Origin of the sequence: Chitinophaga parva, assembly GCF_003071345.1 — a bacterium.
In the GTDB taxonomy this organism is placed as follows: domain Bacteria; phylum Bacteroidota; class Bacteroidia; order Chitinophagales; family Chitinophagaceae; genus Chitinophaga; species Chitinophaga parva.
Map to the genome: position 1 here is coordinate 692,058 of NZ_QCYK01000003.1, position 115,343 is coordinate 807,400.

The 115,343-nt window shown below is 52.3% G+C and carries 97 protein-coding genes and 1 other RNA gene (2 of these 98 cut by a window edge); 54 read left to right on the forward strand and 44 right to left on the reverse strand.

The features are described 5' to 3' along the window. On the forward strand, window positions 1-1,329 hold the 3' portion of the coding sequence (locus DCC81_RS22000) for a TonB-dependent receptor (RefSeq protein WP_108688822.1). It extends 729 nt beyond the left edge of the window; the window shows 1,329 of its 2,058 coding nt (coding positions 730-2,058); its start codon lies off the left edge, out of view; it ends in the stop codon at window positions 1,327-1,329. 3 nt (window positions 1,330-1,332) lie between these two features. On the opposite strand, the gene DCC81_RS22005 is transcribed toward DCC81_RS22000, so the two are convergent. After that, entirely contained in the window at window positions 1,333-2,682 is a 1,350-nt protein-coding gene (locus DCC81_RS22005; protein ID WP_108688823.1) for an NAD(P)/FAD-dependent oxidoreductase, read from the reverse strand. 105 nt (window positions 2,683-2,787) lie between these two features. On the opposite strand from DCC81_RS22005, the gene DCC81_RS22010 reads away from it, so the two are divergent. The 4 genes from DCC81_RS22010 (at window position 2,788) to DCC81_RS22025 (ending at window position 9,683) form a co-directional block, all read left to right on the forward strand. Beyond that, a complete protein-coding gene (locus DCC81_RS22010; protein ID WP_108688824.1) occupies window positions 2,788-3,222 on the forward strand; it encodes a MarR family winged helix-turn-helix transcriptional regulator in 435 nt (144 codons plus the stop codon). 108 nt (window positions 3,223-3,330) lie between these two features. Beyond that, complete coding sequence (locus DCC81_RS22015) at window positions 3,331-4,575, forward strand: MFS transporter (protein ID WP_108688825.1); 1,245 nt, start codon at window positions 3,331-3,333, stop codon at window positions 4,573-4,575. Between the two features lie 119 nt (window positions 4,576-4,694). Further along, window positions 4,695-9,065 carry an AAA domain-containing protein gene (locus tag DCC81_RS22020; protein ID WP_108688826.1) on the forward strand — a complete coding sequence of 1,457 codons (4,371 nt, stop codon included), beginning with the start codon at window positions 4,695-4,697 and terminating at the stop codon, window positions 9,063-9,065. 138 nt (window positions 9,066-9,203) lie between these two features. Continuing rightward, window positions 9,204-9,683, forward strand: coding sequence for a GNAT family N-acetyltransferase (locus tag DCC81_RS22025; RefSeq protein ID WP_165806694.1), 480 nt, complete (start codon window positions 9,204-9,206; stop codon window positions 9,681-9,683). 93 nt (window positions 9,684-9,776) lie between these two features. On the opposite strand, the gene DCC81_RS22030 is transcribed toward DCC81_RS22025, so the two are convergent. Next, window positions 9,777-10,709 carry a phosphoribosylaminoimidazolesuccinocarboxamide synthase gene (locus DCC81_RS22030; protein WP_108688828.1) on the reverse strand — a complete coding sequence of 311 codons (933 nt, stop codon included), beginning with the start codon at window positions 10,707-10,709 and terminating at the stop codon, window positions 9,777-9,779. A gap of 190 nt (window positions 10,710-10,899) precedes the next feature. Then, window positions 10,900-12,279, reverse strand: coding sequence for an exonuclease domain-containing protein (locus DCC81_RS22035; protein WP_108688829.1), 1,380 nt, complete (start codon window positions 12,277-12,279; stop codon window positions 10,900-10,902). Between the two features lie 321 nt (window positions 12,280-12,600). On the opposite strand from DCC81_RS22035, the gene DCC81_RS22040 reads away from it, so the two are divergent. Then, window positions 12,601-13,140 carry a YceI family protein gene (locus tag DCC81_RS22040; RefSeq protein ID WP_108688830.1) on the forward strand — a complete coding sequence of 180 codons (540 nt, stop codon included), beginning with the start codon at window positions 12,601-12,603 and terminating at the stop codon, window positions 13,138-13,140. Window positions 13,141-13,218: 78 nt separating this feature from the next. Further along, window positions 13,219-13,623, forward strand: a complete 405-nt coding sequence (locus DCC81_RS22045) for an OsmC family protein (RefSeq protein ID WP_108688831.1) — start codon at window positions 13,219-13,221, stop codon at window positions 13,621-13,623. Between the two features lie 59 nt (window positions 13,624-13,682). On the opposite strand, the gene DCC81_RS22050 is transcribed toward DCC81_RS22045, so the two are convergent. Then, entirely contained in the window at window positions 13,683-14,291 is a 609-nt protein-coding gene (locus DCC81_RS22050; protein ID WP_108688832.1) for a DUF4142 domain-containing protein, read from the reverse strand. 417 nt (window positions 14,292-14,708) lie between these two features. Between DCC81_RS22050 and DCC81_RS22055 the strand changes: the two genes are divergently transcribed. Continuing rightward, window positions 14,709-16,502 (forward strand): ATP-binding protein, encoded by a 1,794-nt coding sequence (locus DCC81_RS22055; protein ID WP_108688833.1) that lies wholly within the window; start codon window positions 14,709-14,711, stop codon window positions 16,500-16,502. 222 nt (window positions 16,503-16,724) lie between these two features. Here DCC81_RS22055 and DCC81_RS22060 read toward each other — a convergent pair whose 3' ends face one another. After that, a complete protein-coding gene (locus DCC81_RS22060; RefSeq protein ID WP_108688834.1) occupies window positions 16,725-17,726 on the reverse strand; it encodes a terpene synthase family protein in 1,002 nt (333 codons plus the stop codon). Window positions 17,727-18,047: 321 nt separating this feature from the next. Beyond that, window positions 18,048-18,590 (reverse strand): isopentenyl-diphosphate Delta-isomerase, encoded by a 543-nt coding sequence (gene idi, locus DCC81_RS22065; protein ID WP_108688835.1) that lies wholly within the window; start codon window positions 18,588-18,590, stop codon window positions 18,048-18,050. A gap of 498 nt (window positions 18,591-19,088) precedes the next feature. Here idi and DCC81_RS22070 point away from each other — a divergent pair, with 498 nt between their 5' ends. Then, complete coding sequence (locus tag DCC81_RS22070) at window positions 19,089-19,691, forward strand: TetR/AcrR family transcriptional regulator (protein ID WP_165806695.1); 603 nt, start codon at window positions 19,089-19,091, stop codon at window positions 19,689-19,691. Between the two features lie 111 nt (window positions 19,692-19,802). Beyond that, entirely contained in the window at window positions 19,803-20,432 is a 630-nt protein-coding gene (locus tag DCC81_RS22075) for a nitroreductase family protein (RefSeq protein ID WP_108688837.1), read from the forward strand. A gap of 372 nt (window positions 20,433-20,804) precedes the next feature. On the opposite strand, the gene DCC81_RS22080 is transcribed toward DCC81_RS22075, so the two are convergent. Continuing rightward, window positions 20,805-21,902, reverse strand: coding sequence for a glycosyltransferase (locus tag DCC81_RS22080; RefSeq protein WP_108688838.1), 1,098 nt, complete (start codon window positions 21,900-21,902; stop codon window positions 20,805-20,807). Between the two features lie 173 nt (window positions 21,903-22,075). On the opposite strand from DCC81_RS22080, the gene DCC81_RS22085 reads away from it, so the two are divergent. Continuing rightward, window positions 22,076-23,878 (forward strand): ABC transporter ATP-binding protein, encoded by a 1,803-nt coding sequence (locus tag DCC81_RS22085; protein WP_108688839.1) that lies wholly within the window; start codon window positions 22,076-22,078, stop codon window positions 23,876-23,878. A 155-nt stretch (window positions 23,879-24,033) separates the two neighbouring features. Continuing rightward, on the forward strand, window positions 24,034-24,474 hold the full coding sequence (locus DCC81_RS22090) for a DUF3276 family protein (protein ID WP_108688840.1): 441 nt from the start codon (window positions 24,034-24,036) through the stop codon (window positions 24,472-24,474). Window positions 24,475-24,799: 325 nt separating this feature from the next. Here the strand turns inward: DCC81_RS22090 and pgi are convergent, their stop codons facing one another. Both pgi and DCC81_RS22100 read right to left on the reverse strand, forming a co-directional pair. After that, window positions 24,800-26,452, reverse strand: a complete 1,653-nt coding sequence (gene pgi, locus DCC81_RS22095; protein ID WP_108688841.1) for a glucose-6-phosphate isomerase — start codon at window positions 26,450-26,452, stop codon at window positions 24,800-24,802. Window positions 26,453-26,541: 89 nt separating this feature from the next. Next, window positions 26,542-27,369, reverse strand: coding sequence for a hypothetical protein (locus DCC81_RS22100; protein WP_133177766.1), 828 nt, complete (start codon window positions 27,367-27,369; stop codon window positions 26,542-26,544). A 263-nt stretch (window positions 27,370-27,632) separates the two neighbouring features. On the opposite strand from DCC81_RS22100, the gene prfB reads away from it, so the two are divergent. The 3 genes from prfB to DCC81_RS22115 all read left to right on the forward strand — a co-directional run bounded on the left by prfB (window position 27,633) and on the right by DCC81_RS22115 (window position 30,870). After that, window positions 27,633-28,728 (forward strand): peptide chain release factor 2 gene (gene prfB / locus DCC81_RS22105; protein ID WP_108688843.1). Its coding sequence is split into 2 segments (ribosomal slippage): window positions 27,633-27,692 and window positions 27,694-28,728, totalling 1,095 coding nucleotides; the frame shifts between segments, so codons are not numbered across the junction. 33 nt (window positions 28,729-28,761) lie between these two features. Next, window positions 28,762-30,393 carry an L-glutamate gamma-semialdehyde dehydrogenase gene (gene pruA / locus DCC81_RS22110; protein WP_108688844.1) on the forward strand — a complete coding sequence of 544 codons (1,632 nt, stop codon included), beginning with the start codon at window positions 28,762-28,764 and terminating at the stop codon, window positions 30,391-30,393. A gap of 66 nt (window positions 30,394-30,459) precedes the next feature. Beyond that, a complete protein-coding gene (locus tag DCC81_RS22115) occupies window positions 30,460-30,870 on the forward strand; it encodes a hypothetical protein (RefSeq protein ID WP_108688845.1) in 411 nt (136 codons plus the stop codon). Window positions 30,871-30,953: 83 nt separating this feature from the next. On the opposite strand, the gene DCC81_RS22120 is transcribed toward DCC81_RS22115, so the two are convergent. Genes DCC81_RS22120 through pyrR form a run of 4 tightly spaced genes read right to left on the reverse strand, consistent with a single transcriptional unit; the run spans window position 30,954 to window position 33,318 of the window. Then, window positions 30,954-31,460 (reverse strand): peroxiredoxin, encoded by a 507-nt coding sequence (locus tag DCC81_RS22120; protein ID WP_108689287.1) that lies wholly within the window; start codon window positions 31,458-31,460, stop codon window positions 30,954-30,956. 33 nt (window positions 31,461-31,493) lie between these two features. Continuing rightward, on the reverse strand, window positions 31,494-31,823 hold the full coding sequence (locus DCC81_RS22125) for a DMT family protein (RefSeq protein WP_108688846.1): 330 nt from the start codon (window positions 31,821-31,823) through the stop codon (window positions 31,494-31,496). Between the two features lie 11 nt (window positions 31,824-31,834). Further along, window positions 31,835-32,761 (reverse strand): aspartate carbamoyltransferase catalytic subunit, encoded by a 927-nt coding sequence (locus DCC81_RS22130; protein ID WP_108688847.1) that lies wholly within the window; start codon window positions 32,759-32,761, stop codon window positions 31,835-31,837. 26 nt (window positions 32,762-32,787) lie between these two features. Further along, complete coding sequence (gene pyrR / locus DCC81_RS22135; protein WP_108688848.1) at window positions 32,788-33,318, reverse strand: bifunctional pyr operon transcriptional regulator/uracil phosphoribosyltransferase PyrR; 531 nt, start codon at window positions 33,316-33,318, stop codon at window positions 32,788-32,790. 235 nt (window positions 33,319-33,553) lie between these two features. Here pyrR and DCC81_RS22140 point away from each other — a divergent pair, with 235 nt between their 5' ends. From DCC81_RS22140 to DCC81_RS22155, 5 genes are read left to right on the forward strand one after another with little or no spacing between them, the layout of a single operon-like run. After that, window positions 33,554-36,022 carry a PIG-L family deacetylase gene (locus tag DCC81_RS22140; protein ID WP_108688849.1) on the forward strand — a complete coding sequence of 823 codons (2,469 nt, stop codon included), beginning with the start codon at window positions 33,554-33,556 and terminating at the stop codon, window positions 36,020-36,022. 3 nt (window positions 36,023-36,025) lie between these two features. Beyond that, a complete protein-coding gene (locus tag DCC81_RS22145) occupies window positions 36,026-36,205 on the forward strand; it encodes a hypothetical protein (RefSeq protein ID WP_108688850.1) in 180 nt (59 codons plus the stop codon). 37 nt (window positions 36,206-36,242) lie between these two features. Continuing rightward, window positions 36,243-36,371, forward strand: a complete 129-nt coding sequence (locus DCC81_RS25985) for a hypothetical protein (protein WP_262510177.1) — start codon at window positions 36,243-36,245, stop codon at window positions 36,369-36,371. Beyond that, window positions 36,368-38,074, forward strand: a complete 1,707-nt coding sequence (locus tag DCC81_RS22150; protein WP_108688851.1) for a sodium:solute symporter — start codon at window positions 36,368-36,370, stop codon at window positions 38,072-38,074. Before DCC81_RS25985 ends, DCC81_RS22150 begins: the two co-directional genes overlap by 4 nt. A gap of 10 nt (window positions 38,075-38,084) precedes the next feature. Continuing rightward, entirely contained in the window at window positions 38,085-38,507 is a 423-nt protein-coding gene (locus DCC81_RS22155; protein WP_108688852.1) for a hypothetical protein, read from the forward strand. A 67-nt stretch (window positions 38,508-38,574) separates the two neighbouring features. Here the strand turns inward: DCC81_RS22155 and DCC81_RS22160 are convergent, their stop codons facing one another. The 5 genes from DCC81_RS22160 to DCC81_RS22180 all read right to left on the reverse strand — a co-directional run bounded on the left by DCC81_RS22160 (window position 38,575) and on the right by DCC81_RS22180 (window position 41,466). Continuing rightward, window positions 38,575-39,234, reverse strand: coding sequence for a response regulator transcription factor (locus DCC81_RS22160; protein ID WP_108688853.1), 660 nt, complete (start codon window positions 39,232-39,234; stop codon window positions 38,575-38,577). Then, complete coding sequence (locus tag DCC81_RS22165; RefSeq protein WP_108688854.1) at window positions 39,213-40,043, reverse strand: sensor histidine kinase; 831 nt, start codon at window positions 40,041-40,043, stop codon at window positions 39,213-39,215. Before DCC81_RS22165 ends, DCC81_RS22160 begins: the two co-directional genes overlap by 22 nt. Then, window positions 40,030-40,518, reverse strand: coding sequence for a hypothetical protein (locus DCC81_RS22170; protein WP_133177767.1), 489 nt, complete (start codon window positions 40,516-40,518; stop codon window positions 40,030-40,032). The genes DCC81_RS22165 and DCC81_RS22170 overlap by 14 nt, the downstream gene beginning before the upstream one ends. Before the next feature lie 219 nt (window positions 40,519-40,737). Beyond that, complete coding sequence (locus tag DCC81_RS22175; RefSeq protein WP_108688856.1) at window positions 40,738-41,139, reverse strand: hypothetical protein; 402 nt, start codon at window positions 41,137-41,139, stop codon at window positions 40,738-40,740. Window positions 41,140-41,256: 117 nt separating this feature from the next. Beyond that, window positions 41,257-41,466 carry a hypothetical protein gene (locus DCC81_RS22180; RefSeq protein WP_133177768.1) on the reverse strand — a complete coding sequence of 70 codons (210 nt, stop codon included), beginning with the start codon at window positions 41,464-41,466 and terminating at the stop codon, window positions 41,257-41,259. 35 nt (window positions 41,467-41,501) lie between these two features. On the opposite strand from DCC81_RS22180, the gene DCC81_RS22185 reads away from it, so the two are divergent. After that, complete coding sequence (locus DCC81_RS22185; RefSeq protein WP_108688858.1) at window positions 41,502-42,377, forward strand: hypothetical protein; 876 nt, start codon at window positions 41,502-41,504, stop codon at window positions 42,375-42,377. Window positions 42,378-42,590: 213 nt separating this feature from the next. Here the strand turns inward: DCC81_RS22185 and xerD are convergent, their stop codons facing one another. Then, window positions 42,591-43,487: a site-specific tyrosine recombinase XerD gene (gene xerD / locus DCC81_RS22190; protein WP_108688859.1), complete on the reverse strand. Its 897-nt coding sequence runs from the start codon at window positions 43,485-43,487 to the stop codon at window positions 42,591-42,593. A gap of 900 nt (window positions 43,488-44,387) precedes the next feature. Here xerD and DCC81_RS22195 point away from each other — a divergent pair. Then, on the forward strand, window positions 44,388-47,837 hold the full coding sequence (locus tag DCC81_RS22195; protein ID WP_205686408.1) for a pyruvate carboxylase: 3,450 nt from the start codon (window positions 44,388-44,390) through the stop codon (window positions 47,835-47,837). A 144-nt stretch (window positions 47,838-47,981) separates the two neighbouring features. Here DCC81_RS22195 and DCC81_RS22200 read toward each other — a convergent pair whose 3' ends face one another. After that, complete coding sequence (locus DCC81_RS22200) at window positions 47,982-48,398, reverse strand: nucleoside-diphosphate kinase (protein WP_108688860.1); 417 nt, start codon at window positions 48,396-48,398, stop codon at window positions 47,982-47,984. Between the two features lie 199 nt (window positions 48,399-48,597). On the opposite strand from DCC81_RS22200, the gene DCC81_RS22205 reads away from it, so the two are divergent. Both DCC81_RS22205 and DCC81_RS22210 read left to right on the forward strand, forming a co-directional pair. Then, on the forward strand, window positions 48,598-49,602 hold the full coding sequence (locus tag DCC81_RS22205) for a DHH family phosphoesterase (protein ID WP_108688861.1): 1,005 nt from the start codon (window positions 48,598-48,600) through the stop codon (window positions 49,600-49,602). Between the two features lie 46 nt (window positions 49,603-49,648). Then, window positions 49,649-50,527 (forward strand): FKBP-type peptidyl-prolyl cis-trans isomerase, encoded by an 879-nt coding sequence (locus DCC81_RS22210; protein WP_108688862.1) that lies wholly within the window; start codon window positions 49,649-49,651, stop codon window positions 50,525-50,527. Between the two features lie 91 nt (window positions 50,528-50,618). Here DCC81_RS22210 and cdaA read toward each other — a convergent pair whose 3' ends face one another. The 3 genes from cdaA to folP form a co-directional block, all read right to left on the reverse strand. After that, window positions 50,619-51,431, reverse strand: a complete 813-nt coding sequence (cdaA, locus tag DCC81_RS22215; protein ID WP_108688863.1) for a diadenylate cyclase CdaA — start codon at window positions 51,429-51,431, stop codon at window positions 50,619-50,621. Window positions 51,432-51,458: 27 nt separating this feature from the next. Continuing rightward, window positions 51,459-53,210, reverse strand: coding sequence for an ABC transporter ATP-binding protein (locus DCC81_RS22220; protein WP_108688864.1), 1,752 nt, complete (start codon window positions 53,208-53,210; stop codon window positions 51,459-51,461). 112 nt (window positions 53,211-53,322) lie between these two features. Beyond that, a complete protein-coding gene (gene folP / locus DCC81_RS22225) occupies window positions 53,323-54,195 on the reverse strand; it encodes a dihydropteroate synthase (RefSeq protein WP_240613047.1) in 873 nt (290 codons plus the stop codon). 109 nt (window positions 54,196-54,304) lie between these two features. Between folP and DCC81_RS22230 the strand changes: the two genes are divergently transcribed. The 7 genes from DCC81_RS22230 (at window position 54,305) to DCC81_RS22260 (ending at window position 59,718) form a co-directional block, all read left to right on the forward strand. Next, window positions 54,305-54,847: a DUF1599 domain-containing protein gene (locus DCC81_RS22230; RefSeq protein WP_108688866.1), complete on the forward strand. Its 543-nt coding sequence runs from the start codon at window positions 54,305-54,307 to the stop codon at window positions 54,845-54,847. Window positions 54,848-54,888: 41 nt separating this feature from the next. Then, window positions 54,889-55,989 (forward strand): BT_3928 family protein, encoded by a 1,101-nt coding sequence (locus tag DCC81_RS22235; protein WP_108688867.1) that lies wholly within the window; start codon window positions 54,889-54,891, stop codon window positions 55,987-55,989. A 6-nt stretch (window positions 55,990-55,995) separates the two neighbouring features. Further along, complete coding sequence (locus tag DCC81_RS22240) at window positions 55,996-57,039, forward strand: ABC transporter permease (RefSeq protein ID WP_108688868.1); 1,044 nt, start codon at window positions 55,996-55,998, stop codon at window positions 57,037-57,039. Between the two features lie 366 nt (window positions 57,040-57,405). Next, window positions 57,406-57,924: an RNA polymerase sigma factor gene (locus DCC81_RS22245; RefSeq protein ID WP_108688869.1), complete on the forward strand. Its 519-nt coding sequence runs from the start codon at window positions 57,406-57,408 to the stop codon at window positions 57,922-57,924. Continuing rightward, entirely contained in the window at window positions 57,911-58,450 is a 540-nt protein-coding gene (locus tag DCC81_RS22250; protein WP_108688870.1) for a hypothetical protein, read from the forward strand. Before DCC81_RS22245 ends, DCC81_RS22250 begins: the two co-directional genes overlap by 14 nt. Before the next feature lie 46 nt (window positions 58,451-58,496). Further along, window positions 58,497-59,036, forward strand: a complete 540-nt coding sequence (locus DCC81_RS22255; RefSeq protein ID WP_108688871.1) for a DUF4252 domain-containing protein — start codon at window positions 58,497-58,499, stop codon at window positions 59,034-59,036. A 55-nt stretch (window positions 59,037-59,091) separates the two neighbouring features. Further along, the gene (locus tag DCC81_RS22260; protein WP_108688872.1) at window positions 59,092-59,718 is read left to right on the forward strand and encodes a DUF4252 domain-containing protein; all 627 of its coding nucleotides are present in this window, start codon (window positions 59,092-59,094) and stop codon (window positions 59,716-59,718) included. 88 nt (window positions 59,719-59,806) lie between these two features. Here the strand turns inward: DCC81_RS22260 and DCC81_RS22265 are convergent, their stop codons facing one another. After that, on the reverse strand, window positions 59,807-60,094 hold the full coding sequence (locus DCC81_RS22265; protein ID WP_108688873.1) for a DUF721 domain-containing protein: 288 nt from the start codon (window positions 60,092-60,094) through the stop codon (window positions 59,807-59,809). A 92-nt stretch (window positions 60,095-60,186) separates the two neighbouring features. Here DCC81_RS22265 and DCC81_RS22270 point away from each other — a divergent pair, with 92 nt between their 5' ends. Continuing rightward, window positions 60,187-60,624 (forward strand): energy transducer TonB, encoded by a 438-nt coding sequence (locus DCC81_RS22270; RefSeq protein WP_108688874.1) that lies wholly within the window; start codon window positions 60,187-60,189, stop codon window positions 60,622-60,624. Here DCC81_RS22270 and recF read toward each other — a convergent pair. Then, window positions 60,621-61,739 carry a DNA replication/repair protein RecF gene (gene recF / locus DCC81_RS22275; protein ID WP_108689289.1) on the reverse strand — a complete coding sequence of 373 codons (1,119 nt, stop codon included), beginning with the start codon at window positions 61,737-61,739 and terminating at the stop codon, window positions 60,621-60,623. The two genes, DCC81_RS22270 and recF, sit on opposite strands and share 4 nt — an antisense overlap. 159 nt (window positions 61,740-61,898) lie before the next feature. Between recF and pdhA the strand changes: the two genes are divergently transcribed. The 6 genes from pdhA to DCC81_RS22305 all read left to right on the forward strand — a co-directional run bounded on the left by pdhA (window position 61,899) and on the right by DCC81_RS22305 (window position 66,629). Then, window positions 61,899-62,909: a pyruvate dehydrogenase (acetyl-transferring) E1 component subunit alpha gene (pdhA, locus tag DCC81_RS22280; protein WP_108688875.1), complete on the forward strand. Its 1,011-nt coding sequence runs from the start codon at window positions 61,899-61,901 to the stop codon at window positions 62,907-62,909. Between the two features lie 130 nt (window positions 62,910-63,039). Next, complete coding sequence (locus tag DCC81_RS22285; protein ID WP_108688876.1) at window positions 63,040-63,753, forward strand: tetratricopeptide repeat protein; 714 nt, start codon at window positions 63,040-63,042, stop codon at window positions 63,751-63,753. 380 nt (window positions 63,754-64,133) lie between these two features. Continuing rightward, complete coding sequence (gene ribH, locus DCC81_RS22290; protein ID WP_108688877.1) at window positions 64,134-64,637, forward strand: 6,7-dimethyl-8-ribityllumazine synthase; 504 nt, start codon at window positions 64,134-64,136, stop codon at window positions 64,635-64,637. 152 nt (window positions 64,638-64,789) lie between these two features. Beyond that, window positions 64,790-65,509 carry a (Fe-S)-binding protein gene (locus DCC81_RS22295; RefSeq protein WP_108688878.1) on the forward strand — a complete coding sequence of 240 codons (720 nt, stop codon included), beginning with the start codon at window positions 64,790-64,792 and terminating at the stop codon, window positions 65,507-65,509. Between the two features lie 20 nt (window positions 65,510-65,529). After that, window positions 65,530-65,940 (forward strand): EVE domain-containing protein, encoded by a 411-nt coding sequence (locus DCC81_RS22300; RefSeq protein ID WP_108689290.1) that lies wholly within the window; start codon window positions 65,530-65,532, stop codon window positions 65,938-65,940. Window positions 65,941-65,948: 8 nt separating this feature from the next. After that, window positions 65,949-66,629, forward strand: a complete 681-nt coding sequence (locus DCC81_RS22305) for a Sir2 family NAD-dependent protein deacetylase (RefSeq protein ID WP_108688879.1) — start codon at window positions 65,949-65,951, stop codon at window positions 66,627-66,629. Window positions 66,630-66,675: 46 nt separating this feature from the next. On the opposite strand, the gene DCC81_RS22310 is transcribed toward DCC81_RS22305, so the two are convergent. Next, window positions 66,676-68,004 (reverse strand): saccharopine dehydrogenase C-terminal domain-containing protein, encoded by a 1,329-nt coding sequence (locus DCC81_RS22310; RefSeq protein ID WP_108688880.1) that lies wholly within the window; start codon window positions 68,002-68,004, stop codon window positions 66,676-66,678. A 668-nt stretch (window positions 68,005-68,672) separates the two neighbouring features. Between DCC81_RS22310 and gyrA the strand changes: the two genes are divergently transcribed. From gyrA to DCC81_RS22360, 10 genes are all read left to right on the forward strand, one after another. After that, a complete protein-coding gene (gene gyrA / locus DCC81_RS22315; protein WP_108688881.1) occupies window positions 68,673-71,315 on the forward strand; it encodes a DNA gyrase subunit A in 2,643 nt (880 codons plus the stop codon). A 245-nt stretch (window positions 71,316-71,560) separates the two neighbouring features. Continuing rightward, complete coding sequence (locus tag DCC81_RS22320) at window positions 71,561-72,811, forward strand: tetratricopeptide repeat protein (RefSeq protein ID WP_133177769.1); 1,251 nt, start codon at window positions 71,561-71,563, stop codon at window positions 72,809-72,811. A gap of 138 nt (window positions 72,812-72,949) precedes the next feature. Then, complete coding sequence (locus DCC81_RS22325; protein ID WP_108688883.1) at window positions 72,950-74,629, forward strand: hypothetical protein; 1,680 nt, start codon at window positions 72,950-72,952, stop codon at window positions 74,627-74,629. Between the two features lie 113 nt (window positions 74,630-74,742). After that, window positions 74,743-75,399: a GDSL-type esterase/lipase family protein gene (locus DCC81_RS22330; RefSeq protein WP_108688884.1), complete on the forward strand. Its 657-nt coding sequence runs from the start codon at window positions 74,743-74,745 to the stop codon at window positions 75,397-75,399. Beyond that, window positions 75,399-76,664, forward strand: a complete 1,266-nt coding sequence (gene dctA / locus DCC81_RS22335; protein ID WP_108688885.1) for a C4-dicarboxylate transporter DctA — start codon at window positions 75,399-75,401, stop codon at window positions 76,662-76,664. The genes DCC81_RS22330 and dctA overlap by 1 nt, the downstream gene beginning before the upstream one ends. After that, a complete protein-coding gene (locus DCC81_RS22340) occupies window positions 76,661-76,945 on the forward strand; it encodes a SelT/SelW/SelH family protein (RefSeq protein WP_108688886.1) in 285 nt (94 codons plus the stop codon). The genes dctA and DCC81_RS22340 overlap by 4 nt, the downstream gene beginning before the upstream one ends. Window positions 76,946-77,152: 207 nt before the next feature. Continuing rightward, window positions 77,153-78,169 carry a TCR/Tet family MFS transporter gene (locus DCC81_RS22345; protein WP_108688887.1) on the forward strand — a complete coding sequence of 339 codons (1,017 nt, stop codon included), beginning with the start codon at window positions 77,153-77,155 and terminating at the stop codon, window positions 78,167-78,169. Between the two features lie 66 nt (window positions 78,170-78,235). Beyond that, window positions 78,236-80,689: an AsmA family protein gene (locus DCC81_RS22350; RefSeq protein ID WP_108688888.1), complete on the forward strand. Its 2,454-nt coding sequence runs from the start codon at window positions 78,236-78,238 to the stop codon at window positions 80,687-80,689. Window positions 80,690-80,705: 16 nt separating this feature from the next. Continuing rightward, window positions 80,706-81,068: RNase P RNA component class A (gene rnpB, locus DCC81_RS22355), an RNA gene on the forward strand. An 83-nt stretch (window positions 81,069-81,151) separates the two neighbouring features. Beyond that, on the forward strand, window positions 81,152-81,577 hold the full coding sequence (locus DCC81_RS22360; RefSeq protein ID WP_108688889.1) for a DUF4870 domain-containing protein: 426 nt from the start codon (window positions 81,152-81,154) through the stop codon (window positions 81,575-81,577). 202 nt (window positions 81,578-81,779) lie between these two features. Here the strand turns inward: DCC81_RS22360 and DCC81_RS22365 are convergent, their stop codons facing one another. The 3 genes from DCC81_RS22365 to DCC81_RS22375 form a co-directional block, all read right to left on the reverse strand. Next, complete coding sequence (locus DCC81_RS22365) at window positions 81,780-83,465, reverse strand: S8 family peptidase (RefSeq protein WP_108688890.1); 1,686 nt, start codon at window positions 83,463-83,465, stop codon at window positions 81,780-81,782. Between the two features lie 653 nt (window positions 83,466-84,118). Then, on the reverse strand, window positions 84,119-85,648 hold the full coding sequence (gene amaB / locus DCC81_RS22370; RefSeq protein ID WP_108688891.1) for an L-piperidine-6-carboxylate dehydrogenase: 1,530 nt from the start codon (window positions 85,646-85,648) through the stop codon (window positions 84,119-84,121). Between the two features lie 142 nt (window positions 85,649-85,790). Next, complete coding sequence (locus DCC81_RS22375; protein ID WP_108688892.1) at window positions 85,791-86,678, reverse strand: DUF1338 domain-containing protein; 888 nt, start codon at window positions 86,676-86,678, stop codon at window positions 85,791-85,793. A gap of 190 nt (window positions 86,679-86,868) precedes the next feature. Here DCC81_RS22375 and DCC81_RS22380 point away from each other — a divergent pair, with 190 nt between their 5' ends. After that, complete coding sequence (locus DCC81_RS22380; protein ID WP_108688893.1) at window positions 86,869-87,558, forward strand: HAD family hydrolase; 690 nt, start codon at window positions 86,869-86,871, stop codon at window positions 87,556-87,558. A gap of 120 nt (window positions 87,559-87,678) precedes the next feature. On the opposite strand, the gene panB is transcribed toward DCC81_RS22380, so the two are convergent. The 7 genes from panB to panC all read right to left on the reverse strand — a co-directional run bounded on the left by panB (window position 87,679) and on the right by panC (window position 94,740). Further along, window positions 87,679-88,494, reverse strand: coding sequence for a 3-methyl-2-oxobutanoate hydroxymethyltransferase (gene panB, locus DCC81_RS22385; protein WP_108688894.1), 816 nt, complete (start codon window positions 88,492-88,494; stop codon window positions 87,679-87,681). A 117-nt stretch (window positions 88,495-88,611) separates the two neighbouring features. Continuing rightward, the gene (locus DCC81_RS22390) at window positions 88,612-89,514 is read right to left on the reverse strand and encodes a Ppx/GppA phosphatase family protein (protein WP_108688895.1); all 903 of its coding nucleotides are present in this window, start codon (window positions 89,512-89,514) and stop codon (window positions 88,612-88,614) included. Between the two features lie 23 nt (window positions 89,515-89,537). Continuing rightward, window positions 89,538-91,700 carry a polyphosphate kinase 1 gene (gene ppk1, locus DCC81_RS22395; RefSeq protein WP_205686409.1) on the reverse strand — a complete coding sequence of 721 codons (2,163 nt, stop codon included), beginning with the start codon at window positions 91,698-91,700 and terminating at the stop codon, window positions 89,538-89,540. Window positions 91,701-91,845: 145 nt separating this feature from the next. Continuing rightward, window positions 91,846-92,226: a hypothetical protein gene (locus DCC81_RS22400; protein WP_108688896.1), complete on the reverse strand. Its 381-nt coding sequence runs from the start codon at window positions 92,224-92,226 to the stop codon at window positions 91,846-91,848. 23 nt (window positions 92,227-92,249) lie between these two features. Next, on the reverse strand, window positions 92,250-93,254 hold the full coding sequence (locus DCC81_RS22405) for a lysylphosphatidylglycerol synthase transmembrane domain-containing protein (protein WP_108688897.1): 1,005 nt from the start codon (window positions 93,252-93,254) through the stop codon (window positions 92,250-92,252). Between the two features lie 30 nt (window positions 93,255-93,284). Further along, window positions 93,285-93,629 carry an aspartate 1-decarboxylase gene (gene panD / locus DCC81_RS22410; RefSeq protein ID WP_108688898.1) on the reverse strand — a complete coding sequence of 115 codons (345 nt, stop codon included), beginning with the start codon at window positions 93,627-93,629 and terminating at the stop codon, window positions 93,285-93,287. Window positions 93,630-93,900: 271 nt separating this feature from the next. Next, a complete protein-coding gene (gene panC, locus DCC81_RS22415; RefSeq protein ID WP_108688899.1) occupies window positions 93,901-94,740 on the reverse strand; it encodes a pantoate--beta-alanine ligase in 840 nt (279 codons plus the stop codon). A gap of 108 nt (window positions 94,741-94,848) precedes the next feature. On the opposite strand from panC, the gene DCC81_RS22420 reads away from it, so the two are divergent. From DCC81_RS22420 to DCC81_RS22430, 3 genes are all read left to right on the forward strand, one after another. Beyond that, window positions 94,849-95,667: a glycogen/starch synthase gene (locus DCC81_RS22420; RefSeq protein ID WP_108688900.1), complete on the forward strand. Its 819-nt coding sequence runs from the start codon at window positions 94,849-94,851 to the stop codon at window positions 95,665-95,667. 220 nt (window positions 95,668-95,887) lie between these two features. Beyond that, window positions 95,888-97,141: a methionine adenosyltransferase gene (gene metK / locus DCC81_RS22425; RefSeq protein ID WP_108688901.1), complete on the forward strand. Its 1,254-nt coding sequence runs from the start codon at window positions 95,888-95,890 to the stop codon at window positions 97,139-97,141. 541 nt (window positions 97,142-97,682) lie between these two features. Then, on the forward strand, window positions 97,683-99,071 hold the full coding sequence (locus DCC81_RS22430) for a right-handed parallel beta-helix repeat-containing protein (RefSeq protein ID WP_240613048.1): 1,389 nt from the start codon (window positions 97,683-97,685) through the stop codon (window positions 99,069-99,071). A 2-nt stretch (window positions 99,072-99,073) separates the two neighbouring features. Here the strand turns inward: DCC81_RS22430 and DCC81_RS22435 are convergent, their stop codons facing one another. The 8 genes from DCC81_RS22435 to DCC81_RS22470 all read right to left on the reverse strand — a co-directional run bounded on the left by DCC81_RS22435 (window position 99,074) and on the right by DCC81_RS22470 (window position 114,259). Beyond that, window positions 99,074-100,012 (reverse strand): alpha/beta fold hydrolase, encoded by a 939-nt coding sequence (locus DCC81_RS22435; RefSeq protein WP_165806696.1) that lies wholly within the window; start codon window positions 100,010-100,012, stop codon window positions 99,074-99,076. Next, the gene (locus tag DCC81_RS22440) at window positions 100,009-100,638 is read right to left on the reverse strand and encodes a carboxylesterase family protein (protein ID WP_133177770.1); all 630 of its coding nucleotides are present in this window, start codon (window positions 100,636-100,638) and stop codon (window positions 100,009-100,011) included. Before DCC81_RS22440 ends, DCC81_RS22435 begins: the two co-directional genes overlap by 4 nt. A gap of 171 nt (window positions 100,639-100,809) precedes the next feature. After that, on the reverse strand, window positions 100,810-101,523 hold the full coding sequence (locus tag DCC81_RS22445; protein ID WP_108688904.1) for a TolC family protein: 714 nt from the start codon (window positions 101,521-101,523) through the stop codon (window positions 100,810-100,812). Then, a complete protein-coding gene (locus tag DCC81_RS22450) occupies window positions 101,520-102,944 on the reverse strand; it encodes an O-antigen ligase family protein (protein WP_108688905.1) in 1,425 nt (474 codons plus the stop codon). Before DCC81_RS22450 ends, DCC81_RS22445 begins: the two co-directional genes overlap by 4 nt. Window positions 102,945-103,057: 113 nt before the next feature. Then, the gene (locus DCC81_RS22455) at window positions 103,058-104,107 is read right to left on the reverse strand and encodes an acyltransferase family protein (protein ID WP_108688906.1); all 1,050 of its coding nucleotides are present in this window, start codon (window positions 104,105-104,107) and stop codon (window positions 103,058-103,060) included. Window positions 104,108-104,135: 28 nt separating this feature from the next. Next, entirely contained in the window at window positions 104,136-106,322 is a 2,187-nt protein-coding gene (locus DCC81_RS22460) for an exopolysaccharide transport family protein (RefSeq protein ID WP_108688907.1), read from the reverse strand. 346 nt (window positions 106,323-106,668) lie between these two features. Further along, window positions 106,669-112,779: a PA14 domain-containing protein gene (locus tag DCC81_RS22465; RefSeq protein WP_165806697.1), complete on the reverse strand. Its 6,111-nt coding sequence runs from the start codon at window positions 112,777-112,779 to the stop codon at window positions 106,669-106,671. Between the two features lie 280 nt (window positions 112,780-113,059). Next, window positions 113,060-114,259, reverse strand: a complete 1,200-nt coding sequence (locus DCC81_RS22470) for a glycosyltransferase family 2 protein (RefSeq protein WP_108688909.1) — start codon at window positions 114,257-114,259, stop codon at window positions 113,060-113,062. 397 nt (window positions 114,260-114,656) lie between these two features. On the opposite strand from DCC81_RS22470, the gene DCC81_RS22475 reads away from it, so the two are divergent. Together DCC81_RS22475 and DCC81_RS22480 are read left to right on the forward strand one after the other, a co-directional pair. Beyond that, on the forward strand, window positions 114,657-115,046 hold the full coding sequence (locus DCC81_RS22475; RefSeq protein WP_108688910.1) for a response regulator: 390 nt from the start codon (window positions 114,657-114,659) through the stop codon (window positions 115,044-115,046). A 34-nt stretch (window positions 115,047-115,080) separates the two neighbouring features. Beyond that, window positions 115,081-115,343 carry the 5' end (the start) of a sugar transferase gene (locus tag DCC81_RS22480; protein ID WP_205686410.1) on the forward strand. 886 nt of this gene lie beyond the right edge of the window, so only the first 263 of its 1,149 coding nucleotides appear in the window; it begins with the start codon at window positions 115,081-115,083; its stop codon lies beyond the right edge, outside the window.

Sequence of the window (115,343 nt, forward strand, 5' to 3'; positions counted from 1 at the left end):
CTGACGCTGAAGGAATACCACGCAAACCCTCGTGCAGCAAGGCCCGCCGCCGGTGGCAACCCTTCTGCTGTGGATGCCAAAGCGGCCATCCACCAGCAAACTTTCTTTGCCGGGTTGACGAACACTTACTACATCAACAATCATTGGGACAATGTGACGGCGATATATGGTGCATTCACCAATTTTTCCAACCCCGCCATCCGCAACGTGGAAGACCGCCTGGAGCCCCACTTCGGGGGCCGCAGCGTAATGCGCTATCATAACGGTAACGGGTATACGCAATATAGTATTGCAGGGGGCGTGGAGGCCCAGCAGGGATTTTTTGGAGACAGGGTATACAAGACCAAAAGCGGCGTATCTGACTCCATCCAGACGGACGATGAGATCAATAATTTCACCGCCAATGTATTCCTGCAGGGCGATGTCAACTTTGCCCATGGCTGGAGCATCACCGCGGGGGCCAGTTTAAATTACGGCCACCTGTTCATTACCCGCCGCACGCCGGTGCCGGTGTTTAGCTTTAAAAGCAGTTACAATGGCGTGTTTGCGCCCCGCGTGGCCATTGCCAAACAGTTGCTGGCAGACAAGCTGGTGATCTATGGCAATGTATCCAGAGGATTTTCGCCACCGGCCACCCAGGAAATACTGCCCTCTACGTCTGTGATCAATACCAACCTGCAACCGGAAGAAGGGGTGGACTATGAGCTGGGCACCCGGGGGCGCCTGCTGCGCGGAAAGCTGTACTATGATGTAAATGCCTTTATATTCAACCTTTCCCAAAGCATTTCCCAGCGCAGGGACAGTAGTGGTGCGGATTATTATGTGAATGCGGGCGGCACCCGCCAGCACGGCCTGGAAGCCTATCTATCGTACGACATCTTTGACCGGCCTATGAGTAGCTTTGCTTACGCCGGTGTATGGGGCAGCTTTACCGGCAGCGATTTTACCTATCGCGGGTACAAAGTTGTGGGCAGTGATTTTACCGGCAGGCAGCTGCCGGGCGTGCCCAAAGAAAGCTGGAGCGCCGGTGTGGACATGCGTTTGCGCGCAGGTGTGCAACTGCACGTTACCTACACCAGCAACAGTAAGGTCCCGATGAATGATGCAAACAGTGAGTATGCAAAGGCTTATCATTTACTGGGCCTTCGCCTGCAATACACCGTAGCTGCAGGCAGGCACCTGCAATTTGCCATCAACGCGGGCGCTGATAATCTGCTGGACGAAACCTACAGCTTAGGCAATGACATCAACGCCGCCGGTGCCCGTTATTACAATGCCGCCCCGGGCCGTAATTATTATGCAGGGTTGGTGGTGAAGGGGATGAAATAGTTATTACTTACCGCCTTCCTGCTCATTCACCGTAAACACCTCTTGTGCTACCGTATCGCCCCGGCGTACATAAGGCCGTATAATGAGGCGGTTGGCCTTATCGAAGGTGAAATAATTCCACACCCAGTTGGCAAATACCAGCAGCTTGTTGCGGAAGCTGATAAGGAAGGAAATGTGCACGAAAAGCCAGATATACCAGGCAATGCGGCCACCAAAGTGCAGGTTGCCCGGAAGGTCTGCCACCGCCTTGCCACGGCCTATAGTGGCCAGTGAGCCCTTATCAAAATATTTAAACGGTTTTACCGGCCGGCCCTGGTGCAGGGCTTCCATATTTTTGCCCAGGTATTTGCCCATTTGCATGGCAGGCTGTGCCAGGCCGGGATGGCCCTTGGGGTAGTCCTTTGTTTTCATGAGCGCAATATCCCCGATGGCAAAGATGTTATTGGCACCAATGATCCTGCACTGCTCATCCGTAAGCAGGCGGCCCTTCTCGGTCCATTCCGGTTTTAAACCATCCAGGATATCACCCGTCACACCGGCGCTCCAGATCACGGAGTAGGTCTGGATCTGTTCCCCACCTTTCATGGTTAACACGGCACCGTCATAACTTTCCACCATCGTGGAGGTTTTAATAATAATGCCCATGTTTTCCAGGTAGCGCTGCGCTTTGGCACTGGCCTTGGGGCTCATGGGTGGCAGCACGCGGTCCAACCCGTCCAGCAGGTAAATTTTCATCTGGCTGAAATCAATGTGCGGGTAGTCTTTGGGCAGGGAATAGCGGCGCAGCTCCGCCAGCGCCCCGGCGGTTTCCACACCGGTGGGGCCGGCGCCCACCAGCACCAGCGTGAGGACGCGGGCGCGCTCTTCAGGATCGGGCGTCATTTCTGCGCGCTCAAAGGCCTGGATGAGCTGGGAGCGGAGGTTCAGTGCATCGGGAATGGATTTGAGGCCAAGGGCATATTGCTGCATGGACTTGTTGCCAAAGAAATTAGACTTGCTGCCATTGGCCAGGATGAGGTGGTCATAATGCAGCGGGCCGGCCAGCGTGGTAAGGGTTTGCGTGGTTACGTCCACGCTCAGCACCTTTAACGGGCGGAAGTAGAAGTCCTTTTTCTTATTGAACTCCCGGCGGAGGGGGCCGGCAATGGTTTCTGCCTGCAGGCCGGCGGTGGCCACCTGGTAGAGGAGGGGCCAGAAACTGTTGTAGTTGTGCTTGTCCAGCAGCACCACCTGGAATTTATTACTATCAAGATGCTTCACCGCGTTAATGCCGCCAAATCCGCCACCAACCACAACCACACGGGGTTTGGCCGTGTCGGGTATATTGAGGATGAGCTGTTGCAATGGGTCCATGGGAACAAGGTTTATAATGCAGATACAGGTTTTATGCCACAGGTTTTGCCTATTCAGATTAATAAACTAACTTTACAAAGTAAATTTATTAAAATACTTTACTAAATGCCATCCAAAGCAGAAGACCTGGCACTCGCCACAGAGATCCGCATTGCGGTATCGCACATGCACCGGCAGTTCCGCCGGCAGATCACCGGTTTTTCGGTGTCTATGCTGGAACAGGCCGTCATGGCTATTTTGGACCGCAAGGGAAGTATGCTGCCTTCCGAACTGGCGGCTATTGAAAAAGTGTCTGCCCAGTCTATGTCGCAAACGCTGAACCGCCTGCACGAGCTGGAATTTGTGCACAAGAACCAGGACCCCGATGATAAGCGCAAAGTCGTGGTCACCCTTACCAAAAAGGGAAAAGAGACCCTGGCCCGGATGCGCCACGTGCGCTCTGAATGGTTGAGCAACGCCATGGCAGGGCTCTCTCCGGAAGACAAAAAGATCCTGAAGCATAGCGCGGCGCTCCTGCAGGAGCTGGCTAAAGGAGAATAGCGGTACCTGTGCAGAAGCTGATGCTACGCGGTTATCGCTCACCAGGTACCTGGTGAAAAGATGAAAGCCATCAGCATATGCATTCACCATTTTTCGATCACCGCATTTATGAAACCTGCGCTACTTTTCCGTTCTTTACGCTCCCGCAACTACCGGCTGTATTTCACCGGGCAATTTATTTCCCTCATTGGTACCTGGATGCAACGCGTGGCCATTGCCTGGCTCGTGTACCGCATGACCCACAGTGCGCAAATGCTGGGCTTTGTCAGCTTTATTGGCCTTATTCCTTCCCTGGTGTTATCACCGTATGCCGGCGCCCTGTCTGACCGGCATAACCGCTACAATATCCTCTTCATCAGCCAGGTGGCTTCCATGCTGCAATCCGGCGCTATGGCCGCTATGGTGATCTTTGGCTGGGAAAGCATGACCGGCGTTATCATCCTCAGTGCTGCACAGGGTATGATCAACGCGTTTGATACCACGTCGCGGCAATCGCTCATGGTATCATTGATCGACAATAAAGAAGATCTGCCCAATGCCATTGCACTCAACTCTTCCATGGTGAACTTTGCCCGCCTGCTGGGACCCGCGCTGGCCGGCGTATTGCTGCAACTGTGGGGGGAAGGCGTGTGCTTTTTCATTGACTTCCTCAGCTTCGTGGCAGTGATCATTTCCCTGCTCATGATGCGGCTGAACCTCCCGCCCCGCAAGGCTTCCAAGGGCAGCGTGCTTGACGGGCTGATATCCGGTTACAACTACCTCAGGGGCGCAAAAGACATTAAGGCCAGTATCCTGCTGCTGGCGGTGATCAGCATGTGCGTAACGCCGTATAATACGCTGATGCCGGTATTTGCCAAAGAAACCTTCCACGCGGATAAGGCCGTGTACACTGCTTTGCAGGCCTGCGTAGGGGTAGGCGCTTTCTGTATGGCCATCTACATGGCCGCTCTCAAAGCAGACCGTGATATACAACGCCTCCAGAACTTAATGAGCACTGTATTTGCAGGCGCTATCCTGCTCTTTGCCGCGTGTCACTGGCTGCCTGGTGGCCTGGCACTGATGATGCTGGCCGGCGCCGGTATGATGGGCACTATTTCCTGCACTAACACCTATGTACAAACGCACGTAGCTGAAAATATGCGCAGCCGCGTGATCAGCTATTATGTCATGGCTTTCCAGGGCACTATTCCCATCGGCGCGCTGCTGGTAGGCCTTTCTGCCCAGCACCTGGGTACCAGCGTCACCCTGGCCATACAGGGCACTATCGGCCTGGCCGCGTCTGTGGCCTTTGCCCTGCATCTCCGGAAAATGAAAGAGAAGGCAGCAGGGGAAGAACTGGTGGTAAGGGCGTAAATTTTCCTGCGCAACACAAGACTATTGCTATCTTTAACGTTTACATACACCCCCTTTTGCACAGCGCAGAAGGCCCTGTTTTGCAGGTGGCTACGGCCGCCCGCTCTAAAACCATGTAAATGACGGATTTAGTATTTCTGAAAGCACTAAGGGACAAACTGAAAGGCGGAAACAGCCGCTCCATACACCTGAACGCCCTGCCTGGAAAATTTGCCACCCGCCTGGACCTGGCAGACCTCAATGTAATAAAGCCCCACCTGGCCGATGCCTTTTTACAGCAATTGTTCAGCGCTACAAAATTTGATTTCAGCATTGACTTTCATGACGACCCGGCCCATATCCGCCCGGTGGAAGAACAGCGCAAACTCAATATCCTGGCCCGCCGGCTGAATGCCATCTGCATTGAGAACGACGATAATTTCAGGGAGCACGGTATCCGCACCTTTGGGTTCGGGTATCCTATCCTGGTAAAACGTACCCGCCAGGACCCGGACAAGGTGATCAAAGCCCCGCTTTTTATCTGGCCCCTGGAAATATTGAAGGCGCCGGATAAAGTGAATACCTGGTCGGTGCTGCGCAATAAAACCCTCAACGATAATGGCCGCGTGGTGGACGAAGACCTGCACTCTGTGAGCATTAATGAAGTGCTGCTGTCTTTCCTGCGTACAGATGAAAATATTACCCTGCCCCAGATCAATGAAGAACTGCTGGAAGATGCCGTGGTGGACCGGGAAGAACTACTGAACCTGCTGGTGGGTGTGCTCAAGGCATTTCACAACACCGATACCGTGAGCCAGTCCGTGCTTTCTACCAAGCTCAATGCACCGGTGGAACTGCTGCCGGAAGCCGGCGAGCTGGAAGCCAGCACCGGCACACAGCCATGGATCCAGTTCAGCGGCGTGTTTGGCCTGTTCCGCACCCAAAAGGAAAGCATCATTTCCGACATGGACAAGCTGATCGAAAACCATGATGCTTTTGGTAAAACGCCGGAGATCGACAAAGCACAGCAGGTATCGCCCTACGCCATCGTGGATACAGATCCCAGCCAGCAGGAGATCCTGCACACACTGCTGGACGCACCGGCAAAGATCATCCAGGGCCCGCCCGGCACTGGTAAAAGCCAGTCGCTCACGGCGCTCATCACCAATGCGCTGTCCAATGGGATGAAGTGCCTGGTAGTGTGTGAAAAGAAAACGGCGCTGGATGTGATCAAAAGCAACCTGGAAAAAACAGGGGAGCCGCTGGGCGCACTGTCTGTGGTAGTGGAAGACATCATCAAGGACCGGGATAAAATTGTAAACGCCGTGCGGGACCGCATTGCGCAGCAGCAACAGAACGGGCACCCGGTGAATGAACATCCCTACCTGCAATCCAAGGCAGATATAGACAACACCATCAGCGAGATCAATACCCAGCACAGCGCATTGCATACGCCCTTGTACAACGGGAAGAACTGGACCACCCTGGTAGGGGAGTTCCTCACCATGAAGGCCAAAACGGACATCCAGCCCCTGCGGGAAAAGCTGGACCACCGCCGGTTTAAGTTTGAAGACGATCCGCAGGAACTGAATGTTTACCAGCAGCACCTTACAGCAGCACAGCGCCTGTATGCGGAAGTGAACAGCATGGAACATCCGCTGGATATCCTGCACAGCCGCCTGTTCACGGGAGAAAATCCCCGCCTGGTGCAGCAGGAACTGGAGCTGTTCCTGCAAAAACATTTACTGGAAGCCAATAACCTCAGCGAAAGCATGAAAGCCCTGAAAGCCGCGTACGAGCAGGCTTTGCAGGATTATTACACCACACTGGGCTCCAATGCACAGAAACTGTACGACCAGCTTTCACAAGAGGCCACGTTATACGAGCAGGCCCTCGCCCGGCACTACGTGCAATACCACGATGCCGTGAAAGCCGCTACCAGCGAATATCTTAGCTTTGCAGACAATGCCCGCCGCACTTACGGCGACCAGTTCTACAAGAACAGTGGCTTTGCAAAATTCATCCTCAGGCTGGGCAGCATTTTTTCCGGTAAATACAAGCGCATGACCGCGGACCGGGAACAGCTGCAAACGCGCTATGGCTCCGTGCAACAAGCCCACCAGCAATACGACTATTTCCCCCACAGCTACGTGCAGCCGGAAAACCAGCCCACGCTACAGGTACTGCCGGACGATGTGCGCCTGCTGGAACAGGAACTGGCACAATGGAACGCCGGTGTGGATGCCCTGAAACGCAGCTGGACAGCGGATTTTAGCCCCCAGCGCTATCACGCCGCTTATACTTCCAATGCATTGCAGCAATGCTGGAAAGCCTACATAGCGCTGAACAGCCGCATAAAAATAGATCCCGAGCTGCAAAGCCGTTACGGTACCCAGGCCACGCATACGGACGCCTTGCTGGCATTGCTCCGGGGATTGCTGGCAGAGGTGATGCCACCCGCGGCATTGATAACGCATTACATAGACCGGTGCACCAGTGCCTACCTGCATGGCACGTTCAAGAACAATCAACCGCAGGTACAGCAAATAGAAACGGCTACCCAGGCCTTCTGGAACAACCTGCAGCAGAACCTTGTTTTCCAGCGCAACGTGGTGCCCCAGGAACCGCTGGCATTGCCGGCGCGCATGAGCGTGATCAGCCGCTTGTGGCTGGAAATGGATGTGGTGCGCCAGCAGTTGCCCAACTTCCGCAGCTACTTTGCATGGCGCCGTTTTTTTGAGCCCCTGCCGGAGCTGGAAAAAGACGTGATCCGTACCATGGCCATCAGCGGCTATCCGCAGTGGGCAGAAGCGTTTGGCGCCTGGTACTATAACTGGCTGCTTTCGCATTTGGAAAATATGTCGCTGCCCACCAATGATGCCGCCATACAGCGTTTGCGTTTCCTGCAGGAGGGCCTTAAAAAGCTGCAGCAGGAGCAGATCGTGGCACAGTGGCACAGCCGGCAGGTAGAAGCCGTACAGCAGTTCACAGACCAGGGCCTGTCTGTAGCAGGCCTGTATAATAAGCGGGGCAATAAAGGCCAGCGCCGCAATTCCCTGCGCAAGATCGTGGCCAGTGATGTATCATTGTTCACCAACTTTTTCCCCGTGCTGATGGTGAATCCCAGTGTGTGCAGTTCCATCCTGCCCTTGCAGGAAGGCTTGTTTGACATGGTGATCTTTGACGAAGCGTCCCAGCTGCGTTTGGAAGATACCTATCCATCCCTGGTGCGCGGGCGCATTAAGATCATTTCCGGGGATAGCCAGCAAATGCCACCGGCAGCGTATTTCCAGGGGGGCAATGCCCTGCTCAATCCGGCGGAAGAAGAAGAGGAAGACCTGCCGGAAGTTCCGCGCACGGCCCAGAGCCTGGACATGGCAGACAGTGAGTCACTGCTCATGTACGCGGAAAACAGCCACTACAAGCCTTCCTACCTGAAGGTGCACTACCGCTCCCAGCATCCTTACCTCATTGATTTTTCCAATCATGCTTTTTATGGCAAACGCCTTATTCCCATGCCGGCGCGCACGCCTTATAAGCCGATGCGCTATGTGGAAGTAGCTGGTGTGTATGAAGAGCAGATGAACCTCATTGAAGCCCGGAAAGTGGTGCAGATGCTGCTCACGGACATAGCCCCCTTTGCAGACGGGCATTTCCCCACGGTGGGCATTGCCACGTTCAACATTTACCAGCGTAACCTTATCCTGGAAGAGATCAGTAAGGCACGGCAGACAGACCCCGTATACGATCAGCGCATCCGCGACCTGGGAACATCCCTGTTTGTAAAGAACCTGGAAAATATACAGGGGGATGAACGGGATATCCTCATCATCTCCACTACCTACGGGCCCCGGAAAGACGGGGCTTTCCGCCAGGCGTTCGGGCCCATACAGCAGGCAAACGGGTTTAAGTTGCTCAATGTGATCATCACCCGTGCGCGCCAGGCCGTGTACGTGGTAAGCTCTATACCGGAAACGGCTATACGCCAGTACCCGGTACTGCTGCAGCAAATGAAGAACAATGGCCGCGCCGTGTTCTACGCTTACCTGGCCTACGTAAAAGCAGTGGAAGCCGGTGACGAGCAAACCCGGCAAAGCATCCTGGCCATGCTGGCGGAGAATTGCGATAACGTGTTCCAGCAGGACGGAAACCCGCTGCAGGAGGGGGCCTCCGTGTTCACCAGCGAGGTAGTGCGCCGCCTGAAAGAAGTGATAGCACCGGAGCGCGTGATGCAGCACTACACGGTGGGTGGTTTCCGGATAGACATTGCCATCCGCAGCGCCATTACGGGCCAGCCCTTCATCGCTGTTGAGTGCGATGGCAGCAAGCATAGCCAGCGCCAGGAAGCCTACGCGTGGGATCTTTTCCGCCAGCAGCAACTGGAGCAACAGGGCCTGAAGTTCCACCGCATCTGGTCTGCCAACTGGTGGTACGATCCTGCCGCTGCCCTGTCACAGCTGGTAGCGTATATCCACACCGCGGAGCAACAGCCGGCGGAAAATGCAGTTTGATTTTTATTAATACATAATTCAATTTATAGCAAACGAACGGGCGCAAACAGGGCGCCCGTTCGTATTTTAATGCGGGCATTTTTAGGTTATCCCGGGGCAAATGCTTAACTTATGGAAAACCTAATTCCACGAAACGTTATGGCTATTTCTATCCTTTCCACGGACAGCCAGCACGCTGACTTTCAGCAACTCACTGCTTCGCTGGACAAAGAACTGCTCAGGCGCTATCCCGCTATCACTGGTAAATACGATGCGTACAACGCTGTACCAGCCGGCACCCCGGTATGGATCGCTTATTATGATGACATGGCGGTAGGGTGCGGCACCTTTGCCAATGTAGGCGACGGGGTGGCCGAGATCAAACGCATGTATGTAATGCCCGGATACCGTGGCCTGGGCATAGCAGCGCAGCTGCTGGATGTGATAGAAATGAAACTGCTGGACGAAGGCTTTCACAGCGCCGTGCTGGAAACCGGCGTAAAGCAGACAGAGGGCATCAAAATGCTGCATGAGCGCGGCTACCAGACCATTGAGAATTATGGGCCTTACGTGGGGTGTGAGAGCAGTGTATGCTTACGGAAAGAGCTGCACGTGGAAGAGATGAAGGCGTATAAATAAAAACGGTTTTCCTGCCATCTTATCTTTACCGCAATAAAAAAGCACGCAGGCCAAATGGCTGCGTGCTTTTGATTTATCTGGGATCATTGCTGCCTACATCAATTCCTGCAGCTGTGCAATGATCTGTTTTTCCGCGTCCAGTGCAGATACCTGTTGTTTCACGAATTTTTTACCGGTGATCTTTTCAAACAGCTCTATGTAACGTTCGGTCACACTGTGCACAAATTCGTCGGTCATTTCGGGAACGGTCTGGCCTTCCTTACCCTGGAACCCATTTGCCATCAGCCATTCACGCACAAACTCCTTGGAGAGCTGGCGCTGTTGCCTGCCGGCAGCCTGGTTTTCTTCGTAACCTTCTGCATAGAAATAGCGGGAAGAATCGGGGGTATGGATCTCATCGATCACGTAGATGGTATCGCCGGCTTTGCCGAATTCATATTTGGTATCTACCAGGATCAGGCCTTGTTTGGCAGCCAGTTCCTTACCCCGCTGGAACAGGGCCAGGGCTATTTTTTCCAGTTGTGTATAGTCCTTTTCGCTTACCAGGCCGGATTGGATGATCTCTTCACGGGAAATATCCTGGTCGTGCCCTTCATGCGCCTTGGTAGTGGGCGTAATGATGGGAGCGGGGAAGAAATCATTTTCCTTCATGCCTTCGGGCAGCGCTACGCCGCAGAGCATACGCCCGCCGCTTTTGTAGGTGCGCCATGCATGGCCGGTAAGGTTGCCGCGTACTACCATTTCCACCGGGAACGTTTCACATTTTATACCAATGGTTACATTGGGCAGCGGAACGCTTTTTACCCAGTTTGGTGCAATGTCTTTGGTAGCATCCAGCATGATAGCCGCCACCTGGTTGAGCACCTGTCCTTTGTAAGGGATGGGGCGGGGCAGCACCACGTCAAATGCAGAAATACGGTCACTTACCACCATTACCATCAGTTTGTCCTCGATGGTATAAACGTCACGCACCTTGCCTTTGTAAAAAGCCGTTTGTTTTGGAAAATGGAAATTAGGCTCCTGCATTACTCTTATGATTAATTGTATGAATGTGTTTCAGCTGGTGGGGCAAAGGTAGGGAATAATTGTAGAAGGTCCTAGGTACGTAATAAAGGTCCTAGGTCTTAGGTCTTAAGTCCTAGGTAGGTAATAGGTGAAATTTAAGAACTAATACCTAAAACGTAGTACCTAATACCTAGGACTTAAGACCTAATACCTAAGACTTAACACCATGCCCTAAGACCAAAATTTCGCTGTGCTCAGCATGTTGCTTCAGCAGGTTAATGATATACTCGTTTTCCGGGTAGGGGGTGAGCAGGTCTTTGAGGGTGGCGGGATCGGTGATGCCGGTATCTTTGGGAAGGTAACCCATGCCGTAAAAGCGGCCGCTTTCCATGAGGATGGCGCTTTGCTCTGCGATGTTGCGGCCCGCGCCCAGGATAACGAAACTAGGCTGGCTGGCCTTCAGGCTGTCTATCGCCGCCAGCACGCGCTGGTTGTAGGTTTCCGCGGGTTCCTGTTTTTCACAGGCGCCCAGGCAGTGGCCTTCATCCATACCCACGCAGGCATCATTATCCGTTTGCAGGAAGCAGAGTTTAGGGCATAGCTGGAAATCGCGCAGGAGGCGGCGGAGTTGTTGCTGGCCGGCTGCCAGGATATCAAAGGCGTAGACCGGGTGGGTGTACTTGCGTTTTTTATCAATGGCCAGGCGCAGGTAGCCGTGCTGGTCTTCAAAGGTATAGAAGCCGAAGCGCTGCTCCGGTCTTTTCTGTGACTGGTTGTAAATAGGCCACAGGCGCTTGATCTCGATGGATTCCAGGATACAGGCCATCAGTTCTGTGCCGGTCACTTCATGGCTGATGGAGTGGATGTTGCGCAGGAACTCCTGCCGTTTGGCCCCGCTGTTATTGCCGGTAAAATGGCTGTTCACGCGCTTCCTGAGATCCTTGGCCTTGCCCACATACACTACTTTTCCTTTTTCATTGTGGAAGTAGTACACGCCGGGGCGGCTGGGCAACTGCACCACGTATTCAGGCGCCAGGTTAGGCGGCAGGAAATGCTCTTTGCTGCCCCGTTTCAGCATGGCAGGGATGTGCTGCTGGCTGTCGCTGGCCAGGAGGCGTTCAAAGAGGCGTACGGTGGCTTCGGCATCGCCGGCGGCGCGGTGGCGGTCGTGCAGGGGAATGTCCAGGCTGCGGCACAATTTACCCAGGCTGTAGGAAGGCAGGCCGGGAATGATCTTGCGGGCCATGCGCACGGTGCACAGTTTTTTTACCTGGAGCTCGTACCCGCAACCCTGGAGATGATGGTGTAAAAAAGAGTAATCGAAATTTACGTTATGCGCAATGAAGATATTGTTGCGCAGCAGCTCATGCACGCGGTAGGCCACGTCCTCGAAGAAGGGCGCTTCTTCCACCATTTCATTGGTGATGCCGGTGAGGGACTGGATGTAATAGGGTATGGGCCGGCCGGGATTTACCAGCGTCTCAAACTGCTCCAGCACCTGGTGGCCGTCGTGCACAAAAATGGCAATCTCCGTGATGCCATTGGCACTGGCGTGGCCGCCGGTGGTTTCAATATCTACGATCGCATACATACCCCAAAACTAATAAATTTAGTAACGTATACCATAATTTTTAGTGAAGGGCCTGTTAAAAGCAATCCTTGTATTTATCCGCATCCTTTTTGTACAAATACCGGGCGGTGTTGCGGAGGCCATCCGGATTGTAGAGATTTGTTGCACAGGGTACGCACGTATCTGCCTGCAAGGCTGTTATTTTTTTATGAGCAAATCTTTGCAAACGGTGTTGCAACGCCAATTATCCTTAATTTAGCATACCCACGCCGCGCCATCACGCCTTGCGGGCGAACAAACGACACCGGAACTCTGTTTAACATTCATTACAAAACGAATATTATGGCTAAGTACAAATGGGCACTGGACCCCATGCACAGCGAACTGCAATTTAAAGTGAAGCACCTGGCTATCACTAACATCACCGGCAGCTTTAACCATTACACCGTGGATGTAGAAACGGAAGAAGAAGATTTTAAAACTGCTACCGTAAACTTTGCTGCCAAGGTGGATTCCGTAAGCACTAACAACGCACAGCGCGATGAGCACCTGCGTTCCCCGGACTTCTTTGACGTGAACAAATTCCCCGAGATCAAATTCAAGGCTACTAAAATTGAATCGGTAGACAACGATGGTTCTTACGAAGTGTATGGAGACCTCACGATCCGTGATGTGACCAAGCCTGTGAAACTGGATGTGGAATTTGGCGGCGTGATCAAGGATCCCTATGGGCAGACCAAAGCGGGTTTTACCATCCATGGTAAGATCAACCGTAAGGATTATGGCCTCACTTACAACGCCCTCACGGAAGCCGGTGGCCTGGTGATCAGCGATGAAGTGAAACTGGCTGCGGAGGTTCAGCTGATCAAACAACCTGCATAAGGAATAGATCTGTCATCAATAAAAAATTGGGTGGATGCGGTGTAAGTTTATCTTTACAGCATCAACCCAATTTTTTTTATGCAGGATGTTATCGTGAAAAGCGCGGGTGAGCCTTACCGCACAGAAATAATAATGGACGAGCACCAGTGGTTTGCAGATGAACCGAAAATGGCTGGTGGAGCGGATACCGCGCCGCCACCCACTGCGTTGCTGCTCTCCAGCCTGGGAGCCTGTACGGCGATCACGGTGCGGATGTACGCCAGGCGGAAGGGAATAGCACTGGATGGTGTCACCGTTACGCTGCGCCACAGCACTGAGCATGATGCCTCTATCACGGCAACACATATTGTTTGTGAGCTGGCACTGGAAGGCAATTTGAGCCACGAAGAGAAGCTGCGGCTAATGGAGATCGCGGAGGCATGCCCGGTGCATAAGCTGCTCACAGGGCCTATTGAGATCAAAAATATAATGATAGGGAAGTAATAACAGAAAAGGACCGGAAGGCAGTGCCCGCGGTCCTTTTCACATCAAACAATCTTCTACTATTTATGCTTTTTTACATTCTTCAGGTATTCTTTGATCGCCTGCGCGCTGTCCAGGTGCATTTTTATCACGGGCAGCGTATTGGTGGCAAAAGCTTTCAGGTCCGGATCTTCCAGGTTCTTTGATGCTTTGTCCAGGTCATCCACCGTGGCCTTATGACCGTCGATCATGTGGTCGATGTACGCTTTATCCCAGTCCAGTCCTTTCTTATCATTCAGTTTTTCCATGGCGCTCTGGTGCTCGGGGCTGGGTGTGGTGGGGATGGTGATACCTTTGCGGTCTGCAATGGCTTTCAGTTCGTCGCCCGCTTTGGTGTGATCAGAGATCATCATGCCGCCAAAGTCTTTTACCCGCTGGTCCGTTGCTTTTTCCTGGGCCAGCTTGCCCATGGCTACTTCGGTAAGGCCCACGTCTGCTACCTTTACGGCAAAGTCAGCACTTTCCTTGTCCACCGGTTTGTTCACTCTGTTGCTGGAATCCGCCACGGCCTTGGCATCCGTAACTTCGGTGCCGGTGCTGTCTTTGGTGGTCGTACTGTGGCCATCACCGCAGGAACTCAGCGCCCACGCACCGGAGAGGAGGAGGGCAAATAAACTAACTCTTTTCATGGTTACAATTTTTTAGTGATATGATTTTGCATACAGTTCAGCTCATATGCTTGGCTACCTTCATGAACCAAAAACAGTACCACCTGTTTAATTACAACCGGGTGTGTCCTTAATATATAGCAGGTGCGGGTAAATGCGGCCGGGCGGGTAAACAGGTTGTAGATGCATTTCCCCGGCGTGCTGAAGGTGAGTATGTATATCTCAGAATGAACAAAAGACGAGTATGTGTATCTCAGAATGAACAAAAAGATTTCAGAACGATATCTACACTTTCTTATTTTACAAAAAACACCGGGAACCCGTAATTATGAGGCGTTTCAAAAATCCAATGTTGCCCGGTACTGCGTACATTCACGTATGGCTGTACCCGCCATTCCGGTGCATATTCCTCACGAACCCTAAAACACCAGTAGAACGATGCCATTGATCGATTCTATTTTAAACATTGGTTTAGCCGGTCACCAGAAAGACGAGACAACGGAGCAATCGCGCGTGGTCAATGCCATTGCGTCGCTTACGGCGGTGCTGGTATTAGTCTATGGCATTGTGTTTTACCTGGTGTGGCCCGCCCTTGGCATCCTGCTGCCCGCAGTTGGTTTGTGCGTGGCTTTCTGCGCGGTGTTGTATGCCAATCACCGGCATCATTACAGGGCGGCCAAGCTAGGCCTGCAATGCACTTTTGCCTTCGTGATCATGTATTACGGTGCTTACCTGGGCCGCATTGCCAATACACAGCTGCTGGCCGTTTTCATGGTGAGCCTGTCGCTCCTTATTTTTTCCTGGGAAGAAAGATTGCTTTGCATTATCAGCATCCTGTTGCCGCTTACCGGGCTGGTACTGCTGGAAATGAATGAATATTATGGCTGGATCGCACCACTGCAGCTGGGCGATACCGCCCAGTATATTTACCGCTGGCTCATCATGATCGTGGTGATCGCGCTCAACTTCCTGGTGATCTATTTTTACCAGCGCCGTTTTCACCGCCTGCTGGCCAGTGTAAAGCAGCAGCGGGAAACACTGGCGGAGATGGTGAAAGAGCGCACCATGGAACTGCAGAACACCGTGAGCCAGCTCAATAGGTCCAATGCCTCCAAAACGGTGTTCCTGCAGGAAACCAGCCACGAGATCCGCAATGCGCTGCATGCTATTTCCGGTATTACACAGCTGTTGCGGCATGCGCAGGCACAACGCCAGGCCAGTGCGGATGAGCAATTACTGATAGAAAACCTGTACTCCACCAGCAATGCGCTGTCGGAGATCATCAACAATGTGCTGGAGCTGTCGCGCATAGAGGCCGGCAAAGCCGATGAGCTGCATGAGACCTGCTTCTCACTGCGTGAATGGCTGCAGGGCATTGTGAATATCTACGCTTACACCACGCGACTGAAGAAGATCAACCTGCAATTAAAAACAGATCCCACGGTGCCGCCCTTTGTGATCATAGACCGCATCCGCCTGCGCCAGGTGGTCAACAACCTGCTTACAAACGCCATTAAGTATACGCCCGCATTCCGCAACATTACCCTGCGTTGTTTTGTAAAAGAAGGAAGCCTTTGCATCCAGGTACAGGACGAAGGGGTAGGCATAGCAGCGGATAAGCTGGGTGATATTTTCAAACCTTTTGAACAGGGTGCACTGCCCACGTATGGCAGCTCCGGGCTGGGCCTCACCATTGCACACCGCATGAGTGAAATGCTGGGTGGGCGTATTGATATTGAAAGCGTGCAGGGGCAAGGCACTACTATCACGGTAAGGCTGCCGCTGAAAGAGGGTACCGCCGCCCTGGTAGAAGAATTTACACCAGACCTGCGCATGCAGCCAGTGTTGCAGGATGCCCGCATCCTCATCATGGAAGACGACCCGCTGAACCAGGTGATCATGCGCCGCATGCTGCAGCAGATGGGCGTACGCGATATAATGATAGCAGGCGATGGGGAAGAGGGCCTGGCCCAGGCGCAGGCAATGCCACCGGACCTCATTATCATGGATATGCAGATGCCCCGCATGGCAGGAGAGAAGGTGGTACAGCGCATCCGCCAGGATGCCTACCTGCGGCACATTCCCATACTGGCCACCTCGGCCAATGCATTTGCAGAGCAGCGGCAAAAGGCGCTGGAATCAGGCATTGATGAATATCTCACAAAACCCGTGGAATACGCCACCCTGTACCAGCTACTGAAAAAGCATTTGCTGGAAACGGCATATAGTTAACCCATGCACACGCCTCGGTGCTTTTATCAGTCTGCACATAGCTCCGCCGGCGCGGGATATCCCGTGCATCTTTACCATGGGCGGTGAAGGCTAAACAAACGCAAGCCTGCAAGCGTAGTGCGGGGCGTTGCATAACGGTCCCCGCACTACGGCTTCTTTATTGTTTTCCCACTACTTCCAAATCGCCTATCCTCATTCCTGTACTTCCGTACCATGCGGGCGTCATCCCTCCCTTGTGGCTCCTTCTGCTTCCTGCAGCATGGCAGCGCTGAAGTCTACCGTGTAACGTTTGGTGTCATGGAAGCTCCAGTCGTAATTGGCGGTGATCCAGGATTGGAGTACGTTGATGTAGCGGTTCAGTTCCTGCTGCAGCGTGGGCTCGTACACGGGCAGTGATTTTTTGAGGCGTTGAAACAGGGCTACTTCTTCGTTGTGCATGCGGGCGGTTTCCTGCATGGCGTCCATAAAGCCGTATTGGCGCTCATGCTTCAGCACCAGCACCAGGTTGTGGACGTCTCCGGCCTGGAATTCCTTGAAGCAGGAGAACAGGTCATTGGCCCAGCAAACCACGTTGTTGCACGCCAGCACCATGCGTTTTACCACCGGGTGTTCCAGCACGGCGTCGGGGAGATACACTTTTTCAATGATCTCGATGGCTTCCACATCGGCATAGAGGGCGCCGGTGTAAGGGCGCATTTCCACGTACTTGTCTACCGTGGGCGTGCAGTGTGCCGCGCGGTTGTTGGCTTCCCACAGGCACGAATCGAAATACTCTTCAATGCTGCGGATGAAGCGGGGCCTCCATTCCGGGCGGCTGATGCGGAGCATGCGCTGCCAGATGTCGCTCAGGGATGCGGCCAGGTTGCCATCTGCTTCCAGGGTAGCCACTTTGTTCTCATACAGGATGGCCATCAGCTGGGAAGTAATGGTTTGCAGGTACTCCGCTTTCAGTCCCAGGCTGGCCTCATCGCACTGGTCGTCCAGCATGAATAGCCAGGTGTTGAAATCTGCGATCACGCAAAGCTCAAACAGGCTGGCATTGGGGAATGCACGGGCGGCCAGCCATGGAAAGCGGGCGCGGTCAAAACGGGCCGCAGCTTTGGGGGTTGACAGCAGATCAAATTGTTTTACCCAGGCGGTGGTGTGCGCATCGGCTTCGTGTACAAACACATTGATCTGTGAGGGGAAAGGATACGTGATCTTAGGGAAATTTAAAACATTCATGTTGTGTATTTTTTAATAGTTAACGATGACGGGCAGATAAGCGCGGGCCGCGCCCGTATTGTGTTACGGGCACCGCTTGGCGTGTTTGGTAATAAGTGTTGATGATACAAGTCCGCTGTCGCATGTGCGTGCGCAGGGATTAATCGATCGTACGGAATGTTGGCATCAAGATTTGTTAATGGTTCTATTCAAAAAAATGGCAAGGTCTGCTACCGGCAAGCCGGCAGTAATAAGTGTTGTGTGTTTCAAAGCAGGCCTTAAATGTAGCAGAGAGGCCTGCCAGTTTTATCCGTTTACTTTTCTCAACGCATGATGTTTGTGTCAGGGAACGTTCACCGGCACCTGTGTAGCCAGGTGCTGCTTCAGCATGGGATACGCCAGGTGGAACCAGCTGGTAAAGACATGTGGCGTGCTTTCGAGCAACCGGTCTATTTCCGAGAAAGAAAGATACCGGTAGCCGGCCACTTCTTCGGGGTTGGGCTTTACCGGCCCACTGTAATGGCCCAGCAATACATGATCAAATTCATGTTCGGTAAGCCCGTTGTCGAACTCCGTGCGGTAGCTGAATGAGAACAGGGGGGTGAGGTAACAGTCGATGCCGAGTTCTTCGCCAAGGCGGCGGTGGGCGGCAGCTTCCACGTGCTCACCGGGCATAGGATGGCTGCAACAGGCATTGGTCCACAGCCCGCCGGAGTGGTATTTGTGGATAGCCCTCTGCTGCAGCAGCATTTCCTCGTGCTCATTGAGAATAAAAACAGAAAAAGCACGGTGCAGTAATCCCTGCCGGTGCGCCTCCATTTTTTCCATGGTACCGGTGGGCTGATCTTGCTCATCGACCAGGATGACATGTGGCAGGTGTGTCATACGATAAGTGGTTTAAACGGGTACTGCAAACAGATAGCCAACTTTGACAGAAATGCCTCAAAGCCTGCTTGTGCGGTTACTGTAATGGATTTAAAAAATTAATTGAATTTCCTTATTTACTCCCTTCGTGTTTAACGCGATTACTTTTGATTTATTCTTTAACTGGTTGAAAGGTTACATACAATGCGCCGCCCCGGTCCCAAACAAACAAGAATTGCCGCGGGCATGTGTGTGTGTCTTGAAATAAATATACAAAATAAGCCCGGAAATTTTTGCCAAAATTTTTGGCGGAAAATCAATAACTGCGGCTATTCTGCAGGATGAGCCCACTGCAGCGGGATTGCGCCCTTACAGATTGGCCCGCCGGCCGCGCCGGAAGCCCCTGGCAAATATAGCTTTATCCAGATAATTATATGTTGTAACATTTATTTGGTGGATTCAAAATCCCTTTTTAACTTTGCTAACAGTGTTAGGTAAATGCCGGCACCGGGTTATACAATGGGTACTACAGAACGTAAACAAAGGCAGAAGGCAGCAGTGCGCAGCGCCATCCTCCAGGCGGCCTGGGAACTGGTGCAGGCGGATGGATGGCAGTCGCTTTCCATCCGCAGGATTGCAGATGCCATTGACTACAGTGTGCCTGTGATCTATGATCATTTTGCCAATAAGAACGACATCCTCCTGGAGTTTGCAAAACGCGGCTACGAAGGGATGTACGAAGCGGTGCAGAAGGCCAAAGCCCGCCATGCGGCGCCGGAAGCCCGGCTGGAGGCTATGGCCTACGCTTATTGTGATTATGCACGGGCCAACACGGCGCAGTACCAGTTAATGTTCGGGGTGGGCATGAACAGTTGTGAAATGTTCCGCCAGGTGCCCCGGCTGGGCGATATGGAAGCCCTGCTGGAACAGGCCATTGCGGCCGTAGGGGAGCAGTACCACGCTACCCTGAACGTGCACGTGAAGTTCCGCTGCCTCTGGGCTATGCTGCAGGGCGTAAACGCCGCCTATATCATGGAAGACAATGACGCCCACTGTGAGCAGCAGCAGGAATTGATCTTATCCGACATGATCCACACCTTTATCAAAGGACTAAAACCGTAATAGCTAACAGTGTTAGTATTCCGGCTTTTTTTGACCCTAAATGGTGTTATAACACTAAAAGTTTAAACAATCACCGCCCCTGGCGGATCTGATAAATAAAAAGGAATAAATATGAGCATTCTTGATTCTCTCAAATGGCGCTACGCGGTTAAACGCATGACCGGCGAAAAAGTAGCCCAGGAGAAAGTAGACGTAGTAGTGGAAGCAGCCCGTCACGCAGCCACCTCCATTGGCCTGCAGCCCTTCAGCGTGATCGTGATCGAAGATCCCGAACTGCGTAAACAAATTGCCCCCATTGCATTTAACCAGCCCCAGATCACGGAATCATCCCACCTGCTGGTATTTGCCGCCTGGGCAGATATGACGGAAGCACAGGTAGATGAATTTGTACAGCACGTTGCCAACGAGCGCGGTATTCCCGTGGCTAACCTGAAAGGCCTGAAAGATATGGCCTGGGGCGCTGTATCCGGCAAGACACCCGAGCACCGGTATGAATGGTTTGTACGCCAGACCTACATCGCTTTTGGTACCGCCATTGCCGCTGCAGCAACGGAAAGAATTGACGCCAGCCCCATGGAAGGCTTTAACGGTCCTGCCCTGGATGCATTCCTGGGCCTCGATAAAAAAGGCCTCCGCGCTGTAACCCTGCTGGCCCTTGGCCACCGGGATGAAGCAAACGATATGTTTGCCAATGCGAAGAAGGTACGCCGCCCAAGGGAAAAATTTGAAGTGAAGTTGTAAGCAGAAAGGTTTGTTTTGCACGGCATAACAGGTTGGCTTTAACAACAGACGGACATTATTCAACAGCAGGATCAGCCAATTAGTCGAAAGCAGGGAGCAGGTTATAACGCCAAGGCATACACGAAAAGAAATGAACACGGAAGCCGTGTAGAACCAACCGAACCGATAGCTATAAAAAAAGGACGCCCGGGAGCAATCCCGGGCGTTCCTGTGTGCAGGCTTATCGGTATCGTATGTAACGTATGCGGTTAAAAATGGCAAGGCGCACACCTATGATGGCAATGGGCCCGTCTGAAAACAGGAACGCCCGGAAAGAATTCCGGGCGTCTCTCATTTGCATTTACCAATTTCAACATAGAAAAAGACGTTTCCTTACACCAGCACTTCTGCGGCCGCCGCTTCCGGCTCGCCTTGCAGTGTATGCATGATGCTGAGGTATTTGGTGGTCAAATATTGCAGGTTATGTTCCTGGGCGGCAAAGGTATAAGCCTTGTGCACCTGTGCCTGTGCCAGCGCAGGATTGTCCAGGAGGTTGTTGATACCGTGGGCCAGTGCCTCGGGTGATTTTATGGGGCACATGGTCCCACGGCCATCTGCCAGCAGGTCCGGCAGGCCGCCGGCATCTGTGGCCACTACGGGCACATGGTACAGGAATGCATCCAGTACGCTGCTGCCCAACCCTTCCTGCTCGGAGCTCATTACAAAAATGTCCAGCAGGGTAAAGACGTCTTCCACACCATCGCGGAAGCCCATCAGTTTGTAGTAAGGCTCCAGTCCTAGTTCCTCAATGCGGGCTTTCACCACGGGTTCCAGGTCTCCTTTACCAAAATGGAGGAACATAAAATCCTGGCGTTTTTCTGCCAGCTTTGCAATGGCTTCCACCATGGTCAGCGGATCTTTATGCCCTACCAAAGCCGCCGTAGTGCCCAGTATGCGGGTGCCGCGGGGAATGTGCAGGCCATTGAGCAGGCGCAGTGCACGTGAATGGTCCAGGTCTTTGTGCACCACTGCACTGGAGATCACGGAAACGTCAGGGACACCAAAGTTTTCCAGGATGTCGCGGATGGCGGTACTGATGGCCACCACTTTATCGGTGAGCCGGTATTTCAGCCGGGTGAACCGGCCTTTGGGCGTAAAGTCTACCCGGCGGGTAAATACGATAGCGCCCCGGTGAAAAGGCTTGGTCAGCACTGCATACGTGAGCACGTGCGAAGTTTGCACATGCAGGATATTGTACTGACGGCCATGGCGCATGAGAAAATACATGACACCAAATACGTTGCCGTAGGCATAGGTGTTAAATCCTGCGGCGCCCGACTTTTCAGCCAGGGGGCAGTTCCTGCGGCAAAGCAGCGCTGTTTCAACACCGGCGTTCGCAAAGCCGGTCATGTTGTACAACGTCTGTCTTTCTCCTCCCCGCCAGGTCCGCTCAAAATTTAACTCGAGGATACGCAAAGGTTTAGTTCGCATGGTCAATTTTTTTTTAGGCGCTCGATATGATATGACAGCGGATTAGACGCACAAATTAGGGGACGTTTAAATGCGTAGCGGCTTTGGTTAACAGTAAATAACACTAAATAACAGTTCGCCGGGAAACCGGCATGAATTCCTTACCTTTACGTACATATAAACCGACTGGCATTTTGAAACATCTAGCAGCACTCAATAAATACTTTGTAAAATATAAATGGCGCTTCCTCCTGGGGCTTTTATTTACCGCCGTTTCCATTGTATTCAGCATATTCCAGCCCATCATGGTACGGCAGATCTTTGACCTGCTGGAACAGAACCTCAATACCTACGGGCTCGTAAGTGATACCCACCTGAAAGGCGCGTTCCGCGGGGATTTCACCAAGGTGCTGGCTTTCTACGGCCTCACCATCCTGGCGTTTGCACTGCTCAGTGGTTTTTTCATGTTCCTGCAAAGACAGACCCTCATTGTAATGTCCCGCTTCATTGAGTACGATCTCAAAAATGAAGTGTATGAACAATACCAGCGCCTCGATCTCAATTTCTTTAAGATGCACCGCACCGGCGACCTGATGAGCCGCATTACGGAAGATGTGTCCCGTGTGCGCATGTATGTAGGCCCCGCCGTGATGTATGCTACCCGCACCGTGATCATGCTCATCATCATCGTGTACCTGATGCTGGAAGTGAACCCGCTGCTTACGCTCTACACGTTACTGCCTTTGCCTTTCCTGGCAGTGACCATCTATTACGTGAACCGTATCATCCACCGCAAGAGTGAGCGCATCCAGGCACAACTATCCGGCATTACGACCATTGCACAGGAATCCTACTCAGGTATCCGCGTGATCAAGTCTTATGTGCAGGAAGATGCCACCGCGGAATACTTTGACAAGGCCAGTAATGAATACCGGGAAAGTTCCATCAGCCTGGCTAAAACAGATGCCTTGTACCAGCCTACCATGCAGCTGATGATAGGTCTCAGCGTGATACTCACTATTTTTATAGGCGGGCTGCAGGTAATGCGGGGCAACATCACCGTGGGCAACCTGGCGGAGTTTGTGATCTATGTGAACATGCTCACCTTCCCGTTCTTTTCCATTGGCTGGGTGGCCTCCATGGTGCAGCGTGCAGCAGCCTCACAGCAACGCCTGAACGAATTTTTGGAGATACAACCCGAGATCAAGGATAGCCCGGATGCACAAACGGTGGTGCTCAAAGGGGCTGTACGCCTGGAAAATGTAACATTTACGTATCCGCATACCGGCATCACTGCCCTGAAGAACTTTAACCTGGCCATACAACCCGGCCAGAAGGTGGCCGTGATAGGCCGTACCGGCTCCGGTAAGTCCACGCTGGCACAGCTCCTCATCCGCATGTACGATCCGCAGGAAGGACGGGTGGAGCTGGACGGGCTGGACATCCGTGGCATGAAGCTGCAAAGCCTGCGGGAACAGATCAGTTATGTGCCGCAAGACGTGTTCCTTTTCTCAGATACCATTGCCAACAACATCCGCTTTGCACGGCCGGAGGCAGATATTGAAACAGTGAAACGCGCTGCAAGACAGGCTTCCATTGAAAAGGACATCAGCACGCAGTTCCGTGAAGGCTTTGAAACCGTGATCGGGGAGCGGGGCGTAACACTGAGCGGCGGGCAAAAGCAACGCATCTCCATTGCAAGGGGATTGCTGAAAGATCCGAACCTGCTGGTGTTTGACGATTGCCTGTCTGCCGTGGATGCCAAAACGGAGAAAGAGATCATTGGCAACCTGTATGAATACCTGCGTCATAAAACAGCTATCATTATCACGCACCGTATCTTTTCATTGTTTGAATTTGATAAGATCATCGTGCTGGATGAAGGGGCCATCGTGGAGCAGGGTACACATGAAGAATTATTGTCATTAAATGGTTATTATGCCACGCTGTATGCCCGACAGCAGTCTGGCGAAGAGGACCCGGTAATGGCTTCATAATGAAGTGCTTGATATAGCCATAGCCGTGACTTTTAGGCCGGTACAGATCATTTCCCGATACTATTGAAATTTATTTTGATATTTGGAAAACAATAGTATATTTGTTCCTTATAGAAAACAGGATTTGATTCGTTAACACTTAAATCATTCACACTGTGGCGTACGAAAACAACAATCAGCAGGAAAGAAACAACGACAGCATCTTTTCCAAGCGATTGAAGGCGGGTAAAAGAAGGACTTACTTCTTTGATGTTAAGACTACTCGGGGCAACGATTACTTTCTGACCATTACCGAAAGCAAAAAGCGCTTCAACGACAATGGTTACGACAGGCACAAGGTGTTCCTGTACAAGGAGGACTTCAACAAGTTCCTGAATGCCCTGACAGAGACCATCAATTACGTGAAGACCGAGTTGATGCCTGATTTTGATTTTGATGCTTACAATCACGACTACTCCCGTGACGAAGACGGTGAAGAAGGTGGAGAAGTGGATGCAGTAGAAGCAGTTGCTACCGCCACAGCAGTAACAGCTCCTGTAGAAGCAGAAGCCTCCGTTCCGGTATCCGCCAGCACTGAAGATGTAGACAAATGGTAATTAACACTATGCACTAATTTTACTTTCTTACTTTATAGAGAAGACCCCCGGATTTTTCCGGGGGTCTTTTTTTGTAGGAGGTGCGTGCCGGGGAAGGAGTGGGGGAGTGAAGCGTGCCCGTGGTGCCGGTTTTGGGATGCGTGATATGAGGATGCTGGGGGATTGGGTGGTGCCGGATTTGGGCATACGCTATAAATGGCAATGACGCATGAGCCTTACGGGGTGGGATATACGAAAGATATACAGTCTTTTCCAGTAAGGGCAAAGACGAAAAAAAGCCGCTGGTCACAACAACCAGCGGCTTTCATATCTTGAACAAGCGTCACTACTTCCTCATGTCCTTAAACGCATTGATCAGTCCATTCGTAGAGGCGTCATGGTTAGACACCGGCGTATCATTCATCAGCTCCGGCAAGATGCGTCCCGCCAGCTGCTTACCCAGTTCCACGCCCCACTGGTCAAAACTGTAAATATTCCAGATAACGCCCTGTACAAAGATCTTGTGCTCATACAGCGCGATCAGGGAACCCAGGCTGCGCGGGGTGATCTCCTTCACCAGGAAAGAGTTAGTAGGCCGGTTACCGGTAAATACCTTGTAGGGCAGCAGTTCCTTGATCTCGGCTTCGCTCTTGCCGGCTTTCTCCAGCTCTGCGCGCACTTCTGCTTCCGTTTTACCGTTCATGAGGGCTTCTGTCTGTGCAAAGAAGTTAGACATCAGCTTCACATGGTGGTCGCCTACAGGGTTATGGCTGATGGCGGGAGCGATGAAGTCTGCAGGTACGATGCGGGTGCCCTGGTGAATGAGCTGGTAGAAGGCGTGCTGGCCGTTGGTACCGGGTTCGCCCCATACGATAGGGCCTGTTTCCCAGGCTACCGGCTTGCCGTCGCGGTCTACATATTTACCATTGCTCTCCATATTGCCTTGCTGGAAGTAAGCAGCAAAGCGGTGCATGTACTGGTCGTAGGGCAGGATGGCTTCTGTGGCGGTGCCAAAGAAATTGCCATACCAGAGGCCTACCAGCGCCATGATCACGGGAATGTTTTTTTCAAACGGGGTGGTGCGGAAGTGGTTGTCCACAGCTTCGGCGCCTTTCAGCAGGGCTTCAAAGTTGTCGTAACCAATGGTGAGCGCAATGCTCAGGCCAATGGCGGACCACAGGGAGTAGCGGCCGCCTACCCAGTCCCAGAATTCAAACATGTTTGCCGGGTCAATGCCAAAGGCTTTTACATCCTTTTCGTTAGTAGAGAGGGCGGCAAAATGTTTGGCAATGTGTGCAGGATCTTTAGCGGATTGCAGGAACCATTCACGGGCGGTGTTAGCGTTGGTCATGGTTTCCTGGGTGGTAAAGGTCTTGGAAGCCACGAGGAAAAGGGTTTCTTCCGGTGTGACCTTTTTCAGCGTTTCCACGATGTGTGTACCGTCTACGTTAGACACGAAGAAGGGCGTGATGCCTTTGGTAGCATAGGGTTTCAGCGCCTCAGTGACCATCACGGGGCCCAGGTCGGAGCCGCCAATACCGATGTTCACTACATATTTAATAGGCTTGCCGGTGTAGCCAAGCCATTTGTGGCTGTGAATGTTTTCGCAGAAAGCTTTCATTTTCTGCTGTACGGCGTGTACATCCTGCAGCACGTCTTTGCCATCCAGCATCACGGGCTTGCCGGAGAAGTTGCGCAGGGCGGTGTGCAGCACGGCGCGGTCTTCTGTACGGTTGATCTTTTCTGCGCCAAACATGGCGTCTATAGCGGCTTTTACGTTGCTTTCATTTGCCAGGGACAGCAAAGTGTCCAGTGTTTCCTGCGTAATGAGGTTCTTGGAATAATCGAAAAGGATCTCTTCAAACTGCAGGTGGAATTTGGCAAAGCGCTGCGGGTCTTTGGCAAAGAGCTCGCGCAGGCTGGCCTGTTTCATCACCGCAGCCTGTTGTTGAAGCTGAGGCCAGGCTTTGGTCGTCGTTGGATTAATGCTTGGAAACATATTTCGCAATTTTTGTTTTTTTAACTAAACACCACACAAGGTACATCCTTTCACCGTTGAATTTTTATAAAAAAAATTGATATACGCTATCAATGGATGGCCGTGTTGCGCCAGTGCCGCTGGCGGAAAAACTGCCAGATCACGGCTGCCAGCATGAGGCCTATGAGCACCACGCAGGTTTGTATAATAATGGTGCTGCCGGAGGTGCCTTCTGTCAGTCTTTGTGCAATGATACCAATGAAAGCCCAGATGGTCACCAATGCATATGGCACATTATTGTGCAGCAACAGGAAGTACCCGGTAAGGCCGGCGCCCGCCAGCAGTGCGCCGATGGTGGCCAGCACCGGCAGCCAGCCGTGGGCGGGCATCTTCATGTACACCAGGGCCACGGCCATATTTGCCATAAAAGCAATGCTCATCCAGCCCAGGTACAGGCCAAAGGGGATGAACACGAAGATCTTGATGGAGAGAGGCGCCTCGGGGGCCGCCACCTGGAAGCGCTGCTGGATATTCCAGACGGAAAACCACAGGACGGCCATCACGGCCATGCTCAGGGGGATCCAGTCGTAGTGCCAGGATACCAGCCAGCCGGCATTGGCCATGCAGCTTACCAGCCACCAGTGTTGCAGGCGGATGGCCATGTGGTGGCGCGCTTCTTCCCGGTCCGGCTGGAAGGCGAGCCAGCACTGGTAAATGCAAAAGCCAAAGAGGGCAAGATAGATCACGCTCCAGATCAGGAAAGTAAAGTGGGCTGGGGTAACAAGGGTGGGATACTGTGCAGAGATCATGCCCGGCGTGCGCCCGTTAATGCGGCCGGTGGCCGACAGCACGTTGAGCACAATAACGATGACGAAAGCGAGCAGGTTAAATACAGACAGATTTTTCTGATGGTAGGAGGAGCGTTCCGGAGACATCATAAATGGAGCGTTTTTAACTGGATGCGACGGATTTGCATGCAACAAAATTCAGGCCCTTTTACCACTGTCTGCCTGCCTGCGCCTTGCAGGGGCTGGGCCTTATAGAGCGTGCCTTTTAGGGGCTGTGGGGCTAAGGTAGGCACCATCACGCATATGCACGGGGCGTGTATGTAAATATACAAGGATGCCAGCTAAAAAAACACAGGCGTTTGCGTGATAAACGGCAGGCCGCCGAACGGCTTTTTTGCCTACCTTTGCGCCCTATGACAATTGAGCAACTTAAAGCTATTAGGGACCGTTTGTATGTCCTGGGAGGTTTTCTTTAACGTCCCTGACCGTATAGCCAAAATAGAAAATGATAAGCAGATGACCCTGGCCCCGGGCTTCTGGGATAATAATGAACGCGCCACGGGCATTCTCAAAGAGATCAAGGTCAATAAATTCTGGGTAGACCTTTACCAGGGCGTGGAAACCGCCGTGGAAGACGCCGCTGTACTATACGACTTCCAGAAGGAGGGCGAAGCCACCGAAGAGGAGGTGAACGCCGCCTACGAAAAGGCGCTGGCCGCGGTGGACGAGCTTGAATTTAAATCCACCCTGAACCAGCCGGAAGATGAGATGGCGGCCATGCTCACCATCAACTCCGGCGCCGGTGGCACCGAAAGCCAGGACTGGGCAGAAATGCTGCTGCGCATGTACCGCATGTATGGTGAAAAGCAGGGCTGGAAAGTATACGAAGTGGACGTGCAATACGGGGAAGGTGCCGGTATCAAATCCGCCACCCTGGAGTTTGAAGGCGAGTTTGCCTATGGACTGCTCAAGGCAGAAAGCGGCGTGCACCGCCTGGTGCGCATCTCCCCGTTTGATGCCAACGCCCGCCGTCATACTTCTTTTGCCTCCGTATTCGTATACCCCCTGGTAGACGATTCCATCGAGATCGCCGTAAACCCGGCAGACCTGGTATGGGAATTTTATCGTTCAGGTGGTAAAGGCGGGCAGAACGTAAACAAGGTAGAAACCGCCGTGCGCCTGAAACACGTGCCCTCCGGCATCATCATCGAGTGCCAGCAGGCCCGTACGCAGGGGGAGAACCGGGAGAAAGCGCTCACCATGCTGAAAAGCCGCCTCTACGAAGAAGAATTACGCCGCCGTGAAGAGCTGAAAAATGCAGCCAACGCCAACAAGCGTAAGATCGAGTGGGGGAGCCAGATCCGTTCCTACGTGTTCCATCCGTACAAGATGATCAAGGACCACCGCACGGACTTTGAAGTAGGCAACGTGGGCCCCGTCATGGACGGCGACCTGGGCGGGTTTATCAAAGCATATTTGATGTCTGCCAAAGAAGAAGAAAAAAGTTAAACAACCACACCACCAGTTACAACAAGATCTGCCATGCATAACGCTTATTTCGATTTCGCAGCGCCGGCAAATGAGCCGGTATATGCTTACGCTCCGGGCAGCCCGGAGAAGGCCGCGCTGAAGAAACAGCTGGCCGCTTTCAAAGCCACCCAGGCCGATATTCCCATGTATATCAACGGCCAGGAAGTGCGCACGGGCAAAACGGTGGACCTGCGTCCGCCGCATGAGCACCAGCACAAGCTGGGGCACTTCCATTATGGGGATGCGTCTCACGTGAATGCCGCTATTGACGCAGCCCTGGCTGCCCGTGCACAATGGGCCGCCATGCCCTGGGAACAGCGCGCCGCCATCTTCCTGAAGGCCGCTGAGCTCATTGCCGGCAAGTACCGCTACCACATGAATGCGGCCACCATGCTGGGTCAGAGCAAAAATGCCTACCAGGCGGAAATAGACAGCGCCTGTGAGCTGATCGACTTCCTGCGCTTTAACGTGCACTATGTAAGCGAGATCTACCGCCAGCAGCCGGTGAGCTCCGCCGGGGTGCACAACCGCCTGGAGTACCGCGGCCTGGAAGGTTTTGTACTGGCCGTGACCCCGTTCAATTTCACTGCTATCGCCGGTAACCTTCCTGCTTCTGCTGCCATGTGCGGCAACGTAGTGGTATGGAAACCTGCCGATACCCAGGTGTTTGCCGCCCATGAATTTATGAAGATCATGATCGAAGCAGGCCTGCCTGCAGGGGTTATCAACCTGGTATACGTAGATGGCCCCGTGCTGGGCGATGTGGTGTTCAAACACCCCGACTTTGCCGGTATTCACTTCACCGGTTCTACCGGCGTGTTCCAGCAGATGTGGAAGACCATTGGGGAGAACATTCAGCGTTATAAAACTTACCCGCGCATTGTGGGTGAAACCGGTGGTAAGGACTTCGTAGTGGCCCACAAGTCTGCCGATCCGGCCGTGGTGGCTACGGCACTGGCCCGTGGCGCTTTTGAGTACCAGGGACAGAAATGCTCCGCTGCCTCCCGCGCATACCTGCCGGGTAACATTGCCCAGGAAGTAAAAGAGAAACTGGTGGCGCAGCTGAAAACCATGAAAGTGGGTACCACAGAAGATTTCAGCAACTTCATTAACGCCGTGATAGACGAGCGCTCTTTCAATAAGATCGCGAAGTATATCGACAATGCAAAGCAGGCCGAAGGCGTGCAGATCATTGCCGGTGGTAAGTACGACAAATCCGTGGGCTACTTCATTGAGCCCACCGTGATCGAAACCAAAGACCCGAAGTATGTGACCATGTGCGAAGAGATCTTTGGCCCGGTGCTCACCATTCATGTGTACGATGAAAACAAGTTTGAGGAGATCCTCGAAGTGGTGAACACAACTTCCCCGTATGCCCTCACCGGCTCCATCATTGCCCAGGACCGTTATGCCATTAACCTGGCTACGGACAAGCTGGTAAATGCCGCCGGCAACTTCTATATCAATGACAAGCCCACCGGCGCAGTGGTAGGCCAGCAGCCCTTTGGCGGCGCACGCGCATCCGGCACCAACGACAAGGCAGGATCTGCCATGAACCTGTACCGCTGGATGAGCGCCCGCACCATCAAGGAAACCCTGGTGCCGCCCACCGACTACAAATACCCGTTTGTACAGGAGGCCTAGCTCTTTTTAAACGCATAAAAATGGCGGGAAGTAGCCTTGGTAGCCGCTTCCCGCTTTTATTGAATTATGATGGAACAAAGCGCCACGGTGTCAGAAACAGCTGCTGCAGTGATCAGGGAATATTTCCTGTACACCCGCCGCACCAACCTGCCCGAGCTGGAACAACTGCTGCTTAAAAAAGAGGTGCCGCCTGCGGAAGCCGCCAGCCTGGCACTGGAGGCCTACACGCATTTTTACAAGCGCCTGTTGCGCGTGAACCTGGCCAATTTCATTATGGTGTTTGTAGTGATCCTGGTAGATGTACTGTTGCTGCCCACCCTGTTTGAACGGCAGCAGGGCGATATATCTATGCACATCCTCGTGTACTCCATCATCCTGCTCACCAGCGCCATATTGGTAAGGGGCCTGACGCGCGGTCTGAAATTATTTTCGCTGCGCGAAGAGATCACGGCCTTCCGTGACCTGCGCAACCTGTAAGCCACAGCAGGAAAGAAGAAGGGCTTTACGGTCAATGATCTGCATTGACCGTAAAGCCCTTTGTTTATGCCGGCAATAGTTAATTAGTGATGGTCCATTTTTTTCAAAGCATCCAGTGATTCTGCCACGTGTTGTTCTGCTTTGGTGAGGGAGTTGAACGTATGCACTACCACGCCCTGCTTGTCCACAATGTAGGTAACACGGCCGGGTATCATCATGGTCTTGGGCACGCCGAACAGTTTGCGTACTTTATTGCCAGGATCAGCCAGCAGCGTGAAGTTGAGCTGGTGGTGCTGCGCAAATTTCTGATGGCTGTCCACATCGTCGCCGCTGATGCCGATCACTTTTGCGCCGTACTGGTGAAAGGCGTCATAGGCATCGCGGAAGGTGCAGGCCTCTTTGGTGCAGCCACTGGTCTCGTCTTTCGGGTAAAAGTAAATGACCAGCGGGTACTTGCCGATCACCGTATCGATATTGAAATTTTTTCCATCCTGGTCCCGGAGGGTAAAGCTGGGGATCTTATCCCCCACTTTGATCTGCGCTTCGCTGCTACAGCCAAAAAGCTGCAGGGTAGCTGCTAATATGCCCATTTGCCATAACATTTTCATACAAGGAAAGGTAGCCTATTTTTTAAACATAAAATACACGGCCCCCAGGATGCATACAAAGCTGGCAAGATAGTTCCAGCGCAGGGGCTCTTTCAGGTACAGCACCGCAAACGCCGCAAAAATGGTGAGCGACACCACTTCCTGGATGGTCTTTAACTGGAACCCGGAAAATCCTTCCAGCGCCCCGTACCGGTTAGCCGGCACCTGGAAGCAATATTCAAAAAAAGCAATGCCCCAGCTGAGCAGCACCGTTTTCCACAGCGGGATGTCCGTATGTTTCAGGTGCCCGTACCAGGCGTAGGTCATGAAGAGGTTGGAGCAAAAAAGGAGGAGGATGGTGCGCATGTGTAAAAAATTTATCCCTTTCTTCCAGACAGCAGGTACAACACCGCCATGCGGATGGCTACGCCATTCTCTACCTGCTGGAGGATGATAGACTCATTACCGTCTGCTACGGCAGAATCCAGTTCCACGCCGCGGTTGATAGGGCCGGGGTGCATGATCACTACTTCTTTTTTCAGGCTGTCCAGCAGCTCGCGGGTAACACCGTAAGCCAGGTTGTATTCCCGGAGGGAGGAGAACAGGGGCATGTTCTGGCGTTCCAGTTGGATGCGCAGTACGTTGGCCACATCGGCCCATTCCAGGGCTTCGCGCATGTTATACGTCACGTTAACACCCAGGGCTTCGGCCAGGTGCTTGGGAATGAGGGTAGGAGGGCCTACCACGGTCACTTCAGCACCCAGCTTTTTCAGTGCATAGATGTTGGAGAGGGCTACGCGGCTATGCATAATGTCACCGCAGATGGCGATCTTTTTACCCTCCACGCCGCCCAGTTTTTCCCGGATGGAAAAGGCGTCCAGCAGGGCCTGGGTGGGGTGCTCATTGATGCCGTCCCCGGCGTTTACAATGGGCACATCAATGTGGCGGGAGAGGAAATGCGGCGCCCCGCTGGCAGAGTGGCGCATCACCACCATGTCCACTTTCATGGACAGGATGTTGTGCACCGTGTCGATCAGGGTTTCGCCTTTGGACACGGAGGAGCCGGAGGCGGAAAAGTTGATCACATCTGCCCCCAGCCTTTTTTCGGCCAGTTCAAATGAAATGCGGGTGCGGGTAGAATTTTCGAAAAATACATTCACGATCGTGGTATCGCGCAGGGTCGGCACTTTTTTGATGGGCCGTTGCAATACCGCTTTAAACTCGTCAGCCGTTTGAAAAATCTGTTCAATATCCTGACGCGTCAGATCGCGTATACCGAGTAAGTGTTTAACAGAGAGTGACATTAAGCTGCAAATATAGGGTGAAATATTTACTCAAGCACTACTTCGTCGCGCCCATCGCGCTCTGTCCACAGTACCCGTACGTTTTCGGTCACGTTAGCATCCACCGTGCGGCCCACGTAAGTGGCCTGTATAGGCAGTTCCCGGCTAAAGCGGCGGTCTATGAGGGCCAGCAGTTCCACCGAGGAGGGACGGCCAAAATCCAACATAGCATCCAGCGCGGCGCGGGTGCTGCGGCCGGTATAGAGCACATCGTCAATGAGCACGATGCGTTTATTTTCGATCGGGAACTTGATGGTGGTTTCGTTGGGCACGGGAATGTGCTTGCCCTTTTTGCTGAAGTCATCCCGGTAAAAAGTGATGTCGATCTTCCCATAGCGGATATCTGCCCCGGGCAGCAGGGGCTGGAGGTGGTTGTAGATACGGTTGCCTAGCCATACGCCCCGGGGCTGAAGGCCCAGCAGCACAGTGTTGGAGAAGTCCCCGTGGTTTTCTATGAGTTGATGGCAAAGCCGGTCTACTGTGATCTCCAGTTGCCTTGCATTCAGGATGGTCTTCAAATTGATTGATTTAGGCTCCAAAAATAAGACAGATTGGGGAATTTATCCGGGGGCATCCCAGTGCAGTGCCATCTTATTGCTGATGAGACGGGACGGCCTCATGACAGTCCTGCAAACAGGGGCACTTTTTTATATACACATAAACCGCCATTTAACCAGCCTCCCATCCAGCCATCTAACAAACTGAGAATTTAACGATCTAATCGCTATTTTTGGACACTTGTAAAATCAGCGCATGTTTAAAAAGATCGTCGTTTGGGCATTTATTGGTTTGATAGGCGGAAAGGCACTGGCACAGCAGCCCACTGTATATAACGCAGCAGATATCCGGCTGCAATTGCATAAACTGGATACCCTGGGCAGCGTGCTCTATTTTGCCGCGCACCCGGATGATGAGAATACCCGCCTGCTGGCCTTCCTGGCCAAGGGGAAACTGTACCGCACCGGTTACATGGCGCTTACCCGCGGAGACGGGGGGCAGAACCTCATTGGCAACGAACAGGCAGCGCTCCTGGGCCTGATCCGTACCCAGGAACTGCTGGCCGCCCGCCGCACGGATGGCGCGGAGCAGTTCTTCAGCCGGGCCAATGACTTTGGCTTTTCCAAGAACCCGGATGAGACCTTCACTTTCTGGGACCGCCAGCAACTGCTGGCAGACGCCGTGTGGGTGATCCGCAATTTCCAGCCGGATGTGATCATCTGCCGCTTCCCGGCAGACAGCCGCGCAGGGCACGGGCATCATACCGCATCGGCCATGATTGCTGCGGAGGCCTTCACTGCGGCGGCAGACCCCAGCCGTTTTCCCGAACAACTGCAATACGTAAAACCCTGGCAGGCCAAACGCCTGTTGTGGAACACCTATAATTTTAATAACCGCAACGCCGCTACAGACGGGGAGTTCACCGTGAACGTAGGGGTGTTCAACCCCCTGCTGGGCAAGGGTTTTGGTGAAATTGCCGCCCAGAGCCGCTCCATGCACAAAAGCCAGGGCTTTGGCGTAGCCGCCACCCGGGGCGAGTCATTTGAATATTTCCAGCCCATCAAGGGCGATGCGCCGAAGGAAGGCCTGCTGGACGGGGTAAACACGGGCTGGTCCCGCGTGGAAGGCGGAGCCGCCATTGGCAAACTGGTCGACAAAGCCATCAGCAATTATAAAGATGAAGACCCGGCCGCTTCCGTACCCACGCTAATGGCTATACGGAAAGCATTGCTTGCCCTGCCCAAGGGGTACTGGCAGCAGCAAAAGCTGAAAGAAACAGAACAGCTTATACTGGCCTGCACCGGCACCTGGCTGGAAGCCACCAGCAACCTGCCCACCGTGGTGCCTGGCCATGAAATGACAGTGAACGTTCAGGCCCTGAACCGCAGCCGCGTACCCATGCAGCTGGAAAGTGTGGCCATCGGCGATAACAAGCTGGCGCAAGGCAAGTCCCTGGACCAGGACCAGCCCCTGAATATTCCCGTAAAGGAAAACATTCCGCAAAATACCCTCACCACGCAACCCTACTGGCTGGCCTTGCCCCACCCGCTGGGCATGTACACCATTACCGACCAGCAGTTGGTAGGCCGCCCGGAAAATGTGCCACCCCTGCAGGTAACCTGGAAACTGACAGTGGATGGGGAAGATCTTACCGTAACCCGGCCCATCCAATATAAACATACAGACCCCGTGAAAGGGGAGATCTACCAACCCCTTGTAGTGGCGCCGCCTATTACCGGCAACCTGGATAACCGCGTGATCATCTTTGCCAACGGCGGCACCCAGCCCGTAACCATCAAGCTGGCCGCCCATACAGACGGCGTGAAAGGCAATGTAAGCCTGCGCCTGCCCAAAGGCTTCACAGTGGCACCGGCATCCATCCCGTTTGACCTTAAATCCGGCGATGAAAGCCAGGTGACGTTCAATGTAACGGCTACGGCTACACGGAGTACTAACACGGTAGACACCATGACCGTGGTGATGAATACCGGTGGCCAGGATTATACCCAGGGCATCACTAAGATCAATTACGACCATATCCCGGACATTACGCTGTTTCCCGAGGCTACGGCCAAGCTGGTGAGCGTGGACCTGAAACATAATGGCCGCCACCTGGGGTACATTCCCGGTGCGGGCGATATGGTGGCCGCATCCCTCAAAGCAGTAGGCTACGATGTAACCCAACTGGATGAAAAAGATATCCTGGGCGGCCACCTGCAACAGTACGATGCCATCATCGTTGGCGTGCGGGCTTACAATATGCAGCCCCGCATGAAGTTCTGGCAGCCGGCATTGATGGAATACGTGAAAAATGGGGGCACCATGCTGGTGCAATACAATACCAACGGGCAGCTGGTGACGCCGGAGATAGGCCCTTATCCATTCTCGCTAAGCAATGCCCGCGTAACGGATGAAACGGCGAAAGTGACCGTGCTGCACCCGGAAAACGACGCCCTGCACTATCCTAACGAGATCACGCCTGCTGATTTTGATGGATGGGTGCAGGAGCGGGGGCTGTACTTCACCACGAATGTGGATGAACATTACACCCGCCTGTTTGCCATGCACGACAAGGGCGAAAGCGACCTGGATGGCAGCACCCTGGTGACCCGCTATGGCAAAGGCAAATACGTGTACACCAGCCTGGATTTCTTCCGGGAATTGCCGGCCGGTGTACCCGGTGCGTACCGCCTGTTTGTGAATTTGATCTCTACGAAGCAATAAACCATGGCAAGGAGAAAAGAAGAGAAAGCGCCGGACCGTTCCCGGCTGAGCATCACCGCCGTCTTTTGCATAGTGCTGGGCGTGTTGCTGGGCTTTATGATAGAAAGAGTGCATATAGGATTGATGATAGGCATTGGCATAGGGCTGCTCACGGGCAGCATGTGGTCCAAGAGCCGCGACTGACCGTAATAGCAAAAAACTGAACCTAACCTGTAATTCCATGCCCGACATGCCACCCGGAGAGCGACCACCCGTATTCCCGCGCTGGTCTTATTGGTACGTGCTGCTGGTACTGAGCCTGGCGGTGATGATCCTATTGTTTCACGCATTCACCAAAGCATTTTCATGAGTGGTTTAGATTGGCTGGTACTGGGCGTTACGCTGTCGGTGATCATTGCGTACGGTGTTTACAAAAGCCGCGGGCAGCGGAACATGGATAGCTATTTCCTGGCAGACAAAGGCATGCCCTGGTATATTGTGCTGCTCAGCATTATTGGCACCCAGGCCAGCGCGGTCACCTTCCTCTCCGCACCGGGCCAGGCCTATACAGACGGGATGCGTTTTGTGCAGTATTACTTTGGGCTGCCGCTGGCCATGGTAGTGCTTTGCATCACGTTTGTACCCATCTTTAACAAGCTGAATATTTACACCGCATACGAATTCCTGGAGCAGCGCTTTGACCTGAAAACGCGCACGCTTACTTCTGTGCTCTTCTTGCTGCAGCGGGGGCTTTCTACGGGCATCAGCATTTGTGCGCCTTCCATTATTTTATCTGCGCTCCTGGGCTGGAATATTTATTATACGAACCTGATCATGGGCGGCCTGCTCATCATCTACACCGTGAGCGGCGGCACCCGCGCGGTATCTTACACGCAAACGGCACAGCTCATCATTATTTTTGCCGGCATGTTCCTCGCTGGCTGGATGGTGGTGCATTTGCTACCGGAGGGTATTGGGTTTAAAGATGCCTTGCGCGTGGCAGGCAAGATGGGCAAGCTGAATGTAGTGACCACGCATTTTGATTGGAAAGACAAATACAATATCTGGAGCGGGTTGATAGGTGGGTTTTTCCTGGCCTTATCCTATTTCGGCACGGACCAGTCGCAGGTAGGGCGCTACCTCACGGCGCGGTCTGTGAGAGAAAGCCGCATAGGCCTGCTGATGAATGGTTTTGTGAAAGTGCCCATGCAGTTCTTTATCCTGTTGATCGGGGCTGTGGTGTTCGTGTTTTACCTGTATTTCCGGGCGCCTTTGTCGTTCAATGAAAGCCAGCTGGCCCACGCCCGCAGCGGCCCGCAGGGGAAAGCGCTGGCCCAGGTGGAGCAGCAGTATGAAGTCGTGACCACCCGTAAACAGGGGGAAGTAAAGACCCTTTCCGCCGCGCTGGCAGCGGGCCATAGCGCGGAGATCAATACCGCTACCCGGGCCCTGCGCACCAGCGATGCGGAAGCACAGGCACTACGGGCCAAGGCCACGGCGCTCATGCAGGCCGCAGACCCGCAGGCCGATACGAACGATACCAATTACATCTTCCTGTATTTCGTGGTGAAGAACCTGCCCAGGGGCCTGGTAGGCTTGCTGGTGGCAGTGATCTTCCTGGCCGCATGGAGCAGCATTGCGGCGGCGCTCAATTCACTGGCATCTACTACGGTAGTGGATATTTACAAACGCATGCTGTGCAAGCAGGATTATTCCGACCGGCATTTTTTGCTGGTGTCTCAATGGTGTACGCTGGGATGGGGCATTTTCTGCGTGGTGGTGGCGCAATTTGCTACCAGCCTGGGCAGCCTGATCGAGGCGGTGAATGTGTTGGGGTCTTTGTTTTACGGGGTGATGCTGGGGATCTTCCTGGTGGCCTTTTATTGCAAATGGATAGGAGGGAGTGCTACCTTCTGGGCCGCTGTGGTGGCGGAAGTGCTGGTGATCACTATTTTTAAGCTGGAGATCGTGTCTTTTTTGTGGTTGAATGTGATTGGGTGTGGATTGGTAGTGGGGCTGGGGACGGTGTTGCAGGCGGTGATGCGGCGCAGGAAAGGTACGGCAGCGGTGTAATGCTATTTCAATGTATATTATCGACAACAACAATTCTTTTTGGCAGGTCACCAATAACGTGTTATTAGCGCTATGTGTATTCTTCTTTACCTGGGTGGTGTTGAGTATTGGAGATCGCGGGCTGTCATGGCCACTGGCCTTGGCTATTGTGATTTTAGCTGCAAGAAATCTTTGGCAGGTCACTTTTTTCGACATCGTGATAGACGGGAACGATTTTGTGATCAGTAATCTGTACTTTAAAAAGCGGAGAATACCTATAGACCAATTCCGCTGTATTGAAGAGGGGTGGGCCATGCCTACAAGATCTGGTACTGCGCAGCATCTTTTGAGTTTACGCCTGAAAGATGGTAGAAAGTACCGGTTTGCGATAGCCAGTAGGAACGCTGCTGATGTTGAAAAGGGAATACGGGAGTATTTTAGTAACCACACATAATATTGTTCCGAACTAAAAATCCCCGGCTCACAAGGCCGGGGATTTTCTTTTATACGATGGAAGATATTTACTCAATCATCCCATTCCTGAACGCATATAACACCAGCCCCACGGAATTCTTCACGTTCAGCTTCTCCAACAACTTCTGCCGGATGCCTTCCACTGTTCTCGGTGATAAAAAGATCTGCTCAGAGATCTCCTGCGTGGTTAGTTCCGCGCAGATCAGTTTCAGCACTTCCAACTCCCGCTCATTCAGCTGTACATCGTTCTTCAGCGTGGGTTTGAAGTGTTGTTTATTCTTATGGAGCACCTTTTTGAGAAGCGCCAGGTTCACATTTTCATTGAAATAAAATCCTTTCTCGTAGGTAGTACAGATGGCTTCATAGATCTCGTCCGGCTCCGCGTTTTTGAGCAGGTAGGCATTGGCCCCGTTCTCCACCATGTGTACAATGAAGTTATCATCCTCGTACATGGTGAGGATGATGATCTTTACATCGGGATACTTTTCTTTGACTTTTACAGTGGCCTGGATGCCGTCCATACGGGGCATTTTCAGGTCCATGAGAATAACGTCTGGCTGCTGCTGGCGCATGATCTCCAGCAGGTGCTCTCCGTCGTCCGCTTCAAACACCACGTTGATGTTGTCATAGGGGATGAGCGTGTTGATCACGCCACTGCGGAAGATCTTATGGTCGTCGGCGATAGCTACTTTAATGGATCGGTCCATATCGGCGTATTTACACGGGGGCTGTAGTCTGATACACTGATGCTTGCGATGGTTCCCCCGGTCTTTCCTGCTGCAAAGTTGATGTTTCCCCCGATAATTGTCAAACGGCTTTCAATATTTTTTAATCCCAGGCTGCCATGTTGCTGTTTTTTAGCTTCCAGGTCGCCCACCAGCAGGCCGTTTCCATCATCTTCCACCTCCACCAGCAGTTGGGCGGGCGTGGTCTGGTAGCGGATCACTACCTGGGAAGCCCCTGCATGCTTGAGGATGTTGCTGATCAGCTCCTGCACAATGCGGTAAATATTGAGGGCCGCCGTGCGGTCCACCGGGGCGGTATCGTCAGCGCGCTGGAACCGAATACTCGTTTGCCGGTTCTTGTTCATCAGGCTGCAAAACGAGTCCAGTGCGTTGGCCAGGCCCAGGTTGTCCAGCGCCTGGGGGTGCAGGCGCTGGCTGATAAAACGGAGTTCCTGTATAATGGTATCGGTAAAGTCGCGGGTTTCTTTGAGGCGTTCTGCCTCACAGTTGCCATTCTTGAATTGTTGCTGGAGGGCGCTGAGGTTCAGTTTAAGTACGCTGAGCTGGGCGCCCACTTCATCGTGCAGGTCTTCTGCAATGCGGCGTCTTTCATCTTCCTGCCCCTGCAGGATGGCTGCCAGCCTTTCCTGTTGCAGTTGCAGGTCTTTGTCGCGCAGGGTCAGCTTGTGCTGGATCACCTGTTTTTGCTGGGCAATCACCAGGATCACCACCAGCACGCCAAATAAAAGCATCACCGCAGTGCCGATCACAATGATCTCAACGATACCCATGCTTGGATTTTTTTACTTTCATCAACCCGATAAAAATAAGGATTAATTGGATGATGCCTGCTACGAACGACAGGGACAGGATGTAGTTGGTGGCGGCGCCGGGGTGGGAGGAGAAATAGTTGTAGGAGAGGTTTCTCATCACGGTGCTGCAGAGGTAAATGAAAAGGCCGGCATTGAACCAGAAATCCGGCAGGGTATTGATAAAAACGGAATGTTTGATCAATTGTTCGTCGCCGAGTAACTGCAGGAAAAAGAGGATGGCGTAAACGATCAGGATGATATTCCTCGCGGATGCGAAATAGGAGTTGTACACGGAAAACCCTTCCCAGCGGTACAGGTCCAGCAGGAAGATGATGAATACAGGAATGATGGTCAGCAGGATAACGAGTCTGGTGACCCGGTTTTTTATGACGGCCATGTAGTACATAGACAGTATAATGAACTGCAGCATGTACATAATGGAAAAGAAGATCATGTTGTTTCCAAACAACTGACCCACCAAGGCCGATCCGCTTGCGAATATGACGCTGCAAAGAATATACGAAAGCATCCACTTGCCGCTGTCGCTAAGCTGGGGGAGCTTTATAATGAAGGGGACCAGCAGCAAGCATTCGATCCCCAACATTATATAGAAAATGATGCTGAAATTGTACACTAAGAAACCAGATTAAAATCAGGGATGAATTCGGCGTAATTACTGACCGGGGCACTGGTCCGGGCAGGGAACGCCGTCGTCCAGGTAACCACCTTTGTCAGGGCCCTTTGCAAGGGAGGCGTTCGGGTCCGGGGCTTTGGACGGGTTGCCCGGGATGTCGTAGCCATCTTTGTCAACCGCTACCAGCACCATCTTCTTGGAATAGGGCTGGCCAATGCCCGGGTTGGGATGCAGGCCGTAATATACACGGATACCTACAGCGCCTGGCGTGTCCAGCAACGCTCTCACTTTGTCTGCACCATAAAAAATGGCCCGTGTCACCGTGTGCTTCTGGTTCGCATTCTGGTCCATGTAATTTTTAACCAGTTCATGCGCATCCTTATGGGAAATAAAGGTACCAGCATCGGGCGTGAACGGATTGTTAGAGGATTTTTCGCTCATAGGGATTAGTTTTAATGGGGTAAAAATATCATAAAAATCAACTTTAAAAAGCATCATCCTGCACCCGGAGGGCATTGGTTTGGCGCCAAGCTGCCGAAAAGCCGCGCTGGTGCAGGGTTATCGTTTTGTTAAGCGCTGCGCTGTCAAGGGCAATTCCGTACTTTCCCAGGCAGAATACGTATAAATACGCATTCCTGTTTTCAGGTGCCCCAACGCTTGCTTCGCAATCTTATCTTTTGCATCTTTGTAAGGCAGGACGCATTTCTTTCTGACCGGCACACCATTATCACAACAGCTTTTCTTCTTGTCTGTTCCTGCTTGTTTCACTGTTATCAATTACGCCCGCCCCAAAAAATTGAACCATGAGTTACCAGCTAATCGGCAATGTATCCGCCCTCATCTGCGATGACGGCATTGAGCCCCTGGCGCATGCCACCCTGAAAGTATACCTGCCACCTATACACACAGCACAACTGCCCGCACGCAACGGCGTTTTCCGCGAGCCCCAGGCGCTCCCGGAAGCCCAGGTAGCAGCCAAGGCAGACCGCCTCCTGGCATCCGTGAAGCTGGATGTGGAAGGCAACTTCCGCCTTTCCTGGCAGGAGATGCATCTTTTCACCGAGCCACTGGAAATTGATATCTGCATAGAAAACGTTGCCGGTAGCCGCAAGGGCCTGTCCGTATCCCTGCACTTTAACCTGGGTGTGTTTGTACCTCACTGGCGCCGCAGCAAAGAGCGTTACATCGCTGCCTTTGCCTACATCATTCCTTCTGAGTGCTGGACCAGCATCCGTCACCGGCTGCAATCCTGGGCCATCACCGGCGTACTGCGCCATTACCGTAATCACAGCCCCATCGGCCGGGTACTGGTGCAGGCCTTTAATGCCCGCAACGGTAAAAAACTGGGCGAAGCCTTTGCCAATGAGCAGGGCCGTTTCCGTATCCGGTTTGCCTTTGAGCCTCCACACCGCCATCTCCTGCTGGTGCGCAATGGCCAGATCCGCACCGGCCCCGATGTATTCTTTAAAGTGCTCACTATAGAAGGTTTCCTCCTGTGGTCGGAAGACCGCAGCGAAGGCCTGCGCGATGACCGCCTGGGGGTGCCCGCCTGCAGTAAACAGGACATCTTCATCAAGCCTTCTCCCATCCTCAAAAGCATGATCCCCCTTTCCGGCTGGCGCCAGCTGGTACAGATAGCCCGGCTACGCCGGGGGGCAGGGGGCGTGATGGTTAGCTAAATGGCGGTAACATTTTATCCTTATATCAGATCTTTTAACTGATGTGCATGATATGTTAGCGTCATTCAATGGGGAAATCTCATAAGTAAAATGAAGGCTCTGAGAATCGCCTGTATGAAAATTTTCTCCATCAGGTACCTGAAATAAAAAAGGGCTGTCTCGAAGTTTGAGACAGCCCCTTATTTTGAACCTGCACTGCTGCCGGCTAACAATCTAAAACCTTGGATGATACCGCGCCAGTGTATCCCGGAGGTACTCCCGGTCCAGGTGGGTATAGATCTCGGTGGTGGTGATGCTTTCGTGGCCCAGCATTTCCTGCACGGCCCGCAGGTTGGCGCCGCCTTCCACCAGGTGGGTGGCAAAGGAGTGGCGGAAGGTGTGGGGAGATACCTGTTTTTTTATGCCCGCCTGCTCTACCAGTTTTTTGATCACCAGGAAGATCATTACCCGGGTAAGGCCGTTGCCACGGCGGTTCAGGAAGAGAATGTCTTCCTGGCCTTTCTTAATATCCAGCTGGCGCCGGTCGGTTTCCCGGTACATATTTACATACTGGATGGCCTGGCGGCCAATGGGGACCAGCCTTTCCTTATCCCCCTTGCCGATCACGCGGATAAACCCATCGTTAAAATGCAGCTGTGATATTTTAAGCCCCACTACTTCGCTCACGCGCAGCCCGCAGCTATACATGATCTCCAGGATCGCCTTGTTGCGATGCCCTTCCGGGGTGCTCAGGTCTATCTGTGCAATGATCTGTTCTATTTCTTCAAATGTGAGCACATCCGGCAATTTGCGCCGGGTCTTGGGAGCCTCCAGCAGTTGTGTGGGGTCTTCCTGGATAACGTTTTCCAGCAATAAAAATTTGTAAAACGCCTTGATGCCTGAGATAATGCGGGCCTGCGAAGTAGCCGTCATGCCCAGGCCGGCTATCCAGTGAATACATTCCTGCAGCACCGTCAGCGTTACTTCCTGCGGGGAGAGCGCCCGCCCCATGCTTTCCAGGTACTGCACCAGCAACTCCACGTCATGCAGGTACGCGGCCACAGAATGCTCACTCAGCGAGCGTTCCAGTTGCAGATAGGCTTTGAAGCTTTTCAGGTAGGATGGCCACATGGGGCTAAAGGTATAAAATTGTCTTAAGTCTTAGGTCTTAAGTCTTAGGTCTTAGGTCTTAAGTCTTAGGTCTTAGGTCTTAAGTCTTAAGTCTTAGGTCTTAAGTTTTAGGTCTTAGGTCTTAAGTCTTATGCCTTAAGTCTTAGGTTGGAGGGGCCGCGGTTGAAAGGGTAGGTTGATAGGATCGCGTTGAACCTGGAACTGCACCTGGGCACTGGAATAATTTTTCCTTCTGCATTCGATTGCTATTTGGCCACCCGGCGGGCTTGCATTATTTTGCCGGTTTGCTCCGAGGCAGGTCCGCTTTTCCTTGTTCCAACTTCGTCAATTATACCAACTTCATCAATCGTTTCACCAAAACAATCATTCCAGGACTATTATTCCACCAAAACAATCATTTCACCAAAACACTCGTTTCATCTATCGTTTCACCAAAACAATCATTTCAGAACTATTATTCCATCAAAACACTCGTTTCATCAAACCAATCATTCCAGAACTATTATTCCACCAAAACAATCATTTCACCAAATCAATCCTTCCGAAGCAATCGTTTCACCAAAACAATCATTCCAGGACTATTATTCCACCAAACCAATCGTTTCGTCAAATCAATCGTTTCATCAAACCAATCATTCCACCAAACCAATCATTCCACCAAACCAATCATTCCATCAAATCAATCATTCCAAAACTATTATTCCAAAACTATTATTCCACCCAACCAATCATTTCATCAAAACTATTATTCCACCCAACCAATCATTTCATCAAAACTATCATTCCACCAAACCAATCATTCCATCAAATCAATCGTTTCATCAAATCAAGCATTCCACCAAACCAATCATTCCAGAACTATCATTCCACCAAAACAATCATTCCACCAAACCAATCGTTATGTCGCTCAGGAAAATTCAGAAACTACTTGTTGCCAACCGTGGTGAAATTGCCGTGCGCGTGCTGCGCGCCGCGGCGGAATTACGTATCCGCACTGTTGCCATCTTTACGTACGAAGACCGCTACTCCCTGCACCGTTTCAAGGCAGATGAGGCTTACCAGGTGGGCCCTGATGATGCGCCCCTGAAGCCTTACCTGGACATTGAAGCCATCCTGTACCTGGCCAAAGCGGAAGGGGTAGATGCCATCCACCCGGGCTACGGCTTTCTCAGCGAGAACGTGCAGTTTGCCCGCCGCTGCCAGGAAGAAGGGATCATTTTCATTGGCCCGCGGGCGGAAGTAATGGCCCAGCTGGGTGATAAGGTAGCCGCTAAGGCCATGGCCCGCCAGGCCGGTATTCCGATGATTGCAGACAGCCAGTTGCCATTGCTCACGGCCGCCACCGCTTTGCAGGAAGCAGCGCGTATAGGCTTCCCCGTTATTATCAAGGCGGCTGCCGGCGGTGGCGGACGGGGCATGCGCGTGGTGCATACCCCCGCCCTGCTGGAAGCGGCCTGGCTGGAAGCCCGCAGTGAAGCGGAAAAAGCTTTTGGCGATGGAACGGTGTTCCTCGAAAAATTCATTGCCCATCCCAAACACATTGAAGTGCAGCTGCTGGGCGACAACTATGGTAATATTGTACACCTTTATGAGCGCGATTGCTCCGTGCAGCGCCGCTTCCAGAAGGTAGTGGAAATAGCACCCTCGCCCAACCTGCCGGTGCATACCCGCAACGAGATCCACCACTATGCCCTGCAACTGGCCAGGGCCGTGGGGTACAACAACGCCGGCACCGTGGAGTTCCTGGTGGATGAAGACCACCGCGTGTATTTTATTGAAGTGAATCCCCGCATCCAGGTAGAGCATACCGTTACGGAAGCGGTAACGGGTATAGACCTTGTGCGGTCCCAGATCCTCATTGCACAGGGGCATCAGCTGTCAGATCCCGAGATATTCCTGGGCAGCCAGGAGGCGGTGCAGGTGAATGGTTTTGCCATTCAATGCCGTATCACCACGGAAGACCCGGAAAATCACTTCAAGCCGGACTATGGCACCGTGATCGCCTACCGCAATGCCGGTGGTTTTGGCATCCGCCTGGATGAAGGCAGCACGTATTCCGGGGTAAAGATTTCCCCCTTCTTTGACTCCCTGCTGGTAAAGGTAACTGCCTGGGGACGCACGCTGGGAGGGGCTTGCGGCCGCATGCACCGTACCTTACGGGAATTCCGCATCCGCGGGGTAAAAACCAATATGCGCTTCCTGGAGAACGTGATCAACCATGACATTTTCCGCAAAGGCAACTGCACCGTGAGTTTCATAGACCAGCACCCGGAGCTTTTCCACCTGGGGCTTACGCAGGACCGGGGCACCAAGGCCCTGCTGTACCTGGCGGATGTAACGGTGAACGGGCACCCGGATATTAAACACGCCGGCCCACACCGCCGCTTCAGAACGCCCGCCGTTCCTCCATTTGATGCCCGGGAACCTTTTCCCCCGGGCCAGCGGGACCGGCTGAAGGCCATGGGGCGGGAACGTTTTAGTCAATGGCTGCGCAATGAGCAGCCGGTGTATTTTACAGATACCACGTTCCGCGATGCCCACCAGAGCTTACTGGCCACCCGCGTGCGCACCCGGGATATGCTGGCCGTGGCGGAAGGTTTTGCCCGCCAGCATCCGCAGTTGTTTTCCATGGAAGTATGGGGTGGCGCCACGTTTGATGTAGCCTTGCGCTTCCTCCATGAATGTCCGTGGGCCCGCCTGCGCCAGCTGCGCAAGGCCATGCCCAATATGTTGCTGCAAATGCTTTTCCGGGGCACCAACGCGGTGGGGTACGGCGCCTACCCGGAAAGCCTCACTGCTACCTTCATTGAAAAGGCCTGGGAGCAGGGCATTGACGTGTTCCGCATCTTTGATTCACTGAACAATGCAAAGGCCATGGCGCCCAGCATCCGCTTTGTGCGGGAGCGTACGGAAGCCCTGGCGCAGGCGGCTATTTCCTACACGGGCGATGTGCGGACCAGCAGTAAGTATAACCTGCAGTACTACACAGACCTGGCCAAAAGACTGGAGGATGCCGGCGCCCACCTGCTTTGCATCAAAGACATGGCGGGCCTCCTCAAACCCGCGGCAGCGCCCATCCTGGTGCATGCATTGCGCGAAGCGGTACAACTCCCCGTGGTGCTGCATACGCACGATACGTCTTCCCTGCAGGGCGCCACGTACCTCAACGCCATTGACGCCGGTGTAAACGTGGTGGACGTAGCCATTGCAAGCCTGAGCGGGCTTACCTCCCAGCCCAACTTCAATGCCCTGGCAGCCGCGCTGGAAGGGCATCCGCGGGCACAGCACCTGGATGTGCCTTCCCTGAACGCGTACAGTAATTACTGGGAGGATGTGCGGGAATACTACTATCCCTTTGAATCCGACCTGAAAGCCGGTACTGCCCAGGTATATGAAAATGAAATTCCCGGCGGGCAATATTCCAACCTGCGCCAGCAGGCAGAATCCCTGGGCCTGGGAGATAAACTGGAGCTGATAAAACACAACTACCAGGTGGTGAACCAGCTCTTTGGCGACATCATCAAAGTAACACCCAGCAGTAAAACAGTAGGGGATATGGCCCTGTTCATGACCGCCAATAACCTGGACGCGGCGGCTGTACTGGATGAAACCCGCAACCTGGCCTTTCCCGCATCCGTGGTGGATTTTTTCCGGGGAGCGCTGGGCGAGCCTTACGGAGGCTTCCCGGAAAAGTTGCAACGCATTGTCCTGAAAGGGGAGAAGGCTATGCCGGAAGCTCCGGTGGTAGCGGATTTCGACCAGGATATGGCCAGCTTCCAGCTACGTTTCCCGCACACCGATGTGCTGGATTACCTGAGCTACCGCATGTTTCCCAAGGTGTTTGAAGAATACTATCATCACCGCCAGCGCTTTGGCAACGTGGAGTCCATTCCCACGCCAGCCTTTTTCTACGGCCTGAAACAAGGTGAGGAAATACTCATCACCCTCAGCAAAGGCAAAACCATCCTGGTAAAACTGCAATACGTACTGCCGGCCGATGAGCACGGGATGTGCTGGGTGGAGTTTGAACTGAACGGCTATGCGCGCCGCATACAGGTAAGGGACCATAAAGTGAAAAGTATTGTTAAATCGAACCGGAAGGTGGGCAATCCCGGTCACGAAATAGGGGCACCGCTGCAGGGCAAGCTCTCCAAACTGCTGGTGGCCCCGGGCGATAAGGTGATGGAGCGCATGCCCCTGTTTATCATTGAGGCCATGAAAATGGAAACAACGGTAACGGCCACACGCAATGCCGTGATCAAAGCCATCCACCTGGCGGAAGGCGCCATGGTAATGCAGGACGATATGGTGGTGGAACTGCATGAAGCAGGGGCTTCCACGACATCATAACCCGTTGCGAGGGTGGATCCCCGGGCTATGGGCAAAAAGGAAAGGCTGCATCATCACTAACCCGGTAGCATGCGCGCCGTTAAAACGGGGCACTACGGAGGTTAGGCAGGATGCAGCCTTTTTATGGAACGCGAAGCGTTGTGATTAGAATTTTTCGAGACCGCTGAAGAAAAAGTCGCCTTCGATCTGCGCGTTCTCATTGGAATCAGAACCGTGTACAGCGTTGCGGCCGATGGATTCTGCGTATTTCTTGCGGATGGTACCTTCCTCGGCGTTTGCAGGGTTGGTAGCGCCGATCAGTTTGCGGAAGTCTTCCACGGCGTTGTCCTTTTCCAGGATGGCAGCTACGATATGGCCGCTGCTCATAAATTCTACCAGTTCACCATAGAACGGGCGTTCTTTGTGCACTGCGTAAAATTCACCTGCTTTTTCAGCGGAGAGGCGGGTCTGCTTCATGGCTACGATGCGGAAGCCAGCTTTGCAGATCATGTCAAGAATACCACCGATATGGCCGTTCTGCACGGCATCCGGCTTAATCATGGTAAATGTTCTATTGCTCATTGTTATGGATTGTTAAGTGTTGTCTATCAACCGGGGCCATTTATCAACCTGCCCATTTATTCAGGCCGCAAATGTAACCACATTTTTGGACGGTATAAAAAATTTTGAAATACTGGCTTTAATGAAGAACTTCGCACTTCCTTTGCCCTAAAAAGCGAGGGATTACATAGCTAGTAAATAAACAATATTTCAGTTCTGAATGAAGCCGATCGAGGACATCAAACCTTTACTGGAAGCCCCCAAAAAAGTGATCGTTACTATGCACCAGAAGCCCGATGCAGACGCAATGGGCTCTTCCCTGGCCATGTATCATTACTTGCGTAAGCTGGGCCATACGGTAACGGTGATCTCGCCCACAAATTTCCCGGATTTCCTGAAATGGATGCCTGGTTGCGAAGAGGTGATTGATTTTGAATCCATGCAGGATAAAGCCGTGGCGGCTTTGGAACAGGTAGACCTGCTTTTCTGCCTGGACTTCAATACTATTTCCCGTACCAAGAACCTGGCGCCCTATCTGGAGGCGCTCCATTGCGTGAAGATCCTGGTGGACCATCACCTGGAGCCCCAGCCCAACTTCGATTACGGGGTGAGCGATACCACAGCCAGCGCTACCGCACTTTTAATTTACGAGACCATTGTAAAGCTCGGGGATGCGCAGTATATTGACGACGCCATTGCCCAATGCCTGTATGCCGGCACGGTGACCGATACGGGCTCTTTCCGTTTCGCTTCCACCACCAGCCGCGTACACCGCATGGTAGCAGACCTGATGGACCGCGGCCTGAAGCACGAACTCATCCACCAGGCCATTTATGATAACTTCCTGGAAAACCGCCTGCGCTTCCTGGGCCACAGCCTCTTGTACCGCATGGAGGTTTTCTACGAATACAATACCGTGATGATGGCCATCCCGTACACAGATCTTAAGAAATTTGACCTGCAGACCGGTGATACAGAAGGGTTGGTAAACTTTCCCCTGCAGATACAGGGGATAAAAATGGCGGCCCTCATCATAGACCGCCACCAGGAAGTGAAACTGTCTTTCCGCTCCAAAGGCGGTTTTGATGTGAACACCTTTGCCCGCAAATATTTTGAGGGTGGAGGCCACTTCAACGCAGCCGGCGGCCGCAGTACCGATTCCCTGGAACGGACCGTGGAACGCTTCATTAAAGCATTGGAAGAAAACGAAGAGGCACTGCGTTAGGGCTTACAAAACCTACATTAAAACCTGTTAATACTAATACAATCAAATGAAAAAGAACACACTGCTGCTCGCTGCTGCTGCCGGTTTCATGCTGGCCAGCTGCGGTAAAAGCGTTAAAAAGACACCAGGCGGTATCGAATATACCGTGTTCAAAGCCGGCAACGGCCCCCAGCTGAAGGTCGGCGACACGGCGATGATGAATATCACGCAACGTCTGAATGACTCTGTACTGGCCGATTCCCGCAAGATCATCGGCGCACCGGTACCCGTACTGGTACAGAAGTCCGGCGAAAAATACGACCTCATGGAAGGTATCGCCCTGCTGAAAGTAGGCGATAGCGCACGCTTCACCATTCCCTGGGATTCATTGCCTGAGTTTCAACGTCCTCCCTTTGGTAAGAAAGGTGACAAGATTAACATCACCTTTGCCGTGGCTGGCCTCTACAGCCAGTCCGCACAGCGTGCTGCTGATGAAAAAGCCATCCAGGACTACATCAGCACCAACAAGCTGCAGACTACCAAAACGCCCGAAGGTGTATACGTAGCAGTAACTGAACACGGTACCGGCGAAGCGCCCAAAACAGGTGATACCGTGTATGTACACTACACTGGCAAACTGCTGAACGGTAAGGTGTTTGATTCCAGCCTGGATTCTACCCTGCGTCCCGGTATGCCCATCAACCCCATCAAGTTCCCCCTGGGTCAGGGCTTCGTGATCAAAGGTTGGGACGCTGGCCTGGCTACCCTGAAAAAAGGTGACAAGGCCACCCTGGTGATCCCGTCTACCCTGGCTTACGGCCTGCAGGGCAGCCCCCCCGCAATTCCTGCTAACTCTGTACTGGTATTCACCGTACAGCTGGTAGATGTAAAAGCTGGTAAACCTGCCCCCGCTACACCGCCCGCAGCGCCAGCCGTTAAGAAATAGTGATCGTACAACGTATCGCGATAAAAAAAAACGCCGGATGAGTGATCGTCCGGCGTTTTTTGTGTTCTTATGTCTGCGGGCCTGCGGCTGATCACGCATACCCGTCTACCAGCAGCGTATACAACTTACTCTTGAGGTCTTCCGGCGACACATCCATTGTCAACGTTCCATCCTCCGCATAAGAGATCGTGCCCCTTTCTTCAGATACCACAATGGCCAGGTTGTCACTGTGCTCTGTGATACCCACGGCGGAGCGGTGGCGCAGGCCCACGCGGGTAGGCAGGTCCGGGTTATCAGACACGGGGAGGATCACCTTGGCGGCCAGGATGCGGTGCCCCACTACAATGAGGGCCCCATCATGTAAAGGGCTGCCTTTTTCAAAGATACATTCGATCAGGCGGGCGCTCACATTGCTGTCAATGGTGATGCTGGCGGCACTGTCAAACTTTACGCGGTAGGTGGTGGCAATGATAATGAGGGCGCCCACATTCCGGTTGGCCAGGTGGCTGACTGCGGTGACGATCTCGTTGATGACATGTTCTTCCTCGCGGTAGCTTTTAAACTTGTCCGGCAGGAATAACTTGGTGAGAAAACTGTCTTTGCTCAGCGGTGTTTTCTTGCCCAATACCAGCAGGAACTTGCGGATCTCCGGCTGGAAAATAATGATGATGGCAATGATGCCCACGTTGATAAAGTTCTGCAGGATGTTACTGAGAATGGGCATTTCCAGGAAACGGACCAGGAAGTACACGGCATACACCACCAGCAGGCCCAGGAAAATATTAAAAGCCAGGCTGCCCTTCAGCAGCCGGTATAATTGTATCACCAGAAATACCACCAGCAACAGGTCCAGTACATTCAACCAGCGAAAATCCATTCCATAAAAGTGAATCACATCCTTCATATCGTAAAAATAGCAATTAGCGTTGAGTTATAAATTTTCCTGGTGTTTCCATAATTCCTGGAAAATGGGACCGTGGGCGCGCAGGTATTCAAAACTGCCTTCCTCCACGATACGGCCCTGGCGCAGTACATACACATAATCAAAGAGCCGCAGCAGGTGCAGGCGATGCAGGGAGGAGATCACCGCTTTATCTGCAAAGGCACGGAACAGGTCTTCATAGATCAGCATTTCCGTTTTGGGATCCACGCTGCTCGTAGGTTCATCCAGCAGTACCAGCTGGCTGTCGCGCGCAGCCAGGATGCCCAGGGCCAGTGCCAGGCGTTGTTTCTGGCCGCCGCTCAGGTTCACTCCCTTCTCCCGGATGTCTGATTGCATACCCATGGGAAGCTGCGCCACCACTTCGGCAAAGTGCGCCCGCCGGGTCACTTCCTGCACCGCTGCATCCGGGAAAGGCAGCCCCAGCGTGATGTTGTACGCAATGGTGTTTTCAAAGATCTCCGGTTCCTGTGGAAAGAGCGTCACCGATTCATTTACCGTATCCAGCAGCATGGGCTGCCCGTCTACGTATAGGCTTGCCCGTTCGGGGGTATACAGCCCGCGCAGCAGGGAGAGAAGCGTACTTTTACCACTGCCGCTTTCACCAATAAACGCAATACGTTGTCCCCGGCGGATGTCCAGGTGGATATGTTGCAGGCTTTGAGGCCGCTCCATGTCTTTGGCGTGATGGGAGAATTGCAGGTCTTCCACGCGGATGTGCTGCCAGCGGGCCGGCAGGGCAGGGGCTTCATCCGGCCGGTGCTGTGCGGCATAGGCCTCGCTGATCAGGGACGCCGTTTCAATGGCGGTATTGTATTGCACGATCTCCGTGTACTGCCAGGTAATATCCTGGAACACGCTCGTAAAATTATTGACAAACCCCAGCAGTGTTACCAGCCCGGCCACATTGAACAGGGTGCCTGGCGTCCAGTGCTGGTACACGTAGCCAAACGTGATCACGCAATAGATCAGGCCAATGGTATTATCGGCCGTAAACCACTTCCATTCATTGATGCGGGCCGAGCGCGAAAACGGGCGCAGGATGGCATGCACCTTAGCCATCAAACCCTTTTCCACGCTGCTTTCCAGCCGGAGCGTGATCACGGTCATAATATTGGACAGGGTATCAAACAAAGTGGCCGATACGGTGTGCTCTCTTTCATTCACTTCCTCCTCCGCCTTGATAAAAGGCTTGTCAAACCGGATCACCACCAGGATCACGCCCAGGCCCATCAGGATGCCAATGGTACCATACAATGGAGAGAAATACAGCATGGCGATCACGGAGAACAGGAACTTGGCCAGCGCATGCAGGTACATAAACCCCCGGTCAAAGAACTGGCGCAGCGACTCATACGCCTTGCGCACCCGGTTAATGGTAGCCCCGCTGTGATTATCCTGGTGCCACTTCACCGGCAGGTGCAGTACCTGGTGATACCGCTCCTGCAGGAAATTCCGGCTCAGGTTAAACGCCAGGTGCCTTTCCATAATGCGCGCAGGCCCGTGAAAGGCCCACACCGCCAGCCGGAAGAAGAGGTACAATCCCACATAGATCAGCGTATACCTTAAAATATGTTGTGTGTCATGCTGCAGCTTTCCTACCAGCCACCCTAAAATGATCGGGTTAGCCGCGTCGCAGGCGTTGGAACAAATGAAAAGGAAGTAGGTGAATACGTACCGCTTCCGCTCATTGCGCGCATATTTCCAGGCGGTGCGCAGGAGGTTGATATATGGGTTTTTCATGTTAAAGCTGTCTTGGGCCCCAGGTCCCGTGTCAGGTCTCTTTATTACATATTGGCGTTACCATGATGTTTGGCTACCCGTTAAACGGTACATCGGACATAAGACCTGGAACCTAAGGCATCTCCTTCATCAGCCCCACCAGCTTCACCGCCTCCATGGCGGCGGATACATCGTGTACACGCAGCAGGTGTGCGCCCCGTTCCAGGGCCAGGGTATTGAGTACGGTGGTGCCGTTGAGTGCTTCCTGGGGTGTGCTGCCCAGTACTTTGTAGATCATGGATTTGCGGGAAACGCCCACCAGCAGCGGGACTTCCAGGATATGAAATGCTTCCAGGTGTTTGAGCAGGGTATAGTTGTGGGCAATGGTTTTGCCAAAGCCAAAGCCAGGGTCAATGATCACATCGTCAATGCCGGCGGCCTTGCAGGCAGCTATCTTTTGTACAAAGTAGTCCAGCACTTCTTTTACCACGTCCCCGTATTGCGGGTTATGCTGCATGGTGTCCGGCGTGCCCTGCATGTGCATAGCCATGTACGGCACTTTAAGGGCGCCCACGGTGGACAACATAGCGGCATCCAGGTCGCCGGCGCTGATGTCGTTGATAATGGCCGCACCGGCTTCCACGCAAGCGGCGGCCACGCTGGCATAAAAAGTATCGATGGAAATGATGGCATCAGGGTGGGCCTGCAAAATGGCCCTGATGGCGGGCAGCAGGCGTTCCACTTCTTCGGGGGCACCCACTTTGGTGGCGCCGGGCCGGGTGCTTTGTGCGCCCAGGTCCAGGATGGTGGCGCCCTCTGACAGCAGGCGGCCGGCTTTGGTCACCACATCGGCCAGGGCACGGGTACGGCTATCTGCAAAAAAGGAATCGTCGGTCACATTGATAATGCCCATCACGCGGGGCTGGGAGAGGTCCAGTAATTTTCCCCCGCAGCGGATGGTAAAATCACCCCGTAAAGCTGTATTTTTGAAACTGCTATGGGCCAAGGCGGTATGTTTTGGTCTTGCAGCAAAGGTAGGCATTCACGCCTGCTTTTAACCTGTAAAATAAGTGAGAAGGCAGGCCGCTGCGCAAGCGGGGCCGCCATTAGGCATTATGAAACAAACGCTCCATCAATACCAGCAGGCCCTGGATGGCTGTAAAGAGATCTTCCTGAAAAAAGCGGCCGACTACGGCACTTCCTGGCGCGTGCTGCGCCCCATTTCCGTGGTGGACCAGCTTTTTATCAAGGCACAACGCATCCGCAATATCCAGGAGCTGGGCGTGCAGAAGGTGGAAGACCGCATTGACAGCGAGTTTCAGGCCATCGTGAATTATGGGATCATTGCCCTCATACAGTTAGACAAGCCGGAAGGGAACCCTTACGAAGACATGCCCCTGCCCGAGGTGCAACAGCGCTACGAGGCCAAGGCAGCCTTCGTACAACGTGTGATGGAAGCCAAGAACCACGACTACGGCGAGGCCTGGCGCGACATGAGCCAGGAATCCTTCGTAGACCTCATCCTGACAAAACTTTTACGTATTAAACAAATTCTCCGCAACGACGGCAAAACCCTGGTTTCCGAGGGCATAGACGCCAACTTCGTAGACATCATCAATTATGCCCTCTTTGCGCTGATCAAAATAGCAGAAGCATAAGTATCCTTTAATCACCACCAGAACCAACTAATCCACTATCGATGAAACTACTCCTGAATATCTTGCGTATTGTCGTAGGCGTGCTGTTCATTTTTTCCGGCCTGGTAAAGGCCAATGACCCGCTGGGCCTTGCTTACAAGATGGACGAATTCTTTGAAGCCCTGCACCTGGTGTTCCTTTCGCCCTACTCCCTGTACCTGTCTGTATGCCTGAACGTACTGGAGATCCTTTGTGGCGTGGCCATGATCTTTGGCTATGCCATGCGTTTTTTCTCCAGCCTTATCCTCATACTTATTACCTTCTTCACCTTCCTCACCGCTTATGCCCTCTTTTCCGGTAAGATCCGCGAGTGTGGCTGCTTTGGGGATTGTATTCCTTTATCTCCCCAGGCTACTTTCTGGAAAGACGTGGCCCTGGAAGTAATGATCATCATCATTTTCCTGTACCGTAAGACCATCACCTCCCTGCTGGGGCGCAATGGCTCCATCATGGTGCTGCTCACTACCTTCCTGGTCTCCATCGGCGTGCAGCTGTATGCTTTGCAGCACCTGCCTTACGTGGACTGCCTGGCTTATAAGATAGGCAATAACATTCCCGAGAAAATGAAACTGCCGCCCGGCGCCACACCCGATGTGTATGAAACAGTGCTGATCTATGAAAAGAACGGCGAACGCAAAGAATTTACGACCGATAATTTCCCCTGGCAGGATAGCACCTGGAAGTACGTGGACCGCCGCGATAAACTGGTGAAGGAAGGCAATGCCGTACCGGCTATCAAAGACTTTTCCCTCAAGGACTTTGATGGAGGCGATCATACCCAGGAACTACTGGCTGAAACCAAGCCGGTGTACCTGCTGATGGTGCAGAACGTGCATGAAGCAGGCGAGGACTGGGAAGAAAGCATCCGCAACCTGCAGCAACAACTGCGGGCCGGCAAAATAGAACTGGTAGGCGTTACCGCCTCCGCCAAGCCGGATGTGGATACGTTCACCGCCCATCGCGGGTTATTGTTCCCTTTCCTGTCTATGGATGCTACGGCCATTAAAACAGCGGCCCGCAATAATCCTACACTTATACTGCTGGACAAGGGTACCATCCGGGCCAAGTGGGCCTACCGGGATTTCCCGTCCTTTAAAAACTAAGGCGCTATGTTCCTGCTGCGCAAACTGTTTTATGGGCTGCTGGTGCTACTCGGTGTAGTAGTGCTGGTATTCCTGCTCTTCAACGTGCTGCCCGGCGATCCTGCGCGGCTCACGCTGGGGCAGCGGGCAGACGTGGCATCACTGGAAAACGTGCGCAGGGAACTGCACCTGGATCAGCCCCTGCCCGTGCAGTTTGCCTGGTACCTTAATGATCTTTCCCCCCTCTCTTATTATGATCCCGCCAGGGCGGATGCCGAACTGCGCGTGCTGCGCATCCTCCCGCTGGGACAGGGCAGGGCCATTGTGCTGAAAACGCCCTACCTGCGCCGCTCTTACCAGGGTAAAAAAGGCGTGTGGGAAATACTCACCGAGGCCATGCCCGGCACACTGGTGCTGGCGCTTACGGCCATGCTGTTTGCCACGGTGGTGGGCATTGCCCTGGGCGTGCTGAGCGCTGTGAAGCAGCACACCTGGATGGACACGGGCGCCATTTTTGCCAGTGTGGCCGGTATTTCCATCCCCTCGTTCTTTGCCGGCATCGTGCTGGCTTACCTGCTGGGTTTTGTCTTCACCAATATCACCGGACTGCACATGACAGGCAGCCTCTTTGATGTGGATGCCTTTGCCGGCAGGCGCCTGAACCTGCGCAATCTTATTTTGCCCGCGCTCACCCTGGGCATCCGGCCCCTGGCCATTATTACCCAGCTCACGCGCAGCGCCATGCTGGACGTGCTGAAGCAGGACTATATCCGCACCGCTTACGCCAAGGGGCTGGCTCCCGGCCGCGTCATTTTCCGCCACGCCCTGCCCAATGCCCTGAACCCCGTGATCACCGCCATTACCGGCTGGCTGGCAGAGCTGCTGGCAGGCGCCTTTTTTGTAGAATACATCTTTGGCTGGAAAGGCATTGGCAAGATCACCGTAGATGCCCTGAGCAAATTTGACTTTCCCGTAGTGATGGGGGCGGTGCTCTTCACCGCCTTCCTGTTTGTACTGATCAATATCCTGGCGGACCTGCTGTACCAGTGGGTGGACCCGAGGGTCAGGTGAGAAAAATCGTACAACGTACAGCGTACAGTGTACAACGTACCGCCCCCGTTTTGAGGTGGGCGGTCGTAATCCGGCCTGTGCTGGGAGAGATATTGTACGTTGTATGCGCCGCCCCGGGGCGAGTTGAGATTGTACAGCGGTGCTGCCCGTTTTTGAGGGACAGTGGTTGTAATCTTGCCGTTGCCGGAAAAAGTACGTTGTGCGTTGTACACTGTACGTTGTACAATTGACTGAAAATCAATTCTAAAAAAAATCCTTCCTTTTTTGTAACAAAGGATTTTTGCAGTCGTCTTCTTATTGTAACGCCGCTGATGAGGTAGATTTGGGAAGGAGGCGGACGCAAAAATAAAATCCGATTTGATCCGTATGTCTTTACAACTTTTTCTTTCCCAGGTAATGCCCGTGCAGCAGAAGCTGTTCCGCTTTGCTTACCGTTTGCTGGGTAACGAGGAAGATGCAAAGGATATTACCCAGGATGCACTGATGAAAGTATGGCACCAGCAACAGAAGATGACCGAGCTGGAAAATGTGGAGGCATGGTGCATGCGCATTACCCGCAACCTGGCATTGGATAAGATCAAATCAAAGAAGTACCGTGTGGCAGACGACCTGGAACGGGCCGCCTCCCTGCCGGAAACGGACGCAAAAAATCCCCACGCTGCCACGGAGCAGCAGGACCTGATGAAACGGGTACATGCTACCATCAACGCCCTGCCGGAAAAATTCCGCCTGGTGATGCAGCTGCGGGACATGGACGGATTCTCTTACCAGGAGATCGCGGACATGCTGGAAATTAATGTTAACGAAGTAAAAGTGAACCTGCACCGAGCGCGCTTAAAGGTGCGGGAACAACTTAAAAATGTGCATGCATATGGATTACAGTAACATCAGAGCCTTGTTGGACAAATACTGGGAAGGAGAAACTTCCCTGGAAGAAGAAGCCCGGTTAAAACAGTTCTTCGCAACAGCGCCGGAAGGCCTGCCGCAGGACCTGCAGGAAGCTGCCCCTTTGTTCCAGTATTTTGACCTGGCCACGCCACAATTTGAATTACCTGCCGCCGAGCTGCAGGCCCACCTGGAAAAGCCGCCCGCTGAAGCCCCGGTGATCAAAATAGGCTTCCTCCGCAACTGGATGCAGTATGCCGCCATGCTGGCCATTGCCCTGGGAATAGGTTACGGGATCCAACGTCATATGGATGCCGGTGACAATGCCGGTACACCACCTACAACTGCCGCAAATCCTTCCTTCCGCCAAAGTGAAGAGGGCAAAGTGCCAATTGGTGAGCAAGAGGCTTACGCCGAAACTAAAAAAGCCTTGCTGCTGCTGTCTAAAAACCTGAACAGGGGCAAGCAGGAAATGGCAAAGTTGAACGTGATCAACGAAGCCACAGACAAGGTGAAAGCAAATTAAACAGGCCATTCTAATTCTCTAATAACCAGGGTTTAAAATTACCATCATGAAAAAGTTATTCCTGCTGGCTGTGCTGGCATTCCTCGCTGTGCAAACTACTTTCGCCCAAACATCCGGCGGCAGCGTGATCGATAAATTCTTTAATAAATATGCAGGCGACGAGAGCTTCACGCTGGTGAGCATTTCCCCAAAAATGTTCAGTATGTTCAGCAAATTTGATGCGAATGATCCCGACGCCAAGCAAATGCTGCAGGTGGCCCAGAAGCTGCGCTCCATGCGCATCCTGGCCAAGGAGGACGCCAAGAACGGCCTCGCCCTGTACAAAGAAGCCGCTGCATATCTCAATCCCTCTTACGAAGAGTTGATGACCGTGCGCAGCAAAGGCAACGATGTAAAATTCCTGACCAAGGAAAATGCAAAAGGCAATATCGAAGAGCTGATCATGCTGGTAGGAGGCACCGAAACCTTTGTAGCCATCAGCATCGTGGGGGATATAGACCTGAACGAGATCTCGAAGATGGCCCAGGGCATGAACATAGAAGGCATGGACGATCTGAAGAACGTAGCCAAGAAATCAGCACACTAATTTTTTATCCGGCTCCCGCATCCGCCACGGGAGCCTTTTTTTAATCCACCCCCACATGAGAAACAAACTTCTTATCCTTGGCGCTGCCACATTACTCAGCCTGGCCGCTACCATGCCTGCACAGGCCCAGAATAAAGCATTGCGCCAGTTTTGCCGGGAATACCGCGGACAGGCAGAGATCCACACCTTTGCCGTAGGCCGCCCGCTGCTGGCACTGGCCAGCTGGGTGATCCCCAACGAAGACGAAGATACCCGCGTGGTAAAACATCTCCTGCACCACCTGCGCCGCGTAAAGCTGTATGTAATGCAGGTAGACAGCGATGCCAAGATAGATAACAGCGCCATGGCCCGCCTGAAAGCCTCCCTGGAAAAAGCACATTTTGAAAGCCTGGCCGATGTAAAATCAAAAGACGCCGTAGTGCACGTGATGAGCGATGGCAAGCCCGAAGACCTGGGGAACGTAGTGCTGGCCGTGAAGAGTGAAACGGACGTGGTGTTTGTAAGCCTGCGCACAAACCTGAAGTTGCAGGAGGTGGCAGATGTGATCAATAAATACGCCCTGTCTGACCTGCATTTGCCCAACGGCCGGCAGGCCGGCACGAAAGATAATAACAGCAAGCCCGAAGCGCCCAAAGCCGTAACAGCGGTGGATAGCGTGGATACGGTGGCACTGCAGCAGTAATAACCTGGACATTCCTGAACGTATGTAGCAGCCCGGTCATCGCAAGGTGGCCGGGTATTTTTTTTTCCAGGAAATAAGGAAGAAGAAATTATTTGATGATGACTTCGCGCACGGCTACTTCACCGAGCATTTCATTCACGAGTTGTATGATCTTGTCTTTGGAATAATTCAGCTCCTGCTTCAGGGGGGCTACATTGGAAGTGATGATGAGTTTACCATCAATGAGCTGGATGTTTTGGGTGTAACGGGCAATGGTCTTACCCATGAGCTGTTCCCAGTTTTCCTGCACCCGCACCTCGGTAAGCCGCGGCTTCATGCGGCTTTTATTAATGTAATCTTTGAGGGCATCGCCTATACTGATGGAACCGTAACGCATAGAACAAATGTAAGGGATTTGAACCCGAAAAAAATTGATTTTTTGTTTGAAAAAAGGCGATTAGTTTTCGGGGAAATTTGTAACGCCTGCAAATGAAAGCCATTTACCTGTACCTGTTGTTTTTGTTGATGCCCCTAGCCGCACTGGCACAAGATAAACAAGCATCAAAGCCCGCGTCGTGTAAGTGCGATTCCAGCTACACGTTTGTGGAAAAGATGCCGGAATTCCCGGGAGGAGAGGTGGCGTTAAACAAATTATTGGGAGGAGATGTGCAAAGGATTTATGGCAGATGGCTGTACACCCTGAAAGATACTGCCATATTGTACACGAGGGTGGTGCTGGAACTGACGGTTTGCAAAGACGGATATGTAGGCCTTGTACATATAAGCCAGCCCAAAGAATTGCCGGGTTCCTACCGCAGGCAAATAGCAGCCTGCATACAACGGGTGCCCTGGAGGCCTGGCAGGCAAGGCGGCAATCCAGTATGTGTAAAATTGCTGATACCTTTACGTTATGAATTGCAGGACTAAGGCATGGCCGTTTTTCCAGTATTGTTATCTCCTGTCTTCATCTCAATCAACTGCAACAACTCCGGCCGCTCCCCAAACGCCGCCTTCAACCTTTCTGCGTGCGTATCCGTAATGAACACCTGTCCGTACGCATCCGCACTCACCAGCGCTATCAGCCGCGTCACCCTTTCCTGGTCCAGTTTTTCAAACACGTCGTCCAGCAGGAGCAGGGGCGGGTAATGTTTTTGCTGCTGCATCACCCCGTACTGCGCCAGTTTCAGTGCAAAGAGAAAACTCTTGCGCTGTCCCTGGGAAGCACTGCTTTTCATGGCATGATCATCCAGCAGGAACACCAGGTCATCCCGGTGAATACCGTCGCTGGTGCGTTGCAGCATTTTGTCTTTCGTGCGGTTGGCCGCCAGTACCTGGGCCAGGCTTTGGGTGTGCAGGCTGCACTGGTAGCGGATGTCCACCACTTCGTGCCGGCCGGCCAGGTAATCGTACCGGTCCTGCACCTGGGTGATGAAGGCCGGCAGGAACGCGTTGCGCGCAGCGTATACCGGCTCCCCGTGTTGCACCAGCTGCGCGTCAAAGATGTCCAGCAGGGCATCCTGGGAGTGGGTTTGCTGCGGCAGGGATTTGAGCAGGCTGTTGCGCTGCTGTAATACTTTCTGGTAGGCCATGAGGTGCTCCAGGTAGCCGGGTTGCAGTTGGGAGAGGAGGCCATCCAGCCATTTGCGCCTTTGCTCGCTGCCGCCCAGGATGATCGCTGCATCGTCCGGGGCGATCATCACGGCGGGCAGCTGGCCAATGTGGCGGGAAAAGCGGTCATAAGGATCGTCATTAAGGCTGATCTCCTTTTTCCCGTCCTTAAAGGTGCAGACCACCTTTTCTTCCTGGTTATTTTTCCGGAAATGCCCTTCCAGGCGGAAACCGTTGGTATGGTAGCGGGTATTCTGGCTTTCACTGTTGGTAAAGTAGCTCTTGGTGAAGCAGAGGTAATAAATGGCGTCCAGCAGGTTGGTCTTCCCTGATCCGTTGGGGCCGGTGATGCCCACCACGCGATGGGTGAAGCGGAACTGCTGCTGGGTGTAGTTTTTAAACTGTACCAGCGAAATGGACTGTAGCGAAAGCATGCAAGTGGGCCTTAAAACCGTTTTAGCACGGGGGACATCCCGGCGCGGGGCCGGCAAATATACGCCAAAACCCGCCATGGCAGGCCATGTTTGCCGGCCCCACCATAAAATTTAGTTTTTAGGATTTTCCTGTTATATTTGCGGACAAATTTAGAAAGAGTGCAAACTAAAACAGAAGGAAAGACGAAGTTCACCAAAGAAACATACCTCACCTGGTATGAGTCTATGTTGTTGCAGAGACGCTTTGAAGAAAAGGCCGGCCAGTTGTATGGAATGCAGAAGATCCGTGGTTTTTGCCATCTTTATATCGGCCAGGAAGCCATTTCAGCCGGTTGCGTATCCGCTACCAAACCTGGCGACAAATTCATCACCGCCTACCGTGACCACGCCCTGGCAATTGCCAAGGGAATGACCGCTAATGAGTGCATGGCCGAACTGTTCGGTAAAGCAACCGGTTGTTCTAAAGGTAAAGGAGGCAGTATGCACTTCTTCTCTAAGGAAAAAGGTTTCTTCGGCGGCCACGGTATCGTAGGTGCGCAGATCGGCACCGGTGCAGGTCTGGCATTTGCTGAAAAATACCTGGGCACAGATAACGTAGTACTGGCATTCTTTGGTGACGGCGCCGCCCGCCAGGGTATCCTGCACGAGACCTTCAACATGGCCATGCTGTGGAAACTGCCCGTGATCTTTATTTGCGAAAACAACCGCTACGCCATGGGTACCTCCGTAGAGCGTACTTCCAACGTACTGGACATCTATAAACTGGGTGCCGCTTACGAAATGCCTGCCGACGATATTGACGGCATGAGCCCCGAAGCCGTACACGAAGGCGTGTCTAAGGCTGTAGCCCGCGCCCGCGCCGGTGAAGGCCCCACCTTGCTGGAAATCAAGACCTACCGCTACAAAGGCCACTCCATGAGTGATCCCGCTAAATACCGTACCAAGGAAGAGGTAGAAGAATATAAGGAACAAGACCCGATCAACGTAACCCTGAAGACCATCCTCTCCAAGAAATGGGCTACAGAAGCGGAGATCGAAGCCATCAATGAGAAGGTGAAAAAAGAAGTGGAAGACTGCGTGAAATTCGCGGAAGAGTCTCCCTGGCCTTCTGATGACGAACTGCTGAAAGATGTGTACGTTCAGCAGGACTATCCCTTCATCGTGGACTAATCAAAAACTTTTAAAGGTTAATTGCCCATTCTGCGGATAAGCGGTTAACCTTTTTTATATTTGTACAGCGGTGCTGCTCACGGGCGTACCGTTTTTTAGCATTTAATAAACAACATTCACAACACACCCAATGGCAGAAGTTACAAATAAAGCCAATTCGTCCCACGACACCTCTAAACCTGTTAACAAAGAATTTGATCCGCAGGAGGCAATGGACCGCGCTTCTTTTTTCTACAAAAAGAACCAGAATGTGATCCTGGGTGGCCTCGCCGCTGTGGTGATCGTTGTGGGTGGTTATTTCGCCTATAAGAACTTTGTCTCTAAACCGAATGAAGCAAAAGCACAGGCAATGATCTTCCACGCACAGGAATACTTTGCCCGCGATTCCTTTAAACTGGCCCTGAACGGCGACGGTAACAACTACGGTTTCCTGCAGGTGATAGATAAGTACGGCAGCACACAGGCCGGTAACCTGGCCCGCTACGATGCCGGTGTTTCCTACATGCGCCTGGGCGATTACCAGAAAGCCATCGACATGCTGAATGGTTTCTCCGCCAGTGATGACGTGCTGCAACCCATGGCACTCGGTGTAACCGGTGATGCCTACATGGAGCTTAACAAAATAGACGAAGCAGTAACCGCCTACAAAAAGGCCGGCCACGCCAGTGATAACAACCTCACCTCCGCCATGTACCTGTTCCGCGCAGGCCTGGCCCTGGAAAAAGCAGGTAAGAACCAGGAAGCGATCGACGTTTACAAAGAGATCCGCTCTAAATACCCGAACACCCTCGAAGGCCGTGACATGGACAAGTACCTGGCACGCCTGGGTGAAGTGAAGGAATAGTAATTTCCAATACCAGGGAAACCGCAGGTTTCAACTTTAAATTTCCCTGGGGCCCAATATCAATTTCCAAAAGACATACCACACCACATGGGATGTTTTTTGGAAATTGTTGTTTTAAGGAAATGCTGGCCCCGCGCGGGTTTAAAAGCAATAGGGAAATGAGAATTTACCAATAGCATAAGCCCCCGTTTCACCGTAAACTTGCCGTTGAAGCGGTGGCCCCCGGGATTTGATAGTGGGGCTTCCGGGAGAATGGAAATTGTTTGCCGGAAATTATTTCCCCTGGTATGGGAAATTGTTCTTTGGAAATTATTGTTTCCCGAACGGTTAGTTGGAATTTCATTTAAATTTGGTCATCAAATCATAATATCAAGAAACCAATGTCTACAAATAATCAGAGCCTTTTGGATAATGCTGGCATTCTCAACCTCGAGGATGCCAGCATTGTTATGGTATCAACTGAGTGGAACCATGCCGTGACCAATGAACTGGTAGCAGGATGCGAAAGGACGCTAAAGGAAAATAAAGTCACTAAATTGTGCAAGGTGGTAGTACCAGGGGCCTTTGAACTGCCCTTTGCCGTGAAGCAGTACTGGGAATCCACCAAGGGCACCGGCAAGCAACCCAGTGCCATCATCGCCTTTGGTTGCGTGATCCGGGGAGGCACGCCCCACTTTGAATACGTGTGCCAGGCAGTAACGGAAGGTATCCTGCAATTGAACTTGCAACTGCCCATTCCGGTGATCTTTGGCGTACTCACGGTAGACAACCAGGAGCAGGCGGATGAACGCATTGGCGGTATCCACGGGCACAAAGGCGAAGAAGCGGCCCTCACCGCCCTGAAAATGGTGTCGTTTTTGCGCAACCTCTCCAAGAAAGGATGATCGTTACCGGGGAATCATCAGCGGTTAATGACCCGCTGTACCGTTAACAACTATCCGATCCACTTTTCGCAGCAGGCGGTTAACGGTTATACGATTAGCCATACAACGGTTACACGCTTATACAATTAACGATTAACAATTAACGCTTAACAATGAACGTCCAGCTTTTTATTCCATGCTTCGTAGACCAGCTGTTCCCTGAAACGGCATTCAATATGGTAAAAGTACTGGAGAAGCTGGGGTGCACCGTCTCTTACAATACAGACCAGACCTGTTGCGGCCAGCCGGCCTTCAACGCAGGCTACTGGGATGAATGCCGCACCGTGGCCACCAAGTTTGTGAAAGACTTTACCCCTTACGATTATATCGTGGCGCCCAGCGGTTCCTGCACGGGCTTTGTCCGCAATTACTACGGCAAACTGTTCGACAACTCCGCCGCTCACAATGAAGTAAAACAACTGAAGCGGAACCTCTACGAGTTCACCGAATTCCTGACCGAGGTGCTGAACGTGACAGACCTGGGGGCTACGCTTAACGGGGTAGGCACCTACCACGATGCCTGCGGTGCACTGCGCGAATGCGGCATCAAGGAAGGCCCGCGCAAGCTGCTGGAAAAAGTGAAAGGGCTGGAGCTACGTGAAATGACGGATTGTGAAACCTGCTGCGGCTTTGGCGGCACCTTTGCCGTGAAGTTCGAGCCTATTTCCATCGGTATGGGGGAGCAAAAAGTACACAACGCGGTGAATAGCGGTGCAGACTACCTCATCTCCACAGACCTGTCCTGCCTTATGCACCTGGATGGCTACATCCGCAAGCACGGCACCAACATTAAGATCATGCACATTGCCGACGTACTGGCAAGTGGATGGTGATCATAAAAAAAGAAGACATCATGAACCACTGGCTCGTAAAATCCGAACCATTCAAATATCCCTGGGAGCAGTTTGTAAAAGACAAGAAAACCTTCTGGGACGGCGTACGTAACTACGAAGCGCGCAACAACCTCCGCGCCATGAAAAAAGGCGACCTGCTTTTCTGGTACCACAGCAATGAGGGCAAAGAAATAGTAGGCATTGCCGAAGTAGTGAAAGAAGCCTACCAGGACCCCACCACGCCAGATCCCAACTGGGTGGTAGTAGACCTGAAGCCCGTAAAGCCTTTCAAAAAATTTGTAACCCTGGCCCAGATCAAAGCAGAGAAACGCCTGGAAAACATGGCCCTCGTGCGTCGTGGCCGTATCTCCGTAGTACCCGTTACACCAGAAGAATGGAATGTGGTGATGGAGATGGGAGATATGAAATAGTACAAACCATGAAACCGAAACTTGTAGTCCTTACCGGGGCTGGCATCAGCCAGGAGAGCGGCCTGCGCACCTTTCGTGATAGCGACGGGCTGTGGGAGGGATATGATGTGTACGAGGTGGCGTCGCCCGGGGGATGGGAAAAGAACCCCCAGCTGGTGCTGGACTTTTACAATATGCGCCGGCACGATGTGCTGAAAGCCGCGCCCAATGCGGCCCACACGGGACTGGCGAAGCTGGAGGACAAATACGATGTGCACATCATTACCCAGAACATAGACGACCTGCACGAGCGGGGCGGCTCTACTAAAGTGCTGCACCTGCACGGGGAGATCACCAAGGCCCGCAGCGTGCTGGATGAATACCGCGCCTATCCCTACACGGCAGACCTCAAAATAGGCGACCTGGCAGCGGATGGCGGCCAGTTACGCCCTTTCATTGTATGGTTTGGAGAAGCAGTGCCCATGATAGAAAATGCCGCGGCCATTGCGGCAGCGGCAGATATCTTCGTGATCATCGGCACCTCCCTGAACGTGTACCCGGCTGCAGGGCTTATTGACGTAACGAAACGCAACATCCCCAAATATCTCATTGATAAAAGCATCCCGGCAGTCAGCGGCAGCCATCGCATCAAAACGATAGCAATGCCTGCTACATTAGGTGTGGCGCAGCTGTTAGCGGAATTGCTGTAGGTTTGAACTTTTCACGCAGCCTGTAAATTGAAGCCCGGAACTACCTTCATTCAAAGCTCTCCACGAACTTAATATCAAACTCCTCCAGTTCCTTTAATACCGGGTTGTAGATCTCCGGCAGGATGGGGATATGCAGGCCGGTAAGCGCTATTTTATCACTCAGTACCAGCTTGGCCATGATGCCCAGCGGCAGCCCCACGGTCTTGGCCATGGCGGTATGTACAGCGTCCTCACCCTGCACGATGAGGTAACTGTTGATACGCGTGGGCAGGTTGCGCCGTTCAAACTCAATTTCATGCTGCATCACGATGAGGTCTTTATCGTGATCTTCCATTTTCAGTTTATTTTCCAGCACGTGTTGCAGCACGTCGGCGTTGGAGCGTTCGCCCAGGGCAATCTGGTCACCGTTGAGAATGCCCAGGAACTTGAGCTGGCGGATCACTTTCGACTTGGCGCTCACGCCCAGGTACTGGGCCACTATTTCTTCGTGCGAAAGATGGGCGGGATGCGCATCGATCTGCTGGGAGGCCCACTGGAAGTAGGGGAGATGGTCGGTACTGAGTTTAACGCCATCACGGGTAAGGCCCAGCTTTATGAGGGCATTCCAGCCTTCACAGAAATCGGGGAAGCGCAGGGTGGCGCGCATGAAGGTGTTGATGTTTTCCAGGTGATAGGCTTCCATATAGCCCAGGGAATCACGGTTGGGATAATAGGCCAGCTTGCCGATGCTGGGCACCTGCACGGTTTTATTGTGGTCAAATAACTGCTCGTATTGTACTTCGCGGATGCGGCCTTTCTCTTTGTATACCGCACCGCTGCTGCCCGCCATTACAATGTTGCGCGGGTTCCAGGAGATCTTGTAGCTCCACGGATTATCATTGCTTTCCGGTGAGATGAGGCCGCCGCAATAGGATTTGAAAGAAGAGATCTGCCCGCCTTTTTTCTCAATGCTGTGAATGAGTTTCATGGCAGACATATGATCCAGCCCCGGGTCCAGGCCCATTTCATACAGGAAAAGCACGCCGGCGGCGGCTATCTCGGGTTCCAGTTTTTTTACTTCAGCATCGAGATAGGAGGCGGTCAGCAAATGTTTTTTGAATTGGATGCAATCGCGCGCCACCAGGATATGGAGGGCCGGTGGCAGCAGGGAGATCACCAGGTCTGCTTCCCGGATGAGTTTTTGCCGGCTGCCGGCGTCTTTTACATCAATGGCTACCGGAGTAGCATAGTAAGATTTGCCCGTTTTGGATTTCACCAGTTGTAGATCATGATCGGCCACGGTTACGTGCCATTTCTGTCGGGCTGCGTTGTGGAGCAGGTAGTCGATCAGGATGGTAGCTGATTTTCCGGCGCCAAACAATGTAATGTTCTTCATAGTAATTTGTACGGTCGTTAAAAAAGTGGCGGGGCAAATTGCACGCAAGCACTTGGTTTATGTTCGGAAATGAAAGCAGAATTGGTTTGGGATGCTTTACATATTTTAATTATCCCCTTAAAACGTATTGACATCCAGTAAGCTATAAGTCGTCTGGTGGTTAGTGATAGGCGGCGAAACATTGAGTCTATTCCGCATATAATAATTCTCCTTTAACTGACAGCAAAAATAAGTGGTCATTGGTTAATGCGGCGTTAATACAAAACTAAATTTTACCTCGTTTACAATTAGTTATGAGGGAAAATACTCATGTGTGAGGGAGGACAGAACCTGGAATTGAGGTAGTAAGTTACCGTGGGTTTGGAAATGGTTAACCGGAAATTGCCCTGCCGGTGCGTTATTCTTTTTTAAGTTTTTTTTAACAATTCCCCCTGAACCGTTGAAATTATCTCCAAGATAAATTGGGTCGGTTTAACGCATTGAAAACGAGCCCGCTAGGGTCACAAAAAATGGCCGCTGCTAATCACCGGTCCGTTTTAGCACAAATTCAGGGCAAAATTGCCGTTTTCCTTTGCCCACAGCTTATCCACAAGCGCGGAAATGTGACACAAACGGGTTATATTTGCGCTTCGTTGATCATTACAGAATAACCTGTAAACCAATAACTAATGATAGAAAACCAGGATAATCTAGAAAATCCCGAGAACCTGGACGGTGGCGATGAAAGTCGTATCGTCAGGATCAACATTGAAGAGCAAATGAAAACGGCTTACATCGACTATTCCATGTCGGTGATCGTGGGCCGTGCCTTGCCCGATGTGCGGGACGGTTTGAAGCCGGTGCACCGCCGCGTTTTGTTTGGGATGAAAGAATTGGGCAACACCAGCAACAAACCCTATAAAAAATCCGCCCGTATCGTAGGGGAGGTGATGGGTAAATATCACCCCCACGGCGATGCTTCCATTTATGACACCATTGTACGCCTGGCCCAGCCCTGGTCCATGCGTTACCCGATGGTAGACGGTCAGGGTAACTTTGGTTCCGTGGATGGCGATATGCCCGCGGCCATGCGTTACACCGAGATCCGCCTCCAGAAGATCGCGGAAGCCCTCCTGGAAGACCTGGATAAAGAAACGGTAGATTTTACCCTCAACTTTGATGATACCCTCGAAGAGCCTACCGTGTTGCCCACCCGCATTCCCAACCTGCTGGTGAATGGTGCGGCCGGTATTGCCGTAGGCATGGCTACCAATATCATGCCCCACAACCTTTCCGAAGTGGTGGACGCCTGCGTGGCCTTCATCGATAACCGGGACATCACCATCGAAGAGATCACCAAACACCTGAAAGCACCCGACTTCCCCACCGGCGGTATCATTTACGGCTACGAGGGCGTGAAGCAGGGCTTTGAAACCGGCCGTGGCCGCGTGGTGGTGAGAGGCCGCATCAACGTGGAAACCTCCAAGGCCGGCCGCGAAAGACTGGTGATCTATGAACTGCCCTACCAGATCAACAAAGCCATCCTGCACCAGAAAATTGCACAGCTGGTAAACGATAAGATCATTGAAGGCATCTCCGATGTACGCGATGAATCTGACCGCGAAGGTATGCGCCTGGTGATAGACCTGAAGCGCGAAGCGATTGCCAACGTGGTGATCAACCAGCTCTTCAAGTATTCAGAACTGCAAACTTCTTACGGCATCAATAATGTGGCCCTGGTAAAAGGCCGCCCGCGTATCCTCAACATCAAGGAAATGCTGAGCGAGTTCGTGGAATTCCGCCATGAAGTAGTGGTACGCCGTACCAGCTATGAATTGCGCGAAGCGGAAAAACGCGCCCACATCCTGGCCGGCTATCTCATTGCCCTGGACCACCTGGACGAAGTGATCGCCCTGATCCGCAGCTCTAAAACCCCGGATGAAGCGAAAGATGGCTTGATCAGCAACTTCCAGCTGTCCGATATCCAGGCCAAAGCTATCCTAGAACTGCGCCTGCAGCGCCTCACCGGCATGGAACGCGACAAGATCCGCGAGGAGTACGAAGAAGTGATGAAACTCATTGCCCACCTGAAAGATATCCTGGCAAATGAAGGCCTGCGCTTCCAGATCATCAAGGACGAACTGGAAGACGTGAAGAAACGTTTTGGAGACGAACGCAAGACCGAGATCCAGTACCTGGCCAGCGAAATGCGCATTGAAGATATCATTGCCGAAGAAGATGTGGTGATCACCATTTCCCACCTCGGTTATATCAAGCGCACGTCCGCTTACGACTTCCGCCAGCAGAAACGCGGCGGCCGTGGCGCCATGGGCGGCAAGACCCGCGATGAGGACTATATTGAGCACCTCTTCGTGGCCTCTACCCACCACACCATGCTGTTCTTCACCGAAAAGGGCCGTTGCTACTGGCTGAAAGTGTACGAGATCCCCGAGGGCGAAAAACAAGGCAAGGGCCGCGCCATCCAGAACCTCATCAACCTGCCGGGCGATGATAAGATCCGCGCCATCATTGACATTAAAGACCTGGGAGACCAGGACTTCATCAATAACCACTTTATCCTGCTCTGTACCAAGAACGGGATCATTAAGAAAACCTTGCTGGAAGAGTTTTCCCGCCCGCGCCAGAACGGCGTGAACGCTATCACCATCAACGATGGGGACCAGCTGCTGGACGTGAAGCTGACCAACGGGAAGAGTGAAGTGATGATGGCCCTCCGCAGTGGCCGTGCCATCCGCTTCCCCGAAGATACCGTGCGCGACACCGGCCGTGGCGCCATTGGCGTACGCGGTATTGAAGTGGACAATGAAAATGACGAGGTAGTTGGTATGATTTCTGCGAACAAGGACGACGACGCGCACACCGTTCTGGTGGTGTCTGAGAAAGGGTTCGGCAAGCGTACCAGCATCGAGGAATACCGCATCACCAACCGGGGTGGAAAAGGAGTGAAAACCATCAGCATCACGGAAAAAACCGGGCGCCTCATTGCCATCCTGAACGTAACCGAGAAGGATGACCTGATGATCACCTGCAAATCCGGCATCACCATCCGCATGTCCGTAAGGGATGTGCGCGAAGCCGGCAGGGCCACGCAGGGCGTACGCCTGATCCGCCTGGATGAAAGCGACGAAATTGCCGCTATTGCCCGCCTGGATGAACAGGAAGAACAGACAGACGCAGTAGAAGAAGGACTGGTACTGGATGCCGCCATCATAGACCCGGCTGCGCTTACAGACGAAGATATGACAGGTGAAACGCCTGCAGATGAGGAAGCAGGTGACGCCGAAGATAACGATGCGCCAACAGAAGAGTAAACTAACAACAGTTAAATAATAGTGCCGGCATTCCACACGGATGCCGGCACTTATCGCGAAGCTGATAAACGGCTGAATGTAGCAACGCCTGTAGTTTGTGTGCGCCCAGGCCAATGCCAGCAAGCTTTTCGACCATTCAATGAAGCACTGTACAGACCCCGGTCTGGTACAGTTAGCCCATACTTTTACTGAAACCTTTTAAAATTTTAACTGCGCGCCTAGCCCGCACCTTAAATTAAGAGCACATGAAAAAACTAATGGTATCTCTTCTCTTTTGCTCGGCCACGATGGCTGCCATGGCACAGAGAGCAAAAGTGAACAGTGCAGAAGATTACCTGAAAAGCAACGAACCGGAGAAAGCACAGGCAGACATCAACGCTGCCCTGCAGAATGACAAGACGAAGAACGATGCGAAGACCTGGTACGTAAAAGGAAAGGTAGATGAAGCACTGTCCGTTAAAAGCAAAAGCGTTCCCCTGGCGGATTCTGCTTACGAAGCTTACAAAAAAGCACTGGACATCAACCCCAAGCTGCCAGACGCTGTACTGGAAATGCACCAGCGTATGTATAACCTCTATGCCATCATTGGCAACGCAGGTTATGAAGCCCTGAACAACCAGCACTGGGATAGCGCCGCCACTTACTTTGACCGCGCGCAGGACCTGGCCGCTTACTATAACAGTAAGAACATGGCCGGCACCATTGCCACGGATACCAACATGATCTTCTACTCCGGCTATGCCCTGCAACAGGCCGGCCAGAAAGATTCCGCGCTGGTACGCCTGCAGAAAGCCGCTGACCTGCAGTTCAACAAGGAAGCTGCCCTGTACGTGGTACTGGGCCAGGACTACGAAGAAAAAGGCGACAACGAAAAATGGCTGAAAGCGATCGAAGACGGCAAGAAGCTGTTCCCGAAAGACAAGCGCTTCAACGATATGGAAATGGTGTACTACGCCAAGACCGGTAAAACTTCCGAGCTGACCTCCATGCTGGATAAAAAGCTGGCAGAAAACCCGAACGATTTTGCCACCGTACTGGATTACGCCATCCGCATGGATAACATGGCTAACCCCCACAACGAAAAAGGCGAAGACGCTCCCAAACCCGCTAACTACGATGAACTGATGACCAAAGCAGAAAATGGTTATAAGAAAGCCGTAGAACTGAATGGCAGCGATGCAGTAGCCAACTTCCAGCTGGGCGCCCTGTACTTCAACCGCGCCGTAGGTTTCAACAAGGAACTGAACGCCATGGACAGTAAAGGCCAGGGTTCTCCCAAAGGCAAGGAACTGCAAACCAAAGTAGAAGGCCTTATGAACCAGGCACTGCCCTTCTTTGAGAAAGCAGAAGAAGGTTTTGCCGCTAAAGGCACCAGCATTGAGCCCAGCGACAAACAGACCTACCAGAGCTGCCTGTACGCCCTGCAAAAGATCTATGCGATCAAGAACCAGAACGACAAGGTTGACGCCGTGAAGAAGAAACTCGAAGCACTGTAAGTCAATTCCAGGAACAGATAAGATCCGGCACCGGATCCTGTCGAAATATTTTTGTAAAAAGCGCTTGCCGGACGGCAGGCGCTTTTTGCGTTAAAACATATGATAATTTCATTATATTTACAGCAACTATCCATTCCTATGAAAGCCATTCCCTCATCCCGGCGCCTGCGCGCTGTGCTTGTGTTCTTTTGCGGCGCATTGCTCTCCACCCTTTCCCTCCACGCGCAAACCACCGATGCCCACGTAACCTTCAGCGCACCCATTGAAGAACCGGCGTCCGGCTGGTGCAAGCTGCTGCTGCTTAAGAACGGCAACACCTGCTTCCTCCGCTTTACCCGCCGCGATGGCATCCTGGTGGGCATGTACGACACTGCGCATGCCCTGCTGCAAACAGATACCATCACCAGCAACCTCTGGGAGGTGAAGTCCATGGCAGACGCAGAACTGGACGGCGTTTACGAGATCAATGGAGATGTAGTGATCTTTATACAACAACTTATCAAATACAGGCCCACCCTTATCCGTATGGTGCTGGACGGCCAGAACGGCCACCTGGTACGGGAAGACAAACTGGGTGAGCTGGCTTCCATCCAGAAACGCCAGGTATATGCACTGAACAACGCAGCCTCGCATGATTGCTATGTTGAAAAAGACCCACGCTCCGGTTACTACGCTGTGGCCTTTTTCAACGGTACAGAACTGGCGCACGATAGTACGGATGCCACTCATGTGCAGGTGGTGCATTATGCACCGGACCATCACGAGATACACCGCGCCAGCTACTACACGCCAGACAGCAGCTATGATTACTACAGTTACCTCCACATGCAGGTACAGGGTGGGGAAGCGGTATACCTGGCCAGCATGGCCTTCAACACGCATACCAGCAAGCGGGAAGAGGATTCCCGCCTGATGATAGCCCGCCTGGGCGCTACAGACACGGCTTTTCGCTTCCAGGCGGCAGACCGCCAGCACAATGCAGGTTACGCCAGCGGCATGCTGCAATGCCTGCCCGGCCAGCCGGTACGCCTGCTGGTGACCATGATGCCGGCAGAAATGAGCCGGAAAAAAGTACAGGGCAACCTGCCCGTGTACTACCTGCGTTTTGACGCACAAACCCTGAAGCCCCTGGACCAGGAAACCCTGCCCATGGCCGCCGCAACCTTGTATGCGAAGGCACACCTGCAGTACCAGGATGACTACAGCGGGATGCTGCAACAGTGGCTGCCCCTGGCAGACGGATCGTCCCTGCTGCTGCAGGAATCCGTGCGCCAGTTCATCCAGGGAGGCTCCACATTTAATAAAACCATTACGGGGTTGGGAGATGTAGGCATTACCCACCTGGATGCCAGCGGCAAAGAGCAGCAGGCCGTGGTGATGAACAAGATCCAGTCGGCCGCGGGCACGTATGAGCCTTTCTACCAATACCGCCGCAATAAAACGGAATGGTCTTTCCGCAACCGCACTACCGGCCCCACGGTAAATGGATTCCTGAGTTATGCCTTTGTACAGAATGCCAAAGGGGACTATTTCCTGTACAACCAACTGGTGTCTACCACACCGGGCGATTACACCGTAGCCACCCGTCCGCTGAGAACTATAACAGAAGCGGGTTTGGTGTGCTATCACTATGTGGACGGGCAAATGCTGCAGCTGAAATTATTCCCGCCCCAGACCTCGCTCACGGAGGCGCCTAAATACTATGCCTGCATGCTGGATGCCTCCGCAGACGATGCCGCCCGCAACCGCTATGCCACCATAATGATAGCGCATAATGATACAGAGCGCAAGGCTTACCTGGCCTGGATCTCCTTTTAGATACCGCCCTGTTATTAAAAAAGGTATGGAATACACACTTCCTGGAAAATAGAAGTAGGGGTATTCAATACCTTTTTTTATTTTTCAGGAATAGTGCACTTTAAATTACACGTATGAAAACACTCCTCGCTATCCTGGTCCTTACTTTCCTGTTGCCCCTGGCCCTGAAAGCGGGCCCGGGCCCCAGCTACTGGAATGAGATCCAGGCTTTCAAAAGGGCCGACAGTATTGCATTCCCGGCTGCCAATGGTATTCTGTTCATCGGCAGTTCTTCCTTTACCAAGTGGACGGATGTGAAAGAATATTTCCCGGGATACCCGATCATTAACCGCGGTTTTGGAGGCTCCACCCTGGAAGACGTGATCCGTTATGTGTATGACATTGTGCTGCCTTACAAACCCAAGCAGGTGGTGGTGTATTGTGGTGATAACGACCTGGCGCATGATGTGCCGGCGGATGAAGTGGTGCTGCGTTTCAAGACCCTGTTTGCCATGATCCGTACCAACCTGCCCCATGCACGGATAGACTTTGTATCCATCAAAAAGAGCCCCAGCAGGGCCAAGTTTTATGCAGCCGTTGATCGGGTGAACCACACCCTAGCACAGTTCCTGAAAAAGCAGCCGAATGCGGATTATATTGACGTGACCACCGGCATGCTGGACGCCAGCGGACAGCCGCGGGAAGAGCTTTTCCTGCCGGACCGCCTGCATATGAAACCGGCCGGTTATGCGATCTGGAAAACTGCCATGCTCCCTTATCTGCTGAAATAATGAAAATATTCAGGATCCTTTACGTACAGGTACTGGCCGGCATATTGCTGGGTATCCTCTGTGGCTGGCTGTGGCCGGGCTTTGCACCGGTGGCGAAGGTGATCAATGAAACGTTCATCAACATGATCCGCATGGTGATAGCGCCCTTCATTTTCCTTACCATCGTATCGGGCGTGGCCGGTGCCGGCAATATGCGCCAGGTAGGCCGTGTAGGCGGCAAGGCATTGCTGTATTTTGAAGTAGTGACCACCTTTGCACTCATAGTGGGCGTGGTGGTGGCCAATGTGATCAAGCCCGGCGCCGGCGTGGAGTTCAAGGCAATAGATGCCGCCAAGGTGGCGGCGTACGCGGAGAAAGGCAAAGAAATGAACTGGGGTGAATTTTTCTCTCATATTGTGCCGGCAAACGTGGTAGATGCCTTTGCCAAAGGCGATATCCTGCAGGTACTGTTCTTCAGCATCCTTTTTGCCTTTGGGCTGCGCATGCTGGGCGATGCGGGTAACGGGTTGCTGGTCACCTTTAACCGGCTGAACAAAGTCCTGTTCAACGTGCTCAAGATCGTGATGAAAGTGAGCCCCATCGGCGCTTTCGGCGGGATGGCGTTCACCATTGGGATGTTTGGCTTTAAGACGCTGGCGGTGCTGGGCAAACTGTTGCTTACCTTCTATGTAACAGGCTTCCTGTTCATTTTCGTAGTGCTGTGGGCCATTTGCCGCAGCCAGGGCATCAGCCTCTGGAAATTACTGGGCTATATCAAAGCGGAGATCCTCATTGTAATAGGGGCCAGCAGCAGCGAATCCGTATTGCCTACCATCATGCAAAAGCTTACATACGCAGGCTGCGATAAAGAGGTGGTAGGCCTGGTGGTGCCCGCGGGCTACAGCTTTAACCTGGATGGCACTACCATTTACCTGAGCCTTAGCATCATCTTCCTGGCACAGGTCTTCCACGTAAACCTTTCCCTGGGCCAGGAACTTACGGTGATCGGTATCCTGATGCTTACCAGCAAGGGGGCGGCGGGCGTATCCGGCAGTGGTTTTATTGTGCTGGCCTCCACGCTTACCGCCCTGAAAGTGATACCGGTAGAGGGTTTGGGCATGCTCTTCGGGGTAGACCGGTTTATGAGTGAAGGCCGCGCCGTGATCAATGTGATTGGCAATACGGTGGCCGCTGTGGTGATCTCCAAAAATGAAAAAGCCCTTGATGAAAAACGTTTTCATGAAGTGGTGCATCTTAAACAACCTACCCAAACAAGCGATATATGAAACCCAATGTGATCATCAGTTATTGTCCCAAATGCGGGTGGCTGCTGCGTTCCGCCTGGATGGCACAGGAGCTGCTCACCACTTTTACGGATGACCTGCAAGGTGTATCCCTGCAACCCGCAGCGATCAACGGCACTTTTAAGGTCTGGGTAAATGATACGCTCCTTTGGGACCGCAAGCGGGAACAGGACTTCCCCGACATCAAAGTATTGAAACAACTGGTGCGCGACATTGCCGCGCCGGGGAAACCGTTGGGACATAGTGACAAGCCGGCAGAGTAGGGGGCTTCCGGGTATTAGACACGCGGGTAAATTTTTCAACACGTGTAGTGGATCATTATATCCATTTTTTGTTTATTTTTTACAACGGAAAGATTTACAATCTTTTCTAGTACGCATTTATCCCGGTGTGGTGCTTACTACCCGTCACTGTTACGCATGTACCAGGCTTTGTACTTAATACTTACTACCTAATACATCCCACCCAATATGACCGTCCGCCGTAATTCCGCTATCATCTTCGTTGTCATCGCGGTGCTCATTGATTTCATGGGCATTGGTCTTATTGCCCCCATCATTCCTAAATTGCTGGAGCAGCTTACAGGAAAAGGGTTGAGTGATTCCGCGGGGTACAGTGGGTGGTTGTCATTTGTATATGCGTTGCTATTGTTCTTTTGCGCGCCCATTATGGGCAACCTGAGCGACCAGTACGGGAGGCGGCCTTTGCTGCTGATCTCTTTACTGGGACTGGGCGTGGATTACCTGTTCTCCGCTTTTTCGCCTACACTGGGCTGGCTGTTCCTGGGACGGGCCATAGCAGGGCTTTGCGGTGCCAGTATCACTACGGCCAGCGCCTACATTGCGGATGTGAGCACGCCGGAAAACAGGGCCCAGAATTTTGGGCTGATCGGCGCCGCATTTGGCGCCGGCTTTGTACTGGGACCGGCCCTGGGCGGGCTGGTGGCGCATTGGGGCGTGCGGGCACCTTTTATAGCGGCGGCCTGCCTGTCGTTTTGCAATGCCACGTTTGGTTATTTTGTGCTGCCGGAGTCCCTGCTCCCGGAAAACCGCCGCCGGTTTGAATGGAGGCGGGCCAATGCTATCGGCTCCCTGCAGCACCTGCGCCAATACCCGCTGGTATTGGCTTTGGCCGCCGCGTTGTTCTTTATTTACTTATCCGGCCAGTCGTTGCAAAGCACCTGGAATTTTTATACCATGTTTAAGTTTGACTGGTCTGAAGGCATGATCGGCGCCTCGCTTGCGCTGGTGGGGGTAATGACCCTCATTGTGCAGGGAGGGCTTATCCGCATTATTATCCCCAGGGTGGGCAACCGGAACGCTATTTTTCTTGGTTTGCTCATCTATGGTGCCGGTATGACCGCGTTTGCCTTTGCCACCCAGGGCTGGATGATGTTTGGCGCGGCTTTCCTGGCGGCGGCCTTGTGCTGCCTGATCAGTTTTCTGCTGGCCTGGCGTGCGCTCCGTCATTATATGGCACCAAAATAGATTGTTAATTGCCAACCATCTGACAATTGGCAATAGTTATCAATTTAGTCATCTAATAGTTTACCCATGTTCAAACGCCCTTGGATCCGTTATACAGTTTATGCAGCAGGCGGTTTTCTCGTCCTGCTGGTATTGCTGTGGCTGGGCTTTGCATGGTACATCCATCATAACAAGGCCAGGTTGCTGGCCGATATTTCCCGGCAGCTGGAAGGCTCATTGAATGGCAAACTGGCCATCGGCGACATGGAGCCGGCCCTGATAGAAAGTTTTCCCAACGTATCTGTACAACTGCAGGATGTAACGCTGAGTGATAGCCTGGGACCGGAAAAGCATAAGCCCCTCCTGCATGCGGAGGCTATTTACGTACGGGTGAATATCTTTGCCCTTATTCATAAACAAGTGGATGTACGCCAGGTGACCTTTACCAACGGGCAGGTATATCTTTGTGAAGACAGTACCGGCTATTCCAACCTGTACCTGCTGAAACCCAAGCGGGCCGGACGTCCTGGCGTGCGTAAAGGAAACAGTCCTACCGTTGCCAAGGTGGAGCTGCGCAATGTAAACTTCACCTTCGATAATCAGCTGAAGCATAAGCTGTTTAATATAGATATTCAATCCCTGTTCGGGGCCATGCATTATCATGATGGCAACTGGATCTTCAGCACCAATCTCAAAGTTCTTTTTCATTCCTTTGCTTTTAATACCAACAACGGCAGCTTCCTGAAAGAACAGGTACTGGAAGGCGCGCTGGACGTGCATTACGACACGACCAGCCATGTGCTGGACATCCCGCAACAGCGGGTGTACATTGGCGGGCAGCGGGTATCACTGGGATTGCAGTTTGTGCTGCACAAAGAAGCCCCGCGCTTTAGCCTGGAACTACTGGCCAATGACCTGCCTTTTACCACAGCCGCTTCGTGGCTGTCGCACAATATTTCCCGTCATTTTGATACCATTTACCTGGAAAAGCCGGTGGATGTGCAGGCCCATGTCCAGGGCAGCTTATTGCCCGGCACCCAGCCGCACATCCAGGTGAAGTGGCAGACCACCGGCAATACGCTGAGCATTTACGGAAAAGAAATGACTGAGTGTATGTTCAACGGCACGTTTGATAATGAAAAGGAAAAAGGGAAAGGTTATAACGATGAGAATTCCGCTATTACCGCAGTGGGCCTCAAGGCGCGCTATGCCAATATTCCTTTCAGTGCGGATACGCTGCAGGTGGTGAACCTCCTGCACCCCAGGATCCGGGCACATTTCAAGGCTAACTTCCCGCTCACGGATGTAAATGACGCTACTGCCGATCTCTTTAAATTCAGCGATGGTGCGGCCAAGGCCGATCTTTTTTATGAAGGCGGTTTCCTGCCCAATGATACCGTACCGCCCAATATGCAGGGCGTGGTGGAAGTGCAGCATGCCGCGGTGGTATACCTGCCCCGCCAGCTATCCCTGCACAACAGCCAGGTGAAGCTGTACTTTAACGGGGCGGACCTGGAGCTGCATGACATGCGCCTGCAAAGTGATAAGAGCACACTGCTCCTGGATGGCACCGCGCCACATTTCCTGACCCTGTATTTTGAGAACCCTGATAAGATACTGATGGACTTCCAGATCCGGAGCTCCATGCTCAATGCCAATGAGTTCCGGGGCTTTCTGGCAGCGCGCAAACGCAGTGTGAGCAAGGCCGCCCAGCAAAAGGCCCGCCTCAAGGCAGTGGCCCGCCTGGACCAGGTGCTGGAAGCCTGCAGCGTACATCTGCACGCCACCATCGATAAGTTTACCTACCGCCGCTTTAGTGCCAGCAATGTGCGGGCAGATATTACGCTGGCCAAAGACGGCGTGATCGTGAGCCAGGGCTTCCTGGAGCATGCAGGCGGCTCCCTGACGCTGAAAGGCCGCACTTTTAACAAAGGCATGAATGACCCCTTCACGATAGACGCGCAACTGGATAAAGTGCGGGTAGACCAGTTCATGGGGGCGATGAACAACTTTGGCCTGGATGATATCAGCTACAGGAATGTAAAAGGCACCTTCTCCGCAAAAGCCCACCTGACGGGCCTCCTGCGCGATGATGGTGAAATGGTGACCAGCGCGCTGAATGGCACCATAAGTTTCAGCCTGGCAAATGGCGCCCTGGTTAAAGTGCCCATGTTTGAGAACATTGCCAAATTCTTTCCCCGCCGCAACCTGGATAATATCACCTTTGACGACGTGTCCAATACCTTTACCATCCGCAACGGCGTTGTGAGCATACCGCCCATGCACATTGCCACCAGCGCCGTGGTGATGGATGTGAAAGGCACCTATGCACTGGGCAAGCTGAAGGGTACTAACCTGCAGCTGGATGTGCCCATCCGCAACCCCCGTAAAGACAAAGACATTGCAGACGATGAGAAGCGGAAAAAGCGCCGCCGCCGCGGCATTGTACTGCACTTCAATGCAGTGGACGGCCCCGGTGGGAAGGTAAAACTGAAGCTGGGCAAGAACGAAGATGCCAACGTGGTGGACGATGAAAATTAGTTACCTTTGCCGCTTAACTACAAACCGCACTATCGTCTCTTCGGGGAAGGAAAGTCCGGACAGCGCAGAGCAACGCACCACCTAACGGGTGGGGTGCCGGTGCAAACCGGCACACAGACAGTGCCACAGAAAATAACCGCCGGGCGGCAACGCCAGGTAAGGGTGAAAAAGTAGGGTAAGGGCCTACAGGCAGTGGTGGTAACATCATTGCAGGGTAAACCTTGCGTGCTGAAATGCCATGTATACGGTCGCTTAGGGCTGCTCGTCCAAGACCGAGGGTAGGCAGATACAGGTAGCGCGTGAGCGTTATCGCAGATAAATGATAGTGGATCCTGCGCCCGCAGGATTACAGAATCCGGCTTATAGGTTTGTAGTTTTTTTTAATTACCTTGGAACATACTGGTTAAACAATCACGACAATTTTATTCCACTGACACAAACACACCCTTACAACCAATATTTATGAACGCAAGAGATGAAAGGACCTGGGCCACGCTGACGCACCTGGGTGGCTTATTTGGTATATGGTTCTTCAGCCCCGTGGGCAACGTGCTGGTGCCTCTGGTGCTATGGCTTATCAAACGGAATGAATCTGCCTTTGTAGATGACCAGGGCCGGGAAGCCGTAAATTTCCAGATCACCATGAGTATTCTTTCCCTCGTATTGGGCGTTGCTGGCTGGATCATTTTCAGCGTTTTCAACCTGCTGGATTCCGTGGTATTCTGGCACAGCGATTTCACTTTCTTTCCCCATATTTTCTTCTTCCATAACGGAGGCCTCAGCATGGTAGCGGCCGTCCTGAGCATGGTGTTTGCCATCATTGCCGCTACCCGTGCCAATAATGGCATTGCATACCGGTATCCGTTGTCATTGCGGCTGGTGAAGTAAATCGTACAACGTACAACGTACCTTTCAAGTGCAATTAAATGTTATCGTATAAAAAAACCTGGGCCATGGCCCAGGTTTTTTTATTATGTCAATTTTCCTGAGATCCGCTCAGGTAGTACGTTGTACGTTGTACGTTGTACGTTGTACGTTGTACGTTGTACGTTGTACGTTGTACGTTGTACGCTGTACGTTGTACAATTTCTTAATCCCTTTTACCTCTTTTCAACTTCACTTTCGTTTCACTCTTAGTGCGTTCACCTTTGAGGGTGGAAGCCAGTTTTACAGCTTCGTATGCGTTTACGATGCCGCCGGATACGCTGAGGTCTGCAAAGGCCACTTCATCGTCCTGGGTACCGGGTTTGTTTACCATGGTGGTACCATCGGGGAGGGGCGTGGCAGATTTTACGATCACGTATTTCAGCTGCTCTGCGCTAAGGTCGGGGAAGTAGGATGCCAGGAGGGCGGCAAGGCCGGTCACTACCGGGCTGGCCATGGAAGTGCCGCTGGCGCTGGCGTACTTGTTGCCTTCGGGAATGGTGGAGTAGATCTGCACGCCGGGGGCAAATACGTCCACTTCTTTTTTACCGTAGTTAGAGAAACCGGCTATTTTGCTACCGGTTACCCCGTTGCCACTGGCGCCCACGGTAATGAAGTTGGCCGCACGGCTGTGGTCTGCAAAATCAGGGTTGGGATAGTCGGGCACGGAATCATTGTCAGAGCCTTCATTGCCCGCGGCATGGATGAGCAGTACGCCTTTGGATTCCGCGTAGCGGATGGCATCGTCTACCCAATCTTTATGCGGGGAAAAGAATTTGCCAAAGCTCATATTGATGATACGGGCGCCATTGTCTACCGCGTAGCGGATGCCCAGGGCTACGTCTTTATCGCGTTCGTCGCCATCAGGCACTACTTTTACGGCCATGATGCGCACGTTTGCCGCTATACCATCTATGCCGATGCCATTGCCCCGCACCGCGCCGATAATGCCGGATACGTGGGTGCCGTGGAAAGCAAAGGACCCCATGATATCATTGTTGCCATAGTGGTTGTCTTTAATGTCGTTGAAGTTATCACCTACAATGGCTTCACGGTTGGCGTTGGGCATCACATCCGTGGCCTCTGCCTTGCGTTTCAGGTCGAGGAGGTATTCTTCAAACTCGGTCTTGAACTGCTGGAAGGTCATGTCTTTTTCGCCGGTGCTCTGCAGGAGGCGCAGCACGAAGTTGCGGGAGATCATCACGTCGTTGTCGGCGGATACGAGGCTGTCCAGGTCGGCCTGGGAGAAGTCGTCCTTTTTCAGGGCGCCCTTCAGCACATATTCACACTTGTTCAGGTTTTCCTGCAGCTTTGACATGGTCTTGTACGTCATCTTGTTCTGGACCATGGGTTTCTCAATGCGGTCCTGGAGTTTTTTCCAGTAGGCGTAATCCGGGGAGTTGGGAGTGAGGGCGGAGTCCGGGTTGATGTATTGCTGTTTCAGGCGGAAGTACTCACGGGTGGCCTCGTCAGAATCTTCTTTGAGGCTTTTGCCGTCTTTGCTGCCCAGGAAGTTCCAGCCGTGTACGTCGTCCACGAAACCGTTGTGGTCATCATCAATGCCGTTGCCGGGAATTTCGCCGGGGTTGGTCCAGAGGATGCTTTTGATGTCTTCGTGGGTGGTATCCACACCGGAGTCTATCACGGCTACCACCACCGGGGTGCTGGTTTTATCTTTCAGGAGTTGTTGATAGGCTTTTTCCGCACCAATGCCATACACACTGTCGGTATCGTAGCTGAGAAGATGCCAGTTGCGGGGAACGGCGCGTTGCGCTTGCGCCGGGCTGGCGAGGGCGGCCGTTAGTACCAGGGCAATTACCAGGGACCAGGGCTCCTTTCTGAATAATGTCATGCGAAGAGAATTTTTTCGGAGGTAGTTTTAACAATTAAAATACCATATTCGGTTAAAGATATGCCAAATGACCGGGGCGCATCCTGGAATAATGATGAACAGCATGTTACAGGGTTCTACGGTCACTTGATAAAATCACAAACGGAAGATCGGGGAAAATGCTTTCCGGGAGGGTTAAAAAAAATATAAAAAATTTTAGGGTGGCATAGGGGGGAAGGAATTTACTTTGCGTCTAAATAGCAATAGTGCCGCAAGCAAAGGCTGGGAACAGCCTCCGTAGCACGAAAGTAGAATAGCTCATAAGAAAAAAAATATTCATTTTTATAATTATGAGAGAATACATTAGCGAGTGATCGCACCAAGTATTTTCACATAAGCATGGTTTCCGTTTAACGTACAGCGAGGTTATCTAACCTCGCTATTTTTTTATAAACAAGTGTCGTATAACTAGTTGATTATCAATATTTTTATCGTTTATGTGCCCTGCCACGCCGTCCTGCGGGGAATGTGGGATGTGTAACGCTGCCGGCCCTGCAGGTGTCTTTTTTCCATGGCCTTTAGATAGTATCAGTACCTGCACTTTAGTGCTGACTTCAAACAAAACGGGGCTGCATCTTACCCGACACAGCCCCGTCCTTTACTTCCCTGAAGGCTTACAGGTCGAACTTTATCCCCTGCGCCAGCGGCAGGCTGGTGGAGTAATTGAGCGTATTCGTCTGGCGGCGCATATAGGCTTTCCAGGCGTCGGAGCCACTTTCACGGCCGCCCCCGGTTTCTTTCTCGCCCCCAAAGGCGCCCCCTATTTCTGCGCCGCTGGTGCCAATGTTCACGTTTGCGATCCCGCAGTCTGATCCCGCGGCGGAGAGGAACAACTCAGATTCCCGCAGGTTTTGGGTCATGATGGCGGAGGAAAGTCCCTGTGGCACCCCGTTCTGCAGGGCAATGGCCTCCTCGATGGTCTTGTATTTCATGACATACAAAATAGGCGCAAAGGTTTCGTGCTGCACAATGGCGAAGTGGTTTTCGGCTTCGGCAATGCAGGGCTTCACGTAGCAGCCGGATTCGTACCCGGCGCCTTCCAGCACACCCCCTTCTACCAGGAAACGCCCTCCCTGTTGCTTTACGGCGTCAATGGCATGCAGGTAGTGCTGTACCGCATCCTTGTCTATGAGCGGGCCTACATGCTGGTTTTCATCCAGTGGGTTGCCAATGCGCAATTGTTGGTAAGCCTTTACCAGCTTTTGGGTGAAAGCATCATATACACTTTCGTGGATGATGAGCCTGCGGGTGGTGGTGCAGCGCTGGCCCGCCGTGCCCACGGCGCCAAATACACAGCCTATCAGCGCCATGTCCAGGTTGGCATGCTCACTGATGATGATGGCATTGTTGCCACCCAGCTCCAGCAGGGCCTTGCCCAGGCGGGCGCCCACCACGGTGGCCAGCTGCTTGCCCATGCGGGTAGAGCCCGTGGCCGATACCAGTGGCACGCGGGTATCCTGGGCCAGCCATTCACCTACTTCCCGGCCCCCGTTCACCAGGCAAAGCACCCCACCCGGCACGGCATTGGCCTTGAGGATGGGCTCCATGATCTTTTGTACGGCAATGGAGGTAAGAGGCGTTTTTTCACTGGGCTTCCAGATACATACATCGCCGCAAACCAGCGCCAGCATGGCGTTCCAGCTCCATACCGCCACGGGGAAGTTAAAGGCGGAGATAATGCCTACCAGCCCCAGTGGGTGGTACTGCTCATACATACGGTGGCCCGGGCGCTCAGAATGCATGGTCAGGCCATACAACTGGCGGCTCTGGCCCACGGCAAAGTCGCAGATGTCGATCATTTCCTGTACTTCGCCAAAGCCTTCCTGCAGGCTTTTGCCCATTTCATAACTTACCAGGCGGCCCAGGGCTTTTTTGTGCGTGCGCAGGGCATCGCCCATCTGGCGCACTACATCGCCCCGCTTGGGTGCGGGCCACTGCCGCCATTCCAGGAAGGCTGCCTGTGCTTTTTCAATCACCTGTTCATATTCTTTCCGGCCGGTGGCCTGCACCGCTGCAATCGCCTGCCCGTCTACCGGCGACCAGCTTTGCAATGTTTCGCCCTGTCCCGTGAGCCAATGGCCGCCAATGGCCACGCCGCTATGGGAGGAGGTGATATTGAAGTGTTGAAGGATATCGTTTATCATGGGTGAATTTTTTAAATCGTACAGCGTACAATGTACAACGTACGCGCGGGTATTAGGTTATGTTAATGAATGAGCTGCCTGTGGGTTCAGTGCAAATGTAAAAGTACGTTGTACATTGTACGCTGTACGTTGTACATTTTTCTCACTTCCGCCCCGTCTGTGAGCTATACGTGCTCTCAAAGATCTTATCCGCATTGCCGGCTTCAAAGCCTTCACGGCGGTGCTGGCGGGTGAGCTGGTCGGCGGGCAGGTGGGCAAAAGCGGGGAGCACCTTGCGTTCTGCAAACTCCACGTAGGAGCCGGCTATTTCGTGCTGCTCACCGCTGGCAAAGGTGGCCATGATCTTTTTGGCTACCGTGGCGCTTTGTAGCAGGGCGCCGTCCGGGCTGATTTTGATCTTGCCGCCGGCATCGTTGAGGAGGAAGCCATGCTTTTCCAGGAAGGCGTTGAACTGTGCTACGGTGTTATAGCCCGCGGGCAGGTTATGCACGCTGATGGTAAAGTGGTTGAGGTAATAGCGGTTATAGATCACCCAGGCGGCGTACTCACTTTCTGCGCTGAGAGCCAGGAAATCTGCCAGGGTAGGGGTTCTCCAGAGGCCACTGTGCAGGAAGGCGTCCACCGCGGCGGCATCGTCCAGGTTTAGCGTTGTTACGGGGTCGGCCTTTACTTCACCGGTGTAAGAATGGATAATGGCCTGTGCGGCACTGCTAAGGTCCTGCACGCGCAGTTCACTGATGAAGATGCGGGGCAGGTGCGGCTCCGGGGGCGCATACCAGTAGGCGTCCAGTTTTTTGGCCGGGAAATGGTAGACATCGCGGCGCTGGTAGCCGTAATGCAGGAAGATCTTTTCCAGCGATTGTATGCCCAGCAGGGGCACCCCCATGGTACGGAATGCAATGTGATCATTCTCGATGCCTGCTGCATCTTTGATAATGCCTTCGGCCACCATGGCCTGGATAATACCGCTTACATCGGGCACTCTTTCGCGGTAGCGCGACATCAGCCCGTCTAAGATTGCTTGGATCATGCTTTGGTGTGGAATGTGATGAGATGCTGGCAATTTACAATTTCCCGGCTTATAAACATCCAACGCGGCAGTTTTGCAGGTAATGATTATTTAAAGCCGCGCCTGCGGCGGATTGGCAGAAAAATGACGTAATTTTATTCCCCCGCATAACAAGAAACGGGGTGTTTTTTAACCAGGTAGATGAGTTACGATGAACATTAAAGTGATCGCATTCGATGCAGACGATACGCTGTGGGTGAATGAGCCCTACTTCAGGGAAACAGAAGAGAAATTTTGCCAGCTGATGGAGGATTACATGCCGCGCAACAGCATTGACAAAGAGCTATTCAAAACCGAAATACAGAACCTTTCGCTTTACGGATATGGGATCAAAGGCTTCACGCTGTCGATGATAGAAACCGCCCTGCGGGTGTCTGACAAGACGGTGAGCATAGACGTGATAGAGCAGGCCATCGCTTACGGCAAGGACTTGTTGGGCCGGCCCATAGAACTGATAGATGGCATAGAATCCGTACTGGAAGCGCTCAAGGACCAATACCGCCTGGTGGTGGCCACTAAAGGTGACCTGCTGGACCAGGAACGCAAACTGAGAAAATCAGGGCTCCTGCATTACTTCCATCACATTGAAGTAATGAGCGACAAACAGGAAGCCGATTACCAGAAGCTGCTCCGCCACCTGGATATCCCCGCCCAGCAATTCATGATGGTAGGCAACTCCCTCAAATCAGACATCCTGCCCGTCCTTAACCTGGGTGGCCACGCCATCCATATTCCCTTCCACACCACGTGGGCCCACGAGCAGATAGAGCACAACGTGGAGCATCCTAATTTCCGGCAGGAAGTAGGCGTGGCGGATATTTTGAGATATCTGGTAGCGTGAAAGACGTACAGCGTACAACGTACAGCGTATTTTTCAGGCATAAAAAAAGAGCGCGAAATAAATGCTTCGCGCTCTTCTATTTTAAGTACGTTGTACGTTGTACGCTGTACGTTGTACGATTTAATACTGCTCCTTCTCATTCGGGAAATCCCTGTTTTTTACATCCTTCACGTACTGCTGGGTGGCGTTGTAGATCTCTTCGTAGAGGTTCAGGTAGCGGCGGAGGAAGCGGGGCTTGAAGTCTTTGTTGATACCCAGGAGATCGTGCATAACAAGTACCTGGCCATCTACGTGCATGCCGGCGCCAATGCCGATGATAGGAATGTGCACGGCCTCTGCCACCTGTTTGGCCAGCAGGGCAGGGATCTTTTCCAGTACGATGGAAAAACAGCCGGCGTCCTGCAGCAGTTTGGCGTCTGACAAGAGTTTGGCCGCTTCTGCTTCTTCCGTAGCCCGTACGGCGTAGGTGCCAAATTTATAGATGGACTGCGGCGTGAGGCCCAGGTGGCCTACTACGGGCACGCCCGCGGAGATAATACGTTTTACGGATTCTATAACCTCTTCACCGCCCTCGATCTTCACCGCGTGGGCGCCGGTTTCTTTCATGATGCGTACGGCGGAGGCCAGTGCTTCCTTGGAATTGCCCTGGTAAGAACCAAAGGGCAGGTCCACCACCACCAGGGCGCGGCGCGCGGCGCGTACCACGGATGCTGCATGGTAGATCATCTGGTCCAGGGTAATGGGCAGGGTGGTTTCATGACCGGCCATTACATTGGAGGCGGAGTCGCCCACCAGCAGTACGTCCACACCGGCGTCGTCCAGGATGCGGGCCATCGAAAAATCGTACGCGGTAAGCATGGAGATCTTTTCACCGTCCACTTTCATCTTCTGGATGGTATGGGTCGTGACGCGCTTTACTTCTTTGTGTACAGACATGTGCTTCTTTTACAGTTCAGTGAATCAATACCGGGCAAAGGTAAGCCTGTTGGTCAATTTCCAACTAACAATTTACAATTTCAATGAAAGGGGGGATGGTGTGACAAACACGGTCACTTACGCCTTTTCCAGGGGATGGCGGTTGCTCACTTCGTTGTACAGCGCATGGATAATGCCATCTGCCAGCCCTATTTTGGGCACGTAGATCTCTTCAGCATTGGCCCAGCGCATGATGTTGATGTAGATCAGCAGGGCTGGTACGATCACGTCTGCACGGTCTTCCCGCAGCTTGTACGTATGGATGCGTTCATCCAGGCTTACATTGCTCAGTTCCTTGTGATAATTCTTGAGCGTTTCCAGGGAAAGGGGCTTGCCTTCCTTGCGTTTGGAGAGGGAGAAGATCTTATTGATATTGCCGCCGGAGCCGATGGCCACTACATTCCAGAGCTGGCGCAGGGTGTTCTTGATGAAATTTTTCAGGGACTGCCACTGTTCTTCCGTTACCTGGTTGTGCAGCAGGCGGATGGTGCCAATGTTGAACGATTCCTTGAACAGGAGCCGGTTGGCGCTGAAACAGGTGATCTCGGTACTACCGCCACCCACGTCAATATAGAGGTAGGATTTGGTAATATCCATATGTTCTGCAATATGGTTTTCGTAGATGAAAGCGGCTTCTTCCTGGCCGGTGATGGTGCGGATCCGGATGCCGGTTTCCTGCAGTACCCGGTCCAGGATGGCAGGACCGTTCTCTGCATCGCGCATGGCGGAGGTGGCGCAGGCCATATAGTGCTCCACGCCATAGACCTCCAGCAGCAGTTTGTAAGCGGAGATGGTTTTCACCAGCTCGTCTGCCTTTTTATCCGAGATACGTTTGGTGTCAAATACGTCGAAACCCAGTCGCAGCGGCACTCTCACCAGGTTTATCTTGGTGAAGTCCATTTCCCCCTGCGCATTGGGCGATGCCTCTGAGATGAGCAGTCGGCCTGCATTGGAACCAATATCGATCGCGGCTAATTTCATGGGCCAAAAATAATCGTTTCGTGTTAGCTTTTAGCAGCTATCGCCTTTTCATGCAAATAATTTGCCGTAGCTACCTGCGAACGAATTTTTTCTCCTTCCGTTTTGCGGTATTCATTTTTCTGCTCATTGTCCAGGATGCGGGCTTTTACGTTGCCATTCAGCTGTATGGTAATAATATCCATGAGTTCTTTGCGGATCTCCGGGTCCAGGATGGGCACGGCGGCTTCCACGCGGTGGTCCAGGTTGCGCGTCATCCAGTCGCAACTGGCGATGAGCACTTTTTCATCGCCCCCGTTGTGGAAAATGAACACGCGGGCGTGTTCCAGGTATTCATCAATGATGCTCACGGCGTGGATGTTGCGCTTCCACTTTTTGTTTTCCGTAAAGGCGCAGCAAATGCCGCGGATGATCATATTCACCTCCACACCTTCCTTGGCCGCTTCATACAGCTTGCCGATCATTTCCTCGTCGCTGAGGGAGTTCATTTTAATGGTGATGCGGGCGCGTTTCTTATTCCTGGCGGCCCGGATCTCCTTATCGATCATGCGCAGGAAATAGGGGCGCATGCTGTAAGGGCTTACCGGCATGATCTTGCAGGCATCGAGGAATTTGAAATCGTGGCGCGGGCTTTCCAGGAATGCAAAAATGCGGTTAATGTCTGCGATCACGCTACGGTTGGCCGTGAGCAGGCAATGGTCCCCATACACGCGCGCGGTACGTTCATTGAGATTACCGGTGCTTACAAAGCCATACTGGAAAGTACTGTTGCCATTGCGGGCTTTGATCACGCAGATCTTGGCATGTACTTTCAGGCCGGGTACGCCCAGCAGTACATGTACGCCTTCTTCTTCCAGGCGTGATTTCCAATCCAGGTTGGCCGCTTCGTCAAAGCGGGCGCGCAATTCTATCACCACCGTTACGTCTTTACCGTTACGGGCAGCGTTGATCAAGGCATTTACCACCTTGGAGTTGCGGGCCATGCGGTAAGCCGTGATCTTAATGCTGGTCACATTGGGATCAATGGCAGCTTCGCGCAGGAGGTCTATCACGGTATCAAAAGAGTGGTAGGGAAAGTGCAGCATCACATCCTGTTCCTGGATCACCTGCATAACGCTGGGTACATTGATAAACTTGGGATGGATGTAAGTTTTGCGGGCAATGCTTTTAGGCGTGGTGAACACAGACTCCGGGAAATCCATGAAGTCCTTGAAGTTGTGGATGCGGGCGCCGGGAATGAGGTTGTCTTTCCCGGAAAGGCCCATGCGGCGCATGAGGTATTCCAGCAGCAGCGGATCAATGTCCTTGTCATAGACAAAACGTACGGTCTTGCCCTTGCGACGGTCTTTCAGGCCTTTCTCGATCTGGTGGATGAGGCCCGTGGAAATATCGTTATCAATATCCAGCTCTGCATCGCGGGTCACCTTGATGATGTAGCTTGAAAATTTATCGTAGCCAAAGTAGCTGAAGACCTTGGGCAGGTTAAAACGCACCACGTCTTCCAGCAGGATGATATCGCGCTCACCCTGGGAGTGGGGCAGGATGATAAAGCGGTTGAGCACTGAAGTAGGGATCTCGATCAGTGCGTATTTCTGGCGGGTGCCGGGCTTTTCACTGTCCAGTACCACACCGAGGTAAATGGATTTATCGCGGAGGATGGGGAACTGCGGAATGCTTTCAATCATCAGGGGAATGATGTTGGTGCGCACCTGCTCATTGAAGTAGTTGCTTACAAATTCCTGCTGTACTTCGTTGAGCTGTGCTTCCGTGCGGATGTGGATGTGCTGCTGTTCCAGCTCCTGCACGATGTTCTTGAAAATGCGGTCAAACTCCTGCTGCTGGTGGATCACGATGGTTTGGATCTCGTCCAGCACCTGCTCCGCATTTTCTTCAATATGCATGCGGTTGCTCTTATTGAGGGCGGTCATGCGCTTGAGGGTGGCCACGCGCACGCGGAAAAATTCGTCGAGGTTATTGGAGAAGATCCCGAGAAAGCGCAGGCGTTCCACCAGGGGTACGGTTACGTCGGCCGCTTCCTGGAGCACGCGGGCGTTGAAGGCCAGCCAGCTTACATCGCGGGGGATCATTTTCTTGGGGGTAGTGTGGAGTTGCTTGCTGATGGCGGGTAGCTTTTTCGTCAGGACCGGTTCACTCACCTTTAATCCTGCGGCAGCCTCTCTTTTAGTCATTCTCTTTTTGGTTTTTGCTCTTGAAGTCACAAGGATACGGCTTTTAAGGTGAACTTAAAGTTAAGGATTTTTGGCGCGCTGAGGAGTGGCGCCCGAGGGTGGGAGCAGGGATGGGGTGGCTGCAATAATACCGGGAAGGGGAACCTTATGCCGCCTCTTCCAGCGGCTGCAGCGTTTCCAGGTCGATATTGAAAAAGATCCGCATCGGACCGTAACGTTCCTCTATGAAGGCGGCCAGGCAAACCACTTTATCACCCTGGCGGTCTTTGAAAATGATCTCCTTGAAACAGGGGAACTCCCGCAGCGGGCGGTAAAGGATAAACTCCTTCAAGCTCACGTGGCGCCGGGCCTCCGGCCTGCCAGGGTACTTGAATTTCTGTTGGGTATCGTGCATATCCTGCAGCTCATATCCATGTTTTCCCATGATCTCATTGAGATCTTGTCTTTGTACACAGTGAATGCGGTGCAACACCACGAGCATCACGCCGGCAAACAACACGAACAATCCAAAAAAAATCAACGTCATCGCAACTTAACTTAGTCAAAAAATCAGGCAGCCTTTCGCTCCTTATTGAAAATGGGCAGGCAGATAAAACTGATCAGCCCTAAAGTAATGATCAATACTGTTTGCGCCAGCCAGATGATCCAGCCAAAGGCCTTGCCAATAATAGCCGGGATCTGGTATAATAACAGGGTTTCCTGCACCAGCGGCGGGTAGGCGCCTATGCCACCGGGTGTTACGATCATGCCGATGCTCCCCATGGAAAGCACGGCCATAGCTGCTTTCAGGCCAAGGTGACTGGTTTCCGCCAGGCAGAAGAAGCCACAATACAGCATGGAAAAATAAGCACCCCAGATCAGCAGCGTATAAGCAATGAAACCCCATTTGTTCTTCATTTTGCCAATGGACAACAGCCCTTCCAGTACGCCTTTTGCCATCATCTTGATCTTCAGGGCAAATTTGGTCTGCCCCAGCTTGCGGAACAACCAGCGCAGCACCACTACCACCACTATCAGCACTACCATGGCAATGATCCATTGGGTGGAATTGGCATTATCGATCTTGCGTTGCAGCACTTCCATTTTTTCATGGAAAAGATCACCCAGTAAAGACAGTTGGGAAAGGATGGTAGCAAGGATCAGTGTAAGCAGGCAAACTACGTCTACTGCGCGTTCGGCAATGAGGGTGCCGATCAGTTTTTCGGCAGGTATTTTCTCGTAGCGGGCCAGCACCGCACAGCGGGAAATTTCTCCCACACGGGGTACGCCCAGGTTTACCAGGTAGCCGATCATTACGGAGAAAAAGGCGTTGCTCAGGCGGGGGTGGTAGCCCAGGGGCTCTATCAGCAGTTTCCAGCGCGCCGCGCGGAACAGGTGGCTGAATACACCGATGACCATGGCCGGCAGCACCAGCCAGTAATTGGCGCGTTTAAAGGCAGCTACTATATCTGCTCTGTCCTGGGCGGTCATATCCTTGTTGGCGAGCCATATCAGCAACAGGCCTATGCCCATAAAGACCACGATGTTCAGTACTTGCTTTAAACGCCTGGACATAGGTGCTACAAATTAAGTTAGAGGTAGGGGTTAAAGCCGGTTCCCTTCTTTCGGGAATACGGCAATGGGTTGATGGGTACGGGCTGCTTCCAGTTCCATGGTGGCATAAGAGATAATGATCACAATATCGCCCACGGCGCAGAGACGGGCGGCCGGGCCGTTCATACATACCACACCGGAACCACGCTTGCCTTTCAGCACGTAAGTCTCCAGGCGCTCGCCGTTATTAACGTTCACGACCTGCACTTTCTCGTATTCAATCAGCCCGGCCGCGTCCATCAGGTCTTCATCGATCGTGATGCTGCCTACATACTGCAGGTTCGCTTCGGTGATCACCGCCCGGTGGATCTTACATTTTAATACTTCAATTTGCATAGTTGTAACCAAATGTGGTACGCAAAGGTAGTGATTTTGGATATTACCTATAGTGCACTAACTATTACGACAATGCCATGACTGCCAATGCTTAGCACCGTTTCCTGGCAACGGCTCTAAATCAAGGGTTTGTCATGGCATTTAAACAAAACTTTAACATTAAGGGTCGTATCTTACGGAAATTGTCCTAAGTCCCAGGACCCAGGTCTTAGGGAACTTCCAAATGCATGGACCAGTGCCTAAGACCTAAGACTTTGTACCTAAGACAATTTTAGTACACCATATTATCGATCAGCCTCACGTCTCCCAGTTTGGCAGCCACCAGGGCTACCTGTTTGCCAGATGTGGGATGGAAGATGGGTTGCAGGGTTTCGGCGTCGGCAATGGCCACGTAGTCCGGCACAAAACCGCCTGCTTCCAGCCGGCGGGTGGCCTCGGCGATGAGGGGGGCATAATCTGCCTCCGCATGGTGTTCCGTGATGTAAGAGAGTACTTTGTAAATAAGGGTGGCGCCGGCCCGTTCCGTGGGGCTCAGGCGTACGTTACGGCTGCTCATGGCCAGGCCGTCTGCCTCGCGTTTGGTAGGGCAGATGACCAGTTGGGCCGGCAGGCCCGTGATCTCCAGCAGGCGCTTCACGATCATGCATTGCTGGAAATCTTTCTGGCCCATGAACAGCTGGTCCGGCATTACCAGTTGTAGTAGTTTGTGTACAATGCGGCCCACGCCCTGGAAGTGACCGGGACGGTGGGCGCCCTCCAGCAGGGTTTCCAGGTAGCCAAAGTCGTAATGGGGCCCGCCGGCCAGGCCTTCGGGGTACATTTCCGCCACGGAGGGGAGGAACAGCACATGGCAGCCGGCATCCGTCAGCTTCGCCGTATCGGCTTCCACGGTGATGGGGTATTTTTCAAAATCCTTGGGATCGTTGAACTGGGTGGGATTTACGAAAATGCTGCATACCACCAGGTCTGTATGCTCCAGGGCGGTGGTCACCAGTTGCAGGTGCCCTTCGTGCAGGGCGCCCATAGTAGGCACAAAACCAATGCTTTTACCGGCTGTACGGGCATTGTCCAGGTAGGCCTTCAGGTCGGCAGCATGTTTAAAAACGTACATATTTAATGGCTTAAACGGTAGGTAAAACGGGTAATTGCCGGTTTTTAAACAGAAATTCCGTAATTTTGCCAACCAAATTAAAAATTACTGCATTAATAATCAGCGTAAATGTCCACAAAGAAAAGAATTCTTTTTATTGCCCAGGAAATGTCGCCATATCTCGAATTAACTGAATATGCGGCGATGGTCAATAAAATGGCGATCAAGTCGAACGAAGCCGGATTGGAAGTGAGAGTGATCATGCCTCGATTTGGTATCATCAATGAAAGGAGGCATCGTTTACACGAAGTGGTGCGTTTGTCCGGGATCAATATCGTGATAGACGGAGATGACTACCCGCTGATCATTAAAGTAGCTTCTTTACCCAACGCCCGCCTGCAGGTGTACTTCCTGGACAACGAGGACTACTTTAAGCGGAAGTCCCTTTTCCACGACGAGCAGGAGCAGTTTTACGACGACAATGGTGCCCGTGCCGTATTTTTCTGCAAAGGCGCCCTGGAAACCGTAAAGAAATTTGGCTGGCCCCCGGACGTGATCCATTGCTCCGGCTGGATGACCTCCCTCATCCCGGCTTACCTGAAGACCGCCTACAAAAAAGAGCCGGTGTTCTCTAATTCCAAAGTAGTATATTCGCTGGAAGCCCCTGCCTTCAGTGAGTCACTGGGTGATGGCTTCATCAAGAAGGCCATGATCAACGGTGTTAAGGAAAAAGACCTGGAGCCCTTCAAGGAAGGCACCGCTGCTGCCCTGAACCGTGGCGCCGCCAAGTATGCAGATGCCGTGGTGATCAGCAGTGACGCCATCGACAAAAAGACCGTGGATGAGCTGAAAGCGGAAAAAGGTAAGATCATTGTACCTTACCGGAACGATAACGAAGATCTTTCTGATTACCTGGCAATGTACCAACAGCTGCTGGGCAACAAATAAAATACGGGCAGGTGGCCTGTTTGTCAATACGGCCACCTGCTTTTTTACCAGAGCAGTACCCCACCATACCGCTTCACCTATTTTGATCATTCCCCCCTGAAAAGCCCCGCGCAGCTACTACTATTTGTTGCGTAAACATCTTATCTTTACGCCGTTTTTCAACGGCTAGTACCGAATTGCAACACATCGTATTAACTCATAAAAATCCATACAATACTTTATGCCTTACTTATTTACATCAGAGTCTGTTTCAGAAGGACATCCGGATAAGGTAGCCGATCAGATCTCCGACGCGCTGATCGACAATTTCATGGCGTACGACGCAAAGTCTAAAGTGGCCTGCGAAACCCTGGTGACAACCGGTCAGGTAGTATTGGCCGGTGAAGTAAAAACGGAAGCATACCTGGATGTGCAGGACATTGCCCGCGAAGTGATCCGCAAGATCGGTTACACCAAGAGCGAGTACATGTTTGAAGCCAATTCCTGCGGTATCCTTTCCGCTATCCATGAGCAATCTGCAGACATCAACCAGGGTGTAGAACGCACCAACCCTGAAGAACAGGGTGCCGGCGACCAGGGTATGATGTTTGGCTACGCTACCAACGAAACTGATAACTACATGCCGCTGGCACTGGACCTGGCCCACAAACTGCTGAGGGAACTGGCCGCGCTGCGCCGCGAAAATAAACAGATCACTTACCTGCGCCCCGATGCCAAATCACAGGTGACCATCGAGTACTCTGATGACAACCAGCCGATCCGCATTGACACCATCGTGATCTCTACCCAGCACGATGATTTTGCAGACGACAATACCATGCTGGCCAAGATCAAGGAAGACGTGATCAATATCCTGGTGCCCCGCGTAAAGGCACAGCTGAAGCCCGAGCTCCAAAAGCTGTTTGACGACGCGATCACCTACCACATCAACCCCACCGGCAAGTTCGTAATAGGCGGCCCGCACGGTGATACCGGCCTTACCGGCCGTAAGATCATCGTGGATACCTACGGTGGTAAAGGCGCCCACGGTGGTGGTGCATTCTCCGGTAAAGATCCTTCCAAGGTAGACCGCTCTGCAGCTTACGCTACCCGCCACATTGCCAAGAACCTGGTAGCAGCCGGTCTTTGCGATGAAGTACTGGTACAGGTTTCCTACGCTATCGGCGTGGCAAAACCCTGCGGTGTGTATGTAAACACCAATGGCACTGCCAAGGTAAAACTGCACGACGGTGAGATAGCCCGCAAGGTAGAAGCCATCTTTGACCTGCGCCCCTACGCGATTGAACAGCGCCTGAAACTGCGCAATCCTATCTATTCTGAAACTGCCGCATACGGCCACATGGGCCGCAAGAATGAGGTGGTGACCAAGATCTTCAACGAGGGTAAGAAGAACGAGAAGAAAGTGGAAGTGGAGCTGTTTACCTGGGAGAAACTGGATTATGTAGACAAAGTGAAAGCCGCTTTCGGACTTTAATAAAGTCAGGTTTCCAAATATCATTACTGGCCAGTACAGCACTTACTGTACTGGCCATTTTGTTTTAATAAACAACAGTCAGACAGCATTTTCAGTTAACAAAAAAGTCCTTCACAAAAAAAGTTTAAAAAATTCTAAATTTTTTATATATAAATATAAATTATATATATAAAAAAATTTAATGTGGTTATTGGTACTGCATTTCAGCGGGAATAGGGTTTTGCAGGAATAGCCTGCAACATATTTTTAACGGGATGGGCTATACGTAATCATCGGTACTTCTTTACTAACGTGTGATAGCGTTATACGCATTAGATATAACCGCTATGTAATTTGCACTTTTATGTTTAGATTTATTGATATTGCAGCCTGCTAATACAAGGGTGTCTTTGATCCGGAGCAAGGCGCCACTGTATGTTGAAAACCATATTTCCATATCAATCTGAAAATGCAGTCACCAGGAAGGTGATGCAAACCTTTTTACAAACCATAACCGAATTGAAAAACCATGATGAAGGAACCCACAACCTCACCAAGAAGTATGATGCTATTAGCATTTGCGTTCTTCTTAGCACTGGCCAGTTGTACAAAGGAAAAGGCCCTGCTGCAACCCTCACACGGCTCAGGCAGTGATACCGCGAAAGTTACAACGCCGGTGACCACCACCACGGGTAAAGAGTATGTGCTGACACCCGATGCGGATGGCCGGTTGGTACTCGACAACAGTAAGGGAACGTACAAGGCAGGTGACATCCTGAGTTTAAAAGGAAAATTCACCGCCGTTATTATTTCAAATCTTTCCGGCACCGCTGCTAAGCCCATCACCGTGCGTAATGCGCCCGGAACGGCTACCGTGATCGGTGACCCGTCCTGGAATGGTGGCGCATGGTCTACTGCGTTTGGTTTCATTAACTGCCACTATCTTAAAATAGGCGGCGCTAAAAGTAAATCAGACCTGGTGATCAATGGCAGCACGCAGGCAGGCAGGCAAGCTTATTTCAACCTGACGCTGAGCAGCCATACGGATAACATTGAGATCGCCTTCCTGACGATCAAGAATGGCGGTACGGGTATCTGGGCCAAGACAGACCCGGTTAAAAATGATCAATCTACCTATTATCCCAATTCCACCATGGAAAACCTGCAGATCCATGATGTAGAGATCAGCGGCACCAACAATGAGGCTATGTACATCGGGCACACCGCGCTGTACTGGAACCTTACTGCCAATGTTCCCTACTATGGTGATCCTTCAGGTTTTACTGCCGGCCAGACCTACGTGCAGCCCATCAAATGGCACAACGTGAAGATCTACAACAACACAGTGCTGAGTGGTGGTGCGGATGGTATTCAAACATCTGCCATCGACCTCCTGGAAGTTTCAGGTAATACAGTGACTAACTGGGGTGGGCAGCATAACCCGGCGCATAACGGCGGCATCCTCATTGGTGGCAGAACTACCAATACCAATGTGCACGACAACTACGTACACGACGGATGGGGAGAGCTGATCCAGTTCTATGGAAGTGGTGAAAATGGGGCTACCCATATTATCAAGAACAACCTGCTGGCTAATAACCAGGGTGATGGGGTGAGCATGAGAGGTACAGACAATGCCGTGGTGCAGATCCTGAACAATACCATTGCCAATCCCGGTGGCGTATGCCTCCGCATCAATGGCTACCAGGGTATGACCAAGCCGCAGATCGTGCAGGCAAATGCATTTATCCAGCCCAAACCGATCAACGGTACTGTATCATTTAACGCCTACGTATATACGGAGAATGGCGGTACTTACACAGAGCCTGCGGCTACCGCTTCGGATGCTAACACCAGGATTGCAACACTGGCCGCCGCCGGCGTGAATACCAGCAATTACTACCAGCCTGCAGCTAATTCTGCACTGGGTACATCCGGCTACCGGAAATAGGTTTATTTTCCTGTTCCCAGGAAGTCCCTGATGAGGGGATTTACCTGGGCAGGTTGCTCATAATGCGGCATATGCCCGGCACTGGTTATCTTCTGACTGACCAGTGTCGGGTATAATTTTTTATAGTCGTCCAGCTTTTGCGGGGGGAAGAACGGGTCGCTATCCCCGTAGACGAGCAATACCTTATTGGGTGGCACTTCCGCAAGGAAATGCAGCTGGCTTTTATTCAGCATATCATGCCACGTGGAAAGGGTGATGCGCTTGTATCCTTCAATGTTGATGAAGTACCGCAGCCGCTGGCTATAGGTATCAAACAGCGGCATGTTTTGAAATTCCTTGCGCTGGTTTTCAATAGACCTGGGGTACCAGTAACAAGTCATAAGGAACCGGTCGAGGAGGGGCACTGACAACAGGGATGATGGGCGCAGATCCCCGCTGGCGGCGGGCCCCAGCAGTACCAGCTTCCGCACGCGCTCGGGGTGGTGTGCAGTGAACTGCATGGCTATTGCAGCGCCCATGGACATGGCCACCACATCCACCGGTCCACGAAAGCCCAGGGTGTCCAGGAGGGACACCAGTTGTCTCTCATACAGGTCCGCATCATAGTGAACATGCGGCCGGTCTGAAAAGCCCCGGCCATACAGGTCGTACGCGAGTACCCGTTGTTGCCCGTTATAAAGGGCAGGGATCGTTTTATCCCATACTTCCATGCCGGTGGCCCCACCGCCGTGAATAAATACAATAGGCTGGCCGTTTCCGGGCCCTTTAAGGCTATAATGGACATAGCCATCCGGCAGGTGCACAAACTGCCCGGGCGCCTTTGCTCTCAACCGGGCCACCTGCAGTTTTTCCTGGGATGCATGCATGACCAGGTACGTAGCCAGTCCGGCTACCAGTACGGCTGCAAGCAGCCAGGCAAAGACTTTCAGCAGTTTTTTCATTTTTTGAATTGCAACAGCCATTCATAAATGTTGATGCCGCCTTCCCGGTACGCGGGATCATAATACGTTTCCCAGCAGCAGTGTTTGTGATCGCCCACGGTGATCCTGGTAAGCCCTTTTTTGTATTTATCGGTGCTGTCTGCAAATAATTTGCAGTTGCCCAGGAAAACAGGTTCCTCCGTGCCACCGAAGTACCAGGTGTGCACATTGTTCTTTGCCGTGATGGAAAAACTGCTCATGTTTTTCGCATCAATGGTGGCGGGAGACATACAAACGGCGGCGGCTATACGCGGCGCGGTTACCGGGTCCGTAATGGCCATGCCCACAGACCAGCCGCCGGCACTATAACCCGTTACGTAAATGCGGGACGGATCGATGGGATACCTTTTCAGGATATCATCCAGCGCCACGTTCAGGTGCTCCGGTCCTAAAGACCAGCTGGTGGCTAAAGGGGCAAACACGATGAACTCGTATTTCTTCCCATCCACTTTATTCACCGCATCGATGTTTTTACCTTCATGCATCTGCCTTGCCACGCCCTGGTGGAAGATCTTGGTGACATCATTGCCGGCAATGCTCCTGCCGTGAAATGCAATGAGCAAGGGATATTTTTTGCCCGGCTTCATATCGGCCGGTAAGTGTAACAAGGCGGGGATGTGATGCCATGGTGTGATCTGAACTTCAATCTGTTCAAATGGTTTCAAAGAGGTTTGGCCCCAAGCGATGCCATTGAGCATTAAGCCCAACAGCACAAATAGTATTTTCTTCATCTGGCTCTACTTACAAAAAACGATTGTTTACAGGTGCAGCAGCACTTCTTCCAGCGTGGTGCCAATGATGGCTTCCAGCACGTATTTAGACTGCTTTACATCTCTTTCCAGGTTGATCTTCCTTACTTTTTCGGCGTTGTAGATACGGTAGGCATCGTTGATCACGTCGTAGTTCTGGTCGCCCTGTTTGAACTTGGATTCTACTTCCTGGTAGTGGTTCAGTGCGTCTTCCAGGAGGGGGAGCTGCAGTTCGTACAGTTGTTTGTTTGCCGCATAGTCTTCATAAGCGCGCAACACGGCAGATTTCAGGGCCAGTTTGTCTGCCTCTTTCTGCTGGTCAATGGCGCGGCCGTTAGCCTTTGCTGCTTTTACTTCCGCGGGGATGGCGATGAAGTTGCCCAGGGGCACGTTCAGGCCAAAGTTGTAGCGGGGATACAGTGTGTTGTTGCTGGAGCTGCCTTTGATCGTAAACTCGTTCAGGTTACCGGAAGCTACAAACATGTTCAGCCATCCAGCCTTTGCCCTGTTCTGGTCATATTTGGTCACTTCTTTTTTCTCATCCCATACTTTGAGAGAGGGATTGTTCATGGCCAGTTCTACCAGTCTTTCTTTAAGCCTTGAAACGGTATAGGTTTCTGTTGGGAGTTTAAGAATGACAGAGGTGTCGGTCTTAACAAGATCCTGGGCGGCTAAGGTGCCGCAGGAAAATGCTGCAAATAAGAAGAACAAAACGTGTTTCATTGGGTGACATTTGTAGTTGATAAATATTTTGTTTTGATAACAATTCCATTGAGTCCATAATAAAGCATGGCAGATTCAATGAGGCCCGAGGCCTCCTGTGCATACATGCTCACCGTTAGTGCAAACAGCACGCAGGCGGTAGTAAGCGCAAATTGCCTTTCTGCTTCTGTCTGGCTTTTGAAATAATTATTGATCGCGTATTTCAGCAGCAGGTAAAGATTGATCATTACCAGTATGAGCCCTATCCACCCCTGCTCCAGCGCGGTGCGCAGGTATCCGCTGTCTGGCGGAAACCCGTCCAGCTCTGTACCGGAGCCGGGCTCGCAACTGAGCAGGCCCCCGCCTATGGGATGGCTGTAGATGTAAGGCTGTATGCGATGGCGGTTCACTTCTCTTACATTCATAGAGGCATCTTCACTGCCGGAAAAGGCGCTCCTCATCCGGATGATGGTGGGGCTGCTGTGGAACGGGCCATACATCAGCACCAGGAAGGCCATTACAAATAAAGAAAGCCCTATGATGGTGTTGCGGTTCTTAAGGTTGATCAGCACCATCAGCAATACGCCCATGGGCACCATGATGTAGGCCGTCCTGGTACCAGAATATCCCAGGGCCATGAACTGGAGGACCATGGAGATAATGAGCAATATCTTTTTGCGGATAGACACCAGTGCTTTGGAGGATGTAAGCAGGGTGATATTCATGATCACGCCACAGGCCATCAGCAGGCCAAATACCGCAGGATCGGACATGAAGGAGAAAATACGGATACCGGTAAGGATCAGCACTGTTTTAAACTTCTCGGGATACCGGGCTATAAACGCTTTTTCAAACGGCAGCAATCCAAACCATTGCTGGAAGCACGCATACACGGCCGCCAGTGTGAGTATCACGATCCAGAATTTGAAAAAGGTTTTGAGATCATCCATATTCCGGATCAGCTTCATCACCAGGAACATGAACAGGAAATTCCGCAAAAGGCCGCGGCTGAAGGTGGTCCACCCGTGCCGGTCATGGATGGCGGGGTTGAAAAATTCCAGCAGGATGAGGCCTATGTACACGTAGAAGGTAACCAGTAGCGGATCCAGGAAATCAATTTTCCGGATGCTTTTATCATCTGCATTGATCAGGCTGCCCAACAGGGTGATGAGCAGCATGCCGTCAACGATCACGCCCACACTCAGTTCCGTGCCGGACATCCTTTCTGCCAGGCGTACAGTGAGTGCGATGGTGATGGCAATATAATAGCCTATCCGGTAGTTGAAAATGGAGATACCGGCCAGGGAAAGCCCTATCACACCCCCCATTAGCAGGATGGTGTACTTTACCTCCATGGCACTCAGGTAAGCGATCAGCGGTACCGCTAATATCCAGATGACGGCGGCCAGGTAAGGCAATATATTTTTCTTCGTATAGTCCACGATACGCGATTACAGGAACACTATTTTCACTGACATGGCAATCAATACCAGGGCAATGAAAATCATGATCAGGGTTTGGTGAAGAGATTGATCTATTGGTTGCTTCTTTTTGCTCATTGCACTGACAATTTTTTAGTGGCCTGTTTTTCTTTCAGCGGGCCGGTGAACAGGAAGGAGAGGCCCAGCCTGACACAAAATTTGTAAATAACGAGGGAGATCCCAATGGCCATAGGGATAAGCAGAAGCAACAGCACCGGCCCGTTGGTGATCCCCATCCGGATGAGTAATGCCCGCAAAACCGCCGCTATCGTTACATGCAGCAGGTAGATGTACAGCGAATGATGCCCTATCACCTGCAGGAATGTTAATACTCCCTTGGCCGCCAGGCAGGAAGACAGCTGTATGGTGAACAGGCATCCATTGAGGGCTATGACCAGGTAAAGGAACATATTCATATCCTGGTGATAGAGATAAAAGAATTGCAGTGCGATGAATATAAAAAATGAAAAATACAAATACCGTGGCTCCGAAAGCCGCTGCTGCACCCGCTCCTGGAAGAAGATACCCGAACTGAAATCGCCTACCGCAAAAAATATGTAATGCAACATAATATCGTAGATGGCGCTGTACTGGCGGATCAGCGGGGAGCAGCCCAGGAAGATCAGCCCCACGGCCAGGTGTATATATTTATTGCCCCGCGTGAGTATATTGATGCCCAGGTACAGCATGGTTACATTGAACAGTGCAAAAAGGTACCACAACTGGTCCAGTGTCCTGGGCTGCAGCAAAATGTTCAGGTAATCCATCGCTGTTCTGTGCGCATTGGTATAGGAAGAGAACACCATTTGCAGGCTCAGTTGTATCAATGCCCATAGCAGGTAAGGATACAATAAGGTGTTCACCTTGTTCAGCGCAAAACTGGCCTTTCCCCGCTTTTGCAGGCTTTTCGCAAAAAAGGCCCCGGACAACAAAAAGAACAGGGGCATCCTGAAACTGTACAACATATCATTGGCAGACGTGACCCCTTTGGGCAGTGCTATGCCCTTGGCCAGCAGCCCATAGGCCAGGTGCCTGTACACGACCAGGATGATGGCTATACCTTTGGCATAGTCCACCCAGGCATAACGTGCACTGTTTGTTGTGGTTCCGGAGTTGTTTGTCATGGCAGAAGTATGTTGCTGCAGCGGCTTGTTACAGCTCTAAATAGTCTTCCTTTACATCGTTTAACACGACACCGAGGAATTTATCTCCCAGGCTGTTCAGGAACTCGGAAGATTCGTTATCGATCTCTTTTATTTTCAGTTTAGAGGAAAAGATGGCTATCACACCTTCTGCAAAGGCTGACAGTTCCCGGCTGTCTGTGAAATCGTTCAGGGGGGCACCTTCCATCAGGATGTAGTGGTAGTATTTTTTAAGCTCTTCCAGGTAGTCCAGCACGTTATTGGGCGGCAATATTTCAGAAGGCGTATAGTCTCCTCCCTTACAGCCCATTACCTCTATACCCGGCGTGTCGTAAGTGGTCACGTATTCACGGAATTTTTCGATGCTGAAATCCTGGGGCGCCAGGGAGAATGACTCCAGCGTGGGCCTGGCCTGCATCTGCACGGTGATATCGTTGTTACAGAAGTTGGTATCCAGCACCAGTACTCTTTTGTTGCTAAGGCTTAAGCTGTAGGCAACGGCCTGCACCAGCGTGGTTTTCCCTTGTTGCGGCTCCGTGCTGGTGAATAAGAATATTTTCCGGTTACTGTTTTCCAGCTCGTAACGCAGTTTTCTCAGCAACTCACGGAACATGTTCTGGCGTTTGAGCCATTGCGATTCATCTGTCTTCCTCTGCAATGTTTCCAGGATATTGTATTTGCGGAGGTTTGCATGGTTAATGGTGGCGATCAGTTTCAGGTTGCTCTGGCGGTTGAAGATGGACGGGGACTTCAGGGAGTTGTCCATGAATTCACCAAACAGGATGCCGATGCAGGAGATCATGAACACAGCCGCGCCGGCCATACCCATGATCAGCAGGCGTTTGGAAGATTCCGGCGTAAAGGCAGGTTGCCCTTTCAGGGTCTGGCGGAAGTTGTCCTGCGGCACCGTATTGTTATCCAGCGCTGCTGCCAGCTTTTCTTTCAGTTTATTGTACTCTTCCTGGGCCAGGTTTGCCTCCTGTTGCAGGCTGCCCACGGTAGCTTCCTTATTGGCATAAGAGCCCACGGAGGAGCGGAGGTTGTTGATCTTTGTTTCCAGGGTGGTGATGTTGAGCTTGGATGCCCGCAGTTCCGCTTCCTGGGCACTTTTCTTCTGTTGCAGTTCATCACGGGTAGCGGTTTTGCCGGTGGCGCTGCCGGATTCCAGCAGGGCTTTCTGCAGCTTTGCGCGTTGTGCTTTTATCTTATCCTGCAGCGCATTGTCAGTGCTGCCGGTGCGCACATACTCATCATTGAGATCATTGATCTGCCTTCTCAGCGCCAGGATCTCACTATTGTTATTATTATATAAAGGTTTGTCGCCGTTGGCCTGGTTTAATTGCGTAGTCAGGTTGTCGATGGAAGCCTGCAGGGCGTTGTAGTTGGCCCTTTCATCGGACAGGGATTTTTCAAATTGTTTGATCAGGTCCCATTCGTTGCCGCTGGCGGTTTCCACGTTCAATACGCCCTGGGCTGTTTTGTATTGGCGCAGTGCTTCGATCTTCGCATCCAGTTCCTGCTTTTTCTGGTTCACCAACGATTCAAAGGTGGCCACGTTCTCAATACTGCGTTCGGAGCGGGAGCTTCTGTAAAAACGGATGAACTCGTGGTAAAGGCTGTTTACCGCGAAGGCAGAGAGGTTGGGATTTTCGGAATAGCAAACGATATTGATATAGTCGGTGCGGGAAAGGCGGTAGGCGCTGATCATCTTGCGCAGCGACTCATAATCATACCGGTACAGTTTCATGTATTCCAGCACCTTTCTTTCGTCCGGCGTGGAGCTGGAAAGTACTTCCAGGGAGTCGTATTTTCTTTTGCAGATCCGGTAGATGTCCTGCCGGTTGGTGGTTTTATATTCGGGGGAATTTAATTCTTTTTCTGTCAGCCTCCTGAATGGGTCATTGCTGGTCAGGTCATGTATCATGAGGTTGCAGGATAACAAGCCCATCACCAGCGGAGAGTTCATGGTCTCCACCTCGTTATCAAACTTTACGTCGGCTTCAAAGAGGTTTACATTCTCATCCCGCAGTTTGATCTGCTCATTGGTAGTGAACCCCGTAGCCATCTGGGCCGTGGAGGCGTACAACCTGGGTTTCCCGATGGTAAAGGCAAAGGCGGCGGCAACAGCTACAACAGTGCTAATAATGATCCACCATTTTTTTTTGAGCAATGCCTTGACAAAAAATAAAATATCCATATCCTGTTTAAACCTTTAGCGAATGTTATGATACGCGGCGTAGTAACTATTATCGGCTAACAATAATAATTCTTGTATCCGGCTTTTTAACGGAGTATCAAAGGAGATGGTAAAAATCTGGAGGCAATGTGCCTGATGGTCTTGTCGGAGGATGAGGTTAATGAGAAATACCAGAATATAGAAAATCCGGCATATTCGGTTTATAGCGCAAAGGTAATAGATTCAATTTAATAACACTTTATTTTTAAGTGAATGGTGAGTTTTTTCTGGTAAGCGTTTGGGTTTCCGGGGTAAAAAAAAGGTGGCCGCTAAAAGGCCACCTTTTAAGGGAATTGTATTGCGCTGGTTATTGCTTTACCAGCTTAATCGTCTGAGTTTCACCTGCATTGGTCGTTACACGGAGGAAATAAAGGCCTCTTTCCGCGATCTGGCCAAGGCTGTTCAGTCTCACCAGGGATCTGCCAGCAGGCACATTCTTCCTGACCTCGGTGTAAACCTTCCTGCCGCTGAGGTCTATGATCTCAAACTGCATGGTATTGGCTTCCTTGCCCAGGGTAATGTCTACCGCCAGTGTGGTGGTGAACGGATTCGGATATGCATTTACCTGCATGGGGCCTGCATCCACTTTGGTGGTTTGCATGGTAGACGGTGCGGCGAACATGGTCTGTGCGCCAAGCGTCTGGGTGTTGTTGTTCGTAATATCAATTTCCATCGCATTCAGGTAACCTACCTGGCCACCGGCCGGGATGCTCAGGGTGAAGGCTATTTCGCCATTGGCATCTGCCGTAAGGCCGGTAAAGTCTGCGGTAGTGGAGGTATTGTTTTGTGCATACAGCGTTTTGCTTACGCCATTCACCGTGAACTGGGTGCTGCCATTATCCGGCTGGGGAGCCCACCACTTACTGTCAGACAGGAACTTGAGGGTATAAGTGGCATTGGCGCTCAATCCGGACAAGTGACCGTGCATCACGGACGCACCGGAGAAGAAGCCGGACAGGGAACCGAAGTAGAGGTACTGGCCCAGTACCACATCCGGGTACACACCGCTGTCGTTACCGGTAGTGGCGCCTTCCACACCGGCAGCCCACCAGCTTTCATCAAAGCGGATGCCTATGCTCGTTGTCTGGCCTGCGTCATTTTTCAGGTTGGCCGTTGCACCGCCTATGTTATTCCACGGGGCAGGTGCGTCTGCATTCAACCTGAAGTTCAGTAATACTTTAGACGAACCGGTGCTGCCGGCCGGCGGTGTTACCGTCAGGTTGAAAGTAGTAGTATCTGCCGCACCATAGGAATCGCGTACAATGAGGCTGATGTTGCTATATGTGCCACTGTTGCTCACTGTCGGGTTTACCGCCAGGGACCTGGTGGTGCCGCTTTGCGTCAGGGTAACGAAAGACGGCAGGTTCACCGTGGTGAAGGTCAGCGGATCTCCGTCTGCATCACTGGCCACCACCGGGATGGCGATGCTGCTGCCGGCAGACAGTGTAGTATCTGCGATAGTGTTGATGACAGGCGGATGATTGGTGGGTGCTGCGGAGCTTCCGGCTACCAGTTCTATGGCATTGAGGTAACCTACCTGCCCGCCGGTGGGAATGCTGCAGGTGAATACGATTTCACCATTCGCATTGGGCACCAGGCCGGAGAAGGTTACAACATTTGTGGTGTTATTCTGTGCGTATAATGTTTGTGACAGGCCGTTGATGGTAAACTGGGTGCTGCCATTGTCCGGCTGCGGGGCCCACCATTTACTGCTGGAGAAGAATTTCACCGCGTAGGTCTTTCCTGCATCCAGGCCAGACAGGTGACCTGTCATCGTGGGGGAGCCGGAGAAGAAGCCGGACAGTGAACCAAAGTACAGGTACTGGCTCATCACCACATCCGGGTACACACCGGTGTTATTGCCGGTGGTGGCGCCTTCTGTGCCGGTAGCCCACCAGCTTTCATCGAATCTTAAACCGATGCTGGTAGTTTGTCCTGCATTATTTTTCAGGGCGGTGGTAGTAGTGCCGGTAATGTTGTTCCACGGGGCGGGAGCGGGGGCGTTCAGCTCAAAGTTGAGCAGTACTTTATATCCGCTGGTGTCTACAGCCGGGTTAGTCACCGTGAGGTTGAAGATAGCGGTATCGCTGTTGCCATGCGTATCAGTGCCTATCACCCCAATGTTGTTGTACTGGCCAGCCTGGCCGGTGGTGGGTTGTACCAGCAGGTAAGGTGCGGCAGTGCCGTTGGCCGGTACCACTGTTACAAACGAGGGCAGTTGATAGCCGCTGTAAGTGATCGCATCATTTTCAGGATCTGTTCCGATCACGGGAATATGGATCGTGTCGCCGGCCTTCAGGGTCTGTGCGGCAATGTTGGTGATCACCGGGGGCTGGTTAGCCGGGTGGGTGGTCGTATCGCCTGCGCCGCCAGCCACAATTTCCATGGCATTGAGGTAACCTACCTGTCCGCCTGCGGGCACGCTCAGGGTGAACTTGATCTCACCACTGGTATCTGCGGTCACGTTTTCAAACACTGCCAGGTTGGTGGTGTTGTTCTGTACCGCCAGTGTTTTGGTGACACCGTTGATCGTGTATTGGGTGCTGCCGTTATCAGGCTGCGGAGCCCACCATTTGCTGCTGCCAAAGAATTTAACCGTGTAAGTGCGGTTGGTTTCCAGGCCGCTGATATGCCCGTGCATGGACGGGGCACCGTTGAAGAAGCCGGACAGTGAACCAAAGTAAAGGTATTGGCTCATTACCGCGTCGGGGTACACACCGGTGTTGTTGCCGGTAGTAGCGCCTTCCGTGCCGGTGGCCCACCAGGATTCATCGAAGCGGATGCCTGCTGCGGTGGGCTGGCCGCTGTTGTTCAAAAGGTTGCTGGTAGCACCGGTAATGTTATTCCAGGGTGCCGGTGCGGGATTGTTCAGTTCAAAGTTGAGATACAGCGAGTAGTTCGGCGTTGGCTTATCCGCTACCGTCAGTACAAAGCTCTTCGTATCTGTGCCACCTGCGTTGTCCACTGCTTTTACGGTAACCAGGTAAGTGCCTGCGGCAGCATAGCCCGGGGCGAAGGTGAGCAGGCAGGTATCATTCACGCTTTGCAAAGTAGCAAAGGAGGGAAGCTGGATGGCTGTCCAGGTAAAGGTGTTGCCGGCGTTCAGGTCTTTCAGGCTCAGTTTTACCTGTTTGGTCACGCCTTCGTCCACGCTTACTGCCGGGATGGAATCAATAACCGGGGGATAGTTGTCATTTACTACCACGGTGAAGAATGCCGTGTCTTTACCGTTGTTCACGTCTGTAACGATCACGCCTGTATTGAACGTACCCTGCTGGCTGTTGCCCGGGGCAAGTACGATGGACGTATTGCCGCCGCTTTGCTGCACGGTGATAAAGCCGGGGTTATTGTAGATGCTGAAGGTCAGGGCATCATTATCCGGGTCGCTTGCATTCACGCTGATCGTCTGCGAAGTACCATAGCGGATGGTAAGGCCACTGATATTGTCAATAACCGGGGGATTGTTGAGCGATTTAGCACCCACAGCTTTGGTGAAGGCAGAATAACCGCCTTCGCCCACTGCTCTTACTTTGTAGTAAGCCACGGTATTGGCAGCCAGCGTAGAGTCGGACGCGGTGCCCTGGCCGGATACACCGGGGGCAGCGGCTTTCAGGAAGCTGAAATGCAGGCTGTCCGTCAAGGAGCGGTATACTTCAAAACCTGTTTCATTGGTAGCATTGTCTGCCCAGGTGAGTTTCACCACGGAAGTGGAAAGCGCCTGTGCTACCGGCGTACCGGGCACCGCCGGGGGCAAGGGTTTGGCCGCGGTGGTGGCAGTGGCCACAGCAGTGTATGCAGACTCGCCATACTGGCCTATGGCCCTTATTTTATAGTAGTAGGCGGTAGATGCATTCAACAACGTATCGGTATACGTCTTCACGCCGGGGGCTACAGTAGCCACAATGGCGTAAGTGCCGCCGCTGCTGGTGCTCCTGTAAATCTCGAAACCTGTTTCATTGGTGCTGTTATCTGTCCAGGCCAGGTTCAGTTTACTGTAATTGTTCACAGTGACCGTGAGGCCGGAAGGTGCAGCGGGGATGGTCCCGTTTACAATGCTGGTATCAATGAACGCGTCTGAGGGGATCAGCTGGCGGGTAGTGATGCCTGCCTGGGTGCTGGTCCAGTAAACCTCCATGGTAGCACCGCCAGTGGCCTGGAAGTAGGTTACCGTGATGGGGTATACACCTGCCGCCACGTTGGTCACCGTGCCGGATGCATAGGTGGCGCTGTGGGCACCGTCATTATTCACCGTAGCGGTAGTGGTGCTGGAGTACGTCTTGTTGAAGTACAGCTTACTGCCATCGTCGGAATTGGTCTCAAATTTATAGGTGCCGGTTACCGGTATTTTGATATAGCCCGTCCACATCAGCGCATAGTTAGTGGTGGTGGCAGACGGTACTACGGTCAGGTCGGGGATGTAGGCTTTTCCTGTTTGTACCGGCGTAAGGCTGTTGAAGTTGGGAAGTGTGCTCCAGGAGCCGGAATAGAGCTTGTAGTTCAGGTTTGCCTTCCGGGTGCGGATGGTTACCTGGTTGCTCTTCGTGGAGGACTTGCCGGATACATCCCTGGACTTCACGTAGAAGTTGTACAGGGTGCCATCCGTAAGACCGGTCACCGTGCCGGTGAGCACCGTGCCCACAGAAGTTACCAGTACGCCATTTGCATAAATGTCGTAGCCCGCAACGCCTGCATCGTCTGTAGCAGCCGTCCACGTGAGTACTACCTGGTTGTTCGTGTAGCTGGAAACAGCCAGGGAACCGGGAACCGTGGGCGGGAAGGAGTCAACTGCTGTTTTGCCCTGCAGCACAGTGGAAACAGGACCTGCTGCGTTGTCATTTACAGGCCTTACTTTGTAGTAGTAAGTTGTATTGGGGATGAGGCCATTGTCGCTGTAGGTGACTACGTTGGCCGTATTCTTACCGATCAGCGTAAACGGACCGCTGGCCTGTGTGGCGCGGTATACCTCGAAATATTTCTCGTTGTAGGCCGGGTTGGGATTTTCAACCCAGGAGAGATTGATCTGTGTTTTGGTAAAGCTGCTTACACTCAGGCCGCTGATGCCATCGGGACCATTGATGCCGGTGCTGTTCACCACGCGGAAGCTATCTGAGTAAGCGCCCAGGCAATAGCCGGTAGCGAGTGTCTTTACGGCATAAGCACCTGGGGTAGAAGCGGTCAGTGTATTGGTAGTGCTTAATGTGGTAGTGGTGTCGCCGCCTTTTATCCATTTATAGCTTACCATGCCGGTGGGCACCTGCAGTGTTACGCTGGTACTGCCATCGGGCGCGGGCAGCACATTGCTGGCCAGTGCCGGTGAAGTAGTAATGGTGGGAGCGGGGGTGTTAGGCTTGTAAGAAAGTACGAGGGGTACAGGAGACCAGCCGGTCCATCCGTTGGGCAGTAATGCCCTTACGCGGTAGCTGCCGGGGGCAGTGGCCACGATAAAATTGGAAGTGCCATTGGCAATGGTCACCTGGTCTTTCTGCCACTCATATTGCTGGTAGCCGGGTGCAATGCCGACGGTTACAGACTCACCGGGACAGAAAGTAGTGGTGCCGTAAAGGGGTACGGGATTCAGCCTGTTTGCCCTTAACATGAAAGGCGTAAAGTCAGGCTCATTCCACGCATCCAGCCAGGTATTGTGCGAATCATTCGGGTAAGTGGTAAGCTTTATATCACCGCCTGCCGCCTGTATGGCCGCTACCACGGTGTTTGTCGTATAGGGGGCAGGGTTACCATCCAGGCCGCCCTGGAAAAGCCACATGGGGGTGAACTTGTACAGGTCAATGTGGTTCTGGTAATCCACTGCCATGGCGCTCATGGGCAGTGATGCCGCGGTGAGTTGCGGATAACGCATGGTAAATTCCCAGGTGCCCCATCCGCCTGCGGAAAGGCCGTTTACGATCAGGCGGTCCGGATCACCCTTGGCGCTGGCCACGATAGAATCGACCAGTGATTTCAGGTTGTCATAATCGTTGGGGCCCCAATAGCCACCCTGGCTTTGGGGATAAAGGAGGAAACCATCAAAGGTGCCGTTGTCTACCCGGTTCATCCAGGTTTGACCGCCCCAGAGCAGGTGGTATTCATCGTCGTAGATCGTTCCTGCTTCACCCACACCATGGAAGAAGAGGTAGATGGGATATTTCTTCCCATCATTTACGCCCTGCACGTAGCTCTTGGGGAATTTCAGGCGGAATGCCATGTTCTTGTAGATATAACACTTGTAGGAATCCGTGTTATAGCTCATCCTCACCGTCCTTACCCATTTTGTGATCTGGTCATAAGCGGGGGTAGGCGGGGGATTGGCCGGGTCATACGTGACAACCGGGTCGTTGGCATTTAAAGCTGACTGCCCGTGTATAGGGAGATAGCAGCAAAGCAGCAGTAATAACAGTAGGTAGTGTAAATTTCGAATCATGGAACATATATTTAGCCCGTCCTGAAACCAGGACATAACAAATTTGAAAACAAAATTATTCCGGGGATACCCGGTGGCTTGTTCGCAGGATTGGAAAAAATTATTGCATGGCCTGTTGGCGAGGCACTAGCGTAGTGGAGATTGATCTAAGGATAAGGCTAAATTACTGAGACTTAACAACCGCGAAATTATGGAACTGGAATTACTTTTAAAAAGTTTTTTGCAAACGGCTTCTTTTGCCGGGTAAACGCGGTTATAATGCAGATAAGTGCTTTTCAAATCAGCCCGCTGCCACACTCCTTTTAGAACGTTCCCAGGTGGCGGACTGCATTTTCCGGTAAAATTTGAAGCTGCCCGCAATCACCGCAATGTTCATAAATACAAAATAGAAGGGAACGTAGAGGTACTTCACCTTGATCTGGCGCAGCGCCAGCAGGTAGCCTGCAAAAGCAGCAGCATAAAATAATAATTGGATTATTCCTGTAATATATATAAAATGGTAATATGTAGTGCCTGGTTTCATAAGCATAAGCAGCAGCAGGTTACTGATCCATGCAATGACCAGGCCCCATGGCACCAGTGTCCACCGCAGTACGCGGTGTGAGACATATTGCCAGGTGATGCGCGGATATTTAAACGGGTTCAGGAGTGGCAGCAGCCGGGAAATGGCCTGGTAGCCGCCTGCGGCGATCCTGGTCTTGCGCTTGTACTCTTCCTGCAGGGAGGCCGAGGCGGTTTCCTGCGCATAGGCTGCCGGCTCATACGCTACTTTGTAGCCTTTCATATTGATGTGGAAGGAGAGCATGAAATCATCCAGGATGGTATCTGCCGGGAGCGCTTCGTACAGGGAAGTCCGGAGGGCAATCAGCTCCCCGGCGGCGCCCATAACGCTGTATAATTCTGCATCCCATTTTTTGAGGAGGGACTCATATTTCCAGTACATGCCTTCTCCCTGCGACTCCGCGCCACCCGTGGTATTGAGCACTTTCTTTTCCCCGGCCACGGCACCGGTATCGGGCATACGAAAATGCGACACCAGTAATGTGGCGGCGTCAGGGTTTAACATGGTATTGGCATCTGATAAAATGACAACCGGGGTCCGCACAAACTGCATGGCCCGGTTAATAGCCATTGTTTTCCCGGCGCGTTGCGGTTCGTATAACAGGGTGATCTGTGGGTACTGCTTTATGATCTCATTGGTACGGTCTGTAGAGCCGTCGGTGATAAAAATATACTGCACCAGCTCCCCGGGATATTGGATGGCCAGGGTGTTCCGGATCTTGTCCCCGATAAAGTCTTCCTCGTTGTAAGCCGCCACCAGCAAGGTTATGGGCGGGGTGAAGGCTGCTGCCGGCGGGGCTGGTTGTTTTACCAGGATCCGTTTAGCCCGGATGAGGATAAACAGCAGCAGGGGGTATAGGATATAATGGTATCCTACTATGAACAGACTGGTAAAACAGATAGCGATTAATATTGACATAAGGGGAAATGTTGGGGATGCTGCCTCCGGGGAGCAAAAGTAGATAATTTGATGAGAAGCATTTATAATTTGATGTGGAATTTTGAATTTGGGAGGCTTGCGGCGGGGTAATAAACCGTTTATAGCAAATTTTCTAACACTTACCGGAAAAAAACAGACGTTTACCAAAAAGAAATTTGAAATTTGGAGAAAAGAATAACTTTGTCCCCGTAATGATTCAGCCACAACGTTGAATGTTACTATGCCAATAAGGAACCGTTTTAACATCCCACCTCATATCCTCCATAAAACCGCCGGATTCCTTAGTAATTAATTTGATACCACATCCCATTTAAAGCCTTCGGGAAAAGCATACCGGTGTATGCGGAGCCGATTAACAGTTCTTAAACGAAGGTAAATGAAAAAGACAATTTTGTTAGTAGATGATAGTATGCCAATGTTATTCTTACTGGAGGCGGTGCTTGGTAAGGAATACGCGATCGTAACAGCACAGGACGGACTTGTAGCAATGTCCTGGTTAATGAATGGGAATAAACCAGACCTGATCGTTACAGATCTGCAGATGCCGAATATAGACGGATGGGAGTTATTGAATTATATCTCCGGTAGTTATTTGTTTCAGGACACCCCAGTGCTGGTGCTTTCCGGCTTTTATAAGGAAAACACCGGTGACCTTCACCTGAAATGCCCCAATGTAAGAGAAGTAATACAGAAGCCTTTCGACCCCACCAAACTAATGCAGAAGATCGGCTACCTCTTGAGTGGTACGCTGTCTGTTTCTGCTTAGCACGCTGATATACCGACTACAAAAACACCTCATTATGAACACCTTTACCGCTGATCTACTGAAAAACGAATACATTCAGACCGTTAACACGAAAGTGATCACGCTGAATGCCCCCGATCGTGAGAAGTTTATATTGGTCGTAGGAACATCGAAAATGGAGCAGGCACTGCAGGAAAAAGGCTTTGCATTTATCCATGTGAAACAGCTAAAGGATGTCCGGAAAACGCTGACCGTTTTCCAGGAAATAACAAATGAAATGCCTGTAGCTGTAGTGTGCCAGTATGCAAAAGGATTGGA

Bases quoted from the DNA above. Each gene is read 5' to 3' on its own strand.
- xerD (WP_108688859.1), bottom strand. From the start codon at position 43,487: ATGTGGCCATCCTACCTGAAAAGCTTCAAAGCCTATCTGCAACTGGAA.
- DCC81_RS22125 (WP_108688846.1), bottom strand. From the start codon at position 31,823: ATGCGCACCATCCTCCTCCTTTTTTGCTCCAACCTCTTCATGACCTAC.
- pgi (WP_108688841.1), bottom strand. From the start codon at position 26,452: ATGTTTCCAAGCATTAATCCAACGACGACCAAAGCCTGGCCTCAGCTT.
- DCC81_RS22400 (WP_108688896.1), bottom strand. From the start codon at position 92,226: ATGACGTTGATTTTTTTTGGATTGTTCGTGTTGTTTGCCGGCGTGATG.
- DCC81_RS22140 (WP_108688849.1), top strand. From the start codon at position 33,554: ATGTTTAAAAAGATCGTCGTTTGGGCATTTATTGGTTTGATAGGCGGA.
- DCC81_RS22465 (WP_165806697.1), bottom strand. From the start codon at position 112,779: ATGATTCGAAATTTACACTACCTACTGTTATTACTGCTGCTTTGCTGC.
- DCC81_RS22445 (WP_108688904.1), bottom strand. From the start codon at position 101,523: ATGAAACACGTTTTGTTCTTCTTATTTGCAGCATTTTCCTGCGGCACC.
- panB (WP_108688894.1), bottom strand. From the start codon at position 88,494: ATGTCTGTACACAAAGAAGTAAAGCGCGTCACGACCCATACCATCCAG.
- DCC81_RS22250 (WP_108688870.1), top strand. From the start codon at position 57,911: ATGGATTACAGTAACATCAGAGCCTTGTTGGACAAATACTGGGAAGGA.
- DCC81_RS22245 (WP_108688869.1), top strand. From the start codon at position 57,406: ATGTCTTTACAACTTTTTCTTTCCCAGGTAATGCCCGTGCAGCAGAAG.
- DCC81_RS22200 (WP_108688860.1), bottom strand. From the start codon at position 48,398: ATGAGCAATAGAACATTTACCATGATTAAGCCGGATGCCGTGCAGAAC.
- DCC81_RS22365 (WP_108688890.1), bottom strand. From the start codon at position 83,465: ATGACATTATTCAGAAAGGAGCCCTGGTCCCTGGTAATTGCCCTGGTA.
- DCC81_RS22380 (WP_108688893.1), top strand. From the start codon at position 86,869: ATGAACATTAAAGTGATCGCATTCGATGCAGACGATACGCTGTGGGTG.
- DCC81_RS22235 (WP_108688867.1), top strand. From the start codon at position 54,889: ATGAAACTACTCCTGAATATCTTGCGTATTGTCGTAGGCGTGCTGTTC.
- DCC81_RS22075 (WP_108688837.1), top strand. From the start codon at position 19,803: ATGAGCATTCTTGATTCTCTCAAATGGCGCTACGCGGTTAAACGCATG.
- DCC81_RS22325 (WP_108688883.1), top strand. From the start codon at position 72,950: ATGAAAGCCATTCCCTCATCCCGGCGCCTGCGCGCTGTGCTTGTGTTC.
- DCC81_RS22310 (WP_108688880.1), bottom strand. From the start codon at position 68,004: ATGAAGAACATTACATTGTTTGGCGCCGGAAAATCAGCTACCATCCTG.
- DCC81_RS22210 (WP_108688862.1), top strand. From the start codon at position 49,649: ATGAAAAAGAACACACTGCTGCTCGCTGCTGCTGCCGGTTTCATGCTG.
- DCC81_RS22015 (WP_108688825.1), top strand. From the start codon at position 3,331: ATGAAACCTGCGCTACTTTTCCGTTCTTTACGCTCCCGCAACTACCGG.
- DCC81_RS22265 (WP_108688873.1), bottom strand. From the start codon at position 60,094: ATGCGTTACGGTTCCATCAGTATAGGCGATGCCCTCAAAGATTACATT.
- DCC81_RS22010 (WP_108688824.1), top strand. From the start codon at position 2,788: ATGCCATCCAAAGCAGAAGACCTGGCACTCGCCACAGAGATCCGCATT.
- DCC81_RS22170 (WP_133177767.1), bottom strand. From the start codon at position 40,518: ATGATCTTCTTTTCCATTATGTACATGCTGCAGTTCATTATACTGTCT.
- DCC81_RS22390 (WP_108688895.1), bottom strand. From the start codon at position 89,514: ATGAAATTAGCCGCGATCGATATTGGTTCCAATGCAGGCCGACTGCTC.
- DCC81_RS22145 (WP_108688850.1), top strand. From the start codon at position 36,026: ATGGCAAGGAGAAAAGAAGAGAAAGCGCCGGACCGTTCCCGGCTGAGC.
- DCC81_RS22050 (WP_108688832.1), bottom strand. From the start codon at position 14,291: ATGAAAAGAGTTAGTTTATTTGCCCTCCTCCTCTCCGGTGCGTGGGCG.
- DCC81_RS22455 (WP_108688906.1), bottom strand. From the start codon at position 104,107: ATGACAAACAACTCCGGAACCACAACAAACAGTGCACGTTATGCCTGG.
- cdaA (WP_108688863.1), bottom strand. From the start codon at position 51,431: ATGAAGGATGTGATTCACTTTTATGGAATGGATTTTCGCTGGTTGAAT.
- DCC81_RS22240 (WP_108688868.1), top strand. From the start codon at position 55,996: ATGTTCCTGCTGCGCAAACTGTTTTATGGGCTGCTGGTGCTACTCGGT.
- DCC81_RS22030 (WP_108688828.1), bottom strand. From the start codon at position 10,709: ATGCAGGAGCCTAATTTCCATTTTCCAAAACAAACGGCTTTTTACAAA.
- pruA (WP_108688844.1), top strand. From the start codon at position 28,762: ATGCATAACGCTTATTTCGATTTCGCAGCGCCGGCAAATGAGCCGGTA.
- DCC81_RS22160 (WP_108688853.1), bottom strand. From the start codon at position 39,234: ATGGACCGATCCATTAAAGTAGCTATCGCCGACGACCATAAGATCTTC.
- DCC81_RS22255 (WP_108688871.1), top strand. From the start codon at position 58,497: ATGAAAAAGTTATTCCTGCTGGCTGTGCTGGCATTCCTCGCTGTGCAA.
- DCC81_RS22375 (WP_108688892.1), bottom strand. From the start codon at position 86,678: ATGATCCAAGCAATCTTAGACGGGCTGATGTCGCGCTACCGCGAAAGA.
- DCC81_RS22150 (WP_108688851.1), top strand. From the start codon at position 36,368: ATGAGTGGTTTAGATTGGCTGGTACTGGGCGTTACGCTGTCGGTGATC.
- DCC81_RS25985 (WP_262510177.1), top strand. From the start codon at position 36,243: ATGCCCGACATGCCACCCGGAGAGCGACCACCCGTATTCCCGCGCTGG.
- DCC81_RS22295 (WP_108688878.1), top strand. From the start codon at position 64,790: ATGAACGTCCAGCTTTTTATTCCATGCTTCGTAGACCAGCTGTTCCCT.
- DCC81_RS22035 (WP_108688829.1), bottom strand. From the start codon at position 12,279: ATGTATGCGATCGTAGATATTGAAACCACCGGCGGCCACGCCAGTGCC.
- DCC81_RS22260 (WP_108688872.1), top strand. From the start codon at position 59,092: ATGAGAAACAAACTTCTTATCCTTGGCGCTGCCACATTACTCAGCCTG.
- DCC81_RS22350 (WP_108688888.1), top strand. From the start codon at position 78,236: ATGTTCAAACGCCCTTGGATCCGTTATACAGTTTATGCAGCAGGCGGT.
- DCC81_RS22165 (WP_108688854.1), bottom strand. From the start codon at position 40,043: ATGGGTATCGTTGAGATCATTGTGATCGGCACTGCGGTGATGCTTTTA.
- panD (WP_108688898.1), bottom strand. From the start codon at position 93,629: ATGCAAATTGAAGTATTAAAATGTAAGATCCACCGGGCGGTGATCACC.
- DCC81_RS22220 (WP_108688864.1), bottom strand. From the start codon at position 53,210: ATGAAAAACCCATATATCAACCTCCTGCGCACCGCCTGGAAATATGCG.
- DCC81_RS22060 (WP_108688834.1), bottom strand. From the start codon at position 17,726: ATGAATGTTTTAAATTTCCCTAAGATCACGTATCCTTTCCCCTCACAG.
- DCC81_RS22195 (WP_205686408.1), top strand. From the start codon at position 44,388: ATGTCGCTCAGGAAAATTCAGAAACTACTTGTTGCCAACCGTGGTGAA.
- DCC81_RS22435 (WP_165806696.1), bottom strand. From the start codon at position 100,012: ATGAAAAAACTGCTGAAAGTCTTTGCCTGGCTGCTTGCAGCCGTACTG.
- DCC81_RS22055 (WP_108688833.1), top strand. From the start codon at position 14,709: ATGCCATTGATCGATTCTATTTTAAACATTGGTTTAGCCGGTCACCAG.
- DCC81_RS22205 (WP_108688861.1), top strand. From the start codon at position 48,598: ATGAAGCCGATCGAGGACATCAAACCTTTACTGGAAGCCCCCAAAAAA.
- ppk1 (WP_205686409.1), bottom strand. From the start codon at position 91,700: ATGACTAAAAGAGAGGCTGCCGCAGGATTAAAGGTGAGTGAACCGGTC.
- idi (WP_108688835.1), bottom strand. From the start codon at position 18,590: ATGACACACCTGCCACATGTCATCCTGGTCGATGAGCAAGATCAGCCC.
- gyrA (WP_108688881.1), top strand. From the start codon at position 68,673: ATGATAGAAAACCAGGATAATCTAGAAAATCCCGAGAACCTGGACGGT.
- DCC81_RS22300 (WP_108689290.1), top strand. From the start codon at position 65,530: ATGAACCACTGGCTCGTAAAATCCGAACCATTCAAATATCCCTGGGAG.
- DCC81_RS22100 (WP_133177766.1), bottom strand. From the start codon at position 27,369: ATGATGTCTCCGGAACGCTCCTCCTACCATCAGAAAAATCTGTCTGTA.
- DCC81_RS22360 (WP_108688889.1), top strand. From the start codon at position 81,152: ATGAACGCAAGAGATGAAAGGACCTGGGCCACGCTGACGCACCTGGGT.
- DCC81_RS22070 (WP_165806695.1), top strand. From the start codon at position 19,089: ATGGGTACTACAGAACGTAAACAAAGGCAGAAGGCAGCAGTGCGCAGC.
- DCC81_RS22045 (WP_108688831.1), top strand. From the start codon at position 13,219: ATGCAGGATGTTATCGTGAAAAGCGCGGGTGAGCCTTACCGCACAGAA.
- DCC81_RS22340 (WP_108688886.1), top strand. From the start codon at position 76,661: ATGAAACCCAATGTGATCATCAGTTATTGTCCCAAATGCGGGTGGCTG.
- DCC81_RS22420 (WP_108688900.1), top strand. From the start codon at position 94,849: ATGTCCACAAAGAAAAGAATTCTTTTTATTGCCCAGGAAATGTCGCCA.
- DCC81_RS22440 (WP_133177770.1), bottom strand. From the start codon at position 100,638: ATGAAGCCGGGCAAAAAATATCCCTTGCTCATTGCATTTCACGGCAGG.
- DCC81_RS22320 (WP_133177769.1), top strand. From the start codon at position 71,561: ATGAAAAAACTAATGGTATCTCTTCTCTTTTGCTCGGCCACGATGGCT.
- amaB (WP_108688891.1), bottom strand. From the start codon at position 85,648: ATGATAAACGATATCCTTCAACACTTCAATATCACCTCCTCCCATAGC.
- DCC81_RS22460 (WP_108688907.1), bottom strand. From the start codon at position 106,322: ATGGATATTTTATTTTTTGTCAAGGCATTGCTCAAAAAAAAATGGTGG.
- DCC81_RS22130 (WP_108688847.1), bottom strand. From the start codon at position 32,761: ATGTCACTCTCTGTTAAACACTTACTCGGTATACGCGATCTGACGCGT.
- DCC81_RS22005 (WP_108688823.1), bottom strand. From the start codon at position 2,682: ATGGACCCATTGCAACAGCTCATCCTCAATATACCCGACACGGCCAAA.
- DCC81_RS22305 (WP_108688879.1), top strand. From the start codon at position 65,949: ATGAAACCGAAACTTGTAGTCCTTACCGGGGCTGGCATCAGCCAGGAG.
- ribH (WP_108688877.1), top strand. From the start codon at position 64,134: ATGTCTACAAATAATCAGAGCCTTTTGGATAATGCTGGCATTCTCAAC.
- DCC81_RS22405 (WP_108688897.1), bottom strand. From the start codon at position 93,254: ATGTCCAGGCGTTTAAAGCAAGTACTGAACATCGTGGTCTTTATGGGC.
- DCC81_RS22470 (WP_108688909.1), bottom strand. From the start codon at position 114,259: ATGTCAATATTAATCGCTATCTGTTTTACCAGTCTGTTCATAGTAGGA.
- DCC81_RS22270 (WP_108688874.1), top strand. From the start codon at position 60,187: ATGAAAGCCATTTACCTGTACCTGTTGTTTTTGTTGATGCCCCTAGCC.
- DCC81_RS22345 (WP_108688887.1), top strand. From the start codon at position 77,153: ATGACCGTCCGCCGTAATTCCGCTATCATCTTCGTTGTCATCGCGGTG.
- DCC81_RS22330 (WP_108688884.1), top strand. From the start codon at position 74,743: ATGAAAACACTCCTCGCTATCCTGGTCCTTACTTTCCTGTTGCCCCTG.
- DCC81_RS22475 (WP_108688910.1), top strand. From the start codon at position 114,657: ATGAAAAAGACAATTTTGTTAGTAGATGATAGTATGCCAATGTTATTC.
- dctA (WP_108688885.1), top strand. From the start codon at position 75,399: ATGAAAATATTCAGGATCCTTTACGTACAGGTACTGGCCGGCATATTG.
- recF (WP_108689289.1), bottom strand. From the start codon at position 61,739: ATGCTTTCGCTACAGTCCATTTCGCTGGTACAGTTTAAAAACTACACC.
- DCC81_RS22430 (WP_240613048.1), top strand. From the start codon at position 97,683: ATGATGCTATTAGCATTTGCGTTCTTCTTAGCACTGGCCAGTTGTACA.
- DCC81_RS22185 (WP_108688858.1), top strand. From the start codon at position 41,502: ATGAGTTACCAGCTAATCGGCAATGTATCCGCCCTCATCTGCGATGAC.
- DCC81_RS22285 (WP_108688876.1), top strand. From the start codon at position 63,040: ATGGCAGAAGTTACAAATAAAGCCAATTCGTCCCACGACACCTCTAAA.
- panC (WP_108688899.1), bottom strand. From the start codon at position 94,740: ATGTACGTTTTTAAACATGCTGCCGACCTGAAGGCCTACCTGGACAAT.
- DCC81_RS22155 (WP_108688852.1), top strand. From the start codon at position 38,085: ATGTATATTATCGACAACAACAATTCTTTTTGGCAGGTCACCAATAAC.
- DCC81_RS22080 (WP_108688838.1), bottom strand. From the start codon at position 21,902: ATGCGAACTAAACCTTTGCGTATCCTCGAGTTAAATTTTGAGCGGACC.
- metK (WP_108688901.1), top strand. From the start codon at position 95,888: ATGCCTTACTTATTTACATCAGAGTCTGTTTCAGAAGGACATCCGGAT.
- DCC81_RS22230 (WP_108688866.1), top strand. From the start codon at position 54,305: ATGAAACAAACGCTCCATCAATACCAGCAGGCCCTGGATGGCTGTAAA.
- DCC81_RS22175 (WP_108688856.1), bottom strand. From the start codon at position 41,139: ATGAGCGAAAAATCCTCTAACAATCCGTTCACGCCCGATGCTGGTACC.
- DCC81_RS22115 (WP_108688845.1), top strand. From the start codon at position 30,460: ATGATGGAACAAAGCGCCACGGTGTCAGAAACAGCTGCTGCAGTGATC.
- DCC81_RS22040 (WP_108688830.1), top strand. From the start codon at position 12,601: ATGGCTAAGTACAAATGGGCACTGGACCCCATGCACAGCGAACTGCAA.
- DCC81_RS22020 (WP_108688826.1), top strand. From the start codon at position 4,695: ATGACGGATTTAGTATTTCTGAAAGCACTAAGGGACAAACTGAAAGGC.
- DCC81_RS22025 (WP_165806694.1), top strand. From the start codon at position 9,204: ATGGCTATTTCTATCCTTTCCACGGACAGCCAGCACGCTGACTTTCAG.
- DCC81_RS22120 (WP_108689287.1), bottom strand. From the start codon at position 31,460: ATGGGCATATTAGCAGCTACCCTGCAGCTTTTTGGCTGTAGCAGCGAA.